Origin of the sequence: Sphingomonas faeni (genome assembly GCF_040407565.1) — a bacterium.
Lineage (GTDB): Bacteria > Pseudomonadota > Alphaproteobacteria > Sphingomonadales > Sphingomonadaceae > Sphingomonas > Sphingomonas faeni_F.
In genome coordinates this window covers 1-114326 of record NZ_JAPZPR010000011.1, presented here as the reverse complement: position 1 = coordinate 114326, position 114326 = coordinate 1, and the positions used below count along the sequence as shown (strand labels likewise).

Sequence of the window (114326 nt, the reverse complement as noted above, 5' to 3'; positions counted from 1 at the left end):
ATCGCCCGTCCGTCGATATCGACCGTGCACGCGCCGCAATGCCCCGTGCCGCAGCCATATTTCGTCCCCGTCAGGTTCGACGCATCGCGCAATGCCCACAGCAGCGGCGTCTCGGACGCGAGCTTGTATTCGATCGGCTCGTTGTTGACGGTGAAGCGGCTCATGCCTGCCGTCCTAGCTCGCCGGGACGGATCGCACCACGCGGCATTGCCACGCGCCGTCGCCCCGGCTTATGTCGCGCAGATAATACCGCGAGGGGGCGCACCACGATGCACGTCGATACCAAATCCACAGCAGCAGCCGGAGGCGATGCCAGCCACGGCTACGACGCGCCCGATCTGCGCGTGTTCGTGTTCGCGCTGTTCTTCATCTTCGGCGGCATCACCTCGCTGAACGACATCATCATCCCCAAGATGAAGGAGCTCTTCACGCTCGACCATGCGACCGCGATGCTGGTCCAGTCTGCGTTCTTCCTCGCCTATGCGCTGTTCTCGATCCCCGCCGCCGCGATCGTGCGCAAAGCCGGCTATATGCGCACCGCGTCGATCGGCCTCGTGACGATGACCGCGGGCTGCCTGTTGTTCATTCCCGCCGCAGGGCAGGCGAGCTTCGGCATGTTCCTGTTCGCGCTGTTCGTGCTCGGCGCAGGCATCACCGTGGTGCAGGTCGTCGCCAACCCGCTGATCTCGGCGCTCGGCCATCCCAAGTCCGCATCGAGCCGGCTGACCTTCGCACAGGCGTTCAACTCGCTCGGCACCACGATCTTCCCGTATGTCGGCTCCGCGCTGATCCTCGGCGGGCTGGCGACGGTCGACTCTTCCAAGCTCACCGGCGCCGGGCTCGACGCCTACCGGACGGAATCATCGCGGACCGTCGTGCACACCTATATCGGCCTCGCGATCGCGCTGCTGATCGTCGCCGCTGTCGTGTGGACCCGTCGCAACCGGCTCAACGAGGAGCAGGACCAGACCGGCAGCATCTTCCACGCCTTCACCTTGTTGAAGCGCCCGCGCTTCGCGATGGGGACGGCGTGCATCTTCCTGTACGTCGGCGCCGAAGTCGCGGTCGGCTCGCTGATCGTCAATTACCTGATGCAGCCGAGCGTGATGGGCCTGAGCGACGTCGCCGCGGGCAAGCACGTGCCGTTCTACTGGGGCGGCGCGCTGGTCGGCCGGTTCATCGGCGCGTACGTGCTGAACAAGGTGTCGCCGGGCAAGGTTCTCGCGGGCGTCGCGACCGGCACGCTGGCGCTGATCCTGATCTCGGCCAACACCGAGGGCGCGCTGTCGGGCTGGGCGCTGCTGGCGATCGGCCTGATGAACGCGGTGATGTTCCCGACGATCTTCTCGCTGGCGTCGGAAGGTCTCGGCAAGCGTGCGGCGGAAGGCTCGGGCGTGATCGCCACGGCGATCGTCGGCGGCGCGATCATCCCGTATCTGACGGGTATGCTCGCGGACAAGTCGGGCAGCCTGCACTTCGCGCTGCTGCTCCCGGCGATCTGCTACGCGCTGATCCTGGCTTATGGCTTGTATGCCCGGAAGCCGGTCGCGGAGGTCGCGGCTTAAGATAAGATTGTTCCCCCGCGAAGGCGGGGGCCCAGACTGTGTCCCCGCCTTCGCGTGGGAACATGCTTAGTCGGTAGACCCGAGCATCGGCGCCGCCCGCCCGGTCGCGAGATCGGCATCGGAGAACCGAATCGGCGTACGCAGCCCCGGGACCAGAGACCCATCCGGTCGCGCGACTTCGATCGCCATCCCCCGCGCGACAACCTGCGGATCATCGAACGCCTGCGCCACCGTATTAATCGGCCCGGCTGGCACCCCGACCGCCTCCAACCTCGCCAGCAACTCAAGCTTAGGCACCAGAGACGTCGCCGCCTCGATCCCCGCGAACAAGATGTCCTTGAACGCCAACCGCCCGGCATTGGTCGCGAACCGCGGATCGTCGCGCATCTCGGGCAAGCCCATCGCATCGCAGAACCGCCGGAACTGCCCGTCATTCCCGACCGCCAGGATGAACCACCCATCGGCACACGAAAACACCGCATACGGACACACATTCATATGCGCATTCCCGACCCGCGTCGGTGACACGCCGCTCGCAAACCAGTTCATCGCCTGGTTCGCCAGCACGCCGGTCATTGTATCGAGCAATGCCATGTCGATCTGCTGACCCTTGCCGGTCCGCGTCCGCATCGCCAGCGCCGCCTGGATCGCGATTACCGCATACAGCCCGGTCATGATGTCGGCGAACGCGACACCGATCTTCTGCGGCGCGCCGTCGGGCTCGCCGGTCAGGTCCATGATCCCGCTCATGCCCTGGACGATGAAGTCGTACCCCGCGCGCGGGGCGTAGGGCCCGTTCTGGCCGAAGCCTGTGATCGAGCAATACACCAGCCGTGGGTTGATCGAGGATAGCGTGGCGTAGTCGAGCCCGTATTTCGCAAGCCCGCCGACCTTGAAATTCTCAATCACGACGTCGGCATCGGCGATCAGGTTACGGACGACAGCTTGTCCTTCAGGCGTGGTAAAGTCGGCCACCACCGATCGCTTCCCGCGGTTGGCGGCATGGAAATACGCGGCGTCACGCGTGCCGTCCGGGTTGTCGATAAACGGCGGCCCCCAGGTGCGCGTGTCGTCGCCAGCGGGACTCTCTACTTTGACTACGTCGGCCCCGAGATCGGCCAGCACCTGCCCAGCCCAAGGACCCGCAAGGATTCGCGCCAGTTCGACCACCTTCAACCCGGCGAGGGGGGAGGGTTTGCTTTCCACGTTAGAACACCACCCCGGCGAAGGCCGGGGCCCAGTTGGAGAGGTCGGAGTAACAGCGCGCAGCATCAGCCAAGGCGCGTCCCCCAACTGGGCCCCGGCCTTCGCCGGGGTGGTAGGACGTAGGGGTTGAACTCAAAACGCAGCGATACCCGTGATCGCCCGCCCGAGGATCAGCGCATGCACGTCATGCGCACCCTCATACGTATTCACGGTCTCCAGGTTCATCAGGTGACGCATCACCTGATACTCGCCAGAAATCCCATTCCCGCCGTGCATGTCGCGCGACATCCGCGCGATATCGAGCGCCTTGCCGACGTTGTTGCGCTTCACGATCGAGACCATTTCCGGCGCGAACCGGCCCTCGTCCATCAGCCGCCCGACGCGCAACGACGCCTGCAACCCGAGCGCGATCTCGGTTTCCATGTCCGCCAGCTTCTTCTGGAAAAGCTGCCGCCCCGCCAAAGGCGTCCCGAACTGGTTGCGATCCAGCCCGTACTGCCGCGCCGCGTGGAAACAGAACTCCGCCGCGCCCAGTGCACCCCATGAAATCCCGTAGCGCGCGCGGTTGAGACACCCGAACGGCCCCTTCAACCCCTGCACGTCGGGCAGCAGCGCGTCGTCGCCGACCTCGACCTCGTCCATCATCACCATGCCCGTGATCGACGCACGCAACGACAGCTTGCCCTCGATCTTGGGCGTCTCCAGCCCCTTCATCCCGCGCTCGAGGATAAAGCCGCGGATGCCGCCGCCATGCTCGTCGGACTTTGCCCAGATCACGAACACGTCGGCGATCGGCGAATTGGAAATCCACGTCTTCGCACCCGAGATCACATAGCCGTTCGCCGTCTTCTTCGCGCGCGTCGTCATCCCGCCGGGATCCGACCCCGCATCGGGCTCGGTCAGCCCGAAGCAGCCGATCCATTCGCCGGTCGCGAGCTTGGGCAGGTATTTGCGCTTCTGCTCCTCGGACCCGAACGCGTTGATCGGGTACATCACCAGGCTCGACTGCACCGACATCATCGAGCGATAGCCCGAGTCGATCCGTTCGACCTCGCGCGCGACCAGTCCGTAGGCGACATAGGATGCGCCGACGCCGCCATATTCCTCGGGAATCGTCGGCCCGAGCAACCCGAGCGCTCCCATCTCGCGGAAAATCGCGGGATCGGTATGCTCGTGCTGGAACGCGTCGATGATCCGCGGCGCGAGCTTGTCGTCGGCATAGGCCTTCGCGCTGTCGCGGATCATCCGCTCGTCCTCGCTCAACTGATCGTCGAGCAGGAACGGATCCGCCCAGTCGAACTTGCCCATCCCGGCCATATGAATCTCCTTCGTTGACCGCCGACTTCGTGGTTCGGCCAGCGAAAGTCCACCCCTGACGAGACGTTTACGCGTCGATCAGCGTCAGTACCGCGATCGTCACATGCTCGCGGTCGCCGATCGACTCGATGCGGTCGACCACCAGATCGGCGACGATATGCCCGCGCATCGCGAACTCCGCTTCGGGCAACGCCTCGATCCAGTCTCGAAGACCGGGTACGGGCATCGCCGCGATCGTCAGCCGGTGCAGCGTGCCGACGAACGTAGCGCTCGCCCACGGCGTGCACGCGATCGACTCGACGTGCATCGTCAGGCCTGCCGCCCCCGCATGGCCGCGTAGCGCGCGTATCAGCAGCGTGCCCGCATCGGGGCCACGGATCGCGTCCATCCTCACGATCCGTTCCGCGCGATGAACGACTCGATCCGCGCCACCATCGGTTCGCGCGCCTGACGACCACGGCGCAGGTCATGGACAAGCCGCGGATCGCCGACCGCCAGCCGTCCGAACTTGGTCATCGGCATGCCCGTCTGCCGCAGATATCGATCGATTTTCATCAGAATCGTCACCGTCGTTCCTCCCGAGTCCCTTGCGCTGTTCTTGATCTGTTCCGTCAAATCCTACTTGTCTAGGAAATTTCCTGCGCTAGGGTCGCGTGATGGCGAAAACCGCATCCGATCCCGATCCGAGGACCGCGCTGGCGACGCTGGCGGCGGCGCGGGGCGACAGTCTGGCGGCGCTGTCGGCGATGCTCGGGCGCAACGCGGCGTATCTCCAGCAATATGTCCGGCGTGGATCGCCGCGCATCCTGGGTGAACGAGACCGGCGATTGTTGTCCGCCTATCTGGGCGTGAGTGAGACCGTGCTCGGCGCACCGCCCGAACGTGTGACGGGCTTCCGCATCCGCAAGCTCGACATCGCCGCGTCGGCAGGGCCTGGCGCGCAGGTCGACGGCGAGATCGTTCTCGGCACCGACACGCTAGACCCCGGTCTCGCGCGGAAACTCGGGTTACGGGATGGGCAGGCAGCGATCATCCGCGTGCGAGGCAGCTCGATGGAGCCGGGGCTGTTCGACGGCGATCACATCGTGGTCGACACCGCCGACCGGACGCCGCGCGCGAAAGGCGGGGTGTACGTCATCCGGATCGACGACGCGGTGATGGTGAAGCGCGTCGCGCTGGCCGGCGAAGCGCTGGTGGCGACGAGCGACAACCCGGCGGCGGGACCGATCCCGCCGGGGCGGATCGTCGTGATCGGCCGCGTGGTGTGGCAGATGCGCGAGCCGCGTTGAGGCAGTGAAGCACGATCCTCCCCCGCCAGGGGGAGGTGGCTGGCTCTTGCCAGACGGAGGGGGAGGAAGGAGCAACCTCCGTTCCGTATCCTCCCCCTCCGTCTCCTTCGGCGACACCTCCCCCTGGCGGGGGAGGAGCAAACATTTGATCCGTCCAGGCCGTTCGTCCGTTCGTGCTGAGTAGCGACCGAGTAGCTCCTTCAGGAGCGTATCGAGGGCGCGTATCGAAGCATCGGTTCCGCGCGCCACCCTGTCCTTCGATACGCCGTCTCGATACGCCGCCTGCGGCGACTACTCGACGGCTACTCGGGACGAACGGAAGAAGGGCAGACGAGCAGAACGGGCCCTCTACCGCCGCTCCTGGACCAGACTCCATACCTTGTCGTCATCCCCGCGGAGACGGGGACCCATATGCTCAAGGGGTATCGAATAGATTGCGAGGTTTGCCCGTATGGGTTCCCGTCTGCGCGGGAACGACTGCGCGATGCTTGTCGAACCCTACCGCCGGTCCCGCACCCACACCAGCACCGCCGCCAGCACGCCCACCCCGGTCCCGATCAGGAACCCCGGAGTCGCCTGCCCGATGGCAAAGCCGACCCCCGCGCCGCCGAGCATGCCGAGCGCCACGAGGAACCCGCCCGCGGCGCTGGGGTCCTTGTGGGGAGGGAGGGTGTCGCGGGAAGTGGGGTCGGCCATCGCGCAGTTCTGCCACGCACCGCGCCGGGATGCCAGCCGCGCGCGGCATACGTTCGCCCGCCTGCCCGGATCACTCGCGTTCCGACGCGCCGCACCAGCGCAATCCCCGGCCCGGATGAAACGTGGCGGAAATGCGGCGTTAGATACTGTTCCGCAACGACAAGCCCGGCTAGGAGCCTGACATGGTGTTCCGCGTCGGGCGAGCCGGGCCGGCCGCCGCCTTTTTCGTTCTGACGACAGCGGGGGCGGTTTCCGGTGCCGGCGTATCCGCCGCGCGTGCCCAAACCGCACCAGCGCCCGCGCCTGCACAGATACCGGCCCCGCCGACCGCGGACACGCCGATGTCGCTCGACCCCAATTCGCCGCTCGCCGCGCTGCCCGATATCGGCGTCGCGTGGCCCGATCTCGCGAACTCGCCGATCGACCCGGCCGCCACGGTCGCCGCGGTCGATGCCAATACCGAAAGCCGCTACGCCTGGCGGATCGACGGTATCGATGGGATCGACGACACGCTGCTGCGGCAGCGGTTCGCGGCACTTTCGACGCTCGACGCGAACGATCATCAGGCCGCCAACGCCGCGCAACTCGATAGACGCGCGCGCGAAGATGCCGACCTGCTCAACAGCCTGCTCCGTGCCGAGGGCTATTACGACGCCAACGTCGTCACGCGGGTCGAGCCGGGCACCAAGCCGATGGTCGTGTTGTCGGCTACCCCCGGCACACTTTACAAGTTCAAGGGGGTGACGATCGACGGCCTCGCCGCGGCAGGCGACAAGGCGCCGGGGCTGACGACCGCATTCGGCGTGAAGCCCGACGACCCCGTCAATTCGGATGCTATCGTTGCAGGCCAGGCCAAGCTGACGACGCAGATCGGTCGCGAAGGCTTTCCGTTCGCCAAGGTCGGCGATCCCGCGATCGTCGTCGATCATGCCACCCGCACCGCGACGCTCGACCTGTCGGTGCAACCCGGCGGCGCGCGCAAATTCGGCGCGATCCGCGCGCTGCCCGGCAACCGCGTGTTCGGCGCGGATCATGTCGCCGAGATCGCGCGCTTCTCGCCGGGCGATCTGTACGACGCGGCCAAGCTCGACGATCTGCGCCGCGCGTTGATCCAGACCAGCCTCGTGTCCGCGGTCGACCTCAAGCCGGTGCGAGGGGCAACGCCCGACACCGTCGACGTCGCGGTGAAGCTCGACCCGGCACCGCCGCGCACCGTCGCGGGCGAACTCGGCTACGGCACGGGTGAGGGCGCGCGCGCGGAACTCAGTTGGACGCACCGCAACCTGTTCCCGCCCGAGGGAGCGCTGACCTTGCGCAGCGTGCTAGGGACGCAGGAACAGCTCGGCTCGATCGTGTTCCGGCGCAATAATTTCAAGGCACGAGACCGGGTGCTGACGCTCCAGGCGTCTGCCGCGCATACCAACCGCGATGCATATGACGCCAAGACCTTTACGCTGGCGGGTACGCTGGAGCGCCAGACCAACATCTTCTTCCAGAAGACCTGGACATGGTCCCTGGGTGCCGAGCTGATCGCGTCGGACGAGCGCGACGTGATCCTCTCGACCGGCGCCCCGCGACGACGCACCTTCTTCATCGGCGCGCTGCCGACCAGTCTCAATTACGACGGCTCGGACGATCTGCTCAACCCGACCAGGGGCTTCCGCCTCGGTGGCCGGGTCAGCCCCGAAGTCTCGTTGCAGGGCTCGGTATTCGGCTATGCGCGCACCCAGTTCGACGGCAGCGTGTACCAACCGTTCGGCGATCGGGTGGTGCTCGCCGCGCGAACCCGGCTCGGTACGATCGTTGGTGCGCCACGCGATCAGGTGGCGCCATCACGGCGCTTCTACGCCGGCGGCGGCGCGTCGGTGCGCGGCTACGGCTATCAGTCGATCGGCCCGCGCGACCCCAACAACGACCCGATCGGCGGCCGCAGCCTCACCGAATTCTCGATCGAGGCGCGGGTGAAGGCGTTCGGCAATTTCGGCATCGTGCCGTTCCTCGACGCGGGCAACATCTACACCTCGCCATTGCCCAAGTTCACCGGGCTGCAATACGGCACCGGCATCGGCGTGCGCTATTATTCGAACTTCGGCCCGATCCGCCTCGACGTCGGCACGCCGATCAACCCGCAACCGGGCGACAGCCGCGTTGCGGTGTACGTGTCGCTGGGACAGGCGTTTTGAGCGAGGCCGCTCCTCTTCCAAAGCGCCGGATCGCGTGGTGGCGCTGGATCGCCAGCGCGGTCATGGCGCTGCTCGTGATCGTCGGCACGGCTTTGCTGATCGTCGACACGGGGATCGGCCACCGCTTCGTTGCGGACCGCATCGCCGCGATCAGGACTGCCAACGGGCTGCGCTTCACGGTCGGGCGGATCGAAGGATCGCTGTACGGCGATACGCGACTGGTCGACCTGCGCGTGTACGATCTGGAAGGGCTGGTCTTCCAGGCGCCCAACGTGACGCTCGAATGGTCGCCGTTCGACTGGTTCTCGAACCGACTGGAGATCCAGCGGCTGATCGTCGATCGCGCGATCCTGACGCACACACCGCGCACCAAACCGTCCCGGACGCGTGGCCCGATCCTACCTGATTTCGATATCCATATCGGCAAGCTCTCGGTCGGTCGGCTGACGCTCGCCAAGCGCGTGCTGGGAACGCAGCGGATCGGCACACTCGAAGGCCGCGCCGACATTCGCTCCGGCCGAGCGCTGGTCGATCTCAAGGCGCGCGTCGCCGGCAGCGACGATCTGAAGCTCCGGATCGACGCCGAGCCCGCCCGCGACCGCTTCGATCTCGACGTCGCCGCGAAGGGGGCCGCGGGCGGCGTGCTCGCGCGGATGGTGAAGGCAAAGGGGCCGGTCGCGCTCGCGGTCACCGGCGAAGGCAGCTGGGCGAAGTGGAACGGTCGCGCCAACGGCATCGTCGGCTCGACGCGCGTCGTCGATCTCGCGCTCGCGCAAGTCGCCGGGCGCTACACGCTGTCGGGCACGCTCGCGCCGTCGTCGCTGCTCAAGGGGCGGCTGCAACGGCTGACGGCGCCGCGCATTCTCGTCAACGGCAGTGCGGAGTTCGCCAACCGCCGACTGGACGGGCAGCTTTCGCTCCGAACGCCCGCGCTGGCGATCGACACGACCGGGATCATCGATCTCGCCGCCAACGCCTACCGCGACGTGCGGATCAAGGCGCGGCTGCTCCGACCGCCCGCGCTGTTCGACAACATGACCGGCAACATGGTCGAGCTCCGTGCGATCCTCGACGGCCCGTTCGCGACCGCGGCGTTCGACTATCGTCTCGACGCGAGCCGGTTCGCGTTCGACCAGACCGGGTTCGAGAACGCCCACGCCGCCGGCAAGGGCCGCCTGTCCGCGGCGCCGGTAACTGTCCCGATCCGTTTCACCGCGGCGCGCGTCACCGGCGTAGGCACCGTCGCGGGCGGGATCCTGCGCAATCTGACAGTCGACGGCCTGCTCCGGGTGACGCCGACATTGCTCACCGGCGACGCGCTGAGGCTGCGCTCGGACAAGCTCACCGGCAGCATCAATCTCGCGGTCGACCTGCGCAACGGCCAGTTCGAGGTCGGCATCAACGGCGGGCTCGGTCGCTATCTGATCCCCGGCCTCGGCATCGTCGACGTCAAGTCCACGTTGCGCGTTGTCCCCGGCCCGAACCGCCACGGTACGCGCGTGATCGGCCAGGGCAGCGCGCAGATGGTGCGGCTCGACAATGCCTTCTTCCGCAGCCTCGCAGGCGGTCTGCCGCGGATCACCACCAACCTCGAACGCACCACTGACGGCATCCTGCACTTCACCAACCTGGTGCTGACCGCGCCGCAGATCCGGCTGACCGGCAACGGCTATCGTCGGCGCGACGGCACCTTCCATTTCGAGGGCGGCGGGCGCCAGCAGACCTACGGCCCGGTGACGCTGAAACTCGACGGCCAGATCGACAAGCCGACGCTAGACCTCGTCTTCGCGAGCCCCAATGCGACGCTCGGCCTGTCGAACGTCCGCGCGCATCTCGATCCGACGCCGCAGGGGTTCGCGTTCACCGCAGCCGGCGGATCGCGGCTCGGGCCGTTCACGACCAACGGCGCCATCCTGTTGCCGCCGGGTGCTGACGCGACGATTCAGGTCGCCGCGCTCAACGTCGCCGGCACGCGGGCGAGCGGCAATCTCGCGGTGGTCGATGGCGGCTTCAACGGGCAGCTCGCGGTTGCCGGCGGTATCTCGGGCGAACTTCTGTTCCGTCCGGTCGGGACCGTTCAGCGCATCGAAGGCCATCTCGCCGCCAAGGCTGCGACGCTCGACACCGTTGCGCTGCGTGCGGGCAAGCTCGATTTCGTCACGCTGCTCGACCCGGCGGGCACCTCGATCGAAGCGACCGCGACCGGCCTGGGCCTGCGTCGCGGCACGCTCAGCCTCGCGCGGTTCAACGGTTCCGCATCGCTGCGCGGCGGCGTCGGGACGATCAAGGCATCGATCGCCGGCTCGCGCGGACGGGCGTTCGATATCCAGAGCGTCACGCAGGTGACCGCCAACAGCTACGCGATCTCCGCGCAAGGCACGCTCGACGGCCGCCCGCTGAAACTGCTCACGCCCGCGGTGCTGACACAGGCCGAGGACGGCTGGCACCTCGCGCCCACCAAGCTCAGCTTCGGCGGCGGCGAGGCACAGGTCGGTGGCCATTTCACCGGCAACAGCACCGCGGTCGACGCCAGCCTGACGCGGATGCCGCTCGCGCTGCTCGATATCGGCTATCCCGGGCTGGGTCTCAGCGGTTCGGCATCAGGGCGTTTCAACGTCGCCACCGCGAACGGCGCCGCGCCGACCGGCAAGGCCGATCTCACGATCCGCGGGCTCAGCCGCGCCGGGCTCGTCCTGTCGTCGCGACCGATCGATGTCGGTGTCGCAGCGGTGTTGTCCCCCGACAAGCTCGGCCTGCGCGCGGTGATCGCGTCCGCCGGCAAGACGATCGGCCGCGCTCAGGCCCAGCTTGCGCCGCTGGGGCAGGGGGACTTGGCATCCCGGATCAGTAACGCCCGCCTGTTCGGTCAGCTTCGGTACAGCGGTCCGGCCGATACGCTCTGGCGGCTCACCGGGGTCGAGTTGTTCGACCTGTCGGGCCCTGTCGCGATCGGTGCGGACGTCGTCGGCACGCTCGCCAACCCGACGCTGCGCGGTATCGTCCAGGCGAACGGCGCGCGGATCGAGAGTGCGACCACCGGCACTGTCCTAACCAACGTCCAGGCGACCGGGCGCTTCGGCGGCTCGCGGCTTGTGATCGACCGGTTCGGCGCGGACGCGGGCAAGGGCGGGCGCGTCACCGGCACCGGCCAGTTCGAATTCGCCGCCGCTGCGGGAGTGGGTCTCGACCTCAAATTGCAGGCCGACAAGGCGGTGATGATCAACCGCGACGACATCGGCGCGACCGTCTCCGGGCCGCTGACGTTCAAGTCGAACGGTTCGGGCGGCACGATCGCGGGCGATGTCGTGCTCGACAAGAGCCGCTACCGCCTCGGCCAGGCCACCGCTGCCAGCGCCGTCCCCCAACTCAACATCCGCGAAATCAACCTGCCCGACGGCGGCGAGGAAGTCGCGACCCCGACCAAGCCCTGGACGCTGGCGATCAAGGCGCGTGCGCCGAACCAGGTCATGGTCAGCGGCCTCGGCCTCACCAGCGAATGGTCCGCCAACCTTCAGATCGCCGGCCAGCCCGAGAACCCCGCGATCACCGGCCGCGCGACGCTGATCCGCGGCGACTACGAGTTTGCCGGGCGGCAGTTCGAGTTGGCGCGCGGCGTGATCCGCTTCGATGGGCAAGTCCCGGCTAACCCCGCTTTGGATATCGAGGCGAACGCGGACTCGACGGGCCTGAGCGCATCGATCCGCGTCACCGGCTACGCGCTGAAACCCGAGATCGGCTTCACCAGTACGCCAGCGCTACCCGAGGACGAACTCCTCTCGCGCCTGCTGTTCGGCACCTCGATCACCAATCTGTCCGCGCCCGAAGCCCTTCAGTTGGCAGCAGCAGTCGCGGCGTTGCAGGGCGGCGGCAGCGGCCTCAACCCGATCAACGCGGTGCGCCGCGCCGCCGGGCTCGACCGCCTCCGCATCCTCCCCGCCGATCCGCAGACCGGGCAGGGCACCTCGATCGCGGCAGGCAAATACGTCACCCGACGCCTCTACGCGGAGATCGTCACCGACGGTCAGGGCTATTCCGCCACGCAGGTCGAGTTCCAGGTCACCCGTTGGCTGTCATTGCTGTCGAGCATCTCCACGCTCGGTCGCCAGAGCGCCAACGTCCGCGTGTCGAAGGATTATTGATCGCACGGGTCCCGAGGCTGTGAGCAGGCACCTCCCCGGCGAAGGCCGGGGCCCAGTTGGCGAGGTCGCAGTAACGAAGAGTTGCCTTCAGCCACTACCGTCCCCCAACTGGGCCCCGGCCTCCGCCGGGGAGGTGACCCTTGCCCGGCTGCACGGTAAGGGGGGCTTTCGGTTTAGGATCCAGTCATGAAGCCCGTCATCTTCGGCCTGTCCGGCCCCGTCCTCACCCCCGCCGAACACGCGTTCTTCGCCGAGTGCGAGCCCGCCGGCTACATTCTGTTCAAGCGCAACATCGTCGATCGCCACCAAGTCCGTGCGCTGACGGACTCGCTCCGCGCGCTAGCCGGACGCGAAAATCTTGCGATCCTGATCGACCAGGAGGGCGGCCGCGTCGCGCGAATGGGACCGCCCGAATGGCCCGCATTTCCCGCCGGCCCGGTGTTCGATGCAGCCTACGAACGCGCGCCGATGACCGCGATCCAGGCGGCACGCGCTAACGCGCAGGCGCTGGGCGTCATGCTCAGCGAGGTCGGCATCACCGTCGACTGTCTCCCGCTGCTCGACGTGTCGCAGCCCGACACTACGGAAGCCGTCGCCTCGCGCACGTTCGGCTCCGACCCGATGCGCGTCGCAGCCGTCGGCCGCGCGACGCTCGAAGGGCTGGCCGAAGGCGGCGTGGTCGGTGTCGTCAAGCACATGCCCGGCCACGGCCGCGCCAAGGTCGACACGCACCACCACCTCCCGACCGTTACCGCGACCGACGCCGACCTCGAGATCGACATCGAACCGTTCCGCACGCTCAACCAGGCGCCGATGGGCATGACCTCGCACATCGTCTTCGACGCTTGGGATGCCGACCGCCCCGCGACGCTCTCGCCGATCGTGATCGACGAGATCATCCGCGGGCGGATCGGCTTCGACGGCCTGCTGATGACCGACGACATCGACATGAAGGCGCTGTCAGGCACCGCCGGCGACAAGGCGGCGGGCGCGATCGCCGCTGGGTGCGATTTGGTGCTCGACTGCTGGGCACGCATGGATGAGATGGTCGAGATCGCCGGGCGGCTGGGGGAGATTTCGGACGCGTCGCGCGTGAGGCTTGATCGGGCGATGAAGTCGGTCGGCGCGGCCAAGGGTGATTTCGCGGAACTGATCGCAATTCGCGATGCGCTACTCGCCAGCGCTTAACTCCCGATGCCCGAACCCCCGTTCGTCCTGAGTAGCTGCTGAGCTTGTCGAAGCGGCGTATCGAAGGACAGGTTGGCGCGCGGAACCTGTGCTTCGATACGCGCCTTCAGTACGGCTCTGCGAGCCTACTCAGGCACTACTCAGCACGAACGGAATGGATTGAACGGTTGCGACCGCCCCAATCACGCTCACCCCAAATCACCCCAACCCCCGAGCCCGCTCATCCCCGCGCGACGTCAGCACCTCGACCCCGCCGCGCGTCACCGCCACCGTATGCTCGAACTGCGCCGAAAGCTTGCCGTCGTCGGTCACCACGGTCCACCCGTCATCCTCGGTTGAAACCTTGCGCGTCCCCTGGTTGATCATCGGCTCGATCGTGAACACCATCCCCTCGCGCAGCATCATGCCGGTCCCCGCGCGCCCGAAATTGAGCACTTGCGGTTCCTCGTGCATCTCCCGACCGATGCCGTGCCCGCAATAGTCGCGCACCACTGCATAGCCGTGCTTCTTCGCATGCCGCTCGATCGCGAAGCCGATATCACCGAGATGCGCGCCCGCCCGGACCTGCCGAATACCTTGCCACATCGCCTCCTGCGCGATCCGCACGAGACGCTTCGCAGCGGGCGGAACGGTGCCGACCATATACGTCTTGCTCGAATCGGCGATGAAGCCGTTCTTCTCCAGCGTGATATCGAGATTGACGATGTCGCCGTCGCGGATGACGTCGCGAACGTTCGGCACGCCGTGGCAGACGACATGGTTGATGGAGCTGTTCAGGACATATTCGAAGCCATATTGCCCCTTGCTCGCGGGCCGGGCGGCGAGGTCGTCGGTGATGAAGCGGTCGACCATGTCGTTGACCTGCAACGTCGACAGCCCCGCCAGCTCCTGCACGTCGAGCATCTCGAACACCGACGCCAGCAACGCGCCCGACACGCGCATCAGCGCCAGTTCGGCCGGCGTCTTCACCATCTCAGGCTGCCGTTTTGTCGGCGACCCGCACCGAGGCCGCCGCGAGTTGCGCGGTGACGATATCGTTGAAGGACAGAGTCGGGTTCGCCTCGGCGAACATGCCGATCTTCATCCAGAACTCCGCCTGCGCATTGATCGACCGGCACAGCACCTGGCTCGCCCGCCGCGCGTCCTCGTGCAGCGCGTCGTCGATCTTCACGATACCCATTCAAGCCTCACACTCACTCCGACCATAAGAAACGTGTACGGTTCATATGGTCGGTCGTCAAACGTGGAGGGTGGATGCCCGGCAGCGCGCGCTGTAGCGTCCGGCGATGGACGACGCGCAACTGACCCTGGATCTCGACGGATGGGAGGGGCCGCTCGATCTGCTGCTCTCGCTCGCACGTGGGCAGAAGGTCGATCTGCGGAAGATCTCGATCCTAGAGCTTGTCGAGCAATACCTTGCCTATGTCGACTCCGCGCGCGCGCTGAAGCTCGAACTCGCCGCCGACTATCTCGTGATGGCCGCGTGGCTGGCGTATCTGAAGTCGGCGTTGCTCCTGCCCCGCGACCCGCTCGCCGAGCCCGACCCGGAGGAACTCGCGCTGCGGCTCCAACTGAGGCTCGAACGCCTGAGTGCGATGCGCGAGGCCGGTGCGCGACTGATGGCGCGGGACCGGACCGGGCGCGACGTGTTCCTGCGCGGCGCCCCCGAGGGGCTGCGGACGGTGCGCAAGGCCGCATGGCAGGCGGAGATCTTCGACCTGATCGCCGCATACGGCCGCATTTCCGCGCGGACGCGGCCCGTGATGCACGTGGTTGCCGACCGCGAAGTGATGACGCTGGAGGCGGCGCTGGAGCGCGTGTCGATGCTGGTCGGCGAGCGGATCGACTGGAGCGTGATCGAGAGCTTCCTCCCCGAGGCGGGTGAGCGGTTGCGGCGGTCGGCGCTCGCGTCCAGCTTCGTCGCGGCGCTCGAACTCGCGCGGCAGGGCAAGATCGAATTGCGCCAGGCGTCACCCTTCGCGCCGCTGTATCTGAGGGCCCGCGCGTGACCCCACCGGACGACTTCACGCGCGCCGTCGAGGCGGTGCTGTTCGCGGCCGAGACACCGCTGACGCTCGACGCGATTCGCGCGCATGTCGGCACCGGCGACGTTCGTGCCGCGCTCGATCAGTTAACGGCCGACTATGCCGGCCGCGGCATCGCCATCGTCCGACGCGGCGAGCGCTGGCAGTTCCAGACCGCGCCCGACATGGCGCACATGCTCCGCCGCGACCGCGAGGAACCGCGCCGCCTCAGCCGCGCAGGGATCGAGACGCTCGCGATCATCGCCTACCACGAGCCCGTCACCCGCGCGGAAATCGAAGCGATTCGCGGCGTGCAGATCTCGAAGGGGACGCTCGACGTCCTGATGGGAGCGGGCTGGGTGAAGCCCTCTGGACGACGCGAAGTGCCGGGACGCCCGCTGATGTTCGCAACCACGCCGGCATTCCTTGTCCATTTCGGCCTCCAGAGCCGCCGCGACCTGCCCGGAATCGACGATCTGCGCGCCGCCGGGCTGCTCGATCCGGTCGATCTCGCCTTCGATCGCCTCGAAGATAGCGAAGATGACGGTGGGGATGGCGAGGTGGCTGGCAAAGCGGCAGGATGAGGCTTAGATAGGGTTCAGTTTCCAGGAGAATTGCCATGGGCGGTTTTAGCCCGATTCACTTGCTCGTTCTCGCGGTCGTCGCGATCCTCCTTCTCGGCGGCGGCCGATTCTCGAACCTGATGGGCGACGTCGCCAAGGGCGTGAAGAACTTCAAGAAGGGCATGTCCGAGAACGACGACGAGACGCCGGCCAAGCCATCGGCGCGGATCGAAGCGCAGAAGACGGCCGACCCCGCGTTCGATCGCGACGGCAATCGCGTCCGCGACGACCGCCCCGCTTGAAGCCGGTCGAGTACAGGTCCCCGGTTAGGCACTGCTGAATGTTCAATATCGATGCCTCCGAGTTTTTGCTCGTGGCCTTCGTTGCGCTCATCGTGATCGGTCCCAAGGACTTGCCCAAGGCGATGCGTGTCGTCGGCTATTGGGTCGGCAAGGCTCGGGGTGTCGCGCGGCAGTTCCGCTCGGGCTTCGACTCGATGGTCCGCGAGGCCGAACTCGAAGAAATGGAAAAGCGCTGGGCGTCGGAGAACGAACGCATCATGCGCGAGCATCCGCAGACGGGTACGGACGCTACCGCCGATACCACGCAGGTGGTGCACTCGCCCGAAACCGAGGAGTATCGCCGCGACTACCGGTCCGTCGATCATGCGGACGATCATACGGGCGAGGCGGTGATGGTCGAGAAGCCGGTGGTCGCTGCCGCTCCGTCAGACGCCGCTACGCCCGCCGCGGCCGGGGTTCCGGTCGACCATGACGCGAAGCCGGTCGCGGACCGTGGACCGGACCTGTTCGATACCCCTGCGGCGACTGCGGCCCATCCCGACGACAAGACCGGCAAATCCGACATAGCGTCATCGTGAGCGCTGTCATCGTGAGAGTTATGTCGTGAACGCCTCCCCAAACGCCGAAGGCACAGCATGAGCGAGATCGACGCAAGCCGGGCGCCGTTGCTCGATCATCTGATCGAACTGCGCCGTCGGTTGCTATATTGCATTGCCGCGCTCGTCGTGACGTTCGCGATCTCGATGTATTTCGCGGAGGATATCTTTGCCGTCCTGGTTCACCCGTTGCTCGCGGCGGGCCAGAACAAGGTCATCTATACCGAGATCTTCGAGGCGTTCTTCGTCCAGATCAAGGTCGCGTTCTTTGCTGCGATGATGCTGTCGTTTCCGGTGATTGCGAACCAGCTATGGCAGTTCGTCGCGCCGGGTTTGTACAAGAAGGAAAAGCGCGCGCTGCTGCCGTTCATCCTTGCGACGCCGGTGCTGTTCCTGACCGGCGCGTCGATGGCCTATTATGTCGCGATCCCGATGGCGTTGCATTTCCTGCTCGGGTTCGACGGCATGGTCGGCGGCATCCACCGCGAGGCGCTGCCGGCGATCGGCAACTATCTCTCGTTCGTGATGCAGTTCCTGTTCGGCTTCGGCATCTCGTTCCTGCTGCCGGTGCTGCTGATGCTGCTCGAACGGGCCGGGATCGTCACCCGCAAACAGCTGATCGGTGCACGTCGCTATGCGATCGTCGCGGCGTTTGCGATCGCCGCGGTGCTGACGCCGCCGGATATCGGCTCGCAGCTGCTGCTCGCGATCCCGCTGGTCATCCTGTACGAACTGGCGCTCATCGGCATCTGGTTCACCGAACGGAGCCGTGCCAAGGCAAAAGCCGTCGAAGACGAGTCCGACGCTACCGAGATCGTCGAAAGCTAAGACCGATCGCCAATCAGGGCGAGCGTCTCAAATCAACGCTGTTGTTCGTCAGGCTCAGCTCGTTCCGCATCCACGGTCCCGCAAAAGAGCGAGAACGTAACCTGCGGAACGGGGGGCCGGAGCGAGCCTCGGCTGGCGGTGCGAACTTGGACAGACCTATAGCCAAACGCTGACTGGCGAGCCCGCCCAACCCCCAGGAACGAAAACGGGGCCCAACGCGTGTGCGCCGGACCCCGTCCCATCGTCAAAGCGCAAAGGCTTACTTGGCGCTGTCCGCGGTCTTCGCGACAGTCTTGCCGGCCGACGCCACGTCCTTGCCAGCGCCTTCGACCGTGTTGCAGGCCGAAACCAACAGAGCGCTCGCCACGATCGCCAATCCAACCAATTTACGCATGATACGTCCTCCATGAACGGCTTGAATGCCACCGGAGGTCAAATGGTTGAGAGGTATATTCGTTCCGACCATGTCGGCGCGGAACCCCAGGATATCGAACGGAAAAAATAAAGGCCCGGCAACATCACCGGGGGGGGAGGGTGATGCTTCCGGGCCTGTGTTCTGGATAGCGAGAGCGGGGGGGCATAAATTCGCTATCCGAAGTGTAGAACGGCGCGAGCCTGGGTCGGTTCCCCAATTTTTCGCTTTCGATACGAAAAAAACGCAGTTTGATGTGTGTCAAGTGGCTCAGTCGCGACCGACGACGGCGAACGCGATCTCGTACGCGCCGACCAGCGGATCGTGATGCAGCGGTGCACGAAGCTGGCGCGACAGGCCCTCCATGACGCGGCCATAGCGCGACGCAGCCTCGCGCAACGCATCGCTCTCCACCAGTGCCCGCGATACCACCCGGAGCAGCGCTCGCTCCGGTTTGTCGGCAGGCTTCACGACGATGCGGATCTGCGCGACCGGATCGCAGGTCATCGCGAGTTCGATCGTTTCGGTAATCAGGAAGGCCAGTGCCACCGCGACGTCCTGGTTTACCAGATAGGGGTCGATATCCAGCGTGATACCGAGCCCGTGGGACCGGTCCGACGCGGTCGCGCGGATGTTGGCGGAAAGCTCTCCGACCATCGTTCGCAGGTTGAGCCCGCGATTTTCCTCGAGTTCTGCGAAGTGATTGCGGTGGACGACGGCAAGCGCGTCGACGCGGCGCTGGATCGAGGAATAGGCCGCCGTCGCGTCCGCGCTTGGCGCGCTGCGCGCGTGGAAATTGATGAGGCTCGAAATGACCTGCAGATTGTTCTTCACGCGGTGATGCACCTCGCGCGTCAGCTTGGTCTGCCGGACGAGCCCGTCGGCCAGCCCGGCCTCGTGCAGCGCAACGGTCCGACTGATCGCCTGGAAGGTCTCGCCCAGTTCACGAATTTCTTGGGCCGGAAGCGTCCGGACGGTATCGAGTTCGAGCTCCTCGCCGGGCGTGAAGGCCGCAACCGCGCTACGCAGCCGTCTCAGGGGCCGTATCAACAGCCGGTCGACGACGAACCAGGCGATGCTTGCAGCCGCGATCCACATTACCAGCGGCAACAGCATGGCGACGATCAGAGACGAGGTGACGGGGGCGCTACGAATGCTGGTGCTCAGCGCCAGTCCGGCGACGCCGAGATCGGTGCGCATCGTTTCCATCCGGTCGAGCGGGCGTTCGTCGGCGATCGTCTCGAGGTGAAGGGCGTCCTCATCGAGCACGATCGCGCTGCTGAAGGCCGAAGCGCGAGTCGAAGGACGACCGATCTTTTCCAGGAACGGGCGTGGAAAATACGCGCGGGCTGACGTATTGCCGCCAGGACCCGAGATCGCGAGGACGAGCCCTTGATCGGGCAGGATCGCGGCGGTGACCGGCATGTCTTCCTGACGCAACGCGACTGGATTGGGCAGGGCGGCACCACACAAGACGTGGCCGGCGCGATCGGTGATGATGAAGCGCGTACCGGCCGAAGATTGCTGTGCGAACACGCCCTGGGCCCGCGCGCAGCTGGGTGCGTCGGCGGGGTCGGATCCCAGCGCGTTTACCGCCACGCGCAAGGCCGTCATATCGCCCACCAGCTCGATGGCGATCGCGCGCGCGCTTTCGTTCGATGTTACGCGCAGCCGGGCGCGCGCTTCCGCATCGGTGAGGCGCGTCGTCTGCAACGTCGCGAACACCGCAATCAACGCCAGCGGCAACAGCGCGGCGTTCAGGATAAGGAATAGTTTGGCGCCGGTGGGCATGCGGCGCATCGCAGCTACGAACCGCATCTCGCTACGCTGCGGCGATACGGCGTCGGTGGCGGCCGGCGTGTCCAAGGCTTGGTTGGTGGGCGAGGCCATCCGGCCCGCCGTCAGTCTAGCTTGCCGAGGAGATCGAGCAAATCGTCCGGGATCGCCTCGTCCACGGTTTTCTGATAAACCGAGCGCAGTGCTGATCCCATCTGCTGGTCCTTGTTCTGGACCTTGATCGGCGTTGCGGCAGGCACTGTTTCATCCGTGTCGTGGCCCAAACTCAAAATTTCCCCCTGCACGACGCAAACCGATCTTGTGATGACGAACGAGTATATCTGCCCTTGGGCGCCTGACCACACTCGTGAAAAGATGCTCGTGAAACCAAATAGCATCTCGATAGTTCCACGTTCGAGCGAAAAATCCGCATCTCCGCATGCCAGCGTCTCGCACGAACGGCGAGGCGTATCGGCGATGCAGCATTTTTGACCCGTACCATTGCAATGATGCGAGCCGCCCGACACATGAGGGGCCGCATAGGATCAGGGAGTATTCGTTACCCATGTCGCTAGGACAGCAACTCGCACCGCATCTCCCATTTCTGCGACGCTATGGCCGGGCCCTGACCGGCAGCCAGATGCATGGCGACAAATATGTACGCGCCACACTCGAGGCGATCGTCGCCGCGCCGGATGAATTCCCCCGCGATGTCGATCCCCGTCTCGGCCTGTACCGGATGTTCCAGGCGATCTGGAACTCGGCCAATTTCGACGAGGTCGCCGACGAGGGCGGCAGCGATGCCGAGGGTCACGAAGCGGTGGCGCGCGCGCGTCTTGCCCGGATGACGCCGCTGTCGCGTCAGGCGCTGTTGCTGACCGCGATGGAAGGGTTCACGCCCGAGGATGCCGCGTATCTGATCGAGGTGGATCCGAGCGAGGTCGACGAGCTTGTCGCCGACGCTCTGTCTGAAATCGAAAATCAGACGCGCGCCAAGGTGCTCATCATCGAGGACGAACCGATCATCGCGATGGATATCGAGACGATCGTTCGCGATCTTGGCCACGATGTCACCGGCGTCGCCGTCACCCGCGACGAGGCGGTCGCGCTGGCGATGGAAATGCGTCCGGGCCTCGTGCTCGCGGATATCCAATTGGCTGACGACAGTTCGGGTATCGACGCGGTCAAGGATATCCTGGCCGAGTTCGAGGTTCCGGTGATCTTCATCACCGCATTCCCCGAACGCCTGCTGACCGGCGAGCGTCCCGAGCCGACGTTCCTGATCACCAAGCCGTTCCAGCGTTCGACCGTCAAGGCGGCGATCAGCCAGGCGCTGTTCTTCGATCAGGCAACGGTTCCGACCGCTTGATCCGAAGCGCTACCGGGTCCGTTGTCGTAAAAGGTTACGGACCCAAAACGGTTCTCGGAGGTTTACTGAACCATGGCTGATCCAAACGAACCGATCCATATCGACGCCGACGACGCAAGGGCGGGCGCCACGCCGCATATGACACGATACATACTGGCGATTTCGCTGGTTCTTGTGATCGCCATATTTGCTTTCCTCGTTATTCGCTGATCTGTTTTACAGTGTGACCGCTGGCATTGCTGGCGGCGCATGCGTATGTTCGTCGTTCGTAAACGGCCGCTTTCTATCGGGATTGATTGGATTACCATGACGCAGCCTGCCCCGCGGACGGACGCCGAGGACGATATCGACGAGGTCACCGAACCCGTCGAGCACGTCTCGCTGTCCGATGCCGAGTTCAAGGTGCAGCTTGCGCAGGTGATCCCGCATCTCCGTGCGTTCGGGCGCTCGCTGTCGGGTAGCCGTGATCTCGCCGACGATCTCGTTCAGGAGACGTTGCTGAAGGCGTGGGCCGCGCGGCTGCGGTTTCAGGCGGGAACGAATATGCGGGCGTGGACCTTCATCATCCTGCGCAACCTGTATCTGTCGCAGATGCGTCGTGCGCGCTTCAAGGGCGAGTGGGACGATCTGGTGGCTGACCGTATTCTGGCCGCACCGGCGAGTCAGGATCGTCATGTCGAGCTGGGCGACATGCAGCGTGCGCTGATGCATCTGCCGCAGCCACAGCGTGAGGCGTTGATCTTGGTCGGTGCCGGTGGTTTCGCTTATGAGGAAGCGGCCGAAATCTGCAATGTCGCGGTCGGCACGATCAAGAGCCGGGTTGCGCGTGGACGGGTCGCGCTGGAGACGATCCTGACCGACGGCTCATTACCGTCAAGGCGTGATCACGAAACCGACACCAGCAAGACGGCACTCGATTCGATCATGGGTGACGTCGAAGAGCTTAGCCGCGGACGTTAGATCATACATTCGTTGGCAGCCGACGCGGTTGCCCATCGTTGCCTTAGCTTAGTTTAACCGATTTCCAGCTTGGTCAAGTTGACGAAGCATTCGCGCCATGTCTTCGGGCAGCTGGTGTGGATCTTCAAAGGCGCCACGAAGCGTATGCCCGATGACATCGGTAACGCGCGGGCGGCCCACGACGTGATGGCCGTTCCCTTCGCGTTTGATCGTGAGAAATGCGTAGGTCATGGAAGTCACAACGAACCGACATCGATTTTGTTGCTTTGTCGTGGTGGGTTAGATGCCGCTTCTATAGTGTCGTCCGATGGCTGAGACGAATGCTGAACAAGCGGTAAACGAGGCGACAGTGCGGGCGCGTCTCTGGTCGCCCTTCCTCACGATGGTTCTCGATCGGGAGCCCGAGCTTGCGCGGTCGCTGTCCGAGGGGCGGCTCGATCTCACCGCGTCCAGTGCGATGCCGGACATGCCGGTCGCGCGGCGTTTGCGAATCGAACGACGTGCGTTGGCACTGAATGTTGCGATCGGCGATCTGTCGGGCGTGCTCGATCTAACGGCGGTGACCGGCGCGCTGACCGGGTTTGCCGACTACGCGCTCGACACGGCGATCCGTGCCGCGATCGAGGAGCGCACGCCCGGCGCCGAACCGCTCGGCTTCACCGGGATTGCACTCGGCAAGCAGGGCAGCGGCGAGCTCAATTATTCGTCGGACATCGATCCGATCCTGCTGTTCGATCCCGCCACGCTACCCCGCCGACCGCGCGAGGAGCCCGAAGAGGCGGCGGTGCGAATCGGCAAGCGAGTGGTCGAGCTGTTGCAGGCGCGCGACGGCGACGGGTACGTCCTGCGCGTCGACCTGCGGTTGCGGCCATCGCCCGAGATCACGCCGATCGTGCTGCCGGTCGATGCCGCGATCGGCTATTACGAGTCGCAGGCGCTGCCGTGGGAGCGCGCTGCGTTCATCAAGGCGCGCGCGGCGGCGGGCGACCTCGCGCTCGGCGCGCGGTTTCTCGATGCGATCCGGCCGTTCGTCTGGCGGCGTGCGCTCGATTTCGGCGCGATCCGCGAGATCCGCGGCATCTCCGCGCGGATCCGTGATCATCACGCGCAGGGGCAGGCGTTCGGTCCCGGTTACGACCTAAAGCGCGGGCGCGGCGGGATTCGCGAGGCGGAGTTTTTCGCGCAGATCCACCAGCTGATCCACGGCGGTCGCGACCCCGCGGTGCGGGCACCCGACACTCGGGACGCGCTCGCGCGACTCGCCGAGGCAGGATGGATCAACACCGACAACTCGCGCGCTCTGATCGACGGCTACACGCTGCTGCGGACGATCGAGCACCGCGTGCAGATGATCGACGATCGCCAGACGCATGCGCTGCCGACCGGCGAGGCGCTCGACCGCGTCGCCAGGCTGCACGGGCTCGACGATGGCGGTGCACTGCTGGCGTTGCTCGCCCCGCGCGTGGCCGCAACGGGCCGGATCTACGACGCGCTCGACGACACGGTGCGGCCCGCTTTCTCGCGCGACGCGGTGACGCTGGAGACCGATCTCGCCGCTGCCGGGTTCGACGTACCCGAGCCGGCTCGGCAACGGATCGAGGCGTGGCGCAGCGGCACGTACCCGGCACTGCGCAGCCCGGCGGCGCGCGAGGCATTGGAGGCGGTGCTGCCGACGCTGGTTTCTGCGTTTGCGACCGCGCCCGTCCCGCAAGCTGCGCTGCTGCGGCTCGACGCGCTGCTCGAACGGCTGCCGAGCGCGATCAACATCTTCCGCCTGCTGGAGGCACGTCCGGGGTTGGCGATTTTGCTCGCGGCGATTCTCAGTCATGCGCCGACGCTCGCCGACGACCTCGGGCGACGGCCCAACCTGCTCGACGGACTGATCGACGCGACCGCGTTCGAACCGGTCGGCGACATCGCGGCACTTGAAGCTCTGATGCGCGGGGGAGAGGCGGGGGGCGATTATCAGGCGCAACTTGACTACGTCCGCCGGATCGTCGGCGAGTTGCGGTTCGCGCTTGGCGCGCAGATCGTTGCCGGCGCGTCCGACCCTCTCGCGGTCGCCGCCGGTTATGCCCGGGTCGCGGAGGCGGCGATCGGCGTCCTCGCCGACGCGACGATCGAGGAATTCGCCAAGTCGCACGGCCGCATAGCCGGCAGTGAACTCATCATCCTGGCGCTCGGCCGAATGGGTGGTGCGATGCTCACGCACGCCTCCGATCTCGACCTGATCTATCTCTTTACCGGCGACTTCACCGCCGAATCGGACGGCGCAAAGCCGCTAGGCGCCACGCTCTACTACAACCGCCTGGCACAACGCGTGACCGCGGCGCTGTCGGTCGCGACCGCGGCGGGTCCACTCTACCAGATCGATACGCGGCTGCGACCGTCGGGCGGGCAGGGACCGCTGGTCGTGACGCTCGACAGTTTCGCACGCTACCAGCGCGAGGACGCATGGACGTGGGAGCATATGGCACTTACCCGCGCCCGGCCGGTGTTCGGCTCGGCGGATGCGCGCGGCGCCGTCGCCGGGATCGTTCGTGCCGTACTCGAGGGTGATCGCCCGAGCCGTGATATCGTCGCCGATGCGCGGACGATGCGCGCGGAGATGGCCGCGCACAAACCACCCAAGGGGCCGCTCGACGCCAAGCTTCTGCCTGGTGGCCTCGTCGATCTGGAGTTCGCGGTGCATGTTGTGCAGTTGATCAACCGCACCGGTCTCGACGCCAATCTCGGTACCGCGGTCGACCTGCTGACAGCGCGGAACCTCGCACCCTCGACGTTGCGCGCCGCGCATGACGTACTGACACGCCTGCTCGTCACGTTGCGCCTCGTCGCGCCGGATGCCGCGCCGCCGGGCCACGCGACGGAAGACCTGATTGCGCGCGCGATCGGCGTGGCGGATTGGTCGGCGGTGGTTGCCACGTTCGAGGCGACGCGGCAGGAAGTCGCGCAATTCTGGGCGCACGTGACGGGAGAGCAAGATGGATGATGGCGCGACGATCCCCGATGTGACGGTGACGATCGATGCCAAGGCGGTGCCGCTGGCCAGCCTCGGCGCGCCGCTCGTGGTGTATTTCTACCCGAAGGACGACACGACCGGCTGCACCACCGAAGCGAAGGACTTTTCCACGCTCGCCGATGCGTTCGCGGCCGCGGGAGTTGGTGTCGTCGGGATCTCGAAGGACACGCCCGCCTCGCACGCGAAATTCACTGCGAAACACGGTCTGACGGTGAGCCTCGCAAGCGATGTCGACGGCGTCGCGTGCGAGGCATTCGGCGTCTGGGTCGAGAAGGCGATGTACGGCAGGAAATACATGGGAATCGAGCGCGCGACCTTCCTGTTCGGCGCCGACGGGACGCTTGCCCGAGCGTGGCGCAAGGTCCGCGTGGCGGGCCATGCCGAGGCCGTATTGGCGGCTGCGAAGGCGCTCTGAAGACGCCGTTGTAACGGACGGAGATTCGCGGACATTTTGGAAGGTGCGGCGATCGTTCCGGCGCCGGCCCCCGGACTCGCTTCGGTTCGCCGCAGCAACCTGCCGCTCCGCCGCGCGATCGTACCCGCGCTATTGCCGGATACGGCCGGATCCGGCCTAACCGACCCTGTCTGGTGCGCGGAGGGGCTGCGAGTCAGGACAGAGTTTCGGAGCCGTCCGCTTGGGGGCGAACGGCCCTGTATTTTTGTGTCGGGGACCAATGGTCGATTTTACCGCAGCAGCCATCGTGACGCGCCTCAAGGCGGTGTTCGCGACGCGCGATTTTCTCTTTCATGACGGCAGTTCGGTTCGCCGCGTCAGCCTTGGTGCAGGCCGACAGGCCGCGATGGCGGCGATCGGCGCGGTCACTCTCGGCTTCTCTGGTTACGGCGCGGTTGCCGCAGCCGGTGCGGTCAAGCCTGCCGACACCGATGCGCAGATCGCTCAGATGCAGCACCAGATCGGCCAGATGCGCGCCCGTGTCGCGACCATCCGGGACACCGCCGAGGCGCACGCCCAGCGCGTCGATCACCGCCAGGCGCTGATCGCCGCCGCATTGACTGGTACCGGCGACGCCAAGGCTCTGGCGGTTGCGACCCCGGCGATCGACCCTGCCGCCGATCGTCTTGCGGCCGATGTCGTGAAGCCACTCGTCAAGGTCGAGGGGCATCAGGTTCAGCTCGCCGGCGTCGCGCAGAAGCTGCTCGATCAGCGTTATGCCGAGACCACTGCGACCGTCCGGCAGCTCGGCCTGCGCCCCGAGCGCGTCGCCAAGCGCTCGCGGAGCTCGGCCATGACCAGCGCGGCGATGGGTGGTCCGCTGATCGCCGCCAACAGCGAGGAGGCCAGCGCCGATCTGCGCGCCGATGCGCAGTTCCGCACGCTGTTCCAGACCTGGAAGAAGCTCGATACGTTGCAGCAGGGGGTGATCGCGATCCCGTCGGTGCAGCCGGTCCACTCGCTCTCGTTCACCAGCAATTTCGGGATCCGCTCCGATCCGTTCCGTGGCACCGCGGCGATGCACGCCGGCGTCGATATTCCCGGCCCGATCGGCACGCCGATCTACGCGACCGCCGACGGCATCATCGCGCACGCTGGTCGCCAGGGCGGCTACGGCAACATGGTCGAGATCAGCCACGGCAAGGGCATCGCGACCCGCTACGGCCATCTTTCGAAAATCCTCGTCGCCGACAACGCCCGCGTCACGCGCGGGCAGCTGATTGCGCTGATGGGATCGACCGGCCGCTCGACCGGTTCGCATCTTCACTATGAAGTTCGCATCGACGGCCACGCGGTAAACCCGGTACCGTTCCTGACGACCGCCGATTACCTCCTCGCCGCGCAGGACCGCGCCGTGAACGCAATCCCCGTCTCGACCAGCGGCCCCGCCGCACAGGACTGATCCGACTGATACTGTATGCTCCCATCCCTGAAAGGGGGGGGCTGCGGGTGGATAGGCCAGTTTGAGCCACTGTCGTGCCAACATGCGGAAGCCGACCCACCCCCGCCCCCTCCCTTCCAGGGATGGGAGAAGAAGCGGGAACGCCCCCGCGCGCCGGTTCGGACTAACTCCCACCAAACCCCAAGGTTGCCGCGGATAGCGCGACCGCCTATCTCCAGCGTATGGCAACGCTGGCACCCGAAATCATTCTCACCCCCTCCGCTGCGGCACGCGTCGCGGCGATCGCCGTCAAGCAGGGGAAGCCGGCGATCCTGCGTCTCTCAGTCGATGGTGGCGGGTGTTCCGGTTTCCAGTACAAGTTCGGGTTCGCCGATTCGGTCGAGTCCGACGACGTGATCGCCGAGCATGACGGCGTGAAGCTCGTCGTCGACAGCGTCAGCATCGACCTCGTCCGCGGCTGCGCGGTCGACTACGTCGAATCGCTCGCCGGCGCCGCGTTCAAGGTCGAGAACCCCAACGCCGCATCGGGATGCGGCTGCGGCTCCAGCTTCTCGGTCTGATCATCAGATGAAAATCGTCACGTATAACGTCAACGGCATCAAGGCGCGGTTGCCGCGGTTGATCGAATATCTGACCGAAGACCAGCCCGACATCGTCTGCCTCCAGGAGCTGAAGTCGAGCGACGACACCTTCCCGGTCGCCGATATCGAGGCCGCCGGCTACGGCGCGGTCTGGCATGGTCAGAAGGCATGGAACGGCGTCGCGATCCTCGCCAAGGGGCGCGTACCCGAAGTGCGGCAACGCGGCCTCGACGGCGAACCCGAGGACGAACACAGCCGTTACATCGAAGCGGACATTGACGGGCTAGTCGTCGCGGCGCTCTATTTGCCCAACGGCAACCCGCAGCCGGGTCCGAAGTTCGACTATAAACTCCGCTGGATGGACCGCCTCGCGGCCCGCGCGCGCGTTCTGCTTGCGGAGGAAAAACCGGCGATCCTGGCCGGCGACTACAACGTCATCGCCAACGACGACGATACCTTCTCGGTCCGCGCGATGCAGGACGACGCGCTGATGCAGCCCGAAAGCCGCGAGCATTACCGCGCGCTCGTCGCTCAGGGCTGGACCGACGCGCTCCGCACGCAATTCCCCAAGGGCGGCGTCTGGACGTTCTGGGATTATCAGGCGGGCGCCTGGCAGCGCGATGCGGGGTTCCGCATCGATCATCTCCTGCTCAGTCCGCAAGCCGCCGATCGGATGATCGACGCCGGTGTCGACAAGGCGTATCGCGGCCGTGAAAAGGCGAGCGATCATGCTCCGACCTGGGTGAGGCTGCGATGAAGAGTTTGGCGGTGGTCCTGGTTTCGCTGGCGGCGATGCATGCTGCGAGTGCCAGCGCCCAGGAGCGTGAATATTGCCCCGAGCGACCGGGGATCGATACGCCCGCCTGCACGATGGCGAAGGGCCGCATCTCGGTCGAGACATCGATCGCCGACTGGACACGCGACGATCAGCCCGGCTCGCGCGACGACAACATCCTCATCGGCGATACGCTGGTTCGCGTCGGCGTCACCGATACGATAGAGGCGCGTGTCGGCTGGACGCCGTTCGGGCATGACCGGATGCGCGGCTCGACCGGAGTCGATACGGTCGACGGCGTCGGCGACGTGTCGCTCGGGCTCAAGGCCAATCTCTACAACCCCGACGGCTCGGGGTTCTCCCTCGCGGTCCTCCCCTATGTCACGCTGCCGGTCGGGCGATCCTCGATCGGCGCGGGCGACTGGGGCGCCGGGTTCCTGATCCCCGTCACCTACGAACTGTCGGACACGGTTTCGCTCGACCTCAGTCCCGAGATCGACGCCGCAGTCGATCAGGACGGCAACGGCCGGCATCTCGCCTACAGCGCCGCTGCCGGCTTGGCCTTGAAGCTCGACAAGGATTTCACGCTGACGGGCGAGTTGCAGGCGTTGCGCGATGACGACCCCGAGGAGCATGCGACCCAGGCGGTCGCGGCGCTGTCGCTCGCATGGTCGGCGTCCGACGATCTTCAATTCGACGTGCTCGGCGCGGCGGGACTGAACGACGCGGCGCCCGACGCACGGCTCTACGCGGGCGTATCGCGGCGGTTCTAGATGCTGGTCGGCCTGCTCCTGCTGCAAGCGGTAGCCGGGCCGCCGCTTCCGCCCGAACTGCGCAAGCGCGTGCCGCGAATTTCGACGCCGTGTCCGTCCGAGCCCGGAGGGGGCGAGATCGTGATCTGCGCCAAACCGACGGATCAGCGTCTCGAAACGCTACCCCAGTCCGTCGCCCCGCCGCTTGATGATCTGCTCTCGTTTCGCCTCCCTGGCGGCGGCAAGGGCAATGTCCACGCGATCCGCACCGAACTGCCCGGTGGGAGCGGGCAGGGTGCTGCGGTGACGCTCAAGATCCCGTTCGGGAAGGGTAAGCGGGAATAGGCCGCCCACCCCCGTCATCCTGACGAAAGTCAGGATCGAGACCCAAACAGGGCAGCGTTCGGTACCCTGGGTCCTGACTTTCGTCAGGATGACGGAAGCGAGAGGCCGCGCCTACAGCGTCCGCTCGTACACCTGGTACACCTTGTTCACCCGGCTCTCGATCGTTTCGGCGATCGAGCGCATTCCCTGGTTGTCGTCGAGGATCCAGCCGATCTCGGCGCGCTTGGCGCCGTAATTCTCGACCGACGCGCGGCGGATATATTCGATCATCATAAAGGCCAGCTGGCTCGCCATCCGCGACGCCTGGAGTTCCTTCACCACGCCCATCAACGGCACCCGCACCGTCCGGACCTTCGGCTTGCGCAGCCACCACAACAGCTTTGCCCAGCCGAACGGGAACAGGCTGCCGTTCAGTGGCTTGATCGCCTCGTTCAGGTCGGGGAGCGTGATCATGAACGCGACCGGCTTGCCGTCCAGTTCGGCGATGCGGATCAGGTCGTTGAAGACGATCGGCTTCAGCTTCACGCCCACGTCCTTGATTTCCGGCGGCGTAAGCGGGACGAACCCCCAATTGTCGCGCCACGCGTCGTTGAGGATCGTCAGGATGATCGCCGCTTCCTCCTCGAACTTCGTCTTGTCGACGTTGCGGACGGTGATCCGTGCGTTCTTCTCGCCCGACTTGATGATGCGCTGGACGATCGGCGGGAATTGCTTGGTGACGTCGACCTCGTAGGTCATCAGCTGCTTGATCGGGCGGTACTGCGCCCATTCGATCCAGCCGCGATATTCCCGCTTGGCGTGGCCCATCATGATCGTCGGCGGATGATCATAGCCGTCGATCAGCAGGCCCGGCTCCTCCCAGATCGACATGCTGATCGGCCCGAGTGCGCGCGTCATGCCCTGCTCGCGCAGCCACGCCTCGGCACGCGCCAGCAGCGCCTGGAAGATGTCCTGCCGCTCCGCCTCTATCAGCCCCCACTGGCCGACACCGGGGCCGAACCCTTGCTCGGGCGGCATCGTCAGCGCCAGCGTATCGATATGTGCGGAGATTCGTCCGACGACTCGGTCGTCCTCCTCGGCGAGGAACAATTGCGCCTTCGCATGGCTGAACCAGCCGTTCTTCTCCGGCGTGATGAGCCCCAGCGCTTCGGACTTCAGCGGCGGCACCCAATGCGGATCGTCGGCGTAAAGACGGAAGGGCAGGTCGATGAAGACTTTGCGATCCTTCTTGGTCTCGACCGGTCGAATGATGAGATTAGCCATGTGTCGTTCCCGAATGCGCCGTCGAGCGTATCTAGCCAGCGCTGCGTGCAAAGGCGAGTGACACCTGCGTCATCGCCGGAGACGGTCAGAGTGATCGCGATTCCTGACGCGGCGCCAGGCGGGCAACCTGTAAATGCCACGCTGCAGCCATTATCTCATGGCAATGGATATGCCCATGGATACCTCGCTCAGCCTCGCTCGCGGCACGGCCGCTCCAATACCAGGTGCACCCGTCACGGGCGCGGGCATGGTCCGTATCGCCGACGACAAGGCGATGCTGCGCGCCGCAGCGGACCTGACGCGCGATCTCGTGAAGCCGCGGCCTGTCGTGTATTGGGGCGACCTGATCGCGTCGGTCGTGTTGGGCTATGGCGCGCTGGCAATCGCCGCGACGAGCGATTCCACCGGGGTCGTCGTGATCGCCGCGATCGCGTCCGTGCTCGGGCTGTATCGCGGACTGAGCTTCATCCACGAAGTCAGCCACATGAAGCATGCTGCGGTGCCGCACTTCCGGCTCGGCTGGAACATCCTGGTCGGCGTGCCGATGCTGACGCCGTCGTTCATGTACGAGGGCGTGCACAATCTCCATCACGCGAAGACGCGCTACGGCACGGTCGAGGATCCCGAATACCTGCCGCTTGCGCTGATGAAGCCGTGGACGCTGCCGCTGTTCATCGTCGTGTCCGCGCTGGCGCCGATCGCGTTGCTGATCCGGTTCGCGATCCTGTCGCCGGTTTCGCTGCTGTCGTCGAAGTTGCGGACGATGGTGGTCGAGCGTTATTCGGCGTTGGCGATCAACCCACAGTTCCGTCGTCGTGCGCCTGAGGGTGACGCGAAAACATACTGGAACCGCCTCGAACTCGCCGCGAGCCTTTGGGCCATCACGCTTATCGCGATCACCGTGACGGGCGTGTTGCCGCTGCGTGCGTTCCTGACCTTCCTCGGGATCGCGTCGGCGTTCGCGGTACTCAACCAGGTCCGTACGCTGGTCGCGCATCTTTGGGAGAATGACGGCGAAGTGATGACCGTTACCGCGCAGTATCTCGACACGGTCAACGTGCCGCCGCCGGCTTTGCTGCCCGCTTTGTGGGCGCCGGTCGGGCTACGCTATCATGCGCTGCATCATCTGCTGCCGGGGCTGCCCTATCATGCGCTGGGCGAGGCGCACCGCCGCATCTCGGCGGAGTTGGATGCGATGTCGCCGTATCACAAGGCGAGCTATCCGGGGTTGCCGGGTCTGGTCAGCAAGATCGCCCGCAGCACGATGGTTAGGCGCTAAAGCTACCTTGTCAGTCATTCCCGCGAAGGCGGGAACCCATACTGGCTAGCGTCGCGACGGGTTCATAAGCGCTAGAGTATATGGGTTCCCGCCTTTGCGGGAATGACGACTATGGGGTAGCGCTATTCCTCGGACCGGATCAGCACCGCTTCGCCGATCAGGAAGAACAAAAGGAACGGCGCCCAGGCGGCGAGGAACGGGGGGTAAGCCCCCAAATTACCCATCGCCAACGCGAAATTGTCCGCGACGAAGAACGCGAAACCCAGTCCCATACCGATGACGGCGCGGACGAACAGCTTGCCCGAGCGCGCGATCCCGAACGCGGCGACCGCGCCCAGCAGCGGCATCAGCACCGATGACAGCGGCCCGGACAGCTTGTGCCACAGCGAGCCCTCGAGCGCCTTGGTCGGCCGTCCCGCATCGGAGAGATCGCCGATCGCCGCCTTCAGCGCGCCGAACGACAAGCCATCCGCATCGACACTCGCCAACGTGAACTGGTCGGGTCGCACGTCCTTGGCGATCACCAGCGAGGGAAGCGCAGTGACCGTGCCGCGCGCGACTTCGAACCGCGTCGCCGGGCCTACCTGCCAGCCATTTGCGACACGCCGGCCGTGATCCGCGCGCAGGATCGCGACGAGATTGCCGCCGGTCCGATCGTACAATGTGATGCCGCCGAGCCGGGTTTCATTGCCGCGGCCGCGGATCTGCGCGACCTCGATCAAGTCGTCGCCGTCGCGGACCCAGACGTTGGCGCGATCGCCGCGGTCGATCGGCAGCTTGCCGTAATTCACTTTCTGCCACTGGTTGAGCGTCGCCGTGGAACGCGCCACGACCCGGTCGTTGAATACGAAACTGATCACCGCGACGCCGAGGCTGGCGACCAGCAACGGCGCGAGCACCTGGTGCGCGGACAGGCCGGACCCCTTCAGCGCGACGATCTCGCTGTTCTGGTTCATCGTGATCAGCGTCAGGATCGTACCCAGCAGGACCGAGAACGGGAGGAAGCGCGAAATGATCTGCGGCGCGCGCAGCGACACGTAATGCCAGACCTGCGCATCGCCATTGCCCGGAAAGGCGAGGATGTCGCCCGAATTGCTCAGCAGATCGAGCGCCTGAAGCACCAGGACGAGCGCCGCGAGCACGGCGAACGTGCGGACCAGGAACATCCGGCCCATGTAGATCGCGACGGTGCGCGACGGGAAAAAGCTCACGAGTTTCATGCGGCATCCGCCTTGCGACGTCCGGGCAGGCGCCTGGCGATCGCCTTGAACGACTTGGAAAAGACGCGCTCGAGCGCGCCGATCGGCTGCCCGCCTGGAACGTAGGCGATCGTGTAGTACATCCACAGGATCAGCCCGGCGAAGATCGTGAACGGCACCCACAGCGCGATGATCGGATCGATCCGGCCGAGCTCGCCGACATCGGCGGCGTACTGGTTCACCTTGTGATAGGTGACGATCATCACGATCGACAGGAACACGCCGAGCGCGGACGAGGATCGCTTGGGCGGCACGCCAAGCGCGAGCGCGAGCAGCGGCAACAGGAACATCGTCGCGACTTCGGCGAGGCGGAAGTGGAATTCGGAACGGCTGCCGTCGCGTTGCACGAGCGTCGCGCCGCGCTGACCCTGTTTGGCCAGTTCGGGCAACGTGTATTCGAGATTGCGCCCACCGCGGACGCGGAAGCTCTCGAACTTGGGCAGGTTGATCGGCAGGTCATGGCTGGTGAAGGTCAGCACGCGCGGCGTCTTGAACTCGGGCCGGTTGTGGACGAGCGTGCCGTTCGCAAGCCGGAAGATGATGACGTTGGGATCGTCGGTCGCCAGGAACTTGCCCTTCTCCGCGGTCACCCCCAGCCAGTCGCCATTCTGGCTCGACGCGTGGACGAAGATCCCGGACAGCTCGCGGCCCTTGTCCTTGCTCTGCTCGATCCGCAGCGTCATCCGCGAGCCCAGATTGGTGAACTCGCCGACCTTGATCGACGCGCCGAGCGCTCCGGTGCGCAGTTCGAACCGCAGCCCTTCGTAATAATAGCGGGCGATCGGCTGGACGTAGCCGACGATCGCCAGGTTCAGCAGCGCGAGTGCGATCGTGTACATGTACGGCACGCGCAACAGCCGGTTGTAACTCATGCCTACGCCGCGCAGCACGTCGAGCTCGGACGAGGTCGACAGGCGGCGGAAAGCGAGGAGGATGCCGAGCAGCAGCCCGATCGGGATGCCGAGGCCAAGATATTCGGGCAGCAGGTTGGCGAGCATCCGCCAGACGACGCTGATCGGCCCCCCTTGCGTCGCGACGAAGTTGAACAGCCCGAGCATGCGATCGAGTACGAACAGCATGACGGCGATCAGCAATGTCGACAGGAGCGGCACTGCGATCAGCCGGGCCATATAGCGGTCGATGGATTTCATGCGGGGCTGGGCTCGGTATGCTGGGTCGTGGAGGTATAGGGGCGCCGGGGCGAAGCGTCATCCTCAATCGCACCGCGTTTGAACGACGTCGTCCACCGTCTTGCGGCGCGTTTATTCCGCGGCGATACGGTCGCTTGCGATCGGCCGTGCCGCGGCCAGTGCGGTCGCCACGGCGCGTTCGAGCCCGTTGAGCGTGAATGGTTTGCGCAACACTTCGTGCCCACCGAACTGGCTGGCGTTCACCTCGCCCGCGAACCCGGTCACGAACAGCACGGCGACCTGCGGATAGAGTGGGCTCAGCGCAGCGATCATCTCGGGCCCGGTCTGGCGCGGCATCAGTACGTCGGAGATGATGAGCCCGATCGCCGGGTGCGCGGCGAGCATGGCAGGGGCAGCCAGCGGATCGTCGCACGCGATCGCATCATAGCCGATTTCCTCTAGCGCGCCGGTCGTCGCCGCCAGTACGCGCGGATCGTCCTCGACCACCAGCACCTGCAAGGCTTCGGGCGAGGCAGCGGGTGCCGGTACGACAGCGGCGATCGGCGCGGGCGCTATCGGACTGGCCGCCGCGTCCGCCGTACGCGGGAGATACAGCGTGATCGCGGTGCCGCTGCCGGGGGCGGACACCAGGCCGACCTGGCCACCGAGCTGCTGGACCAGTGCAAAGATCTGGCTGAGGCCGAGGCCGGTGCCCTTGCCGACCTCCTTGGTGGTGAAGAACGGCTCGAACACGCGCTCGGCGATATCCGCGGTCATGCCGCAGCCATCGTCCGCGACGCTGATCGCCACGTAATCGCCCGCCGCGCACTGGCCGACCTCGTTCGCCGCGAGCACCGCCGCCCCGGTGACGATCGTCAGCGTCCCGCGCCCGTTCATCGCGTCGCGCGCGTTGACCGCGAGGTTGAGGATCGCGTTCTCGAGCTGGACGCGGTCGCCGCGAATGCAGCAGCCCGTGTCCCGCTCGTGCGCGACGATCGTGATCGCGTCGCCCAGAGTCCTGTCGAGCAGGTCGGACATCCCGGCGACCAGCGCGGCGACGTCGATCGTCTCGGGTTTCAGCGAGTCCTCGCGGCTGAACGCGAGCAGGCGGCGAGTGAGCGCGGCGGCACGGTTGGCGCCTTCGGTCGCGCTCTCGATATGGCGGCGCGCAGTGGAGGGATCGCTCGCGACGCTGCGCTTCGCCAGTTCAAGACCGCCCAGTACGACCGCGAGCATGTTGTTGAAGTCGTGCGCGATCCCGCCGGTAAGCTGGCCGACCGCCTCCATCTTCTGGATCTGGCGCAGCTTGGCCTCCTGCACGCGCAGTTCGGCAGTGGCGGTCGCAACCGCCGCGGTCAGCGTTTCCGCACGCTCGCGTTCGAGGTCTGCATCGGCCTGCGCGACCGCTCGATCGCCGACCGCGCGGATCGTAAACCAGCCGAGCAGGATCGCCCCCAGCACGATCAGCACGCCGAACACCGCCAGCACGCCCGCGACCCAGCTCGAGCGCTCGACCGACCCCATCGCGATCGCTGTCCGTTGGTCGAGCAGCGCGCGCTCCCGTGCGATCAGCGTATCCAGCGTCGTGTTGATCTCGATGAGCGTCGGCGCTTTGCGCGCCTGGTAATACCGCGCGAGAGCCTGGCCGTTTTTGCCGTAGCTGGTGTTCAACGCGGTCAGCGACAGCTCACGGCCGCGCGCGTCATAGGCGGCACGGAGCCGATCGATCCGCGGTTGCTGTTCGACATTGTCGTTGGTGATCTGGTCGAGCCGGTCGATCTGCGTTCCGGCGAGCAGCCATTCGTCGAAATAAAGCTGCCCGAGCTGCCGGTCGCCGCTGATCACATAGCGACCCAGCGACGCCTCCGAGCGCGCGATCGTGCCCGACAGCGTGCGGGCGAGGATCATCACGTCGTAGCTGTGCGCCTGCAATTCGAGCGCTTGGTCGCGCTGGCGGTTGGCGTTGCCGAGCGTCACGATGAGGGCGACGAGCACCGCCGCGCCGAGCAGGCCCATCACGACCAGCATGGCGATGCGCCATCTCGCTCCGCCCCCGTGGGCCGCGGTCTCGACCTGGTCGTGCGTCACGGGCGACATCCTAGCGCGTCGTTGCCTTGGCGCAATGATTTCGGTTTTTGGGGAAGAGGGTAATGGCACCCTTGCGATCCTCCCCCGCAAGGGGGAGGTGGCACCGAAGGTGACGGAGGGGGAGGACACGGAACAACGGTTGACCCTTACCTTCCCCTCCGTCTGGCAAACGCCAGCCACCTCCCCCTGACGGGGGAGGATCGAGATTCAGCCGATCACACCCACGGCACGCCCGGCGGTCTCGAACATCCCGAGGATCGTCGTGATCTGCTCGTCGGTATGCTCCGCGCACAGCGAGCAGCGCAGCAGGAACGTCCCCGCGGGCGTCGCGGGCGGGCGTGCCATGTTGACGTACAGCCCGCCTTCCAGCAGCGACTGCCAGATCGCGATCGCCTGTTCCTGGTCGGTGAGGATCACCGCGATGATCGCCGAGTCGGAGGTCTCGGTGCCGAGCTTGAAACCCATCGCCTTCAGACCGCCGTGCAGCCGGCGCGCGTTCTTCCAAAGCTGCGCCCGCTTGTCGTGTGCTGTCATCAGCTTGCGGATCGAGGTCGCGGCGGTCGCGACCACCGACGGCGGCAGCGATGCGGTGAAGATGTACGGACGGCAGGCGAACCGCACCATCTCGAACTTCGGGTGGTTCGACACGACGAACCCGCCGACCGTGCCGACCGACTTCGAGAAGGTGCCGACGACGAAATCGACCTCGTCGGTCAGCCCCATCTCCTCGTACACGCCGCGCCCGTTGGGGCCGAAGAACCCCATCGAATGCGCCTCGTCGACCAGCACCATGCAGCCATGCTTCTTGGCGACCGCGACCATTTCCTTCAGCGGCGCGATGTCGCCGAGCATCGAATAGACGCCTTCGAGCACGACCAGCTTGCCCGCTTCCTTCGGCAAACGGCCGAGCCGCTTGTCGAGATCGGTCACGTCGTTGTGGCGGAAGCGGACGATCTCGGCATTGCCCTGCTTGCAGCCATCATAGATCGAGGCATGGCTGTCGGCGTCGAGGATGACGTACTCACCCTTGCCGGCGAGGGTCGAGATGATACCGAGATTGGCCATGTAGCCGGTCGAGAACACGATCGCGCCGGTCATGTCGTAGAATTCGCGGAGCGCCTGCTCGACGTCGATATGATCGTGGAACGTGCCGTTGAGCATCCGGCTGCCGTTGGTGCCCGAGCCGAACGCGTCGAGCGCGTCCTTGCCCGCCTGGATGACGTCGGGATCGAACGTCATGCCCATGTAATTGTACGTGCCGAGCAGGATCGTGTCCTTGCCGCGGATCACCGCCTGGGTCGGGCCCTTCACCTCGTCCATCACGATCGCGAACGGATTGCGCACGCCACTGGCGATCAGCGCCTCGCGTTCGGCGATCAGCGCGTCGAATTTCGACATGAGGTCGCGTTCGGGGGCGACCTCCGGAGCGTCGGCGGGGAGGGCGTGGGCGGTGGTGGCGGCTTCGGTCATTCTATCGATTCCACAGGTTGGAATGTATCCCGGTCCCCCAACCACCCCGTTCGCCCTGAGCGAAGTCGAAGGGTGGCCCCTGGGGCGCGGCTTCGACTTCGCTCAGCCCAAACGGGGGAGGGGCGAAGGGATTGCTCAGGCAGCCTTCAGTTTCGCGACCGCGTCGACCAGCTGGCCGACCGTCTCGATCTCGGCCTGCATGTTCATCGTGATGATGATGTCGAATTCGTCCTCGATCGCGGCGACGAAATCCATGACGGTCAGGCTGTCCCACTCGAGGTCGCCCTGGAACGTCGTCGTATCGGTGAGCGCGACGCCCTTCTTGTTGAACGGCTCGATCTGCGCGGTGACGGTGTCGTAGATCTGCTGGCGGTCACTCATGATAATCCCTTCGGTGTCGCGGCACTCCTGACAGGGAATTGCGGCGGCTTTTCGGCGCTATAGCAGCCCGGCGGCGCGATACCACGCCGCGGTTTGCGCGAGCGCCTGCGGAGTCGGAACGGACGGCGTCCACAGCGTGGGCGGCGGCGGCTTGTGAGAGACCCAGTCGGGATGGCAGAAATAGCTCACCCGGTCGCGCGTCAGCTTGGCCTTGCCGCGGCGGACGAGCCGGTCGGCGGCGGACGCAAGCTTCAGGAGCGCGCGGGGTGTCGAGAACACCTTGACCGGCTTGCCGACCGCCGTGCCGATCGCGCGCGCGAAATCGCGGTTGTCCCAGCCGTTCGGCACGCCGTCGTCGGGCTCCATGATCGACGGCGCATCGGCACTCTCGACGAGCGCGAGCAGCAGCGCGGTCAGGTCCTCGACGTACAGCAGCGAGACGCGCGTGCCGGCGGGGGGCATCGGGATGTAGCCGGACCGTGCCGCCTTAAAAACGTCGAGCAGTTCATGATCGCGCGGCCCGAAGATCGCGGGCGGGCGCACGATCGTCCAGTCCAGCCCCGACGTCTGCACACGCGTCTCCGCCTCGGCCTTCGACCAGCCATAATTCGACAGCGTCGGCTCGCGAGCGGCGAGCGAGGAGACGTGGACGAAACGGCGGATGCCGGCCGCCTGCGTCGCCTGAAGGATGCCTTCGGTTCCGGCGACGTTGCCCTTGCCGAAGCCCGCCCGGTCGGGTGCGTTGACGACACCGGCGACGTGAATGACCACGTCCGCGCCTTCGACCAGAGTCGCAAGGCTCTTCGGGCGATCAAGCGCACCTTCGATCCAGGCCACGCCGATGCGCTTGGCCTGCGGCTTCCGCGCGAGCGCACGGACGGTGTGCCCGGTCTCCAGCGCGTGGTCGATCAGGTGGCTGCCGACGAACCCGGTGCCGCCCGTGATGGCGAGAATCATGAGCCCATTCCCCAGACAGAAGCGTGTTCACCCGCGAAGGCGGGTGCCCAGACTGGGCACCCGCCTTCGCGGGTGAACAATGCTTGGCCGATCATACGAGCGCCAGATGATTGCGGTGCACCAGCGCCGATCTTGGAGCGTAGCCAAGGATGGCCGCATGATCGTCACTATGTCGACCAAGCAGGCGTGCTGTGTCCGCCGCGTCATACTCGGCGAGCCCTCGAGCGACAGTCCCGCTCGGCCCTTCGATCGTCACGAGATCGCCGCGCGTGAAACCGCCATCGATCCGGGTCGCGCCGGTGGCGAGCAGGCTCCGACCCTGTCCAAGCGCCGCCGCAGCGCCCGCATCGACATGGATCGCGCCCTTCGCGGTCAGCCCACCCGCCAGCCAAGCCTTCCGCGCCGATGCGGTCCGCTCGGCGGTGAAGATCGTGTGGCGGGCGTGGGTGGACAGCGGATGCTCGATCCGGCCTGACGCGATCGCGAGCGGAATGCCCGCACCGGTCGCGATCCGCGCCGCGGCGATCTTCGACGCCATGCCGCCCGAGCCCATCCCCGAGCCCGACCCGTCGTCCGCCATCCCCGCGACCGCATCGATTCGCGGGACGCTGGCTATGTGCGTAGCGGTCGAGTCGGTATGCGGGTTGGCGGTGTAGAGCCCGTCGACATCGGAGAGCAGGATCACCCCCTGCGCGCCCGCCGCCTGCGCGACGCGCGCGGCGAGACGGTCGTTGTCGCCGAAGCGGATTTCCTCGGTCGCGACGCTATCGTTCTCGTTGATGACCGGCACGACCTTTAGCGACAGCAGGCGGTTGAGCGTTGCGGCGGCGTTAAGATAGCGGCGGCGGTCTTCGAGATCGTCGAGCGTGACGAGCATCTGCGCGGCGTTAAGGTTCTGCGCGGCGAGCAGTTCGGCCCAGACCTGGCTGAGCGCGATCTGGCCGGTCGCGGCGGCCGCCTGTGCGTCTTCGAGGCTGGCGCGGCCACCCTTGGCGAGACCGAGCCTGCGCGCGCCCAAGGCGATTGCGCCGGATGAGACGATCGCGACCTGCTGGCTAGCGCTCGTGCGTGCGGCGATGTCGCTCACCAGACCGGTGAGCCACTCCCGCCGAACGCTTCCGTCTGGATCGACGAGCAGGGCCGAGCCAATCTTCACGATCAGCCGGGGGCACGAAGACGGCGGAAACATCAAGCGTTCCCCTCCCGCTTGCGGGAGGGGTTAGGGGAGGGGAGGGCGTGACCTGTCATCGAGAAAGCCCTCCCCCGACCCCTCCCGCACGCGGGAGGGGAGAGATCTGGAGCAGACCCTCTCCCGGCAGGGGAGAGGGTCAAGTAGGCCGCTACAGCGGCGACCATGCGACTGGCTCTTCGCCCTCTGCCAGTTCCTTCGGCGCGCCCGGCGCCGGCCCGATCGCGCCGATCAGCTTGTCGAGCACCGCTTCGATCCCTGCGCCGCTCACGCCCGAAATCGCCATGACCTCCGCGCCGCTGGCTTCGGTCAGTTCGGCCGACAGCGCCGCGACCAACTCGGCGTCGAGCATGTCGATCTTGTTCAGCGCGACGATGACGTTCTTGTCGGTCAGCCCCTCGCCGTAATTCTCCAGCTCGTCGCGCACGATCCGGTACGATTCGCCGACATCCGCGTCGTTCGCATCGACCAGATGCAGCAGCACCCGGCACCGCTCGATATGGCCAAGGAACCGGTCGCCGATCCCCGCACCTTCGGCCGCGCCCTGGATCAGCCCCGGAATATCCGCGACCACGAATTCGCGCTGCTTGTGGCGCACCACGCCCAGCTGCGGCCGCGTCGTCGTGAAGGCGTATTCGCCGACCTTGGCCTGTGCGTTTGTCACTTGGTTGATGAAGGTCGACTTGCCCGCATTCGGCAGCCCGACGAGCCCCGCATCGGCGAGCAGCTTCAGCCGCAGCCAGACCCACGCCTCGCCGAACGGCCAGCCCGTGCCATGCTGGCGCGGGGTGCGGTTGGTAGAGGTCTTGTAGCTCGCGTTACCGCGTCCGCCGTCGCCGCCGCGGAACAGCACTTCGCGCTGGCCGACCTCGGTGAAGTCGATCAGCACCTCTTCCTTGTCCTCCGACAGCACCTGCGTGCCGAGCGGAACGCGAATGACGAGGTCCTTGCCGCCAGCGCCGGTGCGGTTCGAGCCCGACCCGCCCGAGCCGCGGGGCGCGCGGAAATGCTGCGTGTAGCGGAAGTCGATCAGCGTGTTCAGGCCGGCGATGCATTCGAACACGATGTCGCCGCCCTTGCCGCCATTGCCGCCGTCGGGGCCGCCATATTCGATATATTTCTCGCGGCGGAAGCTGACGGCACCGGGGCCGCCCTCACCCGAACGTACGTAGATCTTGGCTTGGTCTAGAAAATGCATCGCCGCCCCATAGCGAAATTGGTGAAAATCGCCACCCTCTGCGATTCGCCTCGCGATTCGCCCCCCGATCCGGTGCGGTCAGCAGCGCGCGGGGGCGGCGGCGTCCTTGCTGGCAAGCAGCGCATCGAGCGCGAGTTCGCGCGCCTTGCCGACCGGCAGCCCGAGCGCGCGCGCCATCGGTGCTCCCATCAACGCATCGCCGAGCGCCATCAGCACCAACGTCAGAGTCTGTTCCTGGATCGGCTGGTCGCCAGGCATGTCGCCCTCCGCCAGCTCGTCGACGAGATCATGGATCGCGGTGAGAATCGGATCGAGCGCGTTGGTATTGCCCGACAGGATCATCCAGCTCGCCAGTGCCCCCGCGCCGCCCTTGCCGAACGCGTCGAAGGTCATCTCCACCACCTCGCGCGGGTCGAGTTCGCCCGCCCGCACGCGCAGAACGGCCGCGCCGATCGTGCCGACGATGTCCGCCGCCATCCGCGTGATCAGTGCGGTATGCAGGGCCTCCGCCGAGCCAAAATGGTGGAGCAGGTTGGCGTGCGTGCGCCCGACCCGGCCTGCTACAGCCTTCAACGTCACTGCGCTGGGGCCGCTCTCCACGAGCAGAGCTCGCGCAGCCTCGACGGCGGCTTCACGCGATTCGGTGGGGGAGAGTCGCTTGCGCGGAGTTGACGTCACGGACCGGGAAACCTATTTACATCAATGTAAGTAACGAGTGTTCATTCCTGTTTGGAGGTTTCCGTGGCGAAAGCAACCACGCCTGCCGATCTGACGATCACCCCGCGCGACCGCCGCTTTGGCCGCGGCGCCGATATCCGTCGCTGGTGGCTGAACGACGATCCCGTCGCGACCGCGTTTTACAACGCGCTGTCGGTGACGTTTCCGAAGGGCGAGGGCTATTTCGTCGACAGCGTCCGGAAGTTCCGCGAAGGCACGCCGCCGAAACTCCACGCCGAGATCAACGCCTTCATCAAGCAGGAGGTAATCCACACCCGCGAGCACGTCGCGTTCAACCGTCACGTCACCGACCAGGGCTACGACGTCGCGCCGCTGATGGCCGACGTCGATGCGCAGTTGGCGATCACCAAGGACAAGCCAGAGATCGCGAGCCTCGCCGCGACCACCGCGCTCGAGCATTTCACCGCGATGCTGGCGCACGAACTGATCGCCAACCCGAAGCATCTCGCCGGCGGCGACGAGCAGGCGGCGGCGTTGTGGCTGTGGCACGCGGCGGAGGAGATCGAGCACAAGGGCGTCGCCTACGACACCTGGCTGCACGCCACGCGTGACTGGCCGAGGCTGCTGCGGTGGCGGATCAAGTCGAAGGTGATGCTGATCACGACGTGGCGCTTCTTTACGGGGCGAGCGCGGGGCATGGCGGAACTGCTGCGGCAGGACGGACTGACCGGGCCGCGCGTTTGGGCGCGGATGGCGTGGTACGCGTTCGGCAATCCGGGGATGGCGCGGAAAGTCGCGGGCGTGTGGGCGGCCTATTTCCTGCCGGGCTTCCACCCATGGAAGCACGACGACCGCGCGCTGATCGGCTTGGCGGCGAGCGAGTATGAAGCGGCGGTGCTGCCGGTGGCGAAACGGGCGGTGGCGGTAGCCTGAGCCTCGGGCTCCCGGCTTCCACCTCCCCTCCTAGTTCTCCCGCGAAGGCGGGAGCCCAGGATACCAAACGACACCGCCCGTGACTCCTGGACCCCCGCCTTCGCGGGGGAACGGGTAGTGATGGCCGACTTCTGCAAAGTACCAACCATAGCTAAAGACGCCACCCCGGCGAAGGCCGGGGCCCAGTTGGAAAGGTCGCAGTAACGGAACGATGTCCTCAGTTAGCGATGCTCCCCAACTGGGCCCCGGCCTTCGCCGGGGTGGTGCCGATCCAAAAATGGTCGCGCGACTCACGCCGCCAACGGCATCGGCGCGCATCGATCGTCATCCAGATCCAGCTCGAACATCACCGCCGGTACCTCGCCACCCCGCCCACGCGACGTCCGAGCCTCAACCCGCCCCGTAGGCCGAAACCCAAGTTTCGCCAGCACGCGCCCCGACGCCGGGTTGTCGACAAAATGCGAGGCCGTCAGCCGGCGTATCCCAAGCGCGTGTCGCGCCATCGCGATCACCGCGTGGCCTGCCTCCGTCGCATAGCCACGACCCCAAGCATCGGGCGTCAGCCAATAGCCGAGGTTCGCCGAATTCTCCTGAACGTCACTGACGCCGATCCCGCCGACGAGTCGCGGCGCACCCGATTCCATCATCTCGATCAAGAACCGCGGCTCATGTCCGCCACGCGGCTGCGACAGGAACGCCTCGGCATCCCCCAGCGCATACGGCCAAGGCACGCGGCCCAGCTTGGCGACCACCGACTCATGGCCGATCGCCCGCGCCAATGCAGGCGCATCTTCAGGCCAACCCGGCCGCAACGTCAGTCTCTTGGTGCGCGCGAACACGGCTCTCTCCTATCGCGTCATTGGCTGCGCGCATGCCACGTCGGGATGACGGGACCGCGACAGCCGCGTGGAGGGAGCAATAAAAAAGGGAGCCGGGGTGACCCGTCTCCCTTGTTCAGGTTCGCTTTCGCGACCCGGGTCACCCTGGTGGGCAACCCGGATGGTTACCCGATGTTATTCGGCTGCTGCTGCCATGTCGGCAGTGTCGTTCGCTGCCAGCTCGACCGAGCAGAACTTGCGCCCAAGTTTGCCCTGGCTGAACACAACGCGGCCATCGACCAGCGCGAACAGCGTATGGTCGGTACCGATGCCGACGTTGGTGCCCGGGTAGAACTTCGTCCCGCGCTGACGCACGAGGATGTTGCCGGCGACGCACGCCTGGCCACCGAACTTCTTGACGCCGAGGCGACGACCGGCCGAATCGCGACCGTTGCGCGAAGAGCCGCCTGCTTTCTTATGTGCCATCTGAAGCTACTCCTTATGCCTGAGCGGCCGGGGCGGTGTCGCCCTCGTTGCTCTTTGCAGTCTGGCCGCCGACCGACACGATCTTCAGGATCGTATGCTGCTGGCGATGGCCGTTCTTACGACGATAGTTATGACGACGACGCTTCTTGAAGACGATGACCTTGTCCGCCTTCGCCTGCGCGATGATCTCTGCAGCGACGACGAAGCCCTCGACGGACCGCAGCTCCGAGCCTTCGCCCGCCAGCAGAACGTCACCAAGCGTCACCGACGCACCTGCATCGCCCTCGATCTTCTCGATGACGATCTTATCTCCGGCGGCGACGCGATACTGCTTGCCGCCCGTGCGCACGACTGCGAACATGGCCCTTGTCACTTTCCAAATACGTGTATCCCACGAACGCAGGGTCCGCCGGAAGAAGCCGGGCAGCTAAGCGAGGGGGGGAGAGTTGTCAACCGCGAAGGGGCGGGAAAGGGTGGTTTAGCGCGAGGTGCTGCCCGCAGGCGAGGCAGAGGATTGTTTCCCCGCGAAGGCGGGGACCCAGTCTGGGCTCCCGCCTTCGCGGGAGAACAAGCTTTTTACAAGATAAGCGATTCGCCTCTAGTGCCGGTGAACCTGCCGAAGCGCGTACCGACCATCGGCATATTCACTGAACAACCCATCGATCGCCGGATGGTCGACCGGCTCGTCGCTATCGTCGGGCACAAGGTTCTGCTGGCTGACATAGGCGACGTAGCTCGACTCCATATTCTCCGCGAGCAAGTGATAGAACGGCTGGTCCTTGCGCGGACGAATGTCTTCGGGAATCGCCGCATACCATTCGTCGCTGTTCGCAAACACGGGGTCGACATCGAAGATCACCCCGCGAAAGTCGAACAGCCGGTGCCGCACGACGTCGCCGATCGAGAAATTCGCATGCGATACCGGTGGCGCGACCACCTCGGCGGGCACGATCGGGCGGGTGATGTCGTGAGCAATACTGTCGTGTCGGGGCATGTCCGGCAATTTAGGGTTTGTTTTGCGCCGCACAAGGAAAACGCGCCGGACGGTGCCCCAAAGCTCGAAATCCGCTTGCCTCCCCCAGGTCTCTTCATTAGAGGCCGCGCTTCGACCGATCGGAGGGACTGTTCGCAGCGCCTTGGATGACCTGCGGAGAGGTGGCAGAGTGGTCGAATGTACCGCACTCGAAATGCGGCGTACCCGCGAGGGTACCGTGGGTTCGAATCCCACCCTCTCCGCCATTTACAGCTATCGGATCGAACGCCGCGGTGGGCCTAGTGCGGCAGGCGGTGGCCACGGCACCGTTCGCGCGATAGACCGGCGACCGGGCGGCCGCAGGCGCGTCGCCAGGAAAGATGCTGTTCCAGGCCTATGACATCGACCGATCAGACTTTGGCGGACCTTGGCTGGACGACCCATTTCGCCGACCAGCTTTCCGGTGACGAGCGCCGCTTTTGCCGGCCGGTCAGGGTGATGTCGGTTCATCGCGGCAAGATCGCCGTGTCGGGGGCCGGGTCCGACGATGTCATCAGTCCGTATATCGCCGGCGCACTGCCGTCCGATGACCACCCGACCGTCGGCGACTGGTTGCTGGTCGATGACCGCACGCAGCTGGCGACCCGCGTTCTTGGCCGTATCAACCTGTTCAAGCGACGGTCCCCCGCCGATCCGCGGAAGGATCAGATGATCGCGGCCAATGTCGACACCGTGTTCATCGTCGCGTCGTGCAACCAGGATTTCAGCGTCGCGCGCCTGGAGCGCTATCTCGTGATGGCGCGCGAGATCGGCGTGCACCCGGTCGTCGTCCTCACCAAGGCCGACCTGACCGAAACCCCCGAAGTCTTCGCCGACGCGGCCCGCGCGATCGAGCCCGGCCTGCTGGTCGAAACGGTCAACGGCCGCGATCCCGCCAGTGTCGCCGGTCTCGCGGCATGGTGCGGGATCGGCAAGACGGTCGCGTTTCTCGGCTCGTCCGGCGTCGGCAAATCCACGCTCGTCAACGCGTTGCGGCGTTCGGACAGTATCGCAACGCAACCGGTTCGCACCAACGATGGGACCGGCCGCCACACGACGACGGTGCGCGAGATGCACCGCCTCGACCAGGGGGGATGGCTGCTCGATCTCCCGGGCATGCGCGAACTTCAGCTGTCCGAGGCGGCGGCGGGCCTCGCCGAGGTGTTCGACGATATCGCCCTGCTGGCGCAGACGTGCCGGTTCGCGGACTGTTCGCACGGGGTGGAGCCGGGCTGCGCGATCCAGGCCGCGATCGCGGCGGGCGATCTCGACCGCGAGCGCTTCGATCGCTGGCGCAAGCTGACCGTGGAGGAAAACGGTGCCGCGCCGCGTTATCCTAAGCGGCGGTCTCGCTGACGGTTGGTGCCCCGAGTCTCGCGCATCGCCAGTCGTCGCGCGTACACGCAGTCGCACAACGCGCAATTATACTGATCGATGAAGTAAAGCCGGCACTCCTCGATGTAGCTAAACAGTCTATCGGCGGATGAAACTGCGCCGGACAAGCAAACGCCCGGACCGTTGCCGATCCGGGCGCCTGCGTGACGATCGCTCGTCAGCCCCCATTTTTCGCTTTCGCTCTGCACCTTGCGGCGCGGCGTAAAAGCAGTCCCCGAACCACGGCCGTTGCCTGTGTCTCAGCGAGTTTTTTGCTAGTTATGTAAGCGGGCTTTGTCACGGTGTTTGCACAAGGCGCTTCACGATTGGACAGCCCCTGTGGCGGTTGCGCAACAGACCAATCTAGACACTGCCGGATCGGGACTAATCGGCGCCCGGACCTGGCGCCGCGCCGCCTCGCTGGAAGAGCCGCGACGGTTGCCTCGCAATGGGCTGCGCCGTAGAGCCGGTTCGCACCGTCCACTCACAGATCGAACCCGGCCGCCCATGATCCTGTCCCGCTACGAACGGATGATAGCCCGCCGCTATCTGCTGCCGGGAAAGGGCGAGGCGTTCATCTTCCTCGTCGCCTCGATCAGCCTGGTCGCGGTCATGCTCGGCGTCGCCGCACTGGTGATCGTGATGAGCGTGATGAACGGCTTTCGCGCCGAGCTGTTCGACAAGATCGTGGGGCTCAACGGCCATGCGGTGGTTCAGCCGATCGGTGGACGCATGCCCGACTGGCGCGAGATCGTCGCCCAAGCCAAGGCGACCCCCGGCGTGACGAGCGCGGTGCCGCTCATCGAACAGCCGCTCGCCGCCACCTATAACGGTCGCGCGGAGGCGGTGCTGGTGCGCGGCATGCGCGTCGACGACATCCGCCGCAATTCCACGATCAGCAACAAGATCGTGATGGGGAACCTGTCGAGCATCACGACCGGTAGCCAGCGGATCGCGATCGGCTCGCGGCTTGCCGAGTCGCTCGGTGCGCAGGTCGGCTCCGAAGTCTCGCTGTTCAGCCCGCAGGGGCAGACGACGCCGTTCGGCACCGTGCCGCGGATCGTCAGCTACACGGTCGGCGCGATCTTCGAGATCGGGATCTACGATTACGACAAGCAATATATTCTCATGCCGATCGAGGATGCGCAGACGCTGCTCCTGATGGGCGATGCCGCGGGCATGATCGAGATCAACACGGTCGATCCCGATCGCGTCGGCGAGATCCTCAAGCCACTGGCCGACAAGATCGGCGGGCAGTCCGTGATCCAGGACTGGCGGATGATGAACGCGCAGCTGTTCCAGGCGTTGGCGGTCGAGCGCGTCGCGATGTTCACCGTGCTGTCGATCATCATCCTGGTCGCGGTGTTCAACATCCTGTCGTCGCTGATCATGCTGGTCCGCGCCAAGACCCGCGATATCGCGATCCTGCGGACGATGGGCGCAACGCGTGGCGGGATGATGCGGATCTTCATCGTGGTGGGTACCACGATCGGTGCGCTCGGCACGATCGCCGGGCTCGGGCTCGGCTTTATCTTCCTGTTCTACCGGCAGGGCGTGGTGAACTTCGTCCAGCTCGTCACCGGCCAGAATCTGTGGGATCCGTCGATCCGCTATCTCACCGAACTCCCGTCGAAGACCGACCCCGTCGAGATCATCGTGATCGCGATGATGGCGCTCGTCTTCAGCTTCCTCGCCACGCTCTATCCGGCCTGGAAGGCGGCGAGTACCGATCCCGTGCAGGTGCTGCGTTATGAATAATGGCCTCAGAATCGACCGCCAGATCGAGAAGTTCGACGATTACGTTCTCCAGACCAGTGGGCTGACCAAGAGCTTCACGCAGGGCGATCAGACGATCGATGTGTTGCGCGGCGTCGATCTGGCGATTGCACCGGGTGAAATCGTCGCGCTGCTCGGGCCGTCGGGGTCGGGCAAGTCGACGCTGTTGCAGGCCGTCGGGCTGCTCGAGGGCGGGTTCGAGGGATCGATCCGGATCGCGGGTACCGAGGCGTCGAAGCTGAACGCGCACGAACGAACCGTCGTACGCCGCGACAGCCTCGGCTTCGTGTACCAGTTCCACCACCTTCTCCCCGATTTCAACGCGACCGAGAACGTCGTCCTGCCGCAACTGGTCCAGGGTGCCTCGCGCGCCGATGCCGATCGACGCGCCGCAGAGTTGCTGACCCAGCTCGGGCTCGGTCACCGCCTCACGCACCGCCCCAGCCAACTCTCCGGCGGCGAGCAACAGCGCGTCGCGGTCGCCCGCGCGCTCGCCAACAAGCCCGCACTGGTGCTGGCGGACGAACCGACCGGCAACCTCGACGAGCATACCGCCGACATCGTCTTCGCCGAGTTCATCCGTCTGGTCCGCGAACAGGGCACCGCGGCCGTTGTCGCGACTCACAACGAGCGGCTCGCGGCGCGGATGGACCGCGTGATGCGGTTGCACGAGGGGCGGCTGGCGTGACCTGGGGCGAGACGCCGACGCTGGTCGGGCGTCACGTCACGCTCCGCGCTTTGGTCGCCGACGACATCGAGGCGCTGGTCGCGTCGGCGTCAGCGGACAACCTCTGGGACACATTCTATGCCAACGTCTCGATGATGAAGGCACCTGACCGCTGGCTCGCTGCCGCATTGCGCGAACAGGACTTTGGGCGGGCGCGACTATTTGCGGTGGTGGCTGACGGGACCGTCGTCGGCACCACCCGGTTCATGCGGATGAATCAGGCGAACAAGCGGCTGGAGATCGGCGGCACCTTCTACGCGAAGGCCGTGCAGCGCACCGGCGTCAACACCGAGGCCAAGCTGATGCTGCTCGCCCACGCCTTCGAGGCGCTAGGCTGCGAATGCGTGCAGATCCGCACCGACTCGCTCAACAAGAATTCGCAGCGCGCGATCGAACGGCTTGGTGCCAAGCGCGACGGCGTGTTGCGCGGGCATCAGGTGATGGCGGACGGCCGCTTGCGCGACACGGTGGTCTACAGCATCCTGCGCCACGAATGGCCAGGCGTGCGTCAGAACCTGGCGTACCTGCTGGCCCGAAACGAGGACCGCCCATGACCGCGATCACCGACTTCACCGTGAAGACCGCCGACGGTTCCGCCGCGTCGCTGGAGCCGTATCGTGGCAAGGTGCTGCTGATCGTCAACACCGCGTAGAAGTGCGGCTTCACGCCGCAGTACGAGGGTCTGGAGGCGCTGCACCGCGACTATGCAGAGCGCGGGTTCGAGGTGCTGGCGTTTCCGTGCAACCAGTTCGGCGCGCAGGAACCGGGAGATGCGGCGGAAATCGCCAATTTCTGCACGCTGACCTACGACGTGACGTTCCCCGTCTTTGCGAAAGTCGACGTCAATGGGGCGGGGGCGGACCCGCTGTTCGAGCGGTTGAAATCCGACGCTCCCGGCGTGCTCGGGTCGAAGGCGATCAAGTGGAACTTCACCAAGTTCCTGGTCGATCGCGACGGCACTGTCCTCGATCGCTACGCGCCGACAACGAAGCCCGACGACATCCGCAAGGACATCGAGAAGCTGCTGTAGCCGTCGAGAAGGATGGCTAACGGGCGGCTGTCCATACCCGCTTGCCGAGTTGCAGGCGTCGCCCAACGAGCACCGATCCGGTCCGGCTGAAATGCCCGGTGTCGCGGTAGAGCGGAACGCCGTCGACCACGGTAACGCACTGTCCGGCGTGGCATAAGGCGGCGTCCAGCCAAAGCACCGGCGTACCGTCGCGCGCGAAGTCCCTCAGCAGTCGATCGGCCCATCGCGCGCTCGGGTGCGTGTTCGCCGCCACGATCGCGCAGCCTGGCGATTGATCGACCAAAGGCAGGCCGGCCAGCGTGCGCTCCCAGCATTGGCCGACGTCGAACGCGGCCTGTGGCGGACCCGAAACGACGACTACGCGCTTGCCCATTGCGCGAATCGCCGCACTGGTACGCGCCTGTGTGGCTGCGAACGCGGCGGGATCGGGTGTCGTGACGACCTCGCTGCCGTCTGCCCCGTAATGGAGCGCCCGCGTGGCGGGCAAGGCATAGCGGAGATACCGGCCGGACAGGACGACCACTTCGATACTCGGCGTCCGCGCGAGATAGGCGAGGACGCTGGCGTTGAAGCGCAGGCATTGGCGGGCGACCGCGCGGGAGGCGTCGAGGTCGATCGGCGCAAAGCCGGGGAGGGGCGCACAGCCGCCATGACTGGCTTGCGCGATCGGTCGCGACGAACTGGCGACCAGCGCGGGGATGAGTGCCTGTGAGAATGAATCGCCCCAGACGAGCATCGCGGGCGTCGGCGACTGCGTACACCGGCCATCGAACCGCGCGGCATCCGGATCGCAGCCCGGTAGGTCGAGCCCGGTTACGCCCCCAAGATCGAGCCTCGTCGTGGCGCTCCGCTTGGTGTGGAGCACCCAGCCGCCGGTAAGCGCGAGCGCGAGCGTCGTTGCCGCAAACATCGACCACACGACGGCAGGACGGTCGCGCCGTCGCCGCACCGGGCGCTCGACGCCTCGGAACAGCAGTTCGCCGATCGCGAACGTCGCTACCACCAGCAGAACCGACAGCATCGGCGGCAGCGGGGCGGAGAGGTGGACCGCATTGGCGAACGCGAACAGCGGCCAATGCACCAGATACAATGAATAGGACCGGTCGCCGATCGCCGTGCCCAGCCGCGAGGCAAGCGCATGCTGTTCGGCACGCCCGGGAGGCGCGGCTACGATGATCATGGTGGCGAGGCACGCCGGAAGCGCAAGCCATTGGGCTTCGGGGAAAGTCGGCGCGAACACGATGAGCGCGATGGTCAGCACGGCGATCGGACGCGCGCGCGGCGTCCAGGTCCGCCAGCGTTCGTCCAGCCCGGCGGCGAGCACACCGAGGCCGAGCTCCCAGCCCCGTGTCGGAAGCAGATAAAAGGTCGCCCCCGGCGATCGCGGGTACAGGATCAGATACGCGGCCAGGCTGGCGAGCGTCGCGGCCGCGATCGCGGGCATCCACCAGCGCTTGGGGCACAGCATCAGCGCGATCGGGAACAGCAGGTAGAATTGCTCCTCCACCGCCAGCGACCAGAAATGCAGCAACGCCTCGGTCTGCGCCGAATCGTTGAAATAATTGATCTGCCGCCACAGCACGATGTTGCTCGAGAAGGTGAGCGCGCCGGTCAGTTGCGGCCAGAACCGGGCGTAGCCGCTAGGCGTCGTCAGCCACGCGGCGGCAATGATCGTCGCACCCAGCGTGACGAACGCGGCGGGGGCCAGCCGTCGGATCCTGCGGAGGTAGAACATGCCGAACGCGAAGCGGTTCGCTGCCCGGTCGCGCATCACGATACCGCCGATCAGATAGCCCGAGACGACGAAGAAGATGTCGACGCCCAGATAGCCTGATGGCGCGAGCCTGAGCCCGGAATGAAACAGGATCACTGCGCAGACGGCGATACCGCGCAGGATCTGAATATCGGCGCGCCACCGGTGCGTGTCCTGCACCGTCTTGGTCACGTCTCTGCGCGCCAGTCCGTGACGATACTGTCATAGGAGCCGCTGGCGACGATCCGGCCCTCGTGCAATCGCAGGATCCGGTCGCACAGTCTCAGTGTCGAGACGCGATGCGCGATCGAGATGACGGTCAGGTCGCGCGACAGCCGGCCGATCGCCACCATCACCGACGTTTCCGTCTCGTCGTCGAGCGCGCTGGTCGCCTCGTCGAGGACCAGGATCGTCGCGCGCTTGTAGAGTGCGCGGGCGATGCCGATGCGCTGGCGCTGGCCGCCCGACAGCCGCACGCCGCGCTCGCCGACCATCGTGTCGTAGCCGTTCGGCAGGCTTTGGATAAAATCGTGCAGGTCCGCACCGCGCGCCGCGTCGCGAACCAGCGCCGGGTCGAGCGTATCAAGATCGCGGCCGAACGCGATATTGGCGCAAATGCTGGTGTCGGCCAGGAAGATCGCCTGCGGGACGTGTGCGATCTGCGCTTGCCACGAAGGTTTGGCGGCGTCGTCGAGCGGTCGGCCATCGACGCGAATGCCGCCCTCGGTCGGGTCGAGCAGCCCCATGACGAGATCCGCCAGCGTGCTCTTGCCGCTGCCCGATTTGCCGACCAGCCCGAGCCGGATCCCCTTCGGTATGATCAGCGTGACATCCTCCAGCGCGGGTCGCCCCCCGGCCGGATACACATAGGTCACCCGGTCGAACGTCAGTGCCTCGGCCAGCGGCGGCACGGGAATGCGGGCAGGGGGCTGCGGTTTGGGCATGTCGAGCAGGCCGGCGACATCGGCCAGCGCGGCGCGATTGCCGTGGATCTGCGACCAGCTGAAATACACCTGCTGGATGAGCGGGAGCAGGCGTTGCGCACCGAGCGCCAGCGCACCGAGCATCGGCAAGGCCGCGACCACGCCGCCCGGCCGGTTGCCGACGTAGAGCGCAAGCACCGCGATCAGCACGATGCCGCCCGCTTCGACCAGATATCGGGGCGCCGCGCCGATGAACTGGTTGGCGGCCTGGGCATGGCGGAACTGGCTGTCGAGCCGTTCGAACTTGGCGACGAAGATCGCTTGCGTCCGATCGAGCAGCACGTCGCGGATACCGCCTAGCCCCTCCTGCAGCGTCTGGACGCGCGCCTGCAGCGAAGATGCGATGATATCGGCATTGCGGTACAGCCGCCGCCGCGTCATCAGGCTGACCAGCGCGTAAAGCACGACGAAGCTCAGCGCTGCGATCATCGATGTCGCGGGATCGACCGCGACGAGCGCAGCCAGGATGAACACCGCGACAACCGCCGCCGTCGCGCCCGCCATCGCCGGCAGCAGCACGTTGCCAAGCACATGCTGGACCTTGTCGATGCCCGAGATCGTCCTGCTGGAATTGCGCATGACATGGAACCCGTAAGGCTGATGCAGTGTGCGATCGCAGATCTGCGTCGCGAAATCATGCGCGATCGCGAACACCAAATTCTGGCTCGACCAGATCAGCACCAGCCGCAGGACCGCCGACAGGATCGCGATCAGGATAAGGATCGCCGCCGAGATGGCGAGCGTGCCAAGACCGAACACCTGCCCGAGCCGCGCCACCACTGCGACGATGCCGGCATAGCGGCCGCCCGCGACACCGGCGACTAGCGCGAGGAACGGCAAGACAGCGCCGATCGTCGCGAGTTCCGCAAACGCGCCGGCGAGCATCAAGCCGATCGTGCCCGCGAACTGACGTCGGCGCTGCGGCGTCAGGTGGCGATAGATGCGGCGCGCGGCATTCCACGCGTCGGGCGTTTTGGAATCGGCCGTGTCCGGATCGGGCGTGTTCGGATCGAGCGTGTTCGGATCGAGCGGGGGGCAGGTGTCGACCATCGTTCAGCGCGGCTCCAGCCGTACGGCGGTGACCTGAACGCGGGCGACACTCAACTGCGCACCGGGCATTCCGGCGAACTGGACGCGAACCGCACCGCATCCGGCCGGCGCGGAGACCGGGATCGACCGACCCGTCCATGCCGGTCGATCCGCAAGCGGCAGTTCCGCAAGGATCGCATCGTCGTTCGCACACCGCACGCGCGCGACCACCTCCGCCCCGTCCGCCCCGTCGGCCTCGCCGATTCGGCGGCTCTGCAACGACAGCCGATGCGGACCGGGCGCGATCATCGCATATTGCTCGGCGATCAACGCAGGCACGGAGCCGGGATACGTCATGGCGAGCGCGGTCCGTGGCTCAGCACCGCCGATGCCGATCATTTTCGCGGACGCGCCTTCGGGTGGTTGCAGATTCCAGGCGAACGGCGGCGCTCCCGGTAGCAAGCCAAAGTCGGGATCGTAGATTGCCGTGGTCGGGCGGTGGCCGGCGGGCAGCAGTGCCAGCCAGAGATCATGCGCCAGCGCGAAGCGACCGCGGTCGACCGCCGCGTACAGGACGGCACGGCGTTCGATGCGCGTCGTCTCCGCATCGGCCAGCGGCAACGCGCGCAGCAGTGCCGCAAGCGTTGCCGGATCGGTTCCCGCCGCGGCGCGGACCCGGAAGAAGTCCGCTCGCCAATCGGGACTGGTCGCGAGCGCCGCGCGGACGGCGGGCGCGGCGGCGGGTATGTCGAGCAACCCGGCGACCAGCGCGAAGATCGAATCGCGAGTACCCTCGCGCAGTCGCAACGCAGGGCCGACCTGGGCAAGCCCGGCAGCATAGCGCCCGGTGCGGATGTCATGATCGAGCAGCCAGTAGCGCGCGGTATCGTTGCGCGGATTGCGCGCGACCGCGGCGGTCATCAAGGCACTGGCCCGTCCCAGGTCCCCGTCCTCGCTCGCGGCAAAACCGGCCAGAACGAGCGGCGCATCGGTATCGGGCGCACGCACCAGCGCGCGACGGATCAGGGCTCGCGCGGTATCGTCGACCCGCCCGCCAGCCAGGACGATGCGGGCGTGGGCATCGCCGGCCAACGCATCGCCGCTCGCCGGCCAGAATGCTTCGGCATAGGCAGGATGCACCGTAGCGAACAGCGCCTGCGCGGCATTGCGGATACTCAGCCACGCCAGCAACAGGCCGACCAGCAGCATCGCTCCGAGCGCGATCCGCGGCCGTCGCGATGGCGCGATCGCGGTCACGAGGTGATGTTCAGCATCGGAGCGTTGGCGGAATCCTCGCCGTAGGGCTGGCCATAACCATAGCCGTAGCCCGCGGTCTTCGGATTGTACTTGGTGAGGATCGCGCCGGCCACGCGGGCATGCGCGCCGAACAGCCGATCCAGCGCGCTCAAGACGATCGTCCGCCGCACCGACCCCGATTCGACGACCATCAGAGTCGCTTCGCAGATCGATCCGAACACCGGCGCGTCGGCTAGGCCAAGCACGGGGGGCGCATCGACCACGACGACCTCGAACTGGCGCATGGCCTCCTCGACGATCGCGTGAATCCGCATCGTCGCGAGCAGTTCGGCGGGGTTGGGCGGCACCGGGCCGCTCGGCAGCAGCGACAGGCCCTGCGTATTGGTCGCCACGACGTGCCCCGCGATAGGGTCGCCGCTCACGAGCAGCTTCGACAGGCCGATATCGCGCCGGCCACCGGCCTTGAACGACGGCTTGCGCAGATCTCCATCGATCAACAACACGGTCGCGCCGACCCGTGCGAAGTTCTGCGCGAGCGCCAGCGACGTGCTCGACTTGCCCTCGCCCGACCGCGAACTCGTGATCAGCAGCGATTTGGGATAGCCGTTAGCGGTCGTGAACTGGAGCGCTGTCATCACCGAATAATAGGCCTCGGCGACATCCGATCGCGGCGTCGCCAGTTCCTCGATCATCGACCGCGCTTTCGGCATGCGCGGAATCACGCCGAGGATCGGCAGCTTGAGCTTGTTGGATGCGTCTTCCGCCGACTTGATCGTATCGTCGACGAATTCGATGCCGAACGCGATTCCCAGGCCGATCGCCAGTCCGGCGACCAGCCCTGCGATCAGGTTGCGGATCGGCCGGGGTGCGAACGGCCGCGACGGCGGCAGCGCGGGATCGATGATCGTCGCCTGGCTTTCACCGAGCCCGCCGGCGACGCCGATCTCCTTGTAGCGTTGCAACAGCGCATCGTAGAGCGTGCGGTTGGTTTCCACCTCGCGCTGCAGGATGGTGTAGCCGATGCCGCGACCGCGCAGATCGAGCACGTTGACACGCAACGCCGCGACCTGGCTGCGCAGTTCGGTCTCGCGCCCGACCGCGGCGAGATAGGCGGAGCGCAGCGACGACGACACGTCGCCCGACTCGCGCGCCATCGACACGTCGATCTCGGCAATCCGGCCGCGCAACGCCACCATTTCCGGATAGTCCGGCTTGAACGTCGACGATCGCTCGCGATAGTCGGCGGCAAGCTTCGCGCGCTCGGCCCGCAACGCCTGGATCGTCGGATTCTGCAACACGTCCGGCGACGCGCGATTGGCGCTGCCCTGACGGTATCGTTGTTCCGCGGCGATCCGCTCGCCGATCGCCAGCGACAGGGCGCCGTTCAGCGCGGTGAGCGACTGCGTCGACAGCGAGTCGCCCGAACTGCCGGTCGGGCCGTCGTCGTTGCCGCCATTGCCGCGCCCGCCGCCGCCCCGCCCGCCACCGCCGCCATCGAGTTCGACGATTCCCTGATGCTGCGCGTAGTTGACGAGTTGTCGCTCGCTCGTTTCGAGGCGTTGCCGCGTGGCGTTCAGCCGCGTCTCCAGGAACTGGCGCGCATAGGCGGTCGCGCCATAGCGCTGCTCCGCGGTCGAGGCGATGAAGCCGGTCGCGAACGCGTTGACGATCCGCGTTGCCCGCGCCGCATCGGCGTCCGTATAGGCGAGCGTGACGAGGTTGCTGCCGCGCACCGGCAGGACGTCCAGATTGCCGGCCAGCTTGATCGTCGCCGACAGGTCACGCCGCGCCGGTTGCCGGCCCTTGCCGACGAACCCGCCATCATCGCCGAGCGCCAGCGTCTTCTGCACGCGGTCGGCGAGCGACCGACTCTTCAGCAGGCCGTATTGGGTCTGCAGGAACTGGTCCTCGCTGCGCATCTTGGGTTGCACGCTGCGCGTATTGCCCATGATCTCGACCGGCGTCGTGTTGATCTCGATCGTCGTCGTCGCGCGGTAGAGCCGCGGCGACAGCATCGTCACCGCGATCGCAGCAGCCGCGCCGACCAGAACCGCCGCCAGGATCAGCCACTTCCATTTCAGCAGGACCCTGATCAGGTCGTCGATGTCGATCTGCGGCAGGCTGCGATCGCGCTGCTGCGAGGCCGGTCGACCGAAGGGCACGAGGCCATGCTCCGCCGTGTCGAGCATCGTCCGTCGAACCGGTCCCAGCCGTCGCGTCGATGGACCGGCGGGGATGCTCTCGGAGTCGATCATGGGGTGGCGCCTTGTGTGTCGGGATAGGCTTTGCGGCCCGCGCGCGCGGGCACGGGGCGATCGGGCACGGGGCGATCGGGCACGGGGCGATCGGGCAGGGGGATCGCCAGCAACGCCGCGGCAAGTCCTGCCACCGCCGCCATCGCCGCGGTACGCAGGGGATAATCCACTGCGCTGTGCAATAGCAGGACGCCGAGCGCGACCGCACCCGCTCGCGCCCTGTCGCCCTCCACGCCTGGGAACCGCCAGATCGCGCGCGTCCGCAGCAGCCAGGCGATGACGGCGGCGACGATCGCGACCCCGCCGGGGATGCCGTATTCCAGCACCGTCTCGAGATAGTCGTCGTGCGCGTGGTTGACATATTCGGGCGTCACGGCGGACGGATCCTCGTAGCCTGCATAGATCGTGCGAAAGCTCCCGCCACCCGATCCGAACGGGAGATGGTCGATCGCGGCACGCATCGTCGTTGCTGCGATCGCCGATCGGTGTTGTGATTGGGCGGGGCTTTCGCGTTCGAGATCGCTGCCCAGGTCGGCTACCGCGAGGACGCCGCCGATCAGCACGCCGACCATGATCACCACCAGCACTGCTGATCGACGCCCGAATACATGAAGGCGGAAATCGACACGGCGGCCGTGAAACAGGATCGCGGCGCATCCCGCCGCGGTCGGTACGAGCAGGCCGATCGCTGCCCTCGACCCGGTCAGCACAGCACCTGCCGCAAGGATCGCGGCGCCTGCGGCTGCCAGCATCCAGCGAGGCCGGTATGGGGGATGCGGTGTCGCGGCCGTACCGCCGCGCGCGACTGCGGCGACGAACGGCAGCGCGCACAGCATCAGGCTCCCGAGATGGTTGCGATTGGCGAACAGGCCGGTCGCGCTGCCGCGATTGGTGATCGCATAGGCATAGAGCGCGGAATCCTCACCGCCCACACGTTGCAGTATGCCGAGCCCGACCGACAGGATCGCGAAACTGACCAGTATCAGGACGGCATCGCGCCGGCTGCCCGCAGGACCACCCGCGATTGCGACGATCATCGCCAGCGGGGGCAACAACGACAGCAACGCGGCGATCGTCGCTTCCGGCGTTAGCGAGACCGGCAGCCAGTGCGTTTCGACCGCCGCCAAGTCCAGGTCGTGCGCGATCGACGCGCGTCCCGGCAGTCCGGTCCACAAAGCAGGGGGAAGCGGCACCAGTTGGAGTGCGATCATCGTCCCGGCGAGCGCGACCGGCCAAAACAGCAGGTTGCTGCGCCAGGACATCGACTGCGACGACGGGAGTGCTGCGTGTGGGACGCTCGAACCATCGTCGTCCCGGCCGTGCCGTTTCTGGTTGTCCCTTACGCCGTCCAGACGTTCGGTCGGATTCGGGGCGACACGTGCGTCGGCGGGTGGCGAATTAGCGAACGAAATCCCGGAACGTCTGGTGGTGGACGGCATGAAGGCGGATCGGCTTGGGTCCGGGTAGCGCTGTTCCGGAGCACGCCTGTCGAAGGCTTCGATACCGAAGGCATCGGCGGGCCCGCGTTCGACCGTAAGGCTGCCGATCGCGAACCCACCGATCAGGATGATCGCCGCCAGTTGCAGGACGGCATTGGCCACGACGCCCGCGGCGCTGGCGCCACCGAGCGCAAGGCACAGCAGCAGATAGAACGGCGCGCCGTGGCGCCGGATAAGCGTAGATATTGCCGCTCTCCCCCCGTTCGATTGCGAAAAATGCCCGTAAGAAGTGCGTATCGGTCTGCCGACATCGCCTAATGAACCGCTGCCGCTGCCGCTGCCGCTGCCGCTGCCGCTGCCGCTGCCGCTGCCGCTGCCGCTGCATTGCTCTTGCCGCTGCCGCACTCGACCGCGGCGGTGACCGCGTTTCGCCAGCGTGGCCAATCAAACTACGCCCCGCATCTCGCATCGTACTTGTAACCGTGTCGGCGTGCCGCACCTGTGCCGTCACGTCGGCCCCCCCCGTTGCAACGCCTTTGCCTGCTGGACATTCCGTGGTCCGCCGATGTTCTGCACACTTCGGCAAATTCGTCGAAGGGACAACGGAGATCCAGCTACAGGCTGGAAGTCGGCCAGCTACGTCCTCCGATCGCGGTGTACCCTTCCGAGTTCGCTACACTTCCGCGACGATGATCGTGCTGCCATTTTCGCTGCCCCGATAAAAGCGTACGAACCGCCTGCTTGACGATCCAGGCCGCCAACTCCGTCAGCCGCAGTTCCGGGCCTATATCGAAATCCACCGGGTCAGCTCAACGATGGGGCGCATTGCTTGGAGGCGCGACGATACGACGCTTCGGCTAGCGGGCCGGGCTCTCCGGCACCGCATTCAAAGGCTTGCCGTGTTTGGTGCTACCGCGTCCAATACGCGCGTAACGACGTCAGACGTCCCTGACTACGGCGCCCCCGCCCCCTGGCGCGACTCGCAATCGCTCAAGGGCTCGTAGGGGAGCTATGGCCTCCCGAAGCGGCGGCGATACCGAGACCGATCGCGGCGAGGGCGGCGAGCAGGACGGCAATTCCCGCGCCATGACCCGCCAGCGCACTCGAACCTGCACCGGCCGCGCAGGCGACCCGGACGCCGTCGGTTGGCACGCACGTCTCGACCGCGGTGACCGGCATGCCGAGCGCCGCCTGGTTGCTCGCCAAACCGACGGGAGACGGGGCCGCCGCGACCGCCATGCTCGCTTGGGTCATCATCGCGAATGCCGCGATAGTGATCGTGAGTGTCTTGCCGATCATCCCTGCCTCCTGGCCGCTTGTTGTAACGAAATCGTCTGCCCGAACATTGGCCGCGAACATCGGCCGTATTTCATCCGGAACGGCGATTATTGCGCTCGCGGAGCATGGGATCGACTCCCACAACAACGAATTTTATACCCTTGTCGGAAAGCTTGCAACTATACTTGCGCAGCAACCGCATTCAGAATGGACGGAACAGCGATACCACCGGCAGCGATTGCAGGACCGACTTGAACGCCTGGCTCGTTGCGGACCCATCGACCACGACGACGTCGTCGGCGTAGATCGGGGGGTCGGGGTCGTGGCCACCGCGGATCGTCGTCAGGTCGAATGCCGCCGCCATGCGCTGTCCGTTGATCTTGCGAAACACGACCACCCGCTTCGGATTCGCGCCGTCCGCAGTGCCGTGCGCCATCGCGATCGTCTGGATCAGCGACGTGTTGGTCTGCACCGGATAGAGGCCCGGTTGCTGGACCGAACCGTCCACCGTCACGGTCGGCGTGACCGCCGTCTTCAATGTGACGGCAATCTTGGGATCGGCGAGATAGCGCGTGCCGAGTTGCTCGACCAGCGCGCTCTCGAGCTCGGCGGTGGTTCGCCCGGCCGCCTGGACATGGCCGACCAGCGGCAGGTTGATGCGTCCGGCGCTGTCGATCGCCTGGTCCCCGGACAGGCTGTCCACCTTGAATACGTGGATCGTGACGATATCGCCCGTGCCCAGCCGGCGATCGGCGGTGACGACGGGGACGGCGGCGATATCCGGCTTGCCGAAATTGCTGGGGTTGTACGCGATGTCCCCACCACGGTGGGCGCACCCCGCCACACCGAGCAGAAGGATCGATCCGACACCGATGCGCAGTGCGCGCGACCGCCAGGATCGGCGCACGATCGAGGCGTCGCGTTCGTCCAGTTCCGTGCCTGCCACCCGCGTGTCCTCCGGCACGATCCGCGTATCGAACGTCGCGGTCTTCGCCCTGCCGCGAGCCTAGAGCGGCGAGACGTCGATAGCGAGCGGACGCCCGCGCGGGATGGGTTCGTTTTCAATCTATCTTGCGGGTTGGCAAGGGGCCGTGACGTGCGCCGACCGCCCCGGTATGACGACGTGAATCCTCATGCTGGAGACGTGAATGAAGCCCCCGATCGGCCGCGATACGCGCTTGTGCATGTCGCTTGCGGCGCGCCCCGGCAATTTCGGATCGCGGTTCCACAACCGGCTCTATGAGATCCTCGGGCTGGACTATGTCTACAAGGCGTTCACGACACACGACCTGGCGGGCGCGGTCGGCGGGATCCGGGCGCTCGGCATTCGCGGCTGTGCGGTGTCGATGCCGTTCAAGGAAGCCGTGATCCCGATGCTCGACGCGCTCGATCCGTCAGCGCGCGCGATCGACAGCGTCAACACGGTCGTCAACGATGACGGCGTGCTGACGGGGTTCAACACCGACTACACGGCCGTGCGCCTGCTGCTCGCCTCGCACGACGTCGATCCGGCGATGCCGTTCCTGCTCCGCGGCTCTGGTGGCATGGCGAAGGCGGTCGCGACCGCGCTGCACGATGCCGGGTTCGCCGACGGGACGATCGTCGCACGCAACGAGGCGGCGGGACGGGCCCTGGCGGAGGTCCATGGCTATGGCTGGACCGCGGAGGCCGATGCGGCAGGTGCACCCTTGCTCGTGAACGTGACTCCGCTCGGCATGGCCGGTGCGGATGCCGGGGCGCTGGCGTTCGACGCGGCGGCGATCGCGCGGTGTCGGGTCGCGTTCGATGTCGTCGCGCTCCCCGCCGAGACGCCGTTTCTCGCGGCGGCGCGCGCGGCGGGCAAGCGGGTCGTCACCGGGGCGGAAGTGGCGACGTTGCAGGCGCTGGAGCAGTTCGTGCTCTACACCGGCGTGCGCCCCGATCCGTCCGTCGTCGAGGCGGCGGCGGCGTTCGCGCGCGGCTGAGAGGCGCCCGTCCTGCTTGCGTGGCGGCGGCGCCAATAGCGCACGCCGGCAATCGCCAGCGCTGCGACCACCACGAGGATCGCCACCCCCGCCAGCTTCTGCTTGGGCATGACCTTGTCGACCAGTTCGATCAGGCCATCGCCGAACACATAGCCAATCGCGGTGAAGACCACGCCCCACACAAGTGCGGAGATCGCATTGAGCATGACAAAGGTGCGTGCGGGGATGTGGGAGGTGCCGATCGCGATCGGGCTGATCGTGCGCAGGCCATACAGGAATCGAAAGCTGAGAATGAAGATCGTCGGATGCCGGTCGAGCGTTTCGAGTGCCTTGGCGAAGGCGGGTTTCTCGGCGATCCGGCGGACCCGCTTGGTGTCGCGATAATGGCGGCCGGCGAAGAAGAAGAGCTGGTCCGCAAAGAACGACCCGGTCACCGCCGCCACCGCGCTGCCGACCAGCGGCAGCAGATGCTGGTGCGCGAGCAGCCCACCGGTGACGACGCTGGTCTCGCCCTCGAACGCCGCACCGAGGAAGATCGCGGCGAGGCCGTACTGCGAAATGAAGCTTTCGATCGACATCCGCCGCCCTTGCCGGACCGCACCGGGTTTGGCCAGCCGTGGTTATCGGCCGAGATAATCCATCTTGCCGATCGGCACGCCGCGCATCCGCAACAGCGCGTAGGTCGTTGTAATGTGGAAATAGAAATTGGGCAGCACGAAGCCGAGCACGTAGCTTCGGCCGGTGAAATCGACGCTGCCACCCGCCGTGACAAGCGTGACAGGGGCTTCTTCCTGGCCGTCGATCGCGGCGCGGGGAACGGTGTCGAGAAACGCCAGTGTCGCGGCTATGCGCTGCTGGAGCGCGGCGAAGCTGGCCTCGTCGTCCGTCATGGCGAGGTTGGGGATCCCGCCGATCCGCACCATCGCGCCCTTGGCAGTGTCGCTCGCGCGCTGCACCTGCGCGGTCAGCGGTGTCATGTCGGCAACCAGACGGGTGTCGAGCATGTCCGCCTCGGCGATGCCGTGGTCGCGGGCGTATTTCTCGCCAGCGGTCAGGATCGTCGAGAGGCTGGCAAAGCCGCGGCGGAAGGCGGGGACCGTGAGGTCGTAGAGGCTGGTCATGCGGTCAGGCTAGGCGCGCTATTCCGGCGGGTCGAGCAGGAACGCGGTCAGTGCGCTCCACGCGGGTTGCTTGGCCGCGAGCCCGACGGTGTGGAGCGGACTGCTAGACGGAAGCGCGACGATCTCCGCGCCGATAAAGTCCCGACCTAACAGCATCATGCCCTGCTTCAGCGCAGTGCCGCCGTTGAACGCGATCGCACGGAGATCAGGGAGGGTGGCGACGAGGCCGGCGATGTCGTTGCCCTCGATATCGGCGATCGCCGCATCGGTGCTGCCCGCGCGGCGGGCCGATCCGATCACGTCCCAGAGGGCGACTCGGCGCATGCGGAGCTCGGCAAGGCGGTCGTCATAGTCCAGCGCGGTGAGGTCACGACCGACGACGGGCGACATGAGTTGCCAGAACTGGTTCTGCGGATGCGCATAATAACGCTGCGCAGCGAGCGAGCGGTCGCCGGGGAGGCTGCCGAGGACAAGCAGACGCGCGTCCGGAGCGGCGATCGGGGGGAAGGAGTGCTTGAGGGGCATGGGGTGTCTTTAGCGAGGATAGCTTTCAGTTCGACAACCTCGATCCGTCTTCCTGACGAAAGTCAGGACCCAGAGCCGCGAAAGTCACCGTTCGTAACGCTGGGTCCTGACTTTCGTCAGGATGACGGGGCTGAGCGCTGCGGAACACTCTCGCATCTGTCCCTCCGGTCTTCGATCGCCATCGGCAAATCAATCCGCCACCAAACCCCGGTGATTGCGTACAATCCCGCAAGCGTCCTATCACACGCGCATGAAGATCATGCTCTCCGCCAACCTCGCCGTGCTCGCCTTTGCGAGTGCCCCTGCCGCCGCCCGGCAACTCACCATCGACGACGTGACGATGCTCAGCCGCGTCGGTGCGCCGACCGCGTCGCAGGACGGGCATTGGCTCGTCTGGGCGCAACGCGAGACCGATCTCGCGGCGGACAAGGGGCGCTACGATCTCTGGCGGCTCGATCTGAGCACGCCTGGCGCGAAGCCGGTGAAGCTGCTCGCCGATCCGCAGGTCAACGAGAACGACCCGCAGATCGTCGGTAACGCGGTGTATTTCACGTCCGACAAGGGGGGTGAAGATGCGGTCTGGTCGGTGCCCGTCACCGGCGGCACACCGCGCAAACTGACCAGCTTCAAGGGCGGGTTCAGTGGTTTCAAGGTCGCGCCGACCGGCGACAAGCTGCTCGTCTGGGCGGATCGCAAGCCCGGCGCGCCGAGCCTCGAGCCGGCGATGGTGAAGAAGGACCCGAACGCGGGCGCCGGGCGGACGTACGACCAACTGTTCGTGCGGCATTGGGATACGTGGGCCGACGGCACGCGCTCGCAGCTGTTCGTCCTGCCGCTGACCACCGCGGGCGCGCCCGGCAACGGGACGGCGATCGAGGGTGCGCTGGTCGGTGATACCCCGTCGAAGCCGAACGGCGGCGGCGAGGAAATTTCGTGGAGCCCGGACGGCCGCACCGTCTATTTCGCACTGCGTGAGGCCGGCCGGATCGAAGCGCTGTCGACCAATCTCGACATCTTCTCGGTGCCCGCGGACGGCTCGGCGGCACCGGTCAACCTGACTCCGGCGAACAAAGCGACCGACAACCTTCCGACCGTGTCGCCCGACGGCCGCACGCTCGCCTATTTCGCGATGCGCCGGCCGGGGTTCGAGGCGGATCGCCAGGTGCTGACGCTGCGCGATATCGCCAGCGGCAAGACGGTGTCGCTGACCGAGCGCTGGGACCGGTCGGTTGGCTCGATCGCGTGGGCGCCGGACTCGAAGTCGCTCTACGTGACCGCGGACGACACGCAGGAGACGCCGCTGTTCCGCGTCGATGCGACCAGCGGTGCGGTCACGCGGCTGACGCAGGAAGGTCACGTCAGCGCGGTCGCGATCACGCCGCGGGGGCCTGTGGTGGCGATCGACAGCCTCACCGCACCCGCCGATTTCTACCGTGTCGCGGGCACCGGCACACCGCAGCGGCTGACGCAGGTCAACGCGACGAAGCTTGCCGGGATCGACATGCCGACGGTCACGCGGTTCAACTTCAAGGGCGCGAACGCCGACATCGTCTGGGGCTATGCGGTCAAGCCGTACGGTTCCACCGGGAAGGTGCCGATCGCGTATATGGTGCACGGCGGGCCGCAGGGATCGAGCAACAACAGCTGGTCGTATCGCTGGAATCCCGCGGTGTTCGCGGGCGCGGGCTACGGCCTGGTCGCGGTCGATTTCCATGGGTCGACCGGCTACGGGCAGGGCTTCACCGACGCGATCAGCAACAACTGGGGCGGCTGGCCGCTTGAGGATCTGAAGAAGGGGCTGGCTGCCGCGACCGACAAGTTCGCGTGGCTCGATGCCGACAATGCGTGTGCGCTCGGTGCGTCGTACGGTGGTTATATGATGAACTGGATCGAGGGGCAGTGGCCCGATCGCTTCAAGTGCATCGTCCAGCATGACGGCGTGTTCGACGCGCGCGCGATGGCGTACGAGACCGAGGAGCTCTGGTTCGACGAGTGGGAGCATGGCGGGAAAGCCTATTACGAGGACCCGCAGGCGTTCGAGAAATGGAACCCGGTCAATTACGTCGCAAAATGGAAGACGCCGATGCTGGTGATCACCGGCGAGAAGGACTTCCGCATTCCGTACACGCAGGGGCTGGCGACGTTCACCGCGTTGCAGCGGCGCGGGATTCCGTCGCGGTTGCTGGTCAATCCGGGCGAGAACCACTGGGTGTTGAAGCCGAAGAACTCGCGGCAATGGTATGGGGAAGTATTGGGCTGGATGGGGAAGTGGACGGCTAAGTAGGGAATTATCCCTTCCCGATAAGTTACCACCCCGGCGAAGGCCGGGGCCCAGTTGGAAAGGTTGCCGTAACGGAGCGCATCCTCAGTTAGCCACGTTCCCCAACTGGGCCCCGGCCTTCGCCGGGGTGGCGCCCCCGGGGGGCATTCAGCTTACGACGCTAGGTCCCACCCTCGGCTTCTTCCTCTCACGTGTTTCCCCGCAAAGGCGGGGACCCAGACTGGCCTCCCGCCTTCGCGGGAGAACAAGGAACGGCGGACAACGCTCTTCCGGTCAGTGTGCCTTCGGCTTCTTCACCGCATGTAAGCCCAGCGCGATCGCGCCGCCTAGAATCAACCCGACGATCCCCGAGAAGAACGCGTTCATCACCCAGTTCACCGCGCCCTTGGCGAACGGCACCGCATGCGAAGCCGCCTCAGCCGTATCGTGGATCCAGTGCGGCAGGGTCGTGAACCCGAACTCTTCGATCCCGTGAACGATGATCTGCCCACCGACCCAGACCATCGCCGCGGTGCCGATCACCGACAGTGCCGACATGACAAGGGGCATGCCCTTCACCAGCCCACGCCCGATCGCCTGCACGACCGCGCTGCTGCGCTGCGCGAGATGCAGCCCGATATCGTCCATCTTCACGATCAGCGCGACCACGCCGTAGACGCCGATCGTGATGACGATCCCGACCAGTGCGAGCACGATCGCCTGCTCCCAGATCGGCTTGGTCGCGACATCCGACAGCGCGATCACCATGATCTCGGCGGACAGGATGAAGTCGGTGCGGATCGCGCCCGAAACCTTCTGCGCCTCGAGCGTCGCGGCATCGACCGGCTCGGCGACGACCTCCTCGGCATGGCCACCGCCGAACGCTTCGAGGATCTTCTCCGCGCCCTCGAAGCACAGATAGGTGCCGCCGATCATCAGCAACGGTGTCAGCAGCCACGGCGCGAACGCGCTGAGCGCCAACGCCGCGGGCAGGATGAAGACCAGCTTGTTGCGGAACGATCCCAGCGCGATCTTGCCGATCATCGGCAGTTCGCGCTTCGGCTCGAACCCGACCATGTAGCGCGGCGTCACGGCCGCATCGTCGACCACCACGCCGATCGCCTTGCTGCCCGCCTTGCCGGTGGTCGCGGCGATATCGTCGAGGCTGGCGGCGGCGAGCTTGGTGATCCCGGCAATGTCGTCGAGCAGTGCGACCAATCCTGTCGGCATCGATGGTGTCCTTCGCGTAAGTATCGCCGCTCGGTAACGTGACAGGATTGTCATGCAACGGCTTTCGCACTTGCGGTAGTGCGCGGCGGGCGGAATGGTTGCAGCCGAAGCGACCCAAGCGACAGGACGAGCCATGAACGACGCCTTCATCACGAACCTGCCCAAGGCCGAACTCCACCTTCACATCGAGGGCAGCCTGGAGCCGGAGCTCATGTTCGCGCTGGCCGAACGCAACAAGGTCGCGATCCCGTTCAAGAGCGTCGAGGACGTCCGTGCGGCCTACAGCTTCACCAATCTCCAGACCTTCCTCGATATCTATCATGCGGGTGCTGCGGTTCTCCAGACCGAGGAGGATTTCCGCGATCTCGCCGTCGCCTATTTCGACCGGGTTGCGCAGGACGGCGTGATCCATGCCGAGATCTTCTTCGATCCGCAGACGCATACCCATCGCGGCATACCCTTCGACGTCGTCGCGCGCGGTCTGTTCGCGGGGATCGACGAGGCGCAGGAAAAGCACGGCATGTCGGTCGGCCTCATCATGAGCTTCCTCCGCCATCTCGACGAGGAGGATGCGTTCAAGACGTTCGCGCAGGCGGAGCCGTGGCTCGACCAGTTCATCGGCGTCGGGCTCGATTCGTCCGAGGTCGGCCATCCGCCCTCGAAGTTCGCGCGCGTGTTCGCGGCGTCGGCGGATGCCGGTCTGATGCTGTGCGCGCATGCCGGCGAGGAGGGCCCGCCTGCGTACATCCACGAGGCGCTGGACATTCTCCAGGTGGACAGGATCGACCACGGCAATCGCGCGCTGGAGGATCCGGCGCTGGTCGCCCGCCTCGCACGTGATGCGATGACGCTGACGGTGTGCCCGTTGTCGAACGTCGCGCTGCGCAACGTCGACAAACTGGAGAATCATCCGATCGACCGGATGCTCGATCTCGGCCTGCGCGCGACGATCCATTCGGACGATCCGGCGTATTTCGGTGGCTATATCGGCGAGAATTTCCGGCAGACGGCGCGGGCGAAGACCTTGTCGCGCGAGCAGGTCGTGACGCTCGCGCGCAACAGCTTCCTCGGCAGTTTCCTCGACGACGACGCGCTCAGCGGCCATCTCGCGACGCTCGACGCCTATGTGAAGGCGCATCCGTGATCGGGCGGTTCCTGGCGGTCTTCGAGCCGTTCATCCTGATGCTGCTCGGCACCGTCGTGCTGGCGAGCCTGCTGCCGGCACGCGGCGAGATGGCGACGATCGTCGGCTATGCCGCCGATATCGGCATCGTCCTGCTGTTCTTCCTGCACGGCGCCAAGCTGTCGCGCGATGCGATTCTGTCCGGCCTGCGCAACTGGAAGCTGCATCTCGGGGTGCTGGCCATCACCTTCGTCGCGTTCCCGCTGTTCGGGCTGGGGCTGACCGCACTGCCGTTCGTGACCGGGCCGCTTGCGGCAGGGTTGCTGTTCCTGACGCTGCTCCCCTCGACCGTGCAGTCGTCGATCGCCTTCACCGCGATCGCGCGCGGCAATGTCGCGGCCGCGGTGTGCAGCGCGTCGTTCTCGAACCTGCTCGGCATCCTCGTGACGCCGGCGCTGGTCGCACTGCTGATGAACATTTCGGGCAGCGGCGGGATCTCGATCGAGAGCATCGAGGCGATCGTGCTGCAACTGCTGGTGCCGTTCGTCGCCGGGCATCTGCTGCGGCCGTGGATCGGCGCGTGGGTGACGCGCAACAAGGGCCTGCTGACGGTGGTCGATCGCGGCTCAATCCTGCTGGTCGTCTACAGCGCGTTCGGTGCCGCGGTGGTGGAAGGGCTGTGGACCAAATTATCGCTCGGCGACCTGATCCTGATCGGACTGCTGTGTGCCGCGCTGCTCGCCTTCGTACTCGGGCTGACGTTTGCCGTTGCCCGGCTGATGAAGCTGCCCCGCGAGGATGCGATCGTGCTGCAATTCTGTGGTTCCAAGAAGAGCCTCGCGTCGGGCGTGCCAATGGCCGGCGTGCTGTTCCCGCCCGCGCAGGTCGGTGTGATCCTGCTTCCCGTCATGCTGTTCCACCAGTTGCAGCTGATCGCCTGCGCGGTGATCGCGCGCCGCTATGCCGAGTCCGCGCCGCCGTCCTGATCCTGATCGTTAGGCTCACTGCGAGGGTATTTGCTTTGTTCCGCAATGACCGCCACAGCAGTCTTGCTGACTGGGGGGCCTTGGCCGATGACTGCGCGGAACGATGTAGACGCTACTGCGCTCGATCAGGCGCAGACCCAGGACAGCGGGCTGGACCTGACCGCGTGCGACCGCGAGCCGATCCACATTCCGGGGTCGATCCAGCCGCACGGCCTGTTGCTGGTCGCCGATCCGATCTCGCTGACGATCGTTGCGGGCGCGGGTGATATCGAGGGTCGGCTGGCGGCAGGGTGGCTCGGTGCCGGTCTTGCGCAGGTGTTGGCGCAGGCCGTGCCGGCGGACGACGTGGGGCCGGGGGGGATGGTCGGCGATCCGGTGATGGGATCGACCGAACGCTTCGAGGTGACGATCCACCGCAGCGGCGACTATCTGCTGGCCGAGCTCGAGCCGGTCGAGGCCGCGCCGATGACCGCCACGCAGATGCTCGGTCGGCTCAATCCGATGATCACGATGTTCGAGCGCGCGACCGATCTGAGCACGCTGTGCGACCGCGCCGCGATCGCGTTCCGCCAGCTCACCGGGTTCGACCGGGTGATGATCTATCGCTTCCTCGACGACGACGCTGGCCGCGTCGTGGCGGAGGACAAGGCCGTAGGTCTCGGCACCTTCCTCAACCATCATTTCCCGGCATCGGACATCCCGAAGCAGGCGCGCGCGCTGTACGTCCGCAACCGCACGCGGACGATCCCGACGATCGCCTATGCGCCGGCCGTGCTGCGTCCCGCCGGATTCGAGACGCTCGACCTGAGCGACGTGACGGTACGCAGCGTGTCGCCGATCCACCTGCGTTATCTCGCCAACATGGAAGTTGCGGCCTCCGCGTCGATCTCGATCGTCAAGGACGGGCTGCTCTGGGGCCTGATCGCCTGCCACAACGCCACGCCGCGCGGCCTGAGCCCCGACGTCCGCGCCGCATCGGCGACGTTGGCGAGCGGGCTCGCACGCCAGATCCGCGCGAAGGAAGAGGCCGAGATCTACCGCGAACGGCTGCGGCTGCGCGGCGCCGAGGATGCGGTGGTCGCCAAGCTCGCGACCGAACCGGCGCCGCGCAGTATCGTCGTCACGTTGCGCGACGACCTGCGGCGGATGCTCGACGCCGATGGGTTCGCGTTCGTGCAGGGGACGATCGTCGATACCGACGGAGTCTGCCCCGCGCATGACGAAATCCGCGATCTCGTCGCTTGGGTCTGCGCGCGCAGCGGGATCGAACCGCTGGCGACGCACGAGCTCCCCTCGCTGCTGCCGCGTGCGGACGCCTATCGCGCCTGCGCCAGCGGGGTGCTGGCGATGCCGTTGATCGACGATGGCGCGATGCTGTTCTGGTTCCGCGCCGAACAGGCCGAGGAGGTCGAATGGGCGGGCAATCCGCACAAGGCGGTGTCGCTCGATCCGACCGCGGTGCTGACCCCGCGCACCTCGTTCCAGTCCTGGACTCAGGTCGTGTCGGGCCGGTCGCGCCGCTGGACGCTGGAGGAGATCGAGGCTGCGCATCGCCTGCGTCGCGCATTCCACGACGCGCACATCAACCAGCGCCTGCGCCTGCTCAACGCCGATCTGCAGCGCACGCTCGCCGACAAGGACGTGCTGATCGCGCAGAAGGACATCCTGATGAAGGAGGTCAATCACCGCGTCCAGAACAGCCTCCAGCTGGTCGCCGCGTTCCTCGCGCTCCAGGCGAAGGCGTCCGACGATGCCAAGGTGAAGGAGCATCTCGCCGAGGCGCAGGCACGGCTTTCCGCGGTCGCGCTGGTGCATCGCCGGCTCTACCGCGACGATCAGGTCGAGTCGGTCGATCTCTCGCGCTATCTCGAAGAACTGGCGGGCGACATGAAGACCTCGCTCGGCGCGGACTGGGCGGCGCAGATCCGACTCGATCTCGCGCCGATCCTGGTGCCGACCGATCGCGCGGTGAATATCGGGCTGGTCCTCACCGAACTCGTCATCAACGCCAGCAAATATGCCTATGGCGGGCAGCCTGGGCCGATCCTGATCGCGCTCGAACAGCATCGCAACCGCCTCCGCCTGATCGTCGCCGACGATGGATCGGGCAAGGTCGGGACGCGCGAGGGGTTCGGCAGCCGGATGATGAACGCGATCGTCGCCGGGCTGTCCGGCACGATCGAGCATGACGACAACATGCCCGGCTTGCGCGTGATCATGACCGCGCCGATCGTCGACACCGTCTGATCGGGCGGGTTGCCGGCGAACGAAGGCTTGGGCGCGGCTGATATTTGCTCGGGCACCCGCGGGTTGAAGCTTTATGCTGCACCTGCGAAATAACCCCGATGATCGATACCGACCAAACCGTTGCCGACTCCGCCGCTCCTCAGGTCAACGCGCGGCTCGCATTGCTCGCGCTCGCGGTAGGCGGCTTCGCGATCGGAACCACCGAGTTCGCGGCGATGAGCCTGTTGCCGCAGTTCGCACGCGGGCTCGGGATCGACGAGCCAACCGCGGGGCATGTCATCAGCGCCTATGCGCTTGGCGTCGTCGTCGGTGCGCCGACGATCGCGGTATTGGCGGCGAAGATCGAGCGGCGGGTGTTGCTGATCGGGTTGATGACGTTCCTCGGAATCGCCAACGGGCTGTCCGCGCTCGCGCCGACCTATCACCTGATGCTGCTAGCCCGGTTCCTGAGCGGCTTGCCGCATGGCGCGTATTTCGGGGTCGGATCGCTGGTCGCGGCGTCGATGGTGCCGCGCGAGAAGCGGTCGCGCGCGGTGTCGCGGATGATGCTCGGGCTGACGATCGCGACGATCGCGGGCGTGCCGTTGGCGAATGGCATCGGCCAGTGGTTCGGCTGGCGATGGGGCTTCGGGATCGTCGCGATCATCGCGGCCGCCACGGTGGCGATGCTGTTTCGGTTCGCGCCGGTCCTGCGCCCCGCCAAGGATGCAAGCCCGCTCGGGGAACTCGCGGCACTGCGCAACGGGCAGGTTTGGCTCACGCTGGCGATCGGTGCGGTCGGGTTCGGCGGGATCTTTTGCGTCTACACCTATCTCGCCTCGACGCTGACCGAGGTCACCGGCGTTTCATCGGCGTTCACTCCGGTGGCGTTCGCGCTGTTCGGCGTCGGGATGACGATCGGCACTTTGGTCTGCGCGAAGGCGGCGGACGTCGCGCTGATGCCGGCGGCGGGGATCACGTTGCTGTTCGGGGCAGGCGCGCTCGCGCTCTACGCGCCGGCGACGCAGCATCTTTGGGCGATGTTGCCGGTTGTGGTGTTGATCGGGTGCGGCGGCGGGCTCTCGACGATCCTGCAGACGCGGCTGATGGATGTCGCGGAGGAGGCGCAGACCTTGGCTGCGGCGCTCAATCATTCCGCGTTCAATACGGCCAATGCGCTTGGGCCTTGGCTTGGCGGGCTGGCGATCGCGGGTGGGTATGGGTTGCCGTCGACCGGGTGGGTCGGGACGGCGCTGGCTCTTGGCGGGTTTGTGATCTGGGCGGTGTCCTGGGGGCTGGATCGCCGGAAAGTCTGAACTGTCCCCCCCCTGTTCTCCCGCGAAAGCGGGAGCCCAGGGTAACAGGCGGCGGCGCTCGTGGCTCCTGGACCCCCGCCTTCGCGGGGGAACGGTCTGGTAGGGCGCCCGCGCCCTCCTAACCACTACCACCCCGGCGGAGGCCGGGGCCCAATTGGGGACGGTGCTAACTAGCGGCAGCGCTCCGTTACTGCAGCCTTGCCAATTGGGCCCCGGCCTTCGCCGGGGTGGTGCTCTTCAGTTCGTGTGATGTTCGTGGGTGCGGAGGGGGGCCGATCGCTCCGCCCCTCAGCCCCGACCAATCACCGCGCGATGTCGCGCTTGGCGAGCTGCTTGTTCAGACCCAGCGCGATCAGCGTGAACACCGCGCCCGAGAACAGGTACGCGCCGCTCGCCGCCAGACCCAGCTTGCTCGTCAGCAACAGTGCCGCCAGCGGCGCAAACCCGGCACCGAACAGCCACGCCAGATCGGTCGTCAGCGCCGAGCCCGTGTAACGATGCTGCGGCGACAGGCTCGAGGCGATCGCGCCCGAGGACTGACCGAACGACAGGCCGAACAGCAGGAAGCCGATGCCCATGAACAGGCGCTCGCCGACGTCGCCGCCATCGAGCAGCTTCGGTGCGGCGATCGCGAACAGCGCGATCAGCACCGCGATCGTGCCCAGCATCGTTCGACGCCCGAACCGGTCTGCGAGCAGCCCTGACACCAACATCGCGCCGATGCCGATCACCGCACCGATCACCTCGACCACCAGGAAGCGACCTGCAGATTCACGCGTGAACAGCACGACCCACGACAACGGGAACACCGTGACCATGTGGAACAGCGCGAAGCTCGCGAGCGGGACGAACGAGCCGAGCCAGATCGCCTTCCACTGCGACTGCACGGTCTCGATCACCGGTGCAGGCTCGAGCTCGCGCTTGGCGTACATCTCTTCGAACTCGGGCGTCACCACCAGGCGAAGGCGCGCGAACAGCGCAACGACGTTGATCGCGAACGCGACAAAGAACGGATAGCGCCAGCCCCAGGCGAAGAAATCCTCGGTCGGCAGCGCGGCCACAAAGAACGCGAACAGGCCGCTCGCGACCAGCAGGCCGATCGGCGCGCCCAGCTGCGGCAGCATCGCGTACCAGCCGCGATGCTTCTCGGGCGAGTTCAGCGACAGCAGCGAAGCAAGGCCATCCCAGGCACCGCCAAGCGCGATGCCCTGGCCGATACGGAGCAGCGCGAGGATCGCGACCGACCAGTTGCCCACCGAATCATAGCTCGGGATGAACCCCATCGCGACGGTCGAGGTGCCAAGCAGGAACAGCGAGATCGTCAGCTTGACGCTGCGGCCATAGGCGCGGTCGACTGCGATGAAGATGATCGAACCGATCGGGCGGGCGATGAACGCCAACGCGAACACGGCGAACGAATAGAGCGTGCCCTGCAACCGGTCGACATACGGGAAGACCAAGGTCGGGAACACGAGCACCGAGGCGATCGCGTACACGAAGAAGTCGAAGAATTCCGAGGTGCGGCCGATCACCACGCCGATCGCGATCACGCCGGGCGTGACGTGCTCGCCGTCGCTGTGGATACTGCGAGCGTCGGCTTCGAAGCTCGTCTCGGGGACTGTATTTGCACTCATTCTTCAACTCGCTCTTCAGGGCGCGAACCCGATGATACGCTGTTCCGGCGGATGCGGGCAGATATATTCCGCGCCGATCTCCCGCGCCCAATGCGGGCAGGGGTGATCTATGCTACCCAGGGTGACAATAAAACCATGCCGATGTTGCAGTGCAGCGCCCATTGGACAAATTGTCCACTGTAGCGCAGCGCAACCGAGGCGTAGGGGGACCGAATGACCGTCGTGACACAGCTTTCCCGCACCAAAATCTCGGCTCGAAAATGGTTGGTGGCCATGCCCTTGGCACTGCTCACCAGCGGTTGCGACTGGGTAGTGATGTCGCCATCCGGCGATATCGCAGTGCAGCAGCGCGACCTGGTGTTGATCTCGACCGGGTTGATGCTGCTGATCATCGTGCCGGTGATCTGCCTCACGCTGTTCTTCGCGTTCCGGTATCGCCAGTCGAACAAGGCGGCCAAGTACGAACCGAACTGGGATCACTCGGTTGGGCTCGAGCTGTTGATCTGGGGCATCCCGCTGCTGATTATCATCGCGCTCGGCGCGCTGACCTGGACCAGCACGCATCTGCTCGATCCGTATCGCCCGCTTGGCCGGATCAAGCCTGATTCCCCGACGCTCGCGAACAACGTGCCGGTCGGCAATCTGGTCGACAAGCAGCAGGCGGGCAACGGTCCGAACGGCGCCGGCAAGCCGCTCGAGGTTCAGGTCGTCGCGCTCGATTGGAAGTGGCTGTTCATCTATCCGGAATACGGCATCGCCACGGTCAACGAACTGGCTGCACCGGTCGATCGTCCGATCCGGTTCTCGATGACCTCGTCGTCGGTGATGAACGCGTTCTACATCCCGGCGCTCGCCGGCATGATCTACACGATGCCCGGTATGCAGACGACGCTGAACGCGGTGATCAACAAGCCCGGCAACTATGAGGGCTTCTCGTCCAACTATAGCGGCGCGGGCTTCTCGGGGATGCGCTTCCGCTTCCACGGCGTCAGCGACGCTGGCTTCGATGCCTGGATCAACCAGGTCAAGCAGCGTGGCGGCGGTCTGAACCGCGCAAGCTATCTCCAGCTGGAGAAGCCAAGCGAGAAGGTCCCGGTTCGCTACTACAATGCGGTCGAGCCGAACATGTTCAAGCTCGTCGTTGAGCAGTGCGTCCAGCCCGGCAAGGTCTGCATGTCGCAGATGATGCACGGCGGCAAAGGCGGGGGGGACTCGCACGCCGGCATGGCGATGCCGGGCGTCAACGGTGGCAAGGGCCCGCAGGATTCGTCCGAGCGCGTCAAGGGCGCCTTGATGAAGGACGCGAACGAAAAGGGAAGCGGCAACCACTGGACCGCGCCGGCCGACATAAAACAGGACGGCGCCAACAGCGCGCCCGGCTCGCAGTCCAACCGCAATCACACGATGTTGACCCCCTCCACACAGCCGGGCACGCGCCCCGTCGCGAACGGCTAGAGAACCATCATGAACGACACACTGTTGAAGACTATCTTCGGCCGCCTGACCCTGGAGTCGCTGCCGCTGCACGAGCCGATCGTCGTCGCCACCTTCGCGATGGTGGCGATCGGCGGGCTCGGGCTCGTCGCAGCGCTGACTTACTTCAAGGTCTGGGGCTATCTCTGGAACCAGTGGTTCACGAGCGTCGATCACAAGAAGATCGGCATCATGTACATGATCCTCGCGATCGTCATGCTGCTGCGCGGGTTCTCCGACGCGATCATGATGCGCGCGCAGCAGGCGATGGCGTTCAACGGGTCCGAAGGCTACCTGACCGCGCACCACTACGATCAGGTCTTCACCGCGCACGGCGTGATCATGATCTTCTTCGTGGCGATGCCGATGGTCACGGGTCTGATGAACTATGTCGTCCCGCTCCAGATCGGTGCGCGCGACGTGTCGTTCCCGTTCCTCAACAATTTCAGCTTCTGGATGACCACGGCCGGTGCCGTGATCGTCATGATGTCGCTGTTCATCGGTGAGTTCGCGCGGACCGGCTGGCTCGCAATGCCGCCCCTCTCAGGGTTGGCGTATTCGCCAGACGTCGGTGTCGACTATTATATCTGGGCCTTGCAGATCGCGGGCATCGGGACGTTGCTATCGGGCGTCAATCTGGTCGCGACCATCGTCAAGATGCGCGCGCCCGGCATGACCATGATGAAGATGCCGATCTTCACCTGGACGTCGCTCTGCACCAACATCCTGATCGTCGCCGCCTTCCCGGTGCTGACCGCGGTGCTCGCGATGCTGTCGCTCGACCGCTACATCGGCACCGCGTTCTTCACGAACGATTCGGGCGGTAACCCGATGATGTACGTCAACCTGATCTGGATCTGGGGTCACCCCGAGGTCTACATTCTGGTCCTGCCGGCGTTCGGCATCTTCTCGGAGGTCACCTCGACCTTCTCGGGCAAGCGCCTCTTCGGCTACAGCTCGATGGTCTATGCGACGCTCGTCATCACGATCCTCGCCTACCTCGTCTGGCTGCACCACTTCTTCACGATGGGCTCTGGCGCGAGCGTGAACTCGTTCTTTGGCATCACCACGATGATCATCTCGATCCCGACAGGGGCAAAGATCTTCAACTGGCTGTTCACGATGTACAAGGGCCGGATCCGGTTCGAACTGCCGATGATGTGGACGATCGCCTTCATGGTGACCTTCACGATCGGCGGCATGACCGGCGTGCTGCTCGCGGTGCCGCCAGCCGACTTCGTGCTGCACAACTCGTTGTTCCTGGTCGCGCATTTCCATAACGTGATCATCGGCGGCACGCTGTTCGGCATGTTCGCCGGCATCAACTACTGGTTCCCGAAGGCGTTCGGCTTCAAGCTGGACAAGAAGTGGGGCACGGTATCGTTCTGGTGCTGGGTGGTCGGCTTCTACTTCGCGTTCATGCCGCTCTACGTGCTCGGCCTGATGGGCGTCACCCGCCGGATGCGCTATTTCGACGATCCGAACCTGCAGATCTGGTTCGTCATCGCCGCCTTCGGTGCAGCCCTGATCGCAGCCGGCATCGGTGCCTTCCTGCTCCAGATCTTCGTCAGCATCCGCAACCGCGAAGCGCTGGCAGATCACAGCGGCGATCCCTGGGGTGGCCGTACGCTGGAGTGGGCGACCTCGTCGCCGCCACCGGAGTACAACTTCGCGTTCACGCCGATCGTCCACGACCTGGACGCCTGGTACGACATGAAGGAGCGCAAGCACGAGCGGCCTGTGACCGGCTTCAAGTCGATCCACATGCCGAGCGGCACCGGCACGGGCGTCGTGCTCGCCGGCCTCAGCGTGGCGTTCGGGTTCGCGATGATCTGGTACATCTGGTGGCTCGCCGGGCTGACGCTGGTCGGTATCTTCGCGACGACGATCTTCCATACCTTCAACTACAAGCGCGACTTCCACATCCCGGTCGAGGACGTGATCGCCAGCGAGGACGCGCGCACCCGCCAGCTCGCGACCCAGGGAGCCTGACGCGATGTCCGCAATACCCATGAAGGACGGCCTGAACGAGACCGAGAAGGTCTCGTTCTACGAGCTGGACGAGCTCGAGCATCCGGAAGGCAGCAGCACGATGCTGGGATTCTGGATGTACCTGATGAGCGATTGCCTCATCTTCGCGGTGCTGTTCGCGGCCTATGCCGTGCTCGGCAACAGCTATGCCGGCGGTCCCAGCCCGAAGGAGATCTTCGAGCTGCCGCTGGTGGCGGTGAACACCGCGATGCTGTTGTTCTCGTCGATCACCTACGGCTTCGCGATGCTGTCGATGGAGGAAGGTCGCCAGCGCGTCATGCAGATGTGGCTGGTCTTCACCGGCCTGTTCGGCCTCGCGTTCCTGTCGATCGAAATGTACGAGTTCGCCAACCTCATCCATGAGGGTGCGGGCCCAACCCGCAGCGCTTTCCTGTCGTCGTTCTTCACGCTGGTCGGCACGCACGGCCTCCACGTCACGATGGGCCTGATCTGGCTCGTCACGCTGATGGTGCAGGTCCAGAAGCACGGCCTGATCGCCGCGAACAAGCGCCGCCTGATGTGCCTCAGCATGTTCTGGCATTTCCTCGACGTCATCTGGATCGGCGTCTTCACCTTCGTCTATCTGATGGGCACCCTACGATGAGCGACCCCCACGCCAACACGCATGACGCGCATGCGGATCACGACCACGCTGCCCACGGCACGCGTGGCAGCTACCTCAAGGGGTTCTTCCTCTCGGTCATCCTGACCGCGATCCCGTTCTGGGCCGTCATGACCGGCGCGTTCAAGGATCCGTCGACCGCCGCACTCGTCGTGATGGTGTTCGCGGTCGCGCAGATCGTCGTCCACATGATCTACTTCCTGCACATGAGCGGCAAGTCGGAGGGCGGCTGGACGATGATGGCGCTGATCTTCACGATCATCCTCGTCGTCATCACCCTCAGCGGATCGATCTGGGTGATGTACCATATGAACACGAACATGATGCCGATGCAGGCCGCGGCAGACATGTGATGAAGACGCGACCGGGCCCTGCCGTCTACGTCGCAGGCCTGGTCGCGCTGCTGCTGTTCGCCGGGTTCATGGCGCTCGGTATCTGGCAGGTCGAGCGCCGCAACTGGAAGCTCAACCTGATCGAACAGGTCGCGGCGCGTGCACACGCCGCGCCGGTCGCCCCACCGGGGCCAGCGTCCTGGGGCGCGATCACCGCCACCACCGACGCCTATCGTCGCATCCGCCTCGACGGCACCCTCGACAATACTCGCGAAACGCTGGTCCGCGCGGCAACCGCGCTCGGTAGTGGTTATTGGGTCGTGACCCCCTTGCGGACCGCCCAAGGCTTCACCGTCCTCGTCAACCGCGGCTACGTCTCGCCCGAGCAGCGCGTCGCGCATACCAAGCCCGACGGCCCGGTCACGATCACCGGCTATCTCCGCATCACCGAGCCCGGTGGCGGCTTCCTGCGCCACAACGACCCCGCCACCGGCAAATGGTATTCGCGCGATGTCGATGCGATCGCCAGCGCGCGTGGCCTCTCGAACGTAGCACCCTATTTCGTCGACGCGGACAAGTCCGGCACCGCCGCCCCCGTCGGCGGCCTGACGATCATCGCCTTCCCGAACAACCACCTCGTCTACATGCTGACCTGGTTCGCACTCGCCGCGATGACGATCGTCGCGTTCGTCGTGTTCGTGCGGCAGGATGCGCGCAAGCGGCGGGGGGCGATCGACACATGATGTCGTCAATGGCGGGGCAGGGGGTGGCACGACAGAGCTGGCAGCGCTGGCTCGCGCTCGCCACAGCCCGCACCGACGCGACCGGCAACGCCAACATGCGCCAGCTCGTCACGCTGCGCTGGATCGCCGTCGCCGGCCAGTTCGTCACGATATTGTTCGCTCGGTTCGCGCTCGGCTTCGACCTGCCGATGGTGCCGATGCTCGCGGCGCTGGCGGCGGGTGTCGGCCTCAACCTCGTCAGCATGCCGCTCTACGGCTGGCGCAAGGGCGCGAACATCCAGCTCCTGCTCGCGCTCCTGTTCGACGTCGGCCTGCTTACTACACAGCTCTATCTGGCGGGCGGCGCGACCAACCCGTTCATCTCGCTCTATCTGCTCCACGTCGTGCTCGGCGCAGTGCTGCTCGATCGCTGGTCGAGTTGGGCGATCGTCGTCGTAACCGCCGCCTGTTTCGGCGTGCTCACGCTCTATTACCGTCCGCTGATCCTGCCCCCCGCCTACAGCGGGGAGTATTTCGTTCTGTACACGATCGGCTCGCTGCTCTGCTTCATGCTGATCGCGACGCTGCTGATGCTGTTCATGACCCGCATCACCGGAAACTTGCGCGCCCGCGACACGCGCCTTGCCGACCTTCGCCAGCAGGCTGCGGAGGAGGATCACATCGTTCGCATGGGACTTCTGGCATCCGGCGCCGCGCACGAACTCGGCACGCCACTCGCATCGATAGCCGTGATCCTAGCCGACTGGCGCCGCATGCCAACGCTCGCGCAGGACGCTGACCTCCAGGCGGAGATCGTCGAGATGCAATCCGAGGTCCAGCGCTGCAAGGCGATCGTCACCGGCATCCTGCTCTCGGCCGGCGAAGCGCGCGGCGAGGCACCCGAGATCATGCCGCTCCACCAGTTCCTCGACGGAATCGTCGATGAATGGCGCGCGGTCCACGCCGGCGTCGAATTCGACTATACCACCCGAGTCGGCGACGATCCGCAGGTCGTCTCCGACCCCGCGCTCAAACAGGTGATCGCCAACGTGCTCGACAACGCCGCCGAAGCCTCGCCGCACTGGGTCGCCTTCCGCGGCGAACGCACCGACGGCGACCTCGCACTGATCGTCCGCGACCGCGGCCCCGGCTTCAGCGACGAACGCCTCGCCAGTTTCGGCAAACCCTACCAATCGAGCAAGCGCGAACCCGGCCACGGTCTAGGCCTGTTCCTCGCCGTCAACGTCATGCGCAAGCTCGGCGGCGGCGTGTCGGTCGTGAATTGCGAAGGCGGCGGCGCCGAAGTCACGATCCGCATGCCCCTCTCCGCGATCGCGTTGTCATGATAGGTACGGATCGACAGTCGGTTCGAGCTAAGGCTTCCGTCATGCCGGGCTTGTTCCGGCATCCACCGTGCCGCAAAATCGAGAGACTGCGGTTTGCGGAACCGTGGACCCCGGAACCAGTCCGGGGTGACGGAGTGGTTTGGGACAACCGTTGTCCAAACACGCGCGTCGGATCGGTGCGACCCAAATGACAGAACCCAAACTCCTCGCCATCGTGGAGGACGACGAGACCTTCGCCCGCACGCTTCGTCGCTCGTTCGAACGTCGCGGCTACGAGGTGATGCAGGCCGCGAGCCACGAAGAACTCGTCGAGCAACTGGCCGAGCGCACGCCCCGTTACGCGGTCGTCGACCTCAAGCTGGGCGGCGCGTCCGGCCTGGTCTGCGTTCAGACGCTCCACGCGCACGACCCCGAGATTCTCGTCGTCGTCCTCACCGGCTTCGCCAGCATCGCCACCGCGGTCGAGGCGATCAAGCTCGGCGCGTCGCACTACCTCGTCAAACCCTCGAACACCGACGACATCGAAGCCGCGTTCGACCGCACCGAGGGCAGCGTCGACACCGAACTCTCCGAGCGCCCGACCTCGATCAAGACGCTCGAATGGGAGCGCATCCACACCACGCTCGCCGAAACCGACTTCAACATTTCGGAGACCGCACGCCGCCTCGGCATGCACCGCCGCACGCTTGCGCGAAAGCTCGAGAAACGCCCGGTAAAATAGCCGCAACGCTTCGCCGAAGGCGCGCGTTGTCGTTCGATGCCAGTGCCCAAACCCTCGCGTCTCTGGCAGCCGAAGCGCCTGCTCGCGACCCCGTCCGCGCTGACCTGGGAGCACGGTGCCGAGATCGCCGCGCGTGCAACCGGGCTTGGCGTACCTGTCACGACGCTACCGAGCGACCGCCTCAAGCTTGACTTCCCCGACGACTCCCGCCGCGCCTATGCGGAAGCCAAGGCGACGCTCGCGCTGGTCGTCGCGCCACCCTCGAAGCGCAAGCTCCAGCCGATCGCCCCCAGCGCGGACTGGCGGATCGACCTCGCCGAAGGCTGCCCCGCGCATTGCGGCTATTGCTACCTCGCCGGCTCGCTGAAAGGCCCGCCGATCACGCGCATCTACGCAAACCTGCCCGAGATCCTCGCCGAACTCCCCGCGCACCTCGGCCAGGGCACCGTCACGTCGCGCTCGACCGCCCGCGCGCACGAAGGCACGACGTTCGAGGCGTCCTGCTACACCGACCCGCTCGGCATCGAGCACGTCACCGGATCGCTCTCCGCCCTGATCGCGTATTTCGGCGCGTGGGAGGCGGACGTGCAACTGCGCTTCACCACCAAGTTCGACGCGGTCGAGCCATTGCTGGGTCTCGACCACCGCGGCCGCACCCGCATGCGTGCCTCGATCAACCCCGCCGCCTATGCACGCTTCGAGGGCGGCACGAGCCCCGTCGCCGCCCGGCTGGTGGCGCTACGGAAAATGGCGGACGCGGGCTACAAGATCGGCCTGACGGTCGCGCCGATCATCGCCGCCGAAGGCTGGCGCGAGGCGTATGGCGAACTGCTCGCAGAGGCAGGCAAGGTGCTCGCCGACGTTCCCGACGTGACGATCGAACTGATCACCCACCGCTACACCCCCGGATCGAAGGCGGTGCTCGAAACCTGGTACCCCGGCTCGTCGCTCGACCTCAGCATGGCCAACCGCACCGAGAAACGTACCAAGTTCGGCTCGGTGAAATACGTCTACGACGCCGACACGATGCGCGCGCTCCGCAGCTTCTTCCAGGACGAGATCGCGGCCAAGCTTCCGCAGACCCGTATCCTGTACTGGACCTGACCGCCGCGCCAACCGGCAACGTAGCGTTGCCATTAGCGGCCTTCCGATCGCTGCCACCGCCGCCTACCTCGAAACCATGACAAACATCCACCAGCCCACGCTCTTCATCCCGCACGGTGGCGGGCCTTGTTTCTTTATGGACGACCCCGCAGGGAACTGGACCGGCATGGCCGCGTACCTCCGGTCGATCGCCGCCTCGCTGCCCGAAAAGCCCAAGGCGATCCTCGTCGTCTCCAGCCACTGGGAAACGCGCGGCTTCGCGTTCACCGGCGCCGCGACGCCGCCGCTTATCTACGATTACGGCGGCTTCCCGGCGCATACCTACGAGTTGCGCTACGATGCGCCCGGTGACCCAGCCTTGGCCACCCGCGCCGCCGGCCTGCTCCGCGAAGCCGGCCTGACCGCCACCGTGGACCCGACGCGCGGTCTCGACCACGGCGTCTTCATCCCGATGAAGGTCGCGTTCCCCGACGCCGACATCCCGGTCGTCGAGATGTCGGTCGACCGCGATCTCGACCCTACGTTGCACGCCGCCGCCGGCCGCGCGCTCGCCCCGCTGCGGGACCAAGGCGTCCTGATCGTCGGCTCGGGCATGAGCTTCCACAACATGCGCGGCTACGGCGACCCCCGCTTCACCGCACCGTCCGAAGCCTTCGACCAATGGCTGACCGCCGCGGTCGAGTCCGAACCGACCGCCCGAGCGGCAGCGCTAGCCGGCTGGGCTGAAGCCCCCGCCGGCCGCCTCTCGCACCCCCGCGAAGAGCATCTCCTCCCGCTGATGGTCGCCGCCGGCGCTTCCGATCAGCCCGGCGTGCAAAACTACAGCGAGCACGTCCTGCAAACCGCAATCTCCGGCTACCGCTTCAACTAAGGCCGATGAAAATCATCTTTGGTGTACCCGTGTAGCGTAATTTTTCGTCATGCCGGGCTCGTTCCGGCATCCACCGTGCCGCACGCTCGATGGAATTTGGTTTGCGGGGCCGTGGACCCCGGAACCAGTCCGGGGTGACAGAGCTGTTTTCAAATCGCTTTACCCAAACGCCGAACTTCCATTTCGCTACAAAGGAATTCCCATGGCCCTTCCCGTCCTGCTCGCGATCTCAGGCAGCCTGCGCCGCGGCTCGTACAATACGGCGATCCTGACCACGCTTGGCGAAGCGATCACCGACAAGGCCGCGCTGACAGTCTTCGCGCTGAACGACGTCCCGCTCTACGACGAAGACGCCGACACCGACACGCCCCCCGCCGCCGTTGCAGCCCTCCGCGCGGCAATCGGCGCGGCCGACGGGATCGTCATCGCCTCCCCCGAATACAACCACGGCATGTCCGGCGTCCTGAAGAACGCGCTCGACTGGGCCTCGCGCCCGCACGGCAAGGCGACGCTCACGGGCAAGCCCGTCTTCACGCTCACCGCGTCGCCCGGCGCAGTCGGCGGCGCGCGTGCGCACGCGCAACTGAACGAGACGCTGGCCTCGATCGGCGCGCGCACCGTCCTGCGCCCCCAAGCCGTCGTCGGCGCGGTCCACGACAAGATCGCCGATGGTCGCCTCACCGACCAGCGCACGCTCGACTTCCTCGTGGCCGGCATCGACGACCTGCTCGCCGACATCGCGCGGCCCACCACCGCCGACCGCGAGGCCTCCTGACATGCGCCACGTCCTCAACCAGTATCCCGCCCAGCGCGACGACATCGCCGACCTGGTGACACGACGCCCGCTACCGGGCCCCGGCCTGCCGCAGGTCGATCCGTTCCTGTTCCTCAACCATCACGGCCCCCAGACCTATCGCCCCGGCAATAGCGGCCTCCCGTTCGGCCCGCACCCGCACCGCGGCTTCGAGACGGTGAGCTTCATCCTCGAGGGCGAGATGGCGCATCTCGACAGCGGCGGCCACGAAAGCATCATCCGCGCGGGCGGCATCCAGTGGATGACCGCGGGCTCGGGCTTGATCCACGCGGAAATATCGCCTGCGTCGTTCAAGCGCGACGGCGGCCCGCTGGAGATCCTGCAACTCTGGGTCAATCTCCCCGGCCGCCTCAAGATGACCAAGCCCGCCTATACCGGCCTCCAGCGCGAGGACATTCCCGCGATCCCGGTCGATGGCGGCACCGTGAACCTGATCTCCGGCACATTTGCCGGACGACAGGGCCCGTTCGAATCCCTGACCGACGTCGCGATGATGACGATCGAACTCGAAGCCGGCGCCAAGCTCGACCTGCCAGCCCCAACCGGCCGCGCGGTCTTCTTCTACGTCGTCGCCGGCGCCCCCACGGCCAACGGTACCCCGATCAAGCCGCACCACCTCGCCACATTCGGCAACGAGGGCGACACCATCACTGTTGAGACCGAAGCCCCCGCGACGATTCTCTACGGTCACGCTGACCCGATCGGCGAACCTGTCGTCTCCCACGGCCCCTTCGTCATGAACACCCGCGAAGAGATCGTCCGCGCGATCGAGGACTATAACGCCGGCCTGTTCGGCAACCCGCCAAGGTTGCCGTGAACCAATCCCGAGGGGGCGGTGGACCGACGGCGGGCGCTCACTGTATCGATGTGCTCAAACCGAAAATGCCGGCGCGCCTTTCTTATGCGCAAGTGCCGACGCAACCGAAGTCACCCCACCAAACAAGAAGCTGATCCCCAAAACATACCCCGGCAACGTCAACGCCGACCAAGGCAGCGTTGCCAACACGATCACCGCCAGCACGATGTTCACCACGCCCAGCGCAATCATGAGCCCCTTGCCACGCCGAAACCGCGCCCCTAGCCCGATCTCCAGCGCCCCACGCAAACAAAGCCAAACCGCAATCAGCAACGTCAGCGAGATCGCCCCCGTCGCCGGTTCGAACGCCATGATCAGCCCGATCACGAGCGACACCAGTCCGAACCCGATCGCATAGCCGCGCCCCTCATGCCCCTTGCCGGCCAACCCCGACACGATCGACACGATCCCGGCGGCAATGAAGAACGCCCCGATCACCAGAGTCGCGGCATAGGTTGCGGAAAACGGAGAGGCGAACGCCATGATCCCGAGCACCACCGACAGCACGCCATACGCCAGGATCCACCCCCAGCCGGCGCCCGCGCGCGGCGTCCCCGCCGCTGTGGTTTCGGTATCGGCAAAACGCCCGCGTGGATCGGTCATAAGAAATGCTCCCAGAAGTCCCCGCCGCAACGGCTCGTCGTGTCCGCGGTTCCGATCGGACTCATCCCGGCTGGTCGAATCACGCCGCAGCGCCTACCTCTGGTAGATGCATTCCGGTTACGTCCCCCTTCGCGTTTTCTCCTGCTACACCATGCTCGACGGCGCCATCGATCCGAAAGCGATCGCCAAGCAAGCGCGCGCCTTGGGCTTCCCCGCCGCCGCGCTGACCGATCGCAACGGGCTCTACGCGGCGATGGCGTATTCTGACGCCGCCAAGAAGGACGGGGTCCAGCCGATCATCGGCGTCATGCTCGGCGTCGGCCGCCCCGACATGCCCGACGGCGTCGCGACGCAGTTCGACTGGCTCGCGCTCTATGCGCAGACCATGACCGGCTACGACAACCTCTGCGCACTCGTCTCGATGGCGCATCTCGATCGCCCGATCGAGATGCCCGCGCACGTCGATTTCGCCGCGCTCGAACGCCACACCGACGGCCTGATCGCGTTAACCGCAGGCGGCGAGGGCGGTCTCGCCCGGCTGTTCGCGGAAGGCCAGCCCGACCGTGCCCGCGCGTATCTCGACCGCTTGCAAGGCCTGTTCGGCGACCGCCTCTACATCGAGCTGTCCCGTCGCAACGACGCCACCGAGATGGCCGCCGAAAACGACCTCATCGACATCGCCTACGAGCGCAACCTGCCGCTCGTCGCGACCAACCCGTGCTGCTTTACCGAGAGCGCATTCGGAGACGCGCACGACGCCATGCTCTGCATCGCGCACTCGACCTATGTCGAGACCGAGGACCGCATCCGCAGCTGCCCCGAGGCCTGGATGAAGCCCGCGCCGGTGATGCACGAGATGTTCGCCGACCTGCCCGAGGCGATCGCGAACACCTTGGTCGTCGCACAGCGCTGCGCGGTGATGGCGCCGTACCGCAAACCGATCCTCCCAAGCCTCGCCGGCGATATCGAGGGCGAGGCGAAGCTCCTCCGCGACGACGCCGAAGCCGGCCTCGAAGCACGCCTCGCCCGCATCACCGAACTCCACGGTGAAGGAGAGGACGGCTGGCGCGAAGTCTACCGCAAGCGCCTCGCGTTCGAGGTCGACGTGATCGTCCAGATGGGCTTCCCCGGATACTTCCTGATCGTCGCGGACTTCATCAAATGGGCGAAGGACCACGACATCCCGGTTGGCCCGGGCCGCGGCTCGGGCGCAGGCTCGGTCGTTGCCTGGTCGCTGACGATCACGGACTTGGATCCGATCAAGCTCGGCCTGCTGTTCGAGCGCTTCCTGAATCCGGAACGCGTTTCGATGCCCGATTTCGACATCGATTTCTGCGAAACCCGCCGCGGCGAGGTGATCCGCTACGTCCAGGAGAAATACGGCCGCGATCAGGTCGCGCAGATCATCACCTTCGGGAAGCTGAAGGCGCGCGCCGTGCTCAAGGACACCGGCCGCGTGCTGCAGATGAGCTACGGCCAGATCGATCGTCTCGCGAAACTGGTCCCGAACCACCCGACCGACCCCTGGACGCTGGAGCGTGCGCTCAACGGCGTCGGCGAACTGGCCAAGGAATACGCCAACGACAACGGCGTCCGGAAACTGCTCGATCTGGCGATGAAGCTGGAAGGCCTGCCGCGCCACTCGTCGACGCACGCCGCTGGCGTGGTAATCGGTGATCGGCCCTTGGCGCAGCTCGTCCCGCTCTATCGCGACCCTCGGTCCGACATGCCCGTCACCCAGTTCGACATGAAATATGTCGAGGGTGCCGGCCTCGTGAAGTTCGATTTCCTCGGGCTGAAGACGCTGTCGGTGCTCCAGAAGGCAGTGCAACTGCTCGCCAAGCGCGGCGTGACGGTCGATCTCGATGCGCTCGAATGGGACGACACCGGCGTGTACGCGCTCCTGCAAAAGGGCGACACGGTCGGCGTGTTCCAGCTCGAGTCGGAGGGCATGCGCCGCACGCTGTCCGCGGTACGCCCATCCAATTTCGGCGACATCATCGCGCTCGTGTCGCTGTACCGACCGGGCCCGATGGACAACATCCCGTCGTTCGGCCGCCGCAAGAACGGCACCGAGGCGATCGACTACCCGCACCCGCTGCTCGAACCGATCCTGTCGGAGACCTACGGGATCTTCGTTTACCAGGAACAGGTCATGCAGGCGGCGCAGGTCCTGGCCGGCTTCTCGCTCGGTGGCGCGGATCTGTTGCGTCGCGCGATGGGCAAGAAGGTGAAGGCCGAGATGGACGCGCAGCGCGCGGGGTTCGTCGAGGGTTGCCTGAGCGTCAACGGCATCAAGAAGGCCGAGGCGAACGCGCTGTTCGACTTGATCGACAAGTTCGCCGGCTATGGTTTCAACAAGAGCCACGCGGCCGCCTATGCGCTGCTGGCGTACCAGACCGCGTGGCTGAAGGCGCACCACCCGCACGAATTCTTCGCAGCGTCGATGTGCTACGACCTTCACCAGACCGATAAGCTCGCGATCTTCACCGACGACATGCGCCGTCTCGGAATCACGGCGCTGCCGCCCTGCATCAACGCGAGTCAGGCGGAGTTCGACGTCGAGGTTCTGCCCGACGTCGAACTCGTGCCCGAACCAGAAGCTTGCTCACCCGCGAAGGCGGGTGCCCAGACTGGGTCCCCGCCTTCGCGGGGAAACAATCTAGCGGTGCGATATGCACTAGGGGCTTTGAAGAGCGTTGGCGAAGGCGCGATGGAAAAGCTCATCGTCGAGCGCGTCCAGAACGGCCCGTTCGCCGGCCTCGACGACCTCGCCAAGCGCGTCGACCCGCGCCTCCTCAACAAGCGCCAGCTCGAGACGCTCGCCGCCGCCGGCGCGTTCGACGGCCTCGACCAGAATCGCGCCGGTATCCACGCCACCGCCGAGACGATCCTCGCGATCGCCGCGCGCACGCACGAACAGAAGACCAGCGGGCAGGGCGGCCTGTTCGGTGACGCCGAGCCCGCAGGCGACGCGATCAAGCTTCCCCCCTCGGTCCGCTGGACGCTCAGCCAGCGCATGGACCAGGAGAAGGAAGCGTTCGGCTTCTATTTCTCCGCGCACCCGGTCGATCGCCACCGCCACATCGCGGTCAGCCACGGCGCCCGCGCCTACACCGCGCTGTCCGAACTCAACATCCCCGACGACGGCAGCCGCGCCGGCGCGACGATGGCGGTGCTGGTCGAGGACGCACGCTACCGCACCTCCGCGCGTGGCAAGCGCTTCATGATGGCGCAATGCTCCGACGCCAGCGGCCAGTTCATGGCGACCTGCTTCGACGACCAGGTCTCGAAGGATCTCGAAGAGGCGGCAAAGGCCGGCGGCTGCGGGCTGATCACCGTCGAACTCGACCGCAAGCCCGGCGAGGACACGCCCCGCGTCAGCATCAAGCGCATCCAGCCGTTCGAAGGCCTCGCCAACCTCGCGCGCTTCCAGGTGGTCGTGACGATCTCCGAGATGACCGCGTTCGCAGGCCTCGCCTCACTGCTTGCCGAACACCGCGGCGCGCGCGGCGAGGTTCGCGTGCGTGCGGAACTGCCCGACGGCGAGGTCTGCATCCTGCTGGGTCGTGACTTCCTGCTCGACGGAGAGCTTGTCGAGCACATCGAGTCGTTGCACGGTGTCGCCAAGGTGGAGATGAAGACCTCGGAAACGAGGCTCGCTCTGGTCGGTTAACAGCTTGGGAGAGCATGAATGCTGGGTGGAATGCAGGATTTCGAGCTTCGTGTTCCCCGCCTGATCGACCATGCGGCCCGCGAACACGGGCGCCGGGAACTCGTCAGCTACTGGGCCGACGGTCGCGAGACCCGCACCAACTGGGCCGGCATTTCCCGAGACGCCCGCAAGCTGGCCCAAGCGCTCGAAAAGCTCGGCGTAGCGCCCGGTGACCGGGTCGCGACGCTGGCCATGAACCACGCGCACCACCTCGTCGCTTGGTACGGCACGATCGGCATGGGCGGCGTGATCCATACGATCAACCCGCGGCTGTTCGACGAGCAGCTCGTCTACATCGCCAATCACGCCGAAGACCGCGTGATGCTCTACGACAAGGCGTTCCAGCCGCTCGTCGATCGCCTTCGCGCGCAGTGGACCAGCATCCGCCACTATATCTGCTTCGATGACCTCGGTCCGGACGGTTTCCAGGCCATGCTCGACGCGGAAGACGGCGATTACGAGTGGGTCGAAGGCCCCGAGCGCGAGCCATGCATGCTCTGCTACACCAGCGGCACCACGGGCAATCCGAAAGGTGTGCTCTACACGCACCGCTCGACGCTGATCCACGCGATGGCCGAGGTCGCGCCGTGGGTGTTCGATCTCTCGCCGAACGCCGTGGTGCTGCCGGTCGTGCCGATGTTCCATGCCGCCGCCTGGGGCCTGCCGTTCGCCTGCGCGCTGTCGGGGGCGAAAGTGGTCTATTCCGCAGTCAACGATCCCGCCGTGCTGTGCCGGCTGATGAACGACGAGAAGGTGACGCACTCCGCCGGCGTGCCGACCGTCTGGCTCGCCATGTTCGGCCACATGGACGCGTCGGGCGACGCGCCGCGCCACCTGAGGCAGGTCACGATCGGCGGCTCGGCAGCGCCGCGCGCGATGATCGAGCGGATCATGGGCATGGGCGCCACGGTGAAACACCTCTGGGGAATGACCGAGACCTCGCCGATCGGCACCGCGGGCTTCAACCCGCCGCACTGGGAAGACATGACGCATGACGAAAAACTCGACCTCGTCGGCAAGCAAGGCAGCGTCCCCTTCGGCATAGAACTCCGCATCATCGACGACGAGGGCGTCGTCCTCCCCCGCGACGGCTCGATCGCCGGCCGGTTGCAGGTTAGGGGCCCCTGGGTCGTGCAACGCTATTTCGGCGCCGACGAGGACGCAGTCGACGGTGAAGGCTGGTTCGACACCGGCGACGTCGCGATGCTGCACGCAGACGGCACGATGCAGATCACCGACCGCTCGAAGGACGTCATCAAGTCCGGCGGCGAATGGATCAGCTCGGTCGACCTGGAGAACGCCGCGGTAGGCTGCTCCGGCGTCGCGGAGGCGGCGGCGATCGGCATCTATCACCCCAAATGGGACGAGCGCCCGCTGCTGCTGGTCGTCCGCAAGCCGGGCAGCGAGGTCACCGAACAGGCTATCCTCGATCACTTGGCCAAGCACGTCGCCAAATGGTGGCTCCCCGACGCGATCGTCTTCGTCGAAGACCTGCCGCACACCGCGACGGGCAAGCTGCTCAAGACCGCCCTCCGCGAACGCTTCAAGGATTTCGCGCTGGCGACCGCCTGACTTCCCCCCTCCCTGAAAGGGAGGGGCCGGGGGTGGGTCGGCCTGCTCGTGGTGCAACGTCTCCTGATACGGAACCCGACCCACCCCCAACCCCCTCCCTTCCAGGGAGGGTGGAGAATACGCCACGCGGCGCCCTCCATTTCGCACTTGCACAATTCCCGCGATCCAGCGAGCTTGTCACAATGACCGAGGCCACCCCGATCATCCGTAGCGGCGCGAACGAGGCGAACGCCGTCACGCTGCCCGCACGGCCGGAATCGCTCCGTCTCGACCCCGCGGAAACCGCGGTCGTCGTCATCGACATGCAGAACGCCTACGCCTCCCCCGGTGGCTACGTCGACACGGCGGGCTTCGACATCGCCGGCTCGGCCGGCACCATCGCCCGGATCGCCAAGGTCCTCGACACCGCCCGCGTGGCGAAAATGCCGGTCGTGTTCCTCCAGAACGGCTGGGACCCCGACTATGTAGAGGCCGGCGGCCCCGGCTCGCCCAACTGGCACAAGTCCAACGCGCTGAAAACAATGCGCGCGCGCCCCGAACTCCAAGGCCAGTTCCTTGCCCGCGGCGGCTGGGACTATGAGATCGTCGACGCGCTCGCTCCCCAATCCGGCGACATCCGCGTCCACAAAACCCGCTACAGCGCATTCTTCAATTCGCAGCTCGATAGCATCCTGCGCAGTCGCGGTATCCGCAACATCGTCTTCGTCGGCATCGCCACCAACGTCTGCGTCGAGAGCACGCTGCGCGACGGCTTCCACCTCGAATATTTCGGCGTGATGCTGGAGGACGCGACGCACCACCTCGGCCCGCCCGAGATGCAGGAAGCGACCGTCTACAACGTCGAGAAGTTCTTCGGCTGGGTCAGCACCGTCGGCGATTTCTGCGGTTCGTTCGGGCAGTTGCCGAAGTGACCCTTCCTTGTTCCCTCGCGAACGCGGGAGCCCAGGAATCACGAACGCTACCGCCCGCAACCCTGGACCCCCGCCTCCGCGGGGGAACGGCGATGACTTGAAAGGAAAGCAGATGCCGTTCGAAGCCATCAACCCGCCCCAGTTCCCGACCCCCATCGCCCCCTATTCGGCCGCCGCGAAGGCCGGCAACACGGTCTACGTCTCGGGCGTGCTGGCACTGGGCGAAGGCGGCACGGTCCTCCACGTCGGCGACGCCGCAGCCCAAACCCGCGCCATCCTCGACACCATCAAGACCACGCTCGAGGCCGCCGGCGCGACGCTGGCCGACGTCGCCTTCAACCACATCTTCCTGAAGGACCTTGCCGACTACGCCGCCTTCAACACGGTCTACGCCGAGTATTTCCCCGGCCCCAAGCCCGCGCGCTACTGCATCAAGACAGACCTCGTGAAGCCCGACTGCCTCGTCGAGATCGCCAGCATCGCCCACCTCGCTTGATGGGGATCGCAGGCGGCACCCATTGGGAGGAACACGGCCAGCCCGACGGCCCCGCGATCCTCTTGTCGAGCGGCCTCGGCGGTTCGGGTAGCTATTGGCAGCCGAACCTCGCAGCCCTCGGCGCCGGTCACCGCGTCATCACCTACGACCACCGCGGCACCGGCCGCTCCGACGCCCACGTCCCCGGCGACCTGACCGTCGACGCAATGGCCGCCGACGTCGTCGCGCTCATGGACGCGATCGGGCTCGAGAGCTGCACCTTTATCGGCCACGCGCTTGGCGGCCATATCGGCCTCGCGCTCGCGCTGTCCGCACCCGAACGGCTCGAACGTCTCGTCGTCATCAACGGCTGGGCCAAGCTCGACCCGCATACCGCGCGCTGCTTCGATACCCGGCTCGCGCTGCTGAAAGACAGTGGCCCCCGCGCATACCTCCACGCACAACCGCTGTTCCTCTACCCGCCGCAATGGATTTCGGACCATCACGACCGGATCCAGGACGAGGAGGAGGCGATGCTCGCGCATTTCCCCGGCGCGGAGATGATTCAGCGACGCGTCGCCGCGGTCCGGCGGTTCAACATCGCCGGCCGGCTCGACGAGATCCGCGTGCCGACACTACTGGTCGCGTCTGACGATGACATGCTCGTGCCGCCGTCCGCCTCAGAAAAGCTCGCCGCCGGCATCCCGGGCGCCCAGCTTGCGCGGATGGCGGCAGGGGCGCACGCGTGCAACGTGACGCGCGCGGAACATTTCAACATGTGGCTGCTCGACTGGCTCGACGGCGAATAGGAGCGGCATATGCAGGTCGGCGTCTTCGTGCCCATCAACAACAATGGCTGGCTGATCAGCGAAAACGCGCCGCAATACAAACCGAGCTTCGACCTCAACAAGGCGATCGCGCAGGCCGCCGAGAAGCACGGCCTCGATTTCCTGCTCTCGATGATCAAGCTGCGCGGGTTCGGCGGTAAGACCAAGTTCTGGGATTACGGGCTGGAGAGCTTCACGCTGATGGCCGGGCTCGCCGCCGTCACCGAGAAAATCAAGATCTACGCGACCTGCGCCACGCTGCTCGTCCCGCCCGCCTACGCCGCGCGGATGTGCAACACGATCGATTCGATCAGCCACGGGCGGTTCGGCCTCAACCTCATCACCGGCTGGCAGCCGCCCGAATATACGCAGATGGGGATGTGGCCCGGCGACGAACATTTCCGCAATCGCTACACGATGCTCGACGAATACGCGCACATCCTCCGCGAACTGTGGGAGGATGGAACGTCTGACTTCAAGGGCGACTATTACCAGATGACCGACTGCCGCGTCTGGCCAAAGCCGACCGGCGACATGAAGATCATCTGCGCCGGATCGTCTGAAGACGGCTTGGCGTTCTCCGCCAAGTGGGCCGACTACGCGTTCTGCCTGGGGAAGGGCGTCAACACGCCGACCGCATTCGCGTTCAACAACGACAGGCTGGCCGTCGCGACCGCGAAGACCGGCCGCGACGTTCAGATCTTCGTCCTGATCATGATCATCGCCGCCGAAACCGACGACGAGGCGATGGCGAAGTGGAAACACTATAACGCTGGCGTCGACGTCGACGCGATCGCCTGGCTGATCGATCAGGGTGCCAAGGACACGCACAACACGGACACCAACGTCCGCCAGCTCGCCGCCCCCGAAGGCGCGGTCAACATCAACATGGGCACGCTGGTCGGCTCGTACGAAAGCGTCGCGCGGATGCTCGACGAGATGGCGGCCGTCCCCAACACCGGTGGCGTCCTCCTGACCTTCGACGACTTCTTGGAGGGGGTGGAAGCATTTGGGACGCGTATCCAGCCGCTGATGAAGAGCCGCGTGGGTGTCGTCCCAAGCTGAAGTGGCCGCTTGCTGGCCTAACCCGCCCCAACCTTCTTTTGCCTCGCCCTCTCCCGTCGGGAGAGGGAAGTGCCCCGTGGCATCCTCGCCGTGGAAAGGGTGAGGGCAAGAGGAGGGCGCGCGTGACGAAGCGATCACCGCGCGACCACTACCCCGGCGAAGGCCGGGGCCCAATTGGGGAACGAAGATAATGGAGGGCAGCGCTCCGTTACGACCACCTTTCCACTTGGACCCCGGCCTCCGCCGAGGAGGTTACGAAGCCCTGCCTCCATCTGAGGATGCCACCTCTCAAGGAACCTACCAAAGCTTGTTCCCCCGCGAAGGCGGGGCCCCAGACTGGACTCCCGCCTTCGCGGGAGAACAGCCTGTTTACGAACCGGTAAGCGTCAAACCGCTCGAGGCGTCCGCTTCGCCTTCCTGATCCGCGGCTCGACAATCATGTCTGCCGCCGCCTTGATCTCCTGCCGAAGCTCATCCCGCTTCTCATGGATCGAGGCGATCACCGGGCCCATCGCCACCCCAAGATCAACCAACACCGCCTCCGCCAGCTGCAACGAACTCTCCAGCGTCTCCGGCACCGCATCCGTAACACCAGCCCGGTACAGTTCCGCCGCATGCGCCGTATCCCGCGCACGCGCCACGATCGGCAAATCCGGCGCCAGAGCCCGAACCCGCCGCGCCAGCCGCACCGTCAGCACCGGATCGTCCATCGTCAGGATGAGCGCCTTGGCGGTATGCAGCTTCAGCCGATCCACAAGTTCCGCCCGCGCCACGTCGCCGAACAGCACCGGATGCCCCTGCGTTCGCGCGGCCTCGACCGCATCGATATCCGCCTCGACTGCGACGTATTTCTGTCCGTGGACGGCGAGCATGTCCGCGACCATCCGGCCGACGCGGCCGAAGCCGATCACGACGGTGCCGGGACCATCGTCGTCGATCTCGACGTTGCCCGCATCGGCAACGGAACGGATCTCCAGTTGGCGCGAGACAGTGCGGCCGAGCTTTGCCAGCAACGGCGTGATCGTCAGCCCGATCGCAGTCACGGTCTGCCAGAACGACGCGGTCGACGGCAGGATCAACTGCGCCTGCGCGGCGGTAGCGAGCACGATCAGCGTCGTCTCGGACGGACTGCCCATCAACAGCCCCGTCTCCGCCGCGACGCCGCGCCGCGAATTGGCGACACGCAGGAACAGGAACGTCACGATCGCTTTGACAGCCACCACGCCGGTCACCGCGAGCAGCAGAGACGGCCAGTTCTGCGCGATCAGCCGCAGGTCGAGGCTCATCCCGACGGTGATCAGGAACACGCCGAGCGCAAGCCCCTTGAATGGCGCGGTGATCACTTCGACCTCGCTGTGATACTCTGTCTCGGCGATCAGCAGCCCCGCCAGCAGCGCGCCGACGATCGGCGACAGCCCGGCAGCGGTGGTCGCGACGCTTGCAACGATCACCACCAGCAGCGACGCGGCAAGGAACAACTCCGGGCTCTTGGTCCGCGCGGCCTGCCCGAACAGGCGGGGGAGGACAACCCGCCCCCCGACATACATTGCAATGACTGTAAGGCTGCCGCGCAACGCGACGCCGGCAACGTTGGACCAACCGTCCGCGCTGGCGGTCGGGGCCAGCGCGCCCAGCACGAAGATGATCGGCACGAGCGCAAGATCCTCGAACAACAGCATCGCGAACGCGCCCCTGCCGACCGCGCCGGTAGTCCCGACGAGCGGCAGTACCAGTGCGGTCGACGAGAGCGCGAGCGCAAAACCAAGCCCGATTGCGCCCGCCCATTCCTGCCCGATGAAGTGCAGCGCGGTCCCGATGATCAGCGCCGAGCCGATCAATTCGGCCGCGCCGGTTCCGAACACGAGCCGCTTCATCGACCACAGGCGCTTGAACGAGAGTTCTAGCCCGATCGAGAACAACAGCAGGATGATGCCGAACTCGGCAAAAGGCTCGATCGCCTCCGGGTTCGAGATCGTCAGGTAATAGAGCCAAGGTGCCGAATCGGTCAGCGAGCCAAGCCCCGCCGGACCCACGAGCAATCCGACGAGGATGAACCCGATGACCGGGCTGACCCGAAATCGCGCGAACGCTGGAATGACCAGCCCCGCCGCGCCAAGAATGACGAGCGCGTCGCTGAAACCCTGATTGTCGAGCCGTAATGCCATGACTGAACCCTAGGCACAGTCGGCGTGGGTTAGAAGGGCCTCATCCCTCGTTTGCGGAAAGCGCGCCTTTCTGAGCAAGCACGTACGCCTTCGCAGTCTGCGGCCGCGTCATGTACGGAGGCCGCCGCGCCGCGCGTAGTCGCGTCTTTTCAATTCGAGCGAAGCAGACCTGGTCGGACACGTTGCCGCTGATCACGTGATAGGCTTCGCTATCCTCGCCGACGTATAATCCGACATGCCCGCCATGGGGGCGGATGAACGTGAGGACGTCTCCCAGCACCGGTTGCCCGGCTGGCTCTCCGAATTTACCCCAGTTCAACGCCCATAGCGGCTCGGCCGGGGGTGTCTTTCCAGCCTTTCGCGCGACAAACGCCATGAACAGCCCGCACCAGGGCACCGCGTCTGCGGTAAATGTGTTTTTGACCGGTCCGCCGATCTCGCGTGCCCAGCCCATGATGACGTCGTTGTTCGCGGAGCCCGGCGTCTCCAGCGTGCCGACGAGCACCCGCGCCTCGACGATCATGCGGGGAAGCGTGCCAAGGCTATCCAGCCACGCATAGTTGCTTTTGTCGATCGGCATGAAATGGTCCCCCGAAAACAGCGAACGCAAAGCAAAACCCAGGGCGATCATCTCGCCCTGGGTCCAGCATCGCCACAGTCGTATCGGGAGTCCAGCAAGACCTGGTCAGATACGGGGGTAGTTCAGGCCCAGTTGGCCATCTCTGCTTCGAGGTTCGAGCGCACCTGCTCGAAGAACTGCTCGGTCGTCATCCAGGGCTGGTCGGGGCCGATCAGGATCGCGAGATCCTTGGTCATGTGGCCGTTCTCGACCGTCTGGACGCAGACGCGTTCGAGCGTCTCGGCGAACTTCGTGACGTCGGGCGTATCGTCGAACTTGCCGCGATACTTCAGGCCACCGGTCCATGCGAAGATCGACGCGATCGGGTTGGTCGAGGTTGCCTTGCCCTGCTCGTGCATGCGGAAGTGGCGCGTGACGGTGCCGTGCGCCGCCTCGGCCTCGACGGTCTTGCCGTCCGGGGTCAGCAGGATCGAGGTCATCAGGCCGAGCGACCCGAAGCCCTGTGCGACTTGGTCCGACTGGACGTCGCCGTCATAGTTCTTGCAGGCCCAGACGAACTCGCCGTTCCACTTCAGCGCCGATGCGACCATGTCGTCGATCAGGCGATGCTCGTAGACGATGCCCGCTTCCTTGAACTTGTCCTTGAATTCCGCTTCGAACACCTCGGCGAACAGGTCCTTGAAGCGGCCGTCATAGGCCTTGAGGATCGTGTTCTTGGTCGACAGGTACACCGGCCACTTCAGGTTCAGGCCGTAGTGCATAGAGGCGCGGGCGAAATCGCGGATCGAATCGTCGAGGTTGTACATCGCCATCGCGACGCCCGCCGACGGGAACTGGAACACCTCGCGGTCGATGACCGTGCCGTCGTCGCCTTCGAAGACGAGACGCAGCTTGCCCGGACCCGGAACCAGATAGTCGGTCGCGCGGTACTGATCGCCGAATGCGTGACGGCCGACGACGATCGGGTGCGTCCAGCCCGGGATCAGGCGGGGGACGTTCTTGATCACGATCGGCTCGCGGAAGATGGTGCCGCCGAGGATGTTGCGGATCGTGCCGTTCGGCGACTTCCACATCTTCTTCAGGCCGAACTCGGTCACGCGCTGCTCGTCGGGCGTGATCGTCGCGCACTTCACCGCGACGCCGTGCTTCTGCGTGGCGAGCGCGCTGTCGATCGTGACCTGGTCGTCGGTCGCGTCGCGATGCTCGACGCCGAGGTCGTAGTAATCGAGCTGGATGTCGAGATACGGCTTGATCAGGCGCTCACGGATCCATTCCCAGATGATCCGGGTCATTTCGTCGCCGTCGATCTCCACGATCGGATTCTTTACCTTGATCTTCGCCATGTGCGCGTCCTTCGGGGGAGGGGTTTGGGGAGCGTCTAGGGGAGCCAGCCGCCACGATCAACCATATGGTCCTGTAAGGAAAAGCCGGTTCATCGTTGTATCGCGCGTCGTGCACGGATAGACCCGCAGGTTATGGCATCGCTCGACAAGCCGCCCGTCACGACCTCCACGGTCAAATGGCGATTTCCCGCAGTCCATCCGGAGGGCCACAAATACGTCGCGATCGCGACCGGCATCACGCTGCTGCTGACGATCGTCAGCCACGTGCTGTTCTGGCCGATGGTCGGCGTCGTGATCTGGGTCGCGACGTTCTTCCGCGATCCGATCCGCACGACCCCTCAGGGCGAAGGGTTGATCGTCGCCCCTGCCGACGGCCTGATCACGATGATCCAGCGCGTGCCGATCCCGCGCGAGCTCGCCGGCGAGAACGGTCTCGGCGATGCGCCGCTGGTGCGCGTGTCGATCTTCATGTCGGTGTTCGACGTGCATATCAATCGCACGCCGATCGCCGGTACGATCCGCCAAGTGGTCTATATCTCGGGCAAGTTCCTCAACGCGGACCTCGACAAGGCGAGCGACGAAAACGAGCGCCAGCATTTCGTGGTCGAGGACCGCAACGGCATGCGGATCGGCTTCACGCAGATCGCCGGCCTGGTCGCGCGTCGTATCCTCGGCTTCGTGAAGGCCGGTGACATGGTCGCGGTCGGGCAGCGCATCGGTCTGATCCGGTTCGGTAGCCGAGTCGACGTGTACCTGCCCGATCACGTCGTCCCTCAGGTATGTCTTGGCCAGCGTAGTATCGCGGGCGAGACCGTGCTCGGTCGCGTCGGTGGTGTTCCGGTGGGTGGTATCGCCCAGTGATTGATCGCGACGGGATCGACGACGACTCGATCGAAGAGCGAGGCCGGGGGCGGTTCGGTCGCACGCGTCGGGCACCGCGCGGGCTCCCATTGCGCGCCGTTGCCCCTAACGCTGTTACTGCGCTAGCCCTGTGCTCAGGCCTAAGCGGCGTGCGGTTCGCGATCGGTGGACAATGGGAAAGCGCCGTCGCGATGATCATGGTCGCGGGCGTGCTCGACGGCCTCGATGGTCGGATCGCCCGGATGCTGCACGGCGAAAGCCGGTTCGGTGCCGAGCTCGATTCGCTGTCCGACGCGATCTCGTTCGGCGTCGCGCCTGCGCTGATCGTCTATCTCTGGTCATTGACGGCCTTGCCGCGCGTCGGCTGGATCTGCTCGTTGATCCTGGCCGTGTTCTGCGCGCTGCGTCTCGCACGTTTCAACGCCAAGATCGACGAGAGCCACCAGCCGCACAAATCCGCGGGTTTCCTAACCGGCGTCCCCGCTCCCGCAGGCGCCGGTTTGGCACTGATGCCGATGTTCTTCTGGTTCTGGACCGACGAGCCCAAGTTCGCGTCGCCGTATTTCGTCGCGCCCTGGGTCGCGTTCGTCGCGCTATTAATGGTGTCGAGTATCGCAACCTATTCCTGGAGTTCGGTCAAACTCCGCAGCAACATCCGGTTCGAAGCGATTGCCCTCGTCGTACTACTCGGCGCCGCGATCGTGAGCGCGCCGTGGCATACGCTCAGCATCATCTGCGTGCTATACCTGCTCTCGATGCCGTTCAGCATCGCGAGTTACGCCAAGATTAGGCGGCAGCGTTCCAGCGGCGGGCGGGCACCGGAGCCGACGTCGAAGCCCAGCGCCTGACCGCAATCCGGCGCTCCGCAACGGCCAGCGTGCGGAGTGGCTGGAACGCGGGTTCGACGTTGCCCATCGCGAGGCGGACGATACGGTCCCACTGCGGCGCGATCGACGAGACGATCATCATGCCCGCGACCGCGAATGCACCAGCAAAAACCATGAAGCTCAGAACCAACATCACGTCCGCCTTCCTATGAGTTGCGAACAAAATCCTAATATCCGCAAACACTTGGTCAGAAACATCGTTCCACTCGTCGCATTTCGAATCCCGTCCTGCCGGGGTGATTCCGCGCCGAGTCGAACATCTGTTCCCCTCTGAGCCCTTTATGTTCTCATTGCGTTCCATGAGTCAAGCGGTCCGTTGAGGATTGCTTTTCTACGAGCGCCCGGTTAAGGGCCGCGCCTCTAACCCCGCATGGGAGGCATCATAGCCCGGTGCGTCACGGTCATTCGGCCACGACGTCATCCGCTTCCCAGAGGCACAACCGGAAGGATATATCCCTATGGCGGCTCCAGTCGTCTCCATGCAGCAGCTCATCGAAACGGGCGCGCATTTCGGCCACCAGACTCATCGGTGGAACCCTAAGATGAAGCCTTACATCTTCGGTGATCGTAACGGCGTCCACATCCTCGACCTTTCGCAGACCGTGCCGCTGTTCGCGCGCGCGCTCGAATTCGTCTCGTCGGCGGTTGCCGGTGGTGGCAAGGTGCTGTTCGTGGGCACCAAGCGCCAGGCGCAGGAGCCCGTCGCGGACGCAGCGCGTCGTTCGGGCCAGCACTTCGTCAACCATCGCTGGCTGGGCGGCATGCTCACCAACTGGAAGACCATCTCGGGTTCGATCAAGCGTCTCAAGACGCTCGAGGAAATGCTGTCGGGCGACACCGTCGGCCTGACCAAGAAGGAAGTCCTTCAGCTCACCCGCGAGAAGGACAAGCTCGAGCTTTCGCTCGGCGGCATCCGCGACATGGGCGGCATTCCCGACGTGATGTTCGTGATCGACGCGAACAAGGAAGAGCTGGCGATCAAGGAAGCGAACACGCTGGGTATTCCCGTCGTCGCGATCCTCGATTCGAACGTGTCGCCGGACGGCATCGCCTTCCCGGTTCCCGCGAACGACGACGCAGCCCGCGCCATCCGCCTGTACTGCGAGGCGATCGCGATCGCAGCGACGCGCGGCGGCCAGGAGCAGCAGCGCCGCACCGGTGCCGACATCGGCGCGATGATCGAGCCGCCGAAGGAAGAGGCCATCGCAGAGCCGACCGTCGAAGCTACGGCCGACACGGCGCAGGCAACCGCGAATGCCGATACCGCTGCAGAATTCGCAGCCGAGGGTGAGCGCCAGATCGACGCATAAGCGTCGTCGCCGAACCGTCATGCGGGCGGGGTAGGGCGAAAGCTCTGCCTCGCCCGCAACCATATTCAGACCTAAAAAGGATTAGAGACATGGCCGATATCACGGCAGCGATGGTCAAGGATCTGCGCGAGAAGAGCGGCGCGGGCATGATGGATTGCAAGAAGGCGCTGAGCGAGAACGCCGGCGACATGGAGCAGGCAATGGATTGGCTGCGCACCAAGGGGCTCGCAGCCGCCGCCAAGAAGTCCAGCCGTACCGCGGCCGAGGGCCTGGTCGGCGTTGCCGTCTCGGGCACCAAGGGTGCAGCGGTCGAAGTCAACTCGGAGACCGATTTCGTTGCCAAGAACGACCAGTTCCAGTCGTTCGTCCGTGACGTCACGCAGATCGCGCTCGCAACGGGTGGCGACATCGAGGCGCTGAAGTCGCAGGCGATGCCGTCGGGCAAGACCGTCGAGGAAGTCCTGACGAACAACGTCGCGACGATCGGCGAGAACCAGTCGCTGCGCCGCTCGCGCACGCTGGAAGTCAGCAAGGGTGCGGTCGTGCCCTACATCCACAACCAGGCGGCACCCGGCCTCGGCAAGATCGGCGTTCTCGTCGCACTTGAGTCGGAGGCTTCGGACGAGGTTCTCCAGACGCTCGGCAAGCAGCTCGCGATGCACATCGCAGCCGCCTTCCCGAAGGCGCTCAACGAAGCGGACCTCGACGAGTCCGAGATCGAGCGCGAGCGCGCGATCGCGACCGAAAAGGCCGCCGAGTCGGGTAAGCCTGCCGACATCATCGCCAAGATGGTCGAGGGCGGCATCGCCAAGTACCGCAAGGAGCATGCTCTGGTCAGCCAGCTGTTCGTAATGGACGGCAAGACCAAGATCTCCGACGTCGTCGCCAAGGCCGGCAAGGATGCGGGCGCCGAGATCAAGCTGGTGGACTATGTCCGCTTCCAGCTCGGCGAAGGCATCGAGAAGGAGCAGTCCGACTTCGCAGCCGAGGTTGCTGCGGCTTCGGGTGTGCCACAGGCGTAAACTGATTTCCTCCCTCGCCCCTCCGGGGAGAGGGAAGGGGCCCGCCGCGCTTGCGGGGGGAAGGGTGAGGGGAGTGGTGCGGTCTCGAACCTCACGCCCCCTCATCCGGCCCTGCCGGGCCACCTTCTCCCCGAGGGGAGAAGGATAGCGGGGCAGCCTTGGTGCTGCTCCGTCATCCCCGCGCAGGCGGGGATCCATACATTCCGGGACCCGGTGTCTACCGAGACGTCAGCCCATATGGGTTCCCGCCTCCGCGGGAATGACAGTGATTCTCCGATACGCGCGCTTCTGCGAACGACGATTTTCCGTCTCATCTCCACCCAGTTTCGATGCACGCGCCGCACAGCGCTTCACATCCCGGGCCTCGCCGCCTAAGGTCCGCGCCGCCCCGCCAATCACAATTCGAGATTTATGACGCCTCCGCGCTACAAACGTATCCTGCTGAAACTGTCGGGCGAAGTCCTGATGGGTCCGTCCGGCCTATCGATTGACCCGACCGTGACCGCGCGGGTCGCGCAGGAGATCGCGGACATCAAGGCCAAGGGATACGAGATCTGCATCGTCGTCGGCGGGGGCAACATCTTCCGCGGCATGGCGGGGGCGGCACGCGGCATGGACCGTGCGACCGGCGATTACATGGGCATGCTCGCGACCGTGATGAACGCGCTGGCCGTGCAGAACGCGCTGGAGCAGATCGGCGTCGACACGCGCGTCCAGTCGGCGATCCCGATGGCGTCGGTGTGCGAGCCATTCATCCGCCGCCGCGCCGAGCGTCACCTGGAGAAGGGTCGCGTCGTGATCTTCGCCGCCGGCGTCGGCAGCCCTTATTTCACCACCGATTCGGGCGCCGCGTTGCGTGCTGCCGAGATGAAGTGCGACGCGCTGTTCAAGGGCACCTCGGTCGACGGCGTCTACAACGCCGACCCGAAGACTCACCCCGACGCGGTGCGCTACGAAACGGTCACGTACAGCCGCGTGCTGTCCGACGACCTCAAGGTCATGGACGCGAGCGCGATCGCGCTGTGCCGCGACAACAACATCCCGATCGTCGTCTTCAACATCCGTGAACCCGGCAATCTCGCCGCGGTCCTGGCGGGTGATGGCGTGTCGACGATCGTCCAGAACGAGCAGGAGCTTTAAGATGGCTGCATACGACAAGACCGACCTCGAACGCCGCATGGCGGGTGCCGTCGAAGCGCTGAAGAGCGATCTCGCCGGCCTGCGCACGGGCCGCGCGTCGACCGCGCTGCTCGATCCGGTGATGGTGACGGTGTACGGCTCGTCGATGCCGCTGAACCAGGTCGCGACCGTGTCGGCGCCCGAGCCGCGCATGCTGTCGGTGCAGGTCTGGGACAAGTCGAACGTCGGCCCGACCGACAAGGCGATCCGTTCGGCGGGCCTCGGGCTCAACCCGATCGTCGACGGCCAGACGCTGCGCCTGCCGATTCCCGACCTGACCGAGGAGCGCCGCAAGGAACTCGCCAAGCTGGCCGGCCAGTATGCCGAGAAGGCGCGCATCGCGGTCCGTAACGTCCGCCGCGACGGGATGGATTCGCTCAAGGTCGACGAGAAGAAGGGCGTGTTCAGCGAGGACGAGCGCAAGCGTCACGAGACCGAAGTGCAGAAGCTGACCGACGGCATCATCGCCGAACTCGATGCGACCGCGACCGCCAAGGAAAAGGAAATCCTGGGCAAGTGAGATTGCAGGCCTCCTCGGCCGCGCCGCTCGCTGCTGTTCCTGTGGGCGCCGTTCCTGCAGGCGGGGCGGTGCCGCGTCATGTCGCGATCATCATGGATGGCAATGGCCGCTGGGCGAAGAAGCGGTTCCTGCCGCGCTTCGCCGGGCACAAGGCCGGCGTCGAGGCCGTGCGCAAGGTGACGCGCGCGGCGCGGGCGATGGGGATCGAGGCGCTGACGTTGTACGCGTTTTCTTCGGAGAACTGGCGGCGTCCGGCCGAGGAGGTCAGCGACCTGATGGGTCTGCTGCGGCATTTCATCCGCAGCGATCTCGACGAACTCGCGCGCGAGAACGTCCGGCTGCGCGTGATCGGCGACTATCACAGCTTTTCGCCTGATCTGGTGGCGATGGTCGACGATGCCATCACGCGGACCGCAGGGAATAGTGGCCCGATCCTCGCGATCGCACTCAATTACGGTGCACATGCCGAGTTGGTGACTGCCGCACGACGACTGGCGGAACGAGCGCGTGACGGTGCAATCGATCCTGCCAACATCGACGAGGCGACGATTGAGGCCGAGCTCGACACGCATGACCTGCCGCCTCTCGACCTGATGATCCGGACCTCGGGCGAACAGCGTCTGTCGAACTTCCTGCTCTGGCAGGCGGCGTACGCGGAGCTCCTGTTCGTCGACACGCTCTGGCCCGACTTCGACGCGGCCGCGCTCGCCGACGCAGTCGCCGCGTTCGGTCAGCGTCAGCGCCGCTACGGTGGTCTGTGAGCCTTACCGACCCTGAAAAGGCGCCCGATCAGGCGTTGCGCACGCCGTCCAATCTCCAGCTCCGAATGATCGCCAGCGTCGGCATGATCGTGGTGGCGAGCCTTGCGTTGACGCTCGGCGGGATCGCGTTCTGGGTGCTCGGCGTGGTCGCCGCGCTGTTCATGATGGCGGAATGGTCGATGCTCCAGGGCGTCGATGCGAAGACCAAGCGGATGACGCAGTTCGCGCTCTCGGTGCCGCTCGCACTGATGGCGCCGGCGTCGCTGATCCTCGTGATCCACGATTTCTTTACGCTGGGCCTGCTCGTGGGGGCGGCTTTCTTCGTCGTCATCACGACGCGCAAGCCCAAGCTGGCGCTGGGCATCCTCTATTGTGGTCTCCCCGTGTTCGCGCTGATGATCATCCGCCGGCAGGACGAGGGCATCCTCTTCACGCTGTGGGCGCTGTCGCTGGTGTGGGCATGCGATATTGGCGCGTTCTTCACCGGGCGCACGCTCGGCGGCCCCAAGCTTGCGCCGGTTATCAGTCCGAACAAGACATGGTCGGGGCTCATCGGCGGTGTCGTGCTCGCGGGTGCGGTCGCGGCGGTGCTGCATATGCAATACGGCCTGCCGATGCGGATGACGCTGGCGACCCCGGTGCTCGCCGTGCTCGCGCAGATGGGCGATCTCTACGAGAGCTGGTTGAAGAGAGTGGCGGGCGTGAAGGACAGCGGCAATATCCTGCCCGGCCATGGCGGCGTGATGGATCGCCTCGACGGGCTGGTCCCGGTCGCGCCGGTCGCGGCCTTCCTCGTCCTGCTACCGCATTTCTACGCATGAAGAGCGTCACGATCCTGGGCGCGACCGGTTCGGTCGGCACCTCGACGCTCGACCTGATCGAGCGGGAACCCGACCGGTTTCGTGTCGTCGCGCTGACGGCGAACTGTGATGTGGCGAAGCTCGCGGCGGCCGCAATACGGACCAAGGCCGAGTTTGCCGTCGTTGCCGATGAGGGGTGTCTCCCCGAACTTCGCGAGGCGCTCGACGGTACGGGTATCCGGGCGGGCGGGGGTGCCGAGGCGATTGCCGAGGCCGCATCGTCGGGCGCGGACTGGACGATGGGCGCGATCGTCGGTTGCGCGGGATTGAAGCCGGTGATGGCGGCGATCGAGCAGGGCGGCACCGTCGTGATCGCCAACAAGGAGCCGCTGGTCTCCGCCGGCGACGTCATCCTCGCCGCGGCCACGCGGACCGGTGCGACGCTGTTGCCCGCCGATTCCGAGCACAACGCGATTTTCCAGTGCTTCGACGCGACTCGCCCCGAACGCGTGCGCCGGATCATCCTGACGTGCAGTGGCGGACCGTTCCGCGACTGGACGACCGAGCAGATGCGCGGCGTCACGCTCGAACAGGCGGTCAAGCATCCGAACTGGTCGATGGGTGCGAAGATTTCGGTCGATTCGGCGACCTGCATGAACAAGGGCCTCGAACTGATCGAGGCCGCGCGGCTGTTCCCGATTGCGCACGACCGGATCGAGATCGTCATCCACCCGCAATCGGTGATCCACAGCCTGGTCGATCATGTCGACGGGTCGGTGCTGGCGCAGCTGGGGCCTCCCGACATGCGGACGCCGATCGCGCATACGCTCGCGTGGCCGGACCGGATGGCGACGCCGATGGCACCCCTCGACCTCGTCGCGATCGGCCGACTCGACTTCGAGGCACCCGATCCGGTTCGCTTCCCCGCGCTGCGTTTGGCCCGCGAGGCGCTCGACGCAGGTGGCGCACGACCCGCAATTCTCAACGCCGCCAACGAGGTAGCGGTCGAGGCCTTCCTGCAGCGCCGGATCGGCTTCCTCGAAATTGCCGCAATCGTCGAACATACGTTATCGTGTTATGACCCGGCCGCGCCGGACAGCGTCGATGCCGTGCTGGCGATCGACGCCAGGGCGCGGATCTTGGCGGGCCAGCGTGTGAAGGATTACGCGGTTTGATCGAAACGCCCGGTGTCCTGCTGACCATATTGTCGTTCGCCGCGGTGATCGGCCCCCTCGTGTTCGTACACGAGATGGGACATTACCTCGCTGGACGCTTTTTCGGGATCAAGGCGGATGCCTTCGCGATCGGCTTCGGCCACGAGATCGCGGGCTTTACCGACAAGCGCGGCACGCGGTGGAAGTTCGGTTGGCTCCCGCTCGGCGGTTACGTCAAGTTCGCCGGCGACATGAACCCGGCCAGCCAGCCCTCGGCCGAGTGGTTGTCTCTGCCCGCCGAAGAGCGCCAGCGCACCTTTCAGTCGAAGCCGGTCTGGCAGCGCGCGATCGTCGTCGCCGCCGGCCCGGTCGTCAATTTTGTCGTCGCAATCCTGATCCTCGCGGGCTTTGCGTTCGCGTACGGCGATATCCGCATGCCGCCGATTGTCGGCGGCACCGTTCCCGGTAGTGCGGCGGCGGCGGCCGGCCTCCAGGCGGGTGACCGGATCACCGGCATCGGCGGCCGTTCGGTCGAGACGTTCGACGACATGGCACGCTATGCCCGCATCCGTGCCGGCGAGCAGACCCGGATCGACGCGGTGCGCGGCGACCGCACGCTGTCGCGCGACATCGTCATCGGTACCGAACTCCAGCGCGACCGGTTCGGCAACGAATATCGAATCGGTCGCCTCGGCATCGCCGGCAGCAAGCCGATCATCGTTCCCGTCAGCTTGGTCGAGGCGCCGGTCATCGCGGTAAAGCGAACCGGCGAGATCGTCTCGATGATGGTCGAGACGCTCGGGCAGGTCATCACCGGGCGTCGTTCGGTCAAGGAGCTCGGCGGGCCGCTCAGCATCGCCAAGGTCTCGGGCGAGCAGATGTCGCTAGGCCTCGACGCCTATGTCTTCCTGATCGCGCTGGTGTCGATCAATCTGGGGTTCATCAACCTGCTGCCAGTGCCGATGCTCGATGGAGGCCATTTGTTCTTCTATGCGATCGAAGCGGTGCGTAGGCGCCCGGTCGAGCCGCAGGTTCAGGAATGGGCGTTTCGTGGCGGTCTTGCGGCGATTCTCGCGCTTATGTTGCTCGTGACCTTCAACGATCTCGGCAATTTCGGGCTTTGGAAGAACTTGGCCGGCTTGATCGGCTGACGACGATAGGGCAGGGCGGGCGCGCCTTGTATGTGCACGTTTTTAAGGTGGGTTTGGTGACAGCGATCAACGGTTACGATTTCGCGCGTAAGGGCGCCCTGCTGCTTGCAGGAACGATCCTGTCGGGCGTTCCCGCCTTCGCGCAGACGGCACCCGCCGCCTCGCCCTCTGCTGCGCCTGCCGGAACGGCGACGCGGACGAGTGCTGCGAAAGTCGCTCCGCCGGTAGTAACGCCCGTGGGCGCGCCGGTATCCGTCCGGACGATAAAGACTTTGCGGGTCGAGGGATCGCAGCGAATCGAGCCCGAGACGGTGCTGAGCTACACCAAGCTCCGCGTCGGCATTCCGTATACCGCGGAGACGCTCGATCAGGCGCTGAAGGACCTGCAGGCCAGCGACCTGTTCGCGGACTATTCGATCGCCGGTGTCGAGGACGGCAACATCGTTCTCCGCGTGCGCGAGAATCCGATCATCAACCGCGTGATCATCGAGGGCAACAAGGCGCTCAAGACCGACAAGATCACCAAGGAGATCAAGCTCGCGCCGCGCCAGATCTTCACGCGCACCGCGGTCCGGCAGGATATTGGCCGGATACTGGAGCTCTATCGCCGCCAGGGCCGGTTCGCCGCGGTGGTCGATCCGAAGATGGTCAACCTCGACCAGAACCGCGTCGATGTGGTCTTCGAGGTCAGTGAGGGGCCGAAGTCGAAGGTTCGCCAGATCAACATTCTGGGTAACGAGGTTTTCTCCGACGGCCAGATCCGTGCGCAGATGGCCACCAAGCAGGCGCGATTGAGCCGCCTGCTGTCGTCCGCCACCAGCTACGATCAGGATCGTCTGTCCTACGATCAGCAGAAGCTTCGTCAGTTTTACCTGACGCAGGGGTATGCAGACTTCCGTGTGACGTCGGCAATCGCCGAGCTGACGCCGGACAGGAAGGACTTCATCATCACGTACGTGGTGGAGGAGGGTAAGCGCTACAAGTTCGGCGACGTCACCGTCGACAGCCAGATCCGCGACTTCGACAACACCAAGCTGGCCGCGTCGCTGCCGATCAAGAAGGGCGACTGGTACAACGCCAAGTTGGTCGAGGATGCGATCGACAATCTTAGCCAGACGGCGGGCCTGTTCGGGTACGCGTTCACCGAGGTGAACCCCGAATACCAGAAGGACGCCGAGGCGCTGACGATGGGCGTCAACCTCAATATTGCCGAAGCCAAGCGCAGCTATGTCGAGCGGATCGAGATCAACGGCAATACGCAGACGCAGGACAAGGTCGTTCGTCGCGAGATCCGTCTGGCCGAGGGCGACGCGTTCAACAGCTTCCAGGTGAAGCGCTCGCAGGATCGCATCAACTCGCTGGGCTATTTCCAGGACAAGATGGAGATCAAGCAGCTGCCCGGATCGGCACCCGATCGCGTTATCCTCGAGACCAATCTTGAAGAGAAGTCGACCGGCGAGCTTCAGCTGTCGGCCGGCTATTCGAGCCTTGAGCGCTTCATCGTCCAGGCGAACATCACGCAGCGCAACTTCCGCGGCAAGGGCCAGGAACTGCGCGCCGGCGTCAATTATTCGAGCTATTCGAAGTCGATCGAGCTGGGCTTCACCGAGCCGTATCTGTTCGACAAGAACATCGCGGTCGGCGGCGACATCTTCCGTCGCGACTATAATTCGTTCAACTACCAGAACAACCAGCGTCAGACGACCTATTCGCAGGTGTCGACCGGGTTCCAGCTCCGTGCCGGTGTGCCGTTGACCGAATTCTGGTCGCTGTCGGCGCGCTACGGTCTTTCCTACGACGAGGTAGGATTGGACCAGTCGACCTATTTCACGAATGGCAGGTGCGATATCCAGCTGGCCGGCCGCTATCTCTGCGAGGCGATCGGCAATCGCTGGACGTCGTCGATCGGCTATTCGCTGATCCGCGACACGCTCAACAGCCGCCTGCGTCCCACCGCTGGTTCGCGATTCTCGTTCAGCCAGGACTTTGCCGGTCTGGGTGGCGATGTGAAATACATCCGCACCCGTGCGGAAGGCGCGAAATACTGGAACGCGGGCAGCGGCTTCATTCTGTCGGCGCTGGGTGAGGGTGGATACATCCGCTCGCTCGAGGGCAGCCGCGGTGCTGGCGTCGACCGCGTCCGCATCACCGATCGTTTCTACCTCGGCGAACCGCAGTTCCGCGGCTTCGACATCCGCGGCGTCGGGCCACGCGTGCTTCGCAGCCCGTACACCACCGACGCGACGACGGGTAAGCAGGTGCTGGTCACCGATCGCAACCAGGTCATCGACGACGCGCTTGGCGGCAACGCCTATTATCTCGGCCGCATCGAGCTGGAAATTCCGCTCGGCTCCGGCGCGCGCGAACTCGGCCTGCGGCCGTCGATCTACGTGCAGGCGGGTTCGCTGTTCAATATCACGCGGCCGCTCCTGACCAACGAGAACGACGATTATCCGTTTTCCGTCGACGTGAATGGCAACAAGACGCTCCAGCCGAAACTGACACAGATCACGAACTCTGCCGGACAGTTGCTCTATGTCGTGCCGGCCGCTGACGCGACCAACGCAGGCTTGGGAACAACCTGCGCGGTGGGATACTCGGCGACGGCGGGCGGTACGTGCATAGGCACTACGGTCAATACGGCGCAGACCCGGAGCTATGGTCCGTATTTCGAGCAGTTCCTCGGCAATTCTGCCAAGCCACGCGTATCGATCGGTATCGGCGTGAACTGGAACTCGCCGTTCGGCCCACTTCGTATCGATCTTGCCAAGGCGCTGCTCTCGCAGCCTGGCGACGACCCCAAACTCATTACTTTCAACGTAGGGACACAGTTCTGATGACGACGTTCAAGACGCTTCTCCTCGCTGCCGCGCTCGTCGCGCCGGCTGCCATGACCGCGACCGCCGCCGATGCGCAGGTTTCGGGCATCGCCGTCGCCGACGCACAGGGCGCGATCGCCAACTCGAAGGCCTGGAACGCCGCGCGCGCCCAGATCGAGACGACCTACAAGGCGCAGCTCGACCAGGCCGAGACGCGCCGTCAGGCCGTTGCCCGCGAACTCCAGCCACTCGTGACGGCCTTCCAGACCGCGCAGCGCGCGCCCGGCGCCAGCGAAGCGACGCTGCGTCCGCAGGCTCAGGCGATCCAGGCACGCGAGACCGCGGCCAATCAGGAGCTCGCGCGCCTGACTCAGCCTGCACAGCGCGCGCAGCAATACGCGATCGAGCAGATCCAGGCGAAGCTCAGCGACGCCGTGACGGCCGCGGTTCGCGCCAAGAATGTCAGCCTGTTGCTGCGTCCCGAAGCCGCTCTGTTCGCGCAGCCGACCGCTGACATCACGCCTGCGATCACGACCGAACTCGATCGTCTCGTGCCGTCGGTCAGCACCGCAGTGCCGGCAAACTGGCAGCCGAACCAGCAGGGCGGCCAGCAGCAGGGTGCCGCTCCGGCTCCCACCGGTCGTGCGCCTGCCGCTACGCGTACCCCGCAGGGTCGTTAAGGTCCGATCGTGACCGATACGGCGACCGAAACTGCGAAGAGCGGCTCTGCCAAGACGGGCCTGGGGCCGCTCGATATCGGGCGCGTCATGGCCGCGCTGCCGCATCGCTATCCGTTGCTGCTGGTCGATCGTGTCGAGGATCTGATCCTCGACACGTCGATCACCGCGATCAAGGCGGTGTCGATGAACGAGCAGTTCTTCCAGGGGCATTTTCCTGGACGACCGATCATGCCGGGCGTGCTGATCGTCGAGGCGATGGCGCAGGCTGCGGGGATCCTCGCGGTCGAGTCGCTGGGTCTCGCAGGGTCGGGCAAGCTCGTCTATTTCATGGCGATCGACGGGGCCAAGTTCCGCAAGCCGGTCGAGCCGGGCGTGTTGCTCAAGCTCGAAGTCACCTTCGTTCAGAAGCGTAGTTCGGTGTGCAAGTTTGCCGGCCGCGCGTTGGTCGATGGGCAACTGGTCGCCGAGGCGAACTTCACGGCGATGATTGCCGACCCGCCGAAAGCCTGATGCGAGGCTTTAGCCCCGCATTGTTGTAAATTCGGGCGCGTCCGTGTACGGTCGCGCCTTCCTTTTCCAGGCTGGTCGGAACCAGCCACCTACCGGAGAATACCCATGAAGGCCGACACGCACCCCGATTACCACATGATCACCGTCCAGATGACCGATGGCAGCAAGTATCAGACTCGCACCACCTGGGGTAAGGAAGGCGACGTGATGACGCTCGAGATCGATCCGCTCGCGCATCCGGCATGGACCGGCGGCCGCGGCACGATGCTCGACACCGGCGGCCAGGTCGCGCGCTTCAACAAGCGTTTCGGTGGCGGTCTCACGCTCCGCAAGTAATTTCGAGTAACCCCCGGAATGAGTTTGATTTAACTCGTTCCGGGGGCTCTTATTAAGACGTCGTTAGCTACCCGCGGCTAGATTTGGACTCGCAAGGACGAGGAATCCATGTTCGCCGCCGACTTCGAACCCGCAGAACGCGACAGCCGGCGCCGTGCGCCGCGCGCCCCGGTTTCGCTCGATATCAGCATCGGCAAGACACGACGCACATTATGCAAGGTCGTCGACATTTCCGTCAACGGCGCTCGTCTCCAGACTTATTCGGCGCTCAAGCGGGGTACGAGCATCTGGCTCAATCTTCCCCGGATCGGGCAGGTCGTCGCCGACGTGATGTGGGCGGACGACTATACCGCCGGCTGCCAGTTCCGGACGCCGCTCCCGATCGACATGTTCGAAGCCCTGGTCGGGGAAGACGCCGTCACCTGACCCGGCGACGGGAACAGCGCCGTTTTAGCGTTCGAACGACCAAGAGCGGCGGTGACGATGGCGATGACAGGGTGGTGTCGGACAAGCAGGGCTGCTCCCGCCCCCGCAGGAGTGGCAATCAGGCCAAAAACCTAAAACCGACCAAAAACTGTAAAATAGTGTTTGACGGTTCTGCGAGGTGGCCCTAGAGGGGTGTCACCGCAGCGAACGGCCACACGGTCTGGTTGCTGCGGTCGCAAAAAACCAGATGCTCCAAGCTTCTCGAGAGGGAGGTTATGCGAGTGTCGGTATTTTTGTCGGCTCTTTGACATTGTAGGTTAAGATGAAGGGACATGTGGGCGGCGGCTTGCGGTTCTCGGGCTCCTCAAGGGTTCGGGGTATCGTTTAAAGCTAAGTCGTTCTCATATGTCCTTCACATATTCCATATGTAATCGACGGTTGTTACGGTTTTCGGACTGTTGCGATCGTCTGAATGATATTGTGCAGAGCGGCTCCTTGAGATGAGCTGGTTGATCGTGGAATTCCACTGCGATTGGCTGGTGACATAAACTTGAGAGTTTGATCATGGCTCAGAATGAACGCTGGCGGCAT

General features: G+C 65.7%; 107 protein-coding genes, 1 tRNA gene and 1 pseudogene (1 of these 109 running past the window's edge). 66 read left to right on the top strand and 43 right to left on the bottom strand.

The genetic code is table 11. From position 1 onward, the window contains the following. Positions 1-164, bottom strand: the 5' portion of a protein-coding gene (locus tag O6Y00_RS19530; protein ID WP_353444210.1) for a (2Fe-2S)-binding protein. It extends 382 nt beyond the left edge of the window; the window shows 164 of its 546 coding nt (coding positions 1-164); its start codon is at positions 162-164; its stop codon lies beyond the left edge, outside the window. Between the two features lie 105 nt (positions 165-269). Here O6Y00_RS19530 and O6Y00_RS19525 point away from each other — a divergent pair, with 105 nt between their 5' ends. Then, the gene (locus O6Y00_RS19525) at positions 270-1565 is read left to right on the top strand and encodes a sugar MFS transporter (RefSeq protein WP_353444209.1); all 1296 of its coding nucleotides are present in this window, start codon (positions 270-272) and stop codon (positions 1563-1565) included. 66 nt (positions 1566-1631) lie between these two features. On the opposite strand, the gene O6Y00_RS19520 is transcribed toward O6Y00_RS19525, so the two are convergent. From O6Y00_RS19520 to O6Y00_RS19505, 4 genes are all read right to left on the bottom strand, one after another. Next, positions 1632-2771: a CaiB/BaiF CoA transferase family protein gene (locus O6Y00_RS19520; RefSeq protein ID WP_353444208.1), complete on the bottom strand. Its 1140-nt coding sequence runs from the start codon at positions 2769-2771 to the stop codon at positions 1632-1634. Positions 2772-2903: 132 nt separating this feature from the next. Continuing rightward, positions 2904-4088, bottom strand: coding sequence for an acyl-CoA dehydrogenase (locus tag O6Y00_RS19515; protein ID WP_056055772.1), 1185 nt, complete (start codon positions 4086-4088; stop codon positions 2904-2906). Positions 4089-4155: 67 nt separating this feature from the next. Further along, on the bottom strand, positions 4156-4476 hold the full coding sequence (locus tag O6Y00_RS19510) for a hypothetical protein (protein ID WP_353444207.1): 321 nt from the start codon (positions 4474-4476) through the stop codon (positions 4156-4158). Positions 4477-4478: 2 nt separating this feature from the next. Further along, positions 4479-4655, bottom strand: a complete 177-nt coding sequence (locus O6Y00_RS19505; RefSeq protein ID WP_165899516.1) for a hypothetical protein — start codon at positions 4653-4655, stop codon at positions 4479-4481. An 89-nt stretch (positions 4656-4744) separates the two neighbouring features. Here O6Y00_RS19505 and O6Y00_RS19500 point away from each other — a divergent pair, with 89 nt between their 5' ends. Further along, positions 4745-5377: a S24 family peptidase gene (locus O6Y00_RS19500; RefSeq protein ID WP_353444206.1), complete on the top strand. Its 633-nt coding sequence runs from the start codon at positions 4745-4747 to the stop codon at positions 5375-5377. A 498-nt stretch (positions 5378-5875) separates the two neighbouring features. Here the strand turns inward: O6Y00_RS19500 and O6Y00_RS19495 are convergent, their stop codons facing one another. Next, entirely contained in the window at positions 5876-6073 is a 198-nt protein-coding gene (locus O6Y00_RS19495) for a hypothetical protein (protein WP_121905533.1), read from the bottom strand. A gap of 182 nt (positions 6074-6255) precedes the next feature. On the opposite strand from O6Y00_RS19495, the gene O6Y00_RS19490 reads away from it, so the two are divergent. From O6Y00_RS19490 to O6Y00_RS19480, 3 genes are all read left to right on the top strand, one after another. Further along, positions 6256-8256: an autotransporter assembly complex protein TamA gene (locus O6Y00_RS19490; RefSeq protein WP_353444205.1), complete on the top strand. Its 2001-nt coding sequence runs from the start codon at positions 6256-6258 to the stop codon at positions 8254-8256. Positions 8257-8318: 62 nt separating this feature from the next. Next, on the top strand, positions 8319-12395 hold the full coding sequence (locus O6Y00_RS19485; protein WP_353444222.1) for a translocation/assembly module TamB domain-containing protein: 4077 nt from the start codon (positions 8319-8321) through the stop codon (positions 12393-12395). Between the two features lie 186 nt (positions 12396-12581). After that, positions 12582-13583, top strand: a complete 1002-nt coding sequence (locus O6Y00_RS19480) for a glycoside hydrolase family 3 N-terminal domain-containing protein (protein ID WP_353444204.1) — start codon at positions 12582-12584, stop codon at positions 13581-13583. A gap of 198 nt (positions 13584-13781) precedes the next feature. Here O6Y00_RS19480 and map read toward each other — a convergent pair whose 3' ends face one another. Together map and O6Y00_RS19470 are read right to left on the bottom strand one after the other, a co-directional pair. After that, entirely contained in the window at positions 13782-14555 is a 774-nt protein-coding gene (gene map / locus O6Y00_RS19475) for a type I methionyl aminopeptidase (protein WP_353444203.1), read from the bottom strand. Between the two features lies 1 nt (position 14556). Then, positions 14557-14763, bottom strand: a complete 207-nt coding sequence (locus O6Y00_RS19470; protein ID WP_353444202.1) for a ParD-like family protein — start codon at positions 14761-14763, stop codon at positions 14557-14559. A 106-nt stretch (positions 14764-14869) separates the two neighbouring features. Between O6Y00_RS19470 and O6Y00_RS19465 the strand changes: the two genes are divergently transcribed. The 5 genes from O6Y00_RS19465 to tatC are packed head-to-tail and all read left to right on the top strand — an operon-like array spanning position 14870 to position 17896. Next, a complete protein-coding gene (locus O6Y00_RS19465) occupies positions 14870-15592 on the top strand; it encodes a segregation and condensation protein A (RefSeq protein WP_353444201.1) in 723 nt (240 codons plus the stop codon). Beyond that, a complete protein-coding gene (gene scpB / locus O6Y00_RS19460; RefSeq protein ID WP_353444200.1) occupies positions 15589-16191 on the top strand; it encodes an SMC-Scp complex subunit ScpB in 603 nt (200 codons plus the stop codon). Before O6Y00_RS19465 ends, scpB begins: the two co-directional genes overlap by 4 nt. Before the next feature lie 35 nt (positions 16192-16226). After that, positions 16227-16472 (top strand): Sec-independent protein translocase subunit TatA, encoded by a 246-nt coding sequence (locus tag O6Y00_RS19455; protein ID WP_056055794.1) that lies wholly within the window; start codon positions 16227-16229, stop codon positions 16470-16472. Between the two features lie 38 nt (positions 16473-16510). After that, a complete protein-coding gene (tatB, locus tag O6Y00_RS19450; protein ID WP_353444199.1) occupies positions 16511-17050 on the top strand; it encodes a Sec-independent protein translocase protein TatB in 540 nt (179 codons plus the stop codon). 57 nt (positions 17051-17107) lie between these two features. Next, positions 17108-17896, top strand: coding sequence for a twin-arginine translocase subunit TatC (gene tatC, locus O6Y00_RS19445; RefSeq protein WP_353444198.1), 789 nt, complete (start codon positions 17108-17110; stop codon positions 17894-17896). A gap of 259 nt (positions 17897-18155) precedes the next feature. Here the strand turns inward: tatC and O6Y00_RS19440 are convergent, their stop codons facing one another. The 3 genes from O6Y00_RS19440 to O6Y00_RS19430 form a co-directional block, all read right to left on the bottom strand. Next, the gene (locus tag O6Y00_RS19440; RefSeq protein WP_353444197.1) at positions 18156-18290 is read right to left on the bottom strand and encodes an entericidin EcnA/B family protein; all 135 of its coding nucleotides are present in this window, start codon (positions 18288-18290) and stop codon (positions 18156-18158) included. 288 nt (positions 18291-18578) lie between these two features. Continuing rightward, complete coding sequence (locus tag O6Y00_RS19435) at positions 18579-20099, bottom strand: sensor histidine kinase (RefSeq protein WP_353444221.1); 1521 nt, start codon at positions 20097-20099, stop codon at positions 18579-18581. Between the two features lie 110 nt (positions 20100-20209). Further along, a complete protein-coding gene (locus O6Y00_RS19430; RefSeq protein ID WP_353444196.1) occupies positions 20210-20611 on the bottom strand; it encodes a NepR family anti-sigma factor in 402 nt (133 codons plus the stop codon). 38 nt (positions 20612-20649) lie between these two features. On the opposite strand from O6Y00_RS19430, the gene O6Y00_RS19425 reads away from it, so the two are divergent. The 3 genes from O6Y00_RS19425 (at position 20650) to O6Y00_RS19415 (ending at position 22413) form a co-directional block, all read left to right on the top strand. Next, positions 20650-21453, top strand: coding sequence for a response regulator (locus O6Y00_RS19425; protein WP_353444195.1), 804 nt, complete (start codon positions 20650-20652; stop codon positions 21451-21453). Between the two features lie 72 nt (positions 21454-21525). Further along, positions 21526-21663 (top strand): hypothetical protein, encoded by a 138-nt coding sequence (locus O6Y00_RS19420; RefSeq protein WP_353444194.1) that lies wholly within the window; start codon positions 21526-21528, stop codon positions 21661-21663. A 96-nt stretch (positions 21664-21759) separates the two neighbouring features. Next, positions 21760-22413, top strand: a complete 654-nt coding sequence (locus O6Y00_RS19415; protein ID WP_353444193.1) for a sigma-70 family RNA polymerase sigma factor — start codon at positions 21760-21762, stop codon at positions 22411-22413. A gap of 48 nt (positions 22414-22461) precedes the next feature. Here O6Y00_RS19415 and O6Y00_RS19410 read toward each other — a convergent pair whose 3' ends face one another. Beyond that, positions 22462-22644, bottom strand: a complete 183-nt coding sequence (locus O6Y00_RS19410) for a hypothetical protein (protein ID WP_353444192.1) — start codon at positions 22642-22644, stop codon at positions 22462-22464. A 76-nt stretch (positions 22645-22720) separates the two neighbouring features. Here O6Y00_RS19410 and O6Y00_RS19405 point away from each other — a divergent pair, with 76 nt between their 5' ends. The 7 genes from O6Y00_RS19405 to O6Y00_RS19375 all read left to right on the top strand — a co-directional run bounded on the left by O6Y00_RS19405 (position 22721) and on the right by O6Y00_RS19375 (position 29744). After that, the gene (locus O6Y00_RS19405; protein ID WP_353444191.1) at positions 22721-25405 is read left to right on the top strand and encodes a bifunctional [glutamine synthetase] adenylyltransferase/[glutamine synthetase]-adenylyl-L-tyrosine phosphorylase; all 2685 of its coding nucleotides are present in this window, start codon (positions 22721-22723) and stop codon (positions 25403-25405) included. Then, positions 25398-25850, top strand: a complete 453-nt coding sequence (locus O6Y00_RS19400; protein ID WP_353444190.1) for a peroxiredoxin — start codon at positions 25398-25400, stop codon at positions 25848-25850. The genes O6Y00_RS19405 and O6Y00_RS19400 overlap by 8 nt, the downstream gene beginning before the upstream one ends. 259 nt (positions 25851-26109) lie before the next feature. Continuing rightward, complete coding sequence (locus O6Y00_RS19395) at positions 26110-27291, top strand: M23 family metallopeptidase (protein ID WP_353444189.1); 1182 nt, start codon at positions 26110-26112, stop codon at positions 27289-27291. A gap of 221 nt (positions 27292-27512) precedes the next feature. Further along, positions 27513-27851 (top strand): iron-sulfur cluster insertion protein ErpA, encoded by a 339-nt coding sequence (gene erpA, locus O6Y00_RS19390; protein ID WP_353444188.1) that lies wholly within the window; start codon positions 27513-27515, stop codon positions 27849-27851. A gap of 7 nt (positions 27852-27858) precedes the next feature. Continuing rightward, entirely contained in the window at positions 27859-28629 is a 771-nt protein-coding gene (gene xth / locus O6Y00_RS19385) for an exodeoxyribonuclease III (RefSeq protein ID WP_353444187.1), read from the top strand. Continuing rightward, complete coding sequence (locus O6Y00_RS19380; protein ID WP_353444186.1) at positions 28626-29420, top strand: transporter; 795 nt, start codon at positions 28626-28628, stop codon at positions 29418-29420. Before xth ends, O6Y00_RS19380 begins: the two co-directional genes overlap by 4 nt. After that, positions 29421-29744, top strand: a complete 324-nt coding sequence (locus O6Y00_RS19375) for a hypothetical protein (protein WP_353444185.1) — start codon at positions 29421-29423, stop codon at positions 29742-29744. It begins immediately after the preceding gene. Between the two features lie 111 nt (positions 29745-29855). Here the strand turns inward: O6Y00_RS19375 and O6Y00_RS19370 are convergent, their stop codons facing one another. Next, positions 29856-31007 carry an N-acetyltransferase gene (locus O6Y00_RS19370; RefSeq protein ID WP_353444184.1) on the bottom strand — a complete coding sequence of 384 codons (1152 nt, stop codon included), beginning with the start codon at positions 31005-31007 and terminating at the stop codon, positions 29856-29858. Positions 31008-31182: 175 nt separating this feature from the next. Between O6Y00_RS19370 and O6Y00_RS19365 the strand changes: the two genes are divergently transcribed. Next, complete coding sequence (locus O6Y00_RS19365) at positions 31183-32286, top strand: fatty acid desaturase family protein (RefSeq protein ID WP_353444220.1); 1104 nt, start codon at positions 31183-31185, stop codon at positions 32284-32286. A 122-nt stretch (positions 32287-32408) separates the two neighbouring features. Here the strand turns inward: O6Y00_RS19365 and lptG are convergent, their stop codons facing one another. The 9 genes from lptG to O6Y00_RS19320 all read right to left on the bottom strand — a co-directional run bounded on the left by lptG (position 32409) and on the right by O6Y00_RS19320 (position 42636). After that, on the bottom strand, positions 32409-33506 hold the full coding sequence (lptG, locus tag O6Y00_RS19360; RefSeq protein ID WP_353444183.1) for an LPS export ABC transporter permease LptG: 1098 nt from the start codon (positions 33504-33506) through the stop codon (positions 32409-32411). After that, positions 33503-34696: an LPS export ABC transporter permease LptF gene (gene lptF, locus O6Y00_RS19355; RefSeq protein WP_353444182.1), complete on the bottom strand. Its 1194-nt coding sequence runs from the start codon at positions 34694-34696 to the stop codon at positions 33503-33505. The genes lptG and lptF overlap by 4 nt, the downstream gene beginning before the upstream one ends. 111 nt (positions 34697-34807) lie before the next feature. Further along, positions 34808-36772: an ATP-binding protein gene (locus tag O6Y00_RS19350; RefSeq protein WP_435368653.1), complete on the bottom strand. Its 1965-nt coding sequence runs from the start codon at positions 36770-36772 to the stop codon at positions 34808-34810. Positions 36773-36970: 198 nt separating this feature from the next. Beyond that, complete coding sequence (spt, locus tag O6Y00_RS19345) at positions 36971-38233, bottom strand: serine palmitoyltransferase (RefSeq protein ID WP_353444181.1); 1263 nt, start codon at positions 38231-38233, stop codon at positions 36971-36973. Between the two features lie 135 nt (positions 38234-38368). Beyond that, a complete protein-coding gene (locus O6Y00_RS19340) occupies positions 38369-38614 on the bottom strand; it encodes an acyl carrier protein (protein ID WP_353444180.1) in 246 nt (81 codons plus the stop codon). Between the two features lie 57 nt (positions 38615-38671). Continuing rightward, positions 38672-39571, bottom strand: coding sequence for an NAD-dependent epimerase/dehydratase family protein (locus O6Y00_RS19335; protein WP_353444179.1), 900 nt, complete (start codon positions 39569-39571; stop codon positions 38672-38674). A 91-nt stretch (positions 39572-39662) separates the two neighbouring features. Further along, positions 39663-40760, bottom strand: a complete 1098-nt coding sequence (gene proB / locus O6Y00_RS19330) for a glutamate 5-kinase (protein WP_353444178.1) — start codon at positions 40758-40760, stop codon at positions 39663-39665. 151 nt (positions 40761-40911) lie between these two features. Continuing rightward, complete coding sequence (gene obgE / locus O6Y00_RS19325; RefSeq protein ID WP_353444177.1) at positions 40912-41958, bottom strand: GTPase ObgE; 1047 nt, start codon at positions 41956-41958, stop codon at positions 40912-40914. Between the two features lie 78 nt (positions 41959-42036). Then, the gene (locus O6Y00_RS19320; RefSeq protein ID WP_056055838.1) at positions 42037-42636 is read right to left on the bottom strand and encodes a TetR/AcrR family transcriptional regulator; all 600 of its coding nucleotides are present in this window, start codon (positions 42634-42636) and stop codon (positions 42037-42039) included. Between the two features lie 63 nt (positions 42637-42699). Here O6Y00_RS19320 and O6Y00_RS19315 point away from each other — a divergent pair, with 63 nt between their 5' ends. Continuing rightward, positions 42700-43569: a metal-dependent hydrolase gene (locus O6Y00_RS19315; protein ID WP_353444176.1), complete on the top strand. Its 870-nt coding sequence runs from the start codon at positions 42700-42702 to the stop codon at positions 43567-43569. A gap of 290 nt (positions 43570-43859) precedes the next feature. Here O6Y00_RS19315 and O6Y00_RS19310 read toward each other — a convergent pair whose 3' ends face one another. From O6Y00_RS19310 to hspQ, 4 genes are all read right to left on the bottom strand, one after another. Continuing rightward, a complete protein-coding gene (locus O6Y00_RS19310) occupies positions 43860-44408 on the bottom strand; it encodes a GNAT family N-acetyltransferase (RefSeq protein WP_353444175.1) in 549 nt (182 codons plus the stop codon). 174 nt (positions 44409-44582) lie between these two features. Next, positions 44583-44873 carry a 50S ribosomal protein L27 gene (gene rpmA, locus O6Y00_RS19305; protein WP_056055842.1) on the bottom strand — a complete coding sequence of 97 codons (291 nt, stop codon included), beginning with the start codon at positions 44871-44873 and terminating at the stop codon, positions 44583-44585. 13 nt (positions 44874-44886) lie between these two features. Beyond that, complete coding sequence (gene rplU / locus O6Y00_RS19300; protein WP_107963253.1) at positions 44887-45234, bottom strand: 50S ribosomal protein L21; 348 nt, start codon at positions 45232-45234, stop codon at positions 44887-44889. 237 nt (positions 45235-45471) lie between these two features. Continuing rightward, complete coding sequence (gene hspQ / locus O6Y00_RS19295) at positions 45472-45867, bottom strand: heat shock protein HspQ (RefSeq protein ID WP_056065959.1); 396 nt, start codon at positions 45865-45867, stop codon at positions 45472-45474. A gap of 155 nt (positions 45868-46022) precedes the next feature. Here hspQ and O6Y00_RS19290 point away from each other — a divergent pair. The 6 genes and pseudogenes from O6Y00_RS19290 to O6Y00_RS19265 all read left to right on the top strand — a co-directional run bounded on the left by O6Y00_RS19290 (position 46023) and on the right by O6Y00_RS19265 (position 50792). Further along, positions 46023-46112: transfer RNA gene (locus O6Y00_RS19290), tRNA-Ser, on the top strand. A gap of 130 nt (positions 46113-46242) precedes the next feature. Further along, the gene (gene rsgA / locus O6Y00_RS19285; RefSeq protein ID WP_353444174.1) at positions 46243-47241 is read left to right on the top strand and encodes a ribosome small subunit-dependent GTPase A; all 999 of its coding nucleotides are present in this window, start codon (positions 46243-46245) and stop codon (positions 47239-47241) included. A gap of 525 nt (positions 47242-47766) precedes the next feature. After that, on the top strand, positions 47767-49017 hold the full coding sequence (locus O6Y00_RS19280) for a lipoprotein-releasing ABC transporter permease subunit (protein WP_353444173.1): 1251 nt from the start codon (positions 47767-47769) through the stop codon (positions 49015-49017). Further along, positions 49010-49723: an ABC transporter ATP-binding protein gene (locus O6Y00_RS19275; RefSeq protein WP_353444172.1), complete on the top strand. Its 714-nt coding sequence runs from the start codon at positions 49010-49012 to the stop codon at positions 49721-49723. Before O6Y00_RS19280 ends, O6Y00_RS19275 begins: the two co-directional genes overlap by 8 nt. Then, positions 49720-50316, top strand: a complete 597-nt coding sequence (locus tag O6Y00_RS19270) for a GNAT family N-acetyltransferase (RefSeq protein ID WP_353444171.1) — start codon at positions 49720-49722, stop codon at positions 50314-50316. Before O6Y00_RS19275 ends, O6Y00_RS19270 begins: the two co-directional genes overlap by 4 nt. Continuing rightward, positions 50313-50792 (top strand): annotated as a pseudogene (locus O6Y00_RS19265) (glutathione peroxidase). Before O6Y00_RS19270 ends, O6Y00_RS19265 begins: the two are co-directional and overlap by 4 nt. A gap of 16 nt (positions 50793-50808) precedes the next feature. Here the strand turns inward: O6Y00_RS19265 and O6Y00_RS19260 are convergent. From O6Y00_RS19260 to O6Y00_RS19230, 7 genes are all read right to left on the bottom strand, one after another. After that, entirely contained in the window at positions 50809-52737 is a 1929-nt protein-coding gene (locus O6Y00_RS19260; protein WP_353444170.1) for an acyltransferase family protein, read from the bottom strand. Continuing rightward, positions 52734-54578 (bottom strand): ABC transporter ATP-binding protein, encoded by a 1845-nt coding sequence (locus O6Y00_RS19255; protein ID WP_353444169.1) that lies wholly within the window; start codon positions 54576-54578, stop codon positions 52734-52736. The genes O6Y00_RS19260 and O6Y00_RS19255 overlap by 4 nt, the downstream gene beginning before the upstream one ends. Positions 54579-54581: 3 nt before the next feature. After that, a complete protein-coding gene (locus tag O6Y00_RS19250) occupies positions 54582-55814 on the bottom strand; it encodes a hypothetical protein (protein ID WP_353444168.1) in 1233 nt (410 codons plus the stop codon). Further along, positions 55811-58069, bottom strand: a complete 2259-nt coding sequence (locus tag O6Y00_RS19245; RefSeq protein WP_353444167.1) for a GumC family protein — start codon at positions 58067-58069, stop codon at positions 55811-55813. The genes O6Y00_RS19250 and O6Y00_RS19245 overlap by 4 nt, the downstream gene beginning before the upstream one ends. Continuing rightward, complete coding sequence (locus O6Y00_RS19240) at positions 58066-59670, bottom strand: O-antigen ligase family protein (protein WP_353444166.1); 1605 nt, start codon at positions 59668-59670, stop codon at positions 58066-58068. The genes O6Y00_RS19245 and O6Y00_RS19240 overlap by 4 nt, the downstream gene beginning before the upstream one ends. Before the next feature lie 828 nt (positions 59671-60498). Then, a complete protein-coding gene (locus O6Y00_RS19235) occupies positions 60499-60807 on the bottom strand; it encodes a hypothetical protein (protein WP_353444165.1) in 309 nt (102 codons plus the stop codon). 181 nt (positions 60808-60988) lie between these two features. Then, on the bottom strand, positions 60989-61732 hold the full coding sequence (locus O6Y00_RS19230; protein WP_353444164.1) for a polysaccharide biosynthesis/export family protein: 744 nt from the start codon (positions 61730-61732) through the stop codon (positions 60989-60991). A gap of 202 nt (positions 61733-61934) precedes the next feature. Between O6Y00_RS19230 and O6Y00_RS19225 the strand changes: the two genes are divergently transcribed. Continuing rightward, on the top strand, positions 61935-62750 hold the full coding sequence (locus tag O6Y00_RS19225) for a shikimate 5-dehydrogenase (protein ID WP_353444163.1): 816 nt from the start codon (positions 61935-61937) through the stop codon (positions 62748-62750). Here O6Y00_RS19225 and O6Y00_RS19220 read toward each other — a convergent pair. The 3 genes from O6Y00_RS19220 to O6Y00_RS19210 are packed head-to-tail and all read right to left on the bottom strand — an operon-like array spanning position 62687 to position 64396. Beyond that, on the bottom strand, positions 62687-63328 hold the full coding sequence (locus tag O6Y00_RS19220; protein WP_353444162.1) for a DedA family protein: 642 nt from the start codon (positions 63326-63328) through the stop codon (positions 62687-62689). The genes O6Y00_RS19225 and O6Y00_RS19220 overlap by 64 nt on opposite strands. 42 nt (positions 63329-63370) lie before the next feature. Further along, complete coding sequence (locus O6Y00_RS19215) at positions 63371-63871, bottom strand: DUF1993 domain-containing protein (RefSeq protein ID WP_353444161.1); 501 nt, start codon at positions 63869-63871, stop codon at positions 63371-63373. Between the two features lie 18 nt (positions 63872-63889). Beyond that, complete coding sequence (locus O6Y00_RS19210) at positions 63890-64396, bottom strand: DNA-deoxyinosine glycosylase (RefSeq protein ID WP_353444160.1); 507 nt, start codon at positions 64394-64396, stop codon at positions 63890-63892. Positions 64397-64646: 250 nt separating this feature from the next. On the opposite strand from O6Y00_RS19210, the gene O6Y00_RS19205 reads away from it, so the two are divergent. Next, positions 64647-66680 (top strand): S9 family peptidase, encoded by a 2034-nt coding sequence (locus tag O6Y00_RS19205; protein ID WP_353444159.1) that lies wholly within the window; start codon positions 64647-64649, stop codon positions 66678-66680. Positions 66681-66950: 270 nt separating this feature from the next. Here O6Y00_RS19205 and O6Y00_RS19200 read toward each other — a convergent pair whose 3' ends face one another. After that, positions 66951-67886, bottom strand: a complete 936-nt coding sequence (locus tag O6Y00_RS19200; protein ID WP_353444158.1) for a DUF808 domain-containing protein — start codon at positions 67884-67886, stop codon at positions 66951-66953. Between the two features lie 133 nt (positions 67887-68019). On the opposite strand from O6Y00_RS19200, the gene O6Y00_RS19195 reads away from it, so the two are divergent. From O6Y00_RS19195 to O6Y00_RS19180, 4 genes are all read left to right on the top strand, one after another. Then, complete coding sequence (locus tag O6Y00_RS19195) at positions 68020-69030, top strand: adenosine deaminase (RefSeq protein WP_353444157.1); 1011 nt, start codon at positions 68020-68022, stop codon at positions 69028-69030. Beyond that, positions 69030-69995 carry a bile acid:sodium symporter family protein gene (locus O6Y00_RS19190; protein WP_435368654.1) on the top strand — a complete coding sequence of 322 codons (966 nt, stop codon included), beginning with the start codon at positions 69030-69032 and terminating at the stop codon, positions 69993-69995. The genes O6Y00_RS19195 and O6Y00_RS19190 overlap by 1 nt, the downstream gene beginning before the upstream one ends. An 87-nt stretch (positions 69996-70082) precedes the next feature. Beyond that, the gene (locus tag O6Y00_RS19185; RefSeq protein ID WP_353444155.1) at positions 70083-72242 is read left to right on the top strand and encodes a histidine kinase dimerization/phosphoacceptor domain -containing protein; all 2160 of its coding nucleotides are present in this window, start codon (positions 70083-70085) and stop codon (positions 72240-72242) included. 98 nt (positions 72243-72340) lie between these two features. After that, the gene (locus O6Y00_RS19180) at positions 72341-73537 is read left to right on the top strand and encodes an MFS transporter (RefSeq protein WP_353444154.1); all 1197 of its coding nucleotides are present in this window, start codon (positions 72341-72343) and stop codon (positions 73535-73537) included. A 302-nt stretch (positions 73538-73839) separates the two neighbouring features. On the opposite strand, the gene O6Y00_RS19175 is transcribed toward O6Y00_RS19180, so the two are convergent. After that, the gene (locus O6Y00_RS19175) at positions 73840-75171 is read right to left on the bottom strand and encodes an MFS transporter (RefSeq protein ID WP_353444153.1); all 1332 of its coding nucleotides are present in this window, start codon (positions 75169-75171) and stop codon (positions 73840-73842) included. A gap of 273 nt (positions 75172-75444) precedes the next feature. On the opposite strand from O6Y00_RS19175, the gene O6Y00_RS19170 reads away from it, so the two are divergent. From O6Y00_RS19170 to O6Y00_RS19120, 11 genes are all read left to right on the top strand, one after another. Beyond that, a complete protein-coding gene (locus O6Y00_RS19170) occupies positions 75445-76626 on the top strand; it encodes a ubiquinol oxidase subunit II (RefSeq protein WP_353444218.1) in 1182 nt (393 codons plus the stop codon). Positions 76627-76635: 9 nt separating this feature from the next. Beyond that, the gene (gene cyoB, locus O6Y00_RS19165; protein ID WP_353444152.1) at positions 76636-78636 is read left to right on the top strand and encodes a cytochrome o ubiquinol oxidase subunit I; all 2001 of its coding nucleotides are present in this window, start codon (positions 76636-76638) and stop codon (positions 78634-78636) included. Between the two features lie 4 nt (positions 78637-78640). After that, a complete protein-coding gene (gene cyoC / locus O6Y00_RS19160; RefSeq protein ID WP_353444151.1) occupies positions 78641-79279 on the top strand; it encodes a cytochrome o ubiquinol oxidase subunit III in 639 nt (212 codons plus the stop codon). After that, entirely contained in the window at positions 79276-79650 is a 375-nt protein-coding gene (gene cyoD / locus O6Y00_RS19155) for a cytochrome o ubiquinol oxidase subunit IV (RefSeq protein ID WP_332756165.1), read from the top strand. Before cyoC ends, cyoD begins: the two co-directional genes overlap by 4 nt. Continuing rightward, positions 79650-80372, top strand: coding sequence for an SURF1 family protein (locus O6Y00_RS19150; RefSeq protein WP_353444150.1), 723 nt, complete (start codon positions 79650-79652; stop codon positions 80370-80372). The genes cyoD and O6Y00_RS19150 overlap by 1 nt, the downstream gene beginning before the upstream one ends. Next, the gene (locus O6Y00_RS19145) at positions 80369-81697 is read left to right on the top strand and encodes an ATP-binding protein (RefSeq protein WP_435368652.1); all 1329 of its coding nucleotides are present in this window, start codon (positions 80369-80371) and stop codon (positions 81695-81697) included. Before O6Y00_RS19150 ends, O6Y00_RS19145 begins: the two co-directional genes overlap by 4 nt. Before the next feature lie 187 nt (positions 81698-81884). Continuing rightward, the gene (locus O6Y00_RS19140) at positions 81885-82418 is read left to right on the top strand and encodes a response regulator transcription factor (protein WP_056490014.1); all 534 of its coding nucleotides are present in this window, start codon (positions 81885-81887) and stop codon (positions 82416-82418) included. A gap of 36 nt (positions 82419-82454) precedes the next feature. Further along, entirely contained in the window at positions 82455-83522 is a 1068-nt protein-coding gene (locus tag O6Y00_RS19135; RefSeq protein ID WP_353444149.1) for a spore photoproduct lyase family protein, read from the top strand. Positions 83523-83598: 76 nt separating this feature from the next. Then, the gene (locus O6Y00_RS19130; RefSeq protein ID WP_353444148.1) at positions 83599-84393 is read left to right on the top strand and encodes a DODA-type extradiol aromatic ring-opening family dioxygenase; all 795 of its coding nucleotides are present in this window, start codon (positions 83599-83601) and stop codon (positions 84391-84393) included. Positions 84394-84595: 202 nt separating this feature from the next. Next, positions 84596-85168, top strand: a complete 573-nt coding sequence (locus O6Y00_RS19125; protein WP_353444147.1) for an NADPH-dependent FMN reductase — start codon at positions 84596-84598, stop codon at positions 85166-85168. A gap of 1 nt (position 85169) precedes the next feature. Next, positions 85170-86024, top strand: a complete 855-nt coding sequence (locus O6Y00_RS19120; protein WP_353444146.1) for a pirin family protein — start codon at positions 85170-85172, stop codon at positions 86022-86024. 54 nt (positions 86025-86078) lie between these two features. Here the strand turns inward: O6Y00_RS19120 and O6Y00_RS19115 are convergent, their stop codons facing one another. After that, a complete protein-coding gene (locus O6Y00_RS19115; RefSeq protein ID WP_353444145.1) occupies positions 86079-86666 on the bottom strand; it encodes an HdeD family acid-resistance protein in 588 nt (195 codons plus the stop codon). A gap of 151 nt (positions 86667-86817) precedes the next feature. Between O6Y00_RS19115 and dnaE the strand changes: the two genes are divergently transcribed. The 6 genes from dnaE to rutA all read left to right on the top strand — a co-directional run bounded on the left by dnaE (position 86818) and on the right by rutA (position 95231). Beyond that, positions 86818-90342, top strand: coding sequence for a DNA polymerase III subunit alpha (gene dnaE, locus O6Y00_RS19110; RefSeq protein ID WP_435368651.1), 3525 nt, complete (start codon positions 86818-86820; stop codon positions 90340-90342). Positions 90343-90360: 18 nt separating this feature from the next. Continuing rightward, the gene (locus O6Y00_RS19105; RefSeq protein ID WP_353444143.1) at positions 90361-91953 is read left to right on the top strand and encodes a long-chain fatty acid--CoA ligase; all 1593 of its coding nucleotides are present in this window, start codon (positions 90361-90363) and stop codon (positions 91951-91953) included. Between the two features lie 182 nt (positions 91954-92135). Next, positions 92136-92864 (top strand): pyrimidine utilization protein B, encoded by a 729-nt coding sequence (rutB, locus tag O6Y00_RS19100; RefSeq protein WP_353444142.1) that lies wholly within the window; start codon positions 92136-92138, stop codon positions 92862-92864. A 112-nt stretch (positions 92865-92976) separates the two neighbouring features. Further along, entirely contained in the window at positions 92977-93360 is a 384-nt protein-coding gene (gene rutC / locus O6Y00_RS19095; RefSeq protein ID WP_121886636.1) for a pyrimidine utilization protein C, read from the top strand. Further along, positions 93360-94148: a pyrimidine utilization protein D gene (gene rutD / locus O6Y00_RS19090; RefSeq protein ID WP_353444141.1), complete on the top strand. Its 789-nt coding sequence runs from the start codon at positions 93360-93362 to the stop codon at positions 94146-94148. Before rutC ends, rutD begins: the two co-directional genes overlap by 1 nt. A gap of 9 nt (positions 94149-94157) precedes the next feature. Continuing rightward, complete coding sequence (gene rutA, locus O6Y00_RS19085; protein ID WP_353444140.1) at positions 94158-95231, top strand: pyrimidine utilization protein A; 1074 nt, start codon at positions 94158-94160, stop codon at positions 95229-95231. Positions 95232-95617: 386 nt separating this feature from the next. Here rutA and O6Y00_RS19080 read toward each other — a convergent pair whose 3' ends face one another. From O6Y00_RS19080 to O6Y00_RS19070, 3 genes are all read right to left on the bottom strand, one after another. Continuing rightward, on the bottom strand, positions 95618-97396 hold the full coding sequence (locus O6Y00_RS19080; RefSeq protein ID WP_353444139.1) for a cation:proton antiporter domain-containing protein: 1779 nt from the start codon (positions 97394-97396) through the stop codon (positions 95618-95620). A gap of 40 nt (positions 97397-97436) precedes the next feature. Beyond that, positions 97437-98027 carry a TIGR02594 family protein gene (locus tag O6Y00_RS19075; protein ID WP_353444138.1) on the bottom strand — a complete coding sequence of 197 codons (591 nt, stop codon included), beginning with the start codon at positions 98025-98027 and terminating at the stop codon, positions 97437-97439. Positions 98028-98098: 71 nt separating this feature from the next. Then, on the bottom strand, positions 98099-99319 hold the full coding sequence (locus O6Y00_RS19070) for an NADP-dependent isocitrate dehydrogenase (RefSeq protein WP_187505036.1): 1221 nt from the start codon (positions 99317-99319) through the stop codon (positions 98099-98101). Positions 99320-99451: 132 nt separating this feature from the next. Between O6Y00_RS19070 and O6Y00_RS19065 the strand changes: the two genes are divergently transcribed. Continuing rightward, entirely contained in the window at positions 99452-100180 is a 729-nt protein-coding gene (locus O6Y00_RS19065) for a phosphatidylserine decarboxylase (RefSeq protein WP_056489534.1), read from the top strand. A 29-nt stretch (positions 100181-100209) separates the two neighbouring features. Next, positions 100210-101028: a CDP-alcohol phosphatidyltransferase family protein gene (locus O6Y00_RS19060; RefSeq protein WP_231420937.1), complete on the top strand. Its 819-nt coding sequence runs from the start codon at positions 100210-100212 to the stop codon at positions 101026-101028. Here O6Y00_RS19060 and O6Y00_RS19055 read toward each other — a convergent pair. Continuing rightward, positions 100967-101200 carry a hypothetical protein gene (locus tag O6Y00_RS19055; RefSeq protein ID WP_056489532.1) on the bottom strand — a complete coding sequence of 78 codons (234 nt, stop codon included), beginning with the start codon at positions 101198-101200 and terminating at the stop codon, positions 100967-100969. The two genes, O6Y00_RS19060 and O6Y00_RS19055, sit on opposite strands and share 62 nt — an antisense overlap. Before the next feature lie 325 nt (positions 101201-101525). Here O6Y00_RS19055 and rpsB point away from each other — a divergent pair, with 325 nt between their 5' ends. The 13 genes from rpsB to O6Y00_RS18990 all read left to right on the top strand — a co-directional run bounded on the left by rpsB (position 101526) and on the right by O6Y00_RS18990 (position 113735). Beyond that, the gene (gene rpsB, locus O6Y00_RS19050; protein WP_056066002.1) at positions 101526-102377 is read left to right on the top strand and encodes a 30S ribosomal protein S2; all 852 of its coding nucleotides are present in this window, start codon (positions 101526-101528) and stop codon (positions 102375-102377) included. An 89-nt stretch (positions 102378-102466) separates the two neighbouring features. Continuing rightward, the gene (tsf, locus tag O6Y00_RS19045; RefSeq protein ID WP_353444137.1) at positions 102467-103399 is read left to right on the top strand and encodes a translation elongation factor Ts; all 933 of its coding nucleotides are present in this window, start codon (positions 102467-102469) and stop codon (positions 103397-103399) included. Positions 103400-103810: 411 nt separating this feature from the next. Continuing rightward, positions 103811-104539: a UMP kinase gene (gene pyrH / locus O6Y00_RS19040; RefSeq protein ID WP_107954783.1), complete on the top strand. Its 729-nt coding sequence runs from the start codon at positions 103811-103813 to the stop codon at positions 104537-104539. Position 104540: 1 nt separating this feature from the next. Further along, on the top strand, positions 104541-105098 hold the full coding sequence (frr, locus tag O6Y00_RS19035) for a ribosome recycling factor (protein ID WP_353444136.1): 558 nt from the start codon (positions 104541-104543) through the stop codon (positions 105096-105098). A gap of 41 nt (positions 105099-105139) precedes the next feature. Continuing rightward, positions 105140-105859 (top strand): isoprenyl transferase, encoded by a 720-nt coding sequence (locus O6Y00_RS19030; RefSeq protein WP_353444135.1) that lies wholly within the window; start codon positions 105140-105142, stop codon positions 105857-105859. Positions 105860-105924: 65 nt separating this feature from the next. Then, complete coding sequence (locus tag O6Y00_RS19025) at positions 105925-106680, top strand: phosphatidate cytidylyltransferase (protein WP_353444216.1); 756 nt, start codon at positions 105925-105927, stop codon at positions 106678-106680. Then, a complete protein-coding gene (locus tag O6Y00_RS19020; RefSeq protein ID WP_353444134.1) occupies positions 106677-107834 on the top strand; it encodes a 1-deoxy-D-xylulose-5-phosphate reductoisomerase in 1158 nt (385 codons plus the stop codon). The genes O6Y00_RS19025 and O6Y00_RS19020 overlap by 4 nt, the downstream gene beginning before the upstream one ends. Then, the gene (gene rseP / locus O6Y00_RS19015; RefSeq protein WP_353444133.1) at positions 107831-108964 is read left to right on the top strand and encodes an RIP metalloprotease RseP; all 1134 of its coding nucleotides are present in this window, start codon (positions 107831-107833) and stop codon (positions 108962-108964) included. The genes O6Y00_RS19020 and rseP overlap by 4 nt, the downstream gene beginning before the upstream one ends. A gap of 53 nt (positions 108965-109017) precedes the next feature. After that, positions 109018-111801, top strand: coding sequence for an outer membrane protein assembly factor BamA (gene bamA, locus O6Y00_RS19010; protein ID WP_353444215.1), 2784 nt, complete (start codon positions 109018-109020; stop codon positions 111799-111801). Then, positions 111801-112463 (top strand): OmpH family outer membrane protein, encoded by a 663-nt coding sequence (locus O6Y00_RS19005; RefSeq protein ID WP_353444132.1) that lies wholly within the window; start codon positions 111801-111803, stop codon positions 112461-112463. Before bamA ends, O6Y00_RS19005 begins: the two co-directional genes overlap by 1 nt. Before the next feature lie 60 nt (positions 112464-112523). Then, on the top strand, positions 112524-112973 hold the full coding sequence (gene fabZ / locus O6Y00_RS19000; protein WP_107963316.1) for a 3-hydroxyacyl-ACP dehydratase FabZ: 450 nt from the start codon (positions 112524-112526) through the stop codon (positions 112971-112973). 105 nt (positions 112974-113078) lie between these two features. Further along, positions 113079-113309, top strand: a complete 231-nt coding sequence (gene rpmE, locus O6Y00_RS18995) for a 50S ribosomal protein L31 (RefSeq protein ID WP_055880673.1) — start codon at positions 113079-113081, stop codon at positions 113307-113309. A gap of 108 nt (positions 113310-113417) precedes the next feature. Continuing rightward, entirely contained in the window at positions 113418-113735 is a 318-nt protein-coding gene (locus tag O6Y00_RS18990; protein WP_353444130.1) for a PilZ domain-containing protein, read from the top strand. The last annotated feature ends 591 nt before the right edge of the window (positions 113736-114326 follow it).

Excerpts from the sequence above, each read along its gene's own strand:
- O6Y00_RS19525 (WP_353444209.1), top strand. The coding sequence starts at position 270 with ATGCACGTCGATACCAAATCCACAGCAGCAGCCGGAGGCGATGCCAGC.
- O6Y00_RS19515 (WP_056055772.1), bottom strand. The coding sequence starts at position 4,088 with ATGGCCGGGATGGGCAAGTTCGACTGGGCGGATCCGTTCCTGCTCGAC.
- O6Y00_RS19510 (WP_353444207.1), bottom strand. The coding sequence starts at position 4,476 with ATGGACGCGATCCGTGGCCCCGATGCGGGCACGCTGCTGATACGCGCG.
- O6Y00_RS19500 (WP_353444206.1), top strand. The coding sequence starts at position 4,745 with ATGGCGAAAACCGCATCCGATCCCGATCCGAGGACCGCGCTGGCGACG.
- O6Y00_RS19495 (WP_121905533.1), bottom strand. The coding sequence starts at position 6,073 with ATGGCCGACCCCACTTCCCGCGACACCCTCCCTCCCCACAAGGACCCC.
- O6Y00_RS19490 (WP_353444205.1), top strand. The coding sequence starts at position 6,256 with ATGGTGTTCCGCGTCGGGCGAGCCGGGCCGGCCGCCGCCTTTTTCGTT.
- O6Y00_RS19485 (WP_353444222.1), top strand. The coding sequence starts at position 8,319 with ATGGCGCTGCTCGTGATCGTCGGCACGGCTTTGCTGATCGTCGACACG.
- O6Y00_RS19480 (WP_353444204.1), top strand. The coding sequence starts at position 12,582 with ATGAAGCCCGTCATCTTCGGCCTGTCCGGCCCCGTCCTCACCCCCGCC.
- map (WP_353444203.1), bottom strand. The coding sequence starts at position 14,555 with ATGGTGAAGACGCCGGCCGAACTGGCGCTGATGCGCGTGTCGGGCGCG.
- O6Y00_RS19470 (WP_353444202.1), bottom strand. The coding sequence starts at position 14,763 with ATGGGTATCGTGAAGATCGACGACGCGCTGCACGAGGACGCGCGGCGG.
- O6Y00_RS19465 (WP_353444201.1), top strand. The coding sequence starts at position 14,870 with ATGGACGACGCGCAACTGACCCTGGATCTCGACGGATGGGAGGGGCCG.
- O6Y00_RS19455 (WP_056055794.1), top strand. The coding sequence starts at position 16,227 with ATGGGCGGTTTTAGCCCGATTCACTTGCTCGTTCTCGCGGTCGTCGCG.
- tatB (WP_353444199.1), top strand. The coding sequence starts at position 16,511 with ATGTTCAATATCGATGCCTCCGAGTTTTTGCTCGTGGCCTTCGTTGCG.
- tatC (WP_353444198.1), top strand. The coding sequence starts at position 17,108 with ATGAGCGAGATCGACGCAAGCCGGGCGCCGTTGCTCGATCATCTGATC.
- O6Y00_RS19440 (WP_353444197.1), bottom strand. The coding sequence starts at position 18,290 with ATGCGTAAATTGGTTGGATTGGCGATCGTGGCGAGCGCTCTGTTGGTT.
- O6Y00_RS19435 (WP_353444221.1), bottom strand. The coding sequence starts at position 20,099 with ATGCCCACCGGCGCCAAACTATTCCTTATCCTGAACGCCGCGCTGTTG.
- O6Y00_RS19425 (WP_353444195.1), top strand. The coding sequence starts at position 20,650 with ATGTCGCTAGGACAGCAACTCGCACCGCATCTCCCATTTCTGCGACGC.
- O6Y00_RS19420 (WP_353444194.1), top strand. The coding sequence starts at position 21,526 with ATGGCTGATCCAAACGAACCGATCCATATCGACGCCGACGACGCAAGG.
- O6Y00_RS19415 (WP_353444193.1), top strand. The coding sequence starts at position 21,760 with ATGACGCAGCCTGCCCCGCGGACGGACGCCGAGGACGATATCGACGAG.
- O6Y00_RS19410 (WP_353444192.1), bottom strand. The coding sequence starts at position 22,644 with ATGACCTACGCATTTCTCACGATCAAACGCGAAGGGAACGGCCATCAC.
- O6Y00_RS19405 (WP_353444191.1), top strand. The coding sequence starts at position 22,721 with ATGGCTGAGACGAATGCTGAACAAGCGGTAAACGAGGCGACAGTGCGG.
- O6Y00_RS19400 (WP_353444190.1), top strand. The coding sequence starts at position 25,398 with ATGGATGATGGCGCGACGATCCCCGATGTGACGGTGACGATCGATGCC.
- O6Y00_RS19395 (WP_353444189.1), top strand. The coding sequence starts at position 26,110 with ATGGTCGATTTTACCGCAGCAGCCATCGTGACGCGCCTCAAGGCGGTG.
- erpA (WP_353444188.1), top strand. The coding sequence starts at position 27,513 with ATGGCAACGCTGGCACCCGAAATCATTCTCACCCCCTCCGCTGCGGCA.
- xth (WP_353444187.1), top strand. The coding sequence starts at position 27,859 with ATGAAAATCGTCACGTATAACGTCAACGGCATCAAGGCGCGGTTGCCG.
- O6Y00_RS19380 (WP_353444186.1), top strand. The coding sequence starts at position 28,626 with ATGAAGAGTTTGGCGGTGGTCCTGGTTTCGCTGGCGGCGATGCATGCT.
- O6Y00_RS19375 (WP_353444185.1), top strand. The coding sequence starts at position 29,421 with ATGCTGGTCGGCCTGCTCCTGCTGCAAGCGGTAGCCGGGCCGCCGCTT.
- O6Y00_RS19370 (WP_353444184.1), bottom strand. The coding sequence starts at position 31,007 with ATGGCTAATCTCATCATTCGACCGGTCGAGACCAAGAAGGATCGCAAA.
- O6Y00_RS19365 (WP_353444220.1), top strand. The coding sequence starts at position 31,183 with ATGGATACCTCGCTCAGCCTCGCTCGCGGCACGGCCGCTCCAATACCA.
- lptG (WP_353444183.1), bottom strand. The coding sequence starts at position 33,506 with ATGAAACTCGTGAGCTTTTTCCCGTCGCGCACCGTCGCGATCTACATG.
- lptF (WP_353444182.1), bottom strand. The coding sequence starts at position 34,696 with ATGAAATCCATCGACCGCTATATGGCCCGGCTGATCGCAGTGCCGCTC.
- O6Y00_RS19350 (WP_435368653.1), bottom strand. The coding sequence starts at position 36,772 with ATGTCGCCCGTGACGCACGACCAGGTCGAGACCGCGGCCCACGGGGGC.
- spt (WP_353444181.1), bottom strand. The coding sequence starts at position 38,233 with ATGACCGAAGCCGCCACCACCGCCCACGCCCTCCCCGCCGACGCTCCG.
- O6Y00_RS19340 (WP_353444180.1), bottom strand. The coding sequence starts at position 38,614 with ATGAGTGACCGCCAGCAGATCTACGACACCGTCACCGCGCAGATCGAG.
- O6Y00_RS19335 (WP_353444179.1), bottom strand. The coding sequence starts at position 39,571 with ATGATTCTCGCCATCACGGGCGGCACCGGGTTCGTCGGCAGCCACCTG.
- proB (WP_353444178.1), bottom strand. The coding sequence starts at position 40,760 with ATGTTTCCGCCGTCTTCGTGCCCCCGGCTGATCGTGAAGATTGGCTCG.
- obgE (WP_353444177.1), bottom strand. The coding sequence starts at position 41,958 with ATGCATTTTCTAGACCAAGCCAAGATCTACGTACGTTCGGGTGAGGGC.
- rpmA (WP_056055842.1), bottom strand. The coding sequence starts at position 44,873 with ATGGCACATAAGAAAGCAGGCGGCTCTTCGCGCAACGGTCGCGATTCG.
- rplU (WP_107963253.1), bottom strand. The coding sequence starts at position 45,234 with ATGTTCGCAGTCGTGCGCACGGGCGGCAAGCAGTATCGCGTCGCCGCC.
- hspQ (WP_056065959.1), bottom strand. The coding sequence starts at position 45,867 with ATGCCCCGACACGACAGTATTGCTCACGACATCACCCGCCCGATCGTG.
- rsgA (WP_353444174.1), top strand. The coding sequence starts at position 46,243 with ATGACATCGACCGATCAGACTTTGGCGGACCTTGGCTGGACGACCCAT.
- O6Y00_RS19280 (WP_353444173.1), top strand. The coding sequence starts at position 47,767 with ATGATCCTGTCCCGCTACGAACGGATGATAGCCCGCCGCTATCTGCTG.
- O6Y00_RS19275 (WP_353444172.1), top strand. The coding sequence starts at position 49,010 with ATGAATAATGGCCTCAGAATCGACCGCCAGATCGAGAAGTTCGACGAT.
- O6Y00_RS19255 (WP_353444169.1), bottom strand. The coding sequence starts at position 54,578 with ATGGTCGACACCTGCCCCCCGCTCGATCCGAACACGCTCGATCCGAAC.
- O6Y00_RS19245 (WP_353444167.1), bottom strand. The coding sequence starts at position 58,069 with ATGATCGACTCCGAGAGCATCCCCGCCGGTCCATCGACGCGACGGCTG.
- O6Y00_RS19235 (WP_353444165.1), bottom strand. The coding sequence starts at position 60,807 with ATGATCGGCAAGACACTCACGATCACTATCGCGGCATTCGCGATGATG.
- O6Y00_RS19225 (WP_353444163.1), top strand. The coding sequence starts at position 61,935 with ATGAAGCCCCCGATCGGCCGCGATACGCGCTTGTGCATGTCGCTTGCG.
- O6Y00_RS19220 (WP_353444162.1), bottom strand. The coding sequence starts at position 63,328 with ATGTCGATCGAAAGCTTCATTTCGCAGTACGGCCTCGCCGCGATCTTC.
- O6Y00_RS19215 (WP_353444161.1), bottom strand. The coding sequence starts at position 63,871 with ATGACCAGCCTCTACGACCTCACGGTCCCCGCCTTCCGCCGCGGCTTT.
- O6Y00_RS19210 (WP_353444160.1), bottom strand. The coding sequence starts at position 64,396 with ATGCCCCTCAAGCACTCCTTCCCCCCGATCGCCGCTCCGGACGCGCGT.
- O6Y00_RS19205 (WP_353444159.1), top strand. The coding sequence starts at position 64,647 with ATGAAGATCATGCTCTCCGCCAACCTCGCCGTGCTCGCCTTTGCGAGT.
- O6Y00_RS19200 (WP_353444158.1), bottom strand. The coding sequence starts at position 67,886 with ATGCCGACAGGATTGGTCGCACTGCTCGACGACATTGCCGGGATCACC.
- O6Y00_RS19195 (WP_353444157.1), top strand. The coding sequence starts at position 68,020 with ATGAACGACGCCTTCATCACGAACCTGCCCAAGGCCGAACTCCACCTT.
- O6Y00_RS19185 (WP_353444155.1), top strand. The coding sequence starts at position 70,083 with ATGACTGCGCGGAACGATGTAGACGCTACTGCGCTCGATCAGGCGCAG.
- O6Y00_RS19180 (WP_353444154.1), top strand. The coding sequence starts at position 72,341 with ATGATCGATACCGACCAAACCGTTGCCGACTCCGCCGCTCCTCAGGTC.
- O6Y00_RS19175 (WP_353444153.1), bottom strand. The coding sequence starts at position 75,171 with ATGAGTGCAAATACAGTCCCCGAGACGAGCTTCGAAGCCGACGCTCGC.
- O6Y00_RS19170 (WP_353444218.1), top strand. The coding sequence starts at position 75,445 with ATGCCCTTGGCACTGCTCACCAGCGGTTGCGACTGGGTAGTGATGTCG.
- cyoB (WP_353444152.1), top strand. The coding sequence starts at position 76,636 with ATGAACGACACACTGTTGAAGACTATCTTCGGCCGCCTGACCCTGGAG.
- cyoC (WP_353444151.1), top strand. The coding sequence starts at position 78,641 with ATGTCCGCAATACCCATGAAGGACGGCCTGAACGAGACCGAGAAGGTC.
- cyoD (WP_332756165.1), top strand. The coding sequence starts at position 79,276 with ATGAGCGACCCCCACGCCAACACGCATGACGCGCATGCGGATCACGAC.
- O6Y00_RS19150 (WP_353444150.1), top strand. The coding sequence starts at position 79,650 with ATGAAGACGCGACCGGGCCCTGCCGTCTACGTCGCAGGCCTGGTCGCG.
- O6Y00_RS19145 (WP_435368652.1), top strand. The coding sequence starts at position 80,369 with ATGATGTCGTCAATGGCGGGGCAGGGGGTGGCACGACAGAGCTGGCAG.
- O6Y00_RS19140 (WP_056490014.1), top strand. The coding sequence starts at position 81,885 with ATGACAGAACCCAAACTCCTCGCCATCGTGGAGGACGACGAGACCTTC.
- O6Y00_RS19135 (WP_353444149.1), top strand. The coding sequence starts at position 82,455 with ATGCCAGTGCCCAAACCCTCGCGTCTCTGGCAGCCGAAGCGCCTGCTC.
- O6Y00_RS19130 (WP_353444148.1), top strand. The coding sequence starts at position 83,599 with ATGACAAACATCCACCAGCCCACGCTCTTCATCCCGCACGGTGGCGGG.
- O6Y00_RS19125 (WP_353444147.1), top strand. The coding sequence starts at position 84,596 with ATGGCCCTTCCCGTCCTGCTCGCGATCTCAGGCAGCCTGCGCCGCGGC.
- O6Y00_RS19120 (WP_353444146.1), top strand. The coding sequence starts at position 85,170 with ATGCGCCACGTCCTCAACCAGTATCCCGCCCAGCGCGACGACATCGCC.
- O6Y00_RS19115 (WP_353444145.1), bottom strand. The coding sequence starts at position 86,666 with ATGACCGATCCACGCGGGCGTTTTGCCGATACCGAAACCACAGCGGCG.
- dnaE (WP_435368651.1), top strand. The coding sequence starts at position 86,818 with ATGCTCGACGGCGCCATCGATCCGAAAGCGATCGCCAAGCAAGCGCGC.
- O6Y00_RS19105 (WP_353444143.1), top strand. The coding sequence starts at position 90,361 with ATGCTGGGTGGAATGCAGGATTTCGAGCTTCGTGTTCCCCGCCTGATC.
- rutB (WP_353444142.1), top strand. The coding sequence starts at position 92,136 with ATGACCGAGGCCACCCCGATCATCCGTAGCGGCGCGAACGAGGCGAAC.
- rutC (WP_121886636.1), top strand. The coding sequence starts at position 92,977 with ATGCCGTTCGAAGCCATCAACCCGCCCCAGTTCCCGACCCCCATCGCC.
- rutD (WP_353444141.1), top strand. The coding sequence starts at position 93,360 with ATGGGGATCGCAGGCGGCACCCATTGGGAGGAACACGGCCAGCCCGAC.
- rutA (WP_353444140.1), top strand. The coding sequence starts at position 94,158 with ATGCAGGTCGGCGTCTTCGTGCCCATCAACAACAATGGCTGGCTGATC.
- O6Y00_RS19080 (WP_353444139.1), bottom strand. The coding sequence starts at position 97,396 with ATGGCATTACGGCTCGACAATCAGGGTTTCAGCGACGCGCTCGTCATT.
- O6Y00_RS19075 (WP_353444138.1), bottom strand. The coding sequence starts at position 98,027 with ATGATCGCCCTGGGTTTTGCTTTGCGTTCGCTGTTTTCGGGGGACCAT.
- O6Y00_RS19070 (WP_187505036.1), bottom strand. The coding sequence starts at position 99,319 with ATGGCGAAGATCAAGGTAAAGAATCCGATCGTGGAGATCGACGGCGAC.
- O6Y00_RS19065 (WP_056489534.1), top strand. The coding sequence starts at position 99,452 with ATGGCATCGCTCGACAAGCCGCCCGTCACGACCTCCACGGTCAAATGG.
- O6Y00_RS19055 (WP_056489532.1), bottom strand. The coding sequence starts at position 101,200 with ATGTTGGTTCTGAGCTTCATGGTTTTTGCTGGTGCATTCGCGGTCGCG.
- rpsB (WP_056066002.1), top strand. The coding sequence starts at position 101,526 with ATGGCGGCTCCAGTCGTCTCCATGCAGCAGCTCATCGAAACGGGCGCG.
- tsf (WP_353444137.1), top strand. The coding sequence starts at position 102,467 with ATGGCCGATATCACGGCAGCGATGGTCAAGGATCTGCGCGAGAAGAGC.
- pyrH (WP_107954783.1), top strand. The coding sequence starts at position 103,811 with ATGACGCCTCCGCGCTACAAACGTATCCTGCTGAAACTGTCGGGCGAA.
- frr (WP_353444136.1), top strand. The coding sequence starts at position 104,541 with ATGGCTGCATACGACAAGACCGACCTCGAACGCCGCATGGCGGGTGCC.
- O6Y00_RS19025 (WP_353444216.1), top strand. The coding sequence starts at position 105,925 with ATGATCGCCAGCGTCGGCATGATCGTGGTGGCGAGCCTTGCGTTGACG.
- O6Y00_RS19020 (WP_353444134.1), top strand. The coding sequence starts at position 106,677 with ATGAAGAGCGTCACGATCCTGGGCGCGACCGGTTCGGTCGGCACCTCG.
- O6Y00_RS19005 (WP_353444132.1), top strand. The coding sequence starts at position 111,801 with ATGACGACGTTCAAGACGCTTCTCCTCGCTGCCGCGCTCGTCGCGCCG.
- rpmE (WP_055880673.1), top strand. The coding sequence starts at position 113,079 with ATGAAGGCCGACACGCACCCCGATTACCACATGATCACCGTCCAGATG.
- O6Y00_RS18990 (WP_353444130.1), top strand. The coding sequence starts at position 113,418 with ATGTTCGCCGCCGACTTCGAACCCGCAGAACGCGACAGCCGGCGCCGT.